Origin of the sequence: Pseudoalteromonas piscicida (genome assembly GCF_002208135.1) — a bacterium.
GTDB classification, from domain to species: Bacteria; Pseudomonadota; Gammaproteobacteria; order Enterobacterales; family Alteromonadaceae; genus Pseudoalteromonas; species Pseudoalteromonas piscicida_A.
This window is the reverse complement of record NZ_CP021646.1, coordinates 590,515-705,857: the sequence shown is the minus strand read 5'-3', so window position 1 is coordinate 705,857 and position 115,343 is coordinate 590,515. Positions and strand designations below refer to the sequence as shown.

General features: G+C 43.4%; 95 protein-coding genes, 5 tRNA genes, 1 other RNA gene and 7 pseudogenes (1 of these 108 running past the window's edge). 55 read left to right on the top strand and 53 right to left on the bottom strand.

Annotated features, from left to right (window positions below; all coding sequences use genetic code 11):
• The 3 genes and pseudogenes from fabV to B1L02_RS03335 form a co-directional block, all read right to left on the bottom strand.
• Positions 1–89: pseudogene (gene fabV, locus B1L02_RS03345) on the bottom strand (enoyl-ACP reductase FabV) (it extends 1,101 nt beyond the left edge of the window).
• A 105-nt stretch (positions 90–194) separates the two neighbouring features.
• A complete protein-coding gene (locus B1L02_RS03340) occupies positions 195–509 on the bottom strand; it encodes a BolA family protein (RefSeq protein ID WP_088529913.1) in 315 nt (104 codons plus the stop codon).
• A 45-nt stretch (positions 510–554) separates the two neighbouring features.
• The gene (locus tag B1L02_RS03335) at positions 555–1,148 is read right to left on the bottom strand and encodes an alpha-ketoglutarate-dependent dioxygenase AlkB family protein (RefSeq protein ID WP_088529912.1); all 594 of its coding nucleotides are present in this window, start codon (positions 1,146–1,148) and stop codon (positions 555–557) included.
• A gap of 38 nt (positions 1,149–1,186) precedes the next feature.
• Here B1L02_RS03335 and B1L02_RS03330 point away from each other — a divergent pair.
• The 4 genes and pseudogenes from B1L02_RS03330 (at position 1,187) to B1L02_RS03315 (ending at position 4,890) form a co-directional block, all read left to right on the top strand.
• Positions 1,187–2,316 (top strand): annotated as a pseudogene (locus B1L02_RS03330) (methyltransferase).
• 4 nt (positions 2,317–2,320) lie between these two features.
• Complete coding sequence (locus tag B1L02_RS03325; protein WP_088529911.1) at positions 2,321–2,878, top strand: YajG family lipoprotein; 558 nt, start codon at positions 2,321–2,323, stop codon at positions 2,876–2,878.
• Positions 2,878–3,495: a peptidylprolyl isomerase gene (locus B1L02_RS03320; protein WP_088529910.1), complete on the top strand. Its 618-nt coding sequence runs from the start codon at positions 2,878–2,880 to the stop codon at positions 3,493–3,495. The genes B1L02_RS03325 and B1L02_RS03320 overlap by 1 nt, the downstream gene beginning before the upstream one ends.
• Positions 3,496–3,504: 9 nt before the next feature.
• The gene (locus B1L02_RS03315; RefSeq protein ID WP_088529909.1) at positions 3,505–4,890 is read left to right on the top strand and encodes an AmpG family muropeptide MFS transporter; all 1,386 of its coding nucleotides are present in this window, start codon (positions 3,505–3,507) and stop codon (positions 4,888–4,890) included.
• A gap of 44 nt (positions 4,891–4,934) precedes the next feature.
• Here the strand turns inward: B1L02_RS03315 and B1L02_RS03310 are convergent, their stop codons facing one another.
• Positions 4,935–5,177, bottom strand: coding sequence for a helix-turn-helix domain-containing protein (locus tag B1L02_RS03310; protein WP_017216404.1), 243 nt, complete (start codon positions 5,175–5,177; stop codon positions 4,935–4,937).
• Between the two features lie 469 nt (positions 5,178–5,646).
• On the opposite strand from B1L02_RS03310, the gene B1L02_RS24225 reads away from it, so the two are divergent.
• Positions 5,647–5,823 (top strand): hypothetical protein, encoded by a 177-nt coding sequence (locus tag B1L02_RS24225; RefSeq protein ID WP_010372233.1) that lies wholly within the window; start codon positions 5,647–5,649, stop codon positions 5,821–5,823.
• Between the two features lie 90 nt (positions 5,824–5,913).
• Here B1L02_RS24225 and erpA read toward each other — a convergent pair whose 3' ends face one another.
• Positions 5,914–6,252, bottom strand: a complete 339-nt coding sequence (gene erpA, locus B1L02_RS03305) for an iron-sulfur cluster insertion protein ErpA (RefSeq protein ID WP_088529908.1) — start codon at positions 6,250–6,252, stop codon at positions 5,914–5,916.
• A gap of 328 nt (positions 6,253–6,580) precedes the next feature.
• Here erpA and B1L02_RS03300 point away from each other — a divergent pair, with 328 nt between their 5' ends.
• The 4 genes from B1L02_RS03300 (at position 6,581) to hemL (ending at position 11,152) form a co-directional block, all read left to right on the top strand.
• Positions 6,581–8,263 carry a chloride channel protein gene (locus B1L02_RS03300; protein ID WP_088529907.1) on the top strand — a complete coding sequence of 561 codons (1,683 nt, stop codon included), beginning with the start codon at positions 6,581–6,583 and terminating at the stop codon, positions 8,261–8,263.
• A 20-nt stretch (positions 8,264–8,283) separates the two neighbouring features.
• Positions 8,284–8,718: a CopD family protein gene (locus B1L02_RS03295; protein WP_010606087.1), complete on the top strand. Its 435-nt coding sequence runs from the start codon at positions 8,284–8,286 to the stop codon at positions 8,716–8,718.
• 124 nt (positions 8,719–8,842) lie between these two features.
• Positions 8,843–9,859: an aspartate carbamoyltransferase gene (locus tag B1L02_RS03290; protein WP_010372246.1), complete on the top strand. Its 1,017-nt coding sequence runs from the start codon at positions 8,843–8,845 to the stop codon at positions 9,857–9,859.
• Positions 9,860–9,871: 12 nt separating this feature from the next.
• Positions 9,872–11,152 carry a glutamate-1-semialdehyde 2,1-aminomutase gene (gene hemL / locus B1L02_RS03285; RefSeq protein WP_088529906.1) on the top strand — a complete coding sequence of 427 codons (1,281 nt, stop codon included), beginning with the start codon at positions 9,872–9,874 and terminating at the stop codon, positions 11,150–11,152.
• 156 nt (positions 11,153–11,308) lie between these two features.
• On the opposite strand, the gene mrcB is transcribed toward hemL, so the two are convergent.
• From mrcB to B1L02_RS03265, 4 genes are all read right to left on the bottom strand, one after another.
• Positions 11,309–13,630, bottom strand: coding sequence for a penicillin-binding protein 1B (gene mrcB, locus B1L02_RS03280; protein WP_088529905.1), 2,322 nt, complete (start codon positions 13,628–13,630; stop codon positions 11,309–11,311).
• A 167-nt stretch (positions 13,631–13,797) separates the two neighbouring features.
• Complete coding sequence (locus B1L02_RS03275; RefSeq protein ID WP_088529904.1) at positions 13,798–15,027, bottom strand: ammonium transporter; 1,230 nt, start codon at positions 15,025–15,027, stop codon at positions 13,798–13,800.
• A 13-nt stretch (positions 15,028–15,040) separates the two neighbouring features.
• Positions 15,041–15,379, bottom strand: coding sequence for a P-II family nitrogen regulator (locus B1L02_RS03270; protein ID WP_010372259.1), 339 nt, complete (start codon positions 15,377–15,379; stop codon positions 15,041–15,043).
• Positions 15,380–15,568: 189 nt separating this feature from the next.
• A complete protein-coding gene (locus B1L02_RS03265) occupies positions 15,569–16,798 on the bottom strand; it encodes a diguanylate cyclase domain-containing protein (protein WP_088529903.1) in 1,230 nt (409 codons plus the stop codon).
• A gap of 276 nt (positions 16,799–17,074) precedes the next feature.
• Here B1L02_RS03265 and B1L02_RS03260 point away from each other — a divergent pair, with 276 nt between their 5' ends.
• The 5 genes from B1L02_RS03260 to serA all read left to right on the top strand — a co-directional run bounded on the left by B1L02_RS03260 (position 17,075) and on the right by serA (position 21,883).
• Positions 17,075–18,586 (top strand): S10 family peptidase, encoded by a 1,512-nt coding sequence (locus B1L02_RS03260; RefSeq protein WP_088529902.1) that lies wholly within the window; start codon positions 17,075–17,077, stop codon positions 18,584–18,586.
• Positions 18,587–18,725: 139 nt separating this feature from the next.
• On the top strand, positions 18,726–19,259 hold the full coding sequence (locus tag B1L02_RS03255; protein ID WP_088529901.1) for a hypothetical protein: 534 nt from the start codon (positions 18,726–18,728) through the stop codon (positions 19,257–19,259).
• On the top strand, positions 19,256–19,900 hold the full coding sequence (locus tag B1L02_RS03250) for a 5-formyltetrahydrofolate cyclo-ligase (protein WP_088529900.1): 645 nt from the start codon (positions 19,256–19,258) through the stop codon (positions 19,898–19,900). The genes B1L02_RS03255 and B1L02_RS03250 overlap by 4 nt, the downstream gene beginning before the upstream one ends.
• An 88-nt stretch (positions 19,901–19,988) precedes the next feature.
• Positions 19,989–20,642 carry a ribose-5-phosphate isomerase RpiA gene (gene rpiA / locus B1L02_RS03245; protein ID WP_010372275.1) on the top strand — a complete coding sequence of 218 codons (654 nt, stop codon included), beginning with the start codon at positions 19,989–19,991 and terminating at the stop codon, positions 20,640–20,642.
• An 11-nt stretch (positions 20,643–20,653) separates the two neighbouring features.
• The gene (gene serA, locus B1L02_RS03240) at positions 20,654–21,883 is read left to right on the top strand and encodes a phosphoglycerate dehydrogenase (RefSeq protein WP_088529899.1); all 1,230 of its coding nucleotides are present in this window, start codon (positions 20,654–20,656) and stop codon (positions 21,881–21,883) included.
• A gap of 82 nt (positions 21,884–21,965) precedes the next feature.
• On the opposite strand, the gene mdh is transcribed toward serA, so the two are convergent.
• Positions 21,966–22,898: a malate dehydrogenase gene (mdh, locus tag B1L02_RS03235; RefSeq protein WP_088529898.1), complete on the bottom strand. Its 933-nt coding sequence runs from the start codon at positions 22,896–22,898 to the stop codon at positions 21,966–21,968.
• Positions 22,899–23,139: 241 nt separating this feature from the next.
• Between mdh and argR the strand changes: the two genes are divergently transcribed.
• Complete coding sequence (argR, locus tag B1L02_RS03230; protein ID WP_010372285.1) at positions 23,140–23,607, top strand: transcriptional regulator ArgR; 468 nt, start codon at positions 23,140–23,142, stop codon at positions 23,605–23,607.
• A 217-nt stretch (positions 23,608–23,824) separates the two neighbouring features.
• Complete coding sequence (locus tag B1L02_RS24220) at positions 23,825–23,992, top strand: hypothetical protein (protein WP_223191936.1); 168 nt, start codon at positions 23,825–23,827, stop codon at positions 23,990–23,992.
• A 338-nt stretch (positions 23,993–24,330) separates the two neighbouring features.
• Here the strand turns inward: B1L02_RS24220 and B1L02_RS03220 are convergent, their stop codons facing one another.
• The 4 genes from B1L02_RS03220 to B1L02_RS03205 are packed head-to-tail and all read right to left on the bottom strand — an operon-like array spanning position 24,331 to position 28,942.
• A complete protein-coding gene (locus tag B1L02_RS03220) occupies positions 24,331–25,245 on the bottom strand; it encodes a Dyp-type peroxidase (RefSeq protein ID WP_088529897.1) in 915 nt (304 codons plus the stop codon).
• A gap of 30 nt (positions 25,246–25,275) precedes the next feature.
• Positions 25,276–26,307 (bottom strand): ABC transporter ATP-binding protein, encoded by a 1,032-nt coding sequence (locus tag B1L02_RS03215; protein ID WP_088529896.1) that lies wholly within the window; start codon positions 26,305–26,307, stop codon positions 25,276–25,278.
• Positions 26,307–27,938 carry an ABC transporter permease gene (locus B1L02_RS03210; protein ID WP_088529895.1) on the bottom strand — a complete coding sequence of 544 codons (1,632 nt, stop codon included), beginning with the start codon at positions 27,936–27,938 and terminating at the stop codon, positions 26,307–26,309. The genes B1L02_RS03215 and B1L02_RS03210 overlap by 1 nt, the downstream gene beginning before the upstream one ends.
• Positions 27,938–28,942 (bottom strand): Fe(3+) ABC transporter substrate-binding protein, encoded by a 1,005-nt coding sequence (locus B1L02_RS03205; protein ID WP_088529894.1) that lies wholly within the window; start codon positions 28,940–28,942, stop codon positions 27,938–27,940. The genes B1L02_RS03210 and B1L02_RS03205 overlap by 1 nt, the downstream gene beginning before the upstream one ends.
• Positions 28,943–29,667: 725 nt before the next feature.
• On the opposite strand from B1L02_RS03205, the gene B1L02_RS23965 reads away from it, so the two are divergent.
• Complete coding sequence (locus B1L02_RS23965; protein WP_088529893.1) at positions 29,668–29,898, top strand: hypothetical protein; 231 nt, start codon at positions 29,668–29,670, stop codon at positions 29,896–29,898.
• Between the two features lie 387 nt (positions 29,899–30,285).
• On the opposite strand, the gene B1L02_RS03195 is transcribed toward B1L02_RS23965, so the two are convergent.
• The gene (locus tag B1L02_RS03195; RefSeq protein WP_088529892.1) at positions 30,286–30,951 is read right to left on the bottom strand and encodes a tRNA-uridine aminocarboxypropyltransferase; all 666 of its coding nucleotides are present in this window, start codon (positions 30,949–30,951) and stop codon (positions 30,286–30,288) included.
• Between the two features lie 139 nt (positions 30,952–31,090).
• Between B1L02_RS03195 and B1L02_RS03190 the strand changes: the two genes are divergently transcribed.
• The gene (locus B1L02_RS03190; protein ID WP_088529891.1) at positions 31,091–31,633 is read left to right on the top strand and encodes a GNAT family N-acetyltransferase; all 543 of its coding nucleotides are present in this window, start codon (positions 31,091–31,093) and stop codon (positions 31,631–31,633) included.
• A 51-nt stretch (positions 31,634–31,684) separates the two neighbouring features.
• On the opposite strand, the gene B1L02_RS03185 is transcribed toward B1L02_RS03190, so the two are convergent.
• The 3 genes from B1L02_RS03185 to zntR form a co-directional block, all read right to left on the bottom strand.
• Entirely contained in the window at positions 31,685–32,779 is a 1,095-nt protein-coding gene (locus tag B1L02_RS03185) for a 1-acyl-sn-glycerol-3-phosphate acyltransferase (RefSeq protein WP_088529890.1), read from the bottom strand.
• Between the two features lie 167 nt (positions 32,780–32,946).
• Entirely contained in the window at positions 32,947–34,221 is a 1,275-nt protein-coding gene (locus tag B1L02_RS03180) for an SO_0444 family Cu/Zn efflux transporter (RefSeq protein ID WP_088529889.1), read from the bottom strand.
• Entirely contained in the window at positions 34,214–34,621 is a 408-nt protein-coding gene (gene zntR / locus B1L02_RS03175) for a Zn(2+)-responsive transcriptional regulator (protein ID WP_088529888.1), read from the bottom strand. Before zntR ends, B1L02_RS03180 begins: the two co-directional genes overlap by 8 nt.
• 91 nt (positions 34,622–34,712) lie before the next feature.
• On the opposite strand from zntR, the gene B1L02_RS03170 reads away from it, so the two are divergent.
• Both B1L02_RS03170 and B1L02_RS03165 read left to right on the top strand, forming a co-directional pair.
• Positions 34,713–35,660, top strand: coding sequence for a D-2-hydroxyacid dehydrogenase (locus tag B1L02_RS03170; protein WP_088529887.1), 948 nt, complete (start codon positions 34,713–34,715; stop codon positions 35,658–35,660).
• 197 nt (positions 35,661–35,857) lie between these two features.
• A complete protein-coding gene (locus B1L02_RS03165) occupies positions 35,858–36,238 on the top strand; it encodes a DUF3192 domain-containing protein (RefSeq protein ID WP_088529886.1) in 381 nt (126 codons plus the stop codon).
• Between the two features lie 67 nt (positions 36,239–36,305).
• Here the strand turns inward: B1L02_RS03165 and B1L02_RS03160 are convergent, their stop codons facing one another.
• The 4 genes from B1L02_RS03160 to B1L02_RS03145 form a co-directional block, all read right to left on the bottom strand.
• A complete protein-coding gene (locus tag B1L02_RS03160; RefSeq protein ID WP_088529885.1) occupies positions 36,306–37,208 on the bottom strand; it encodes a diguanylate cyclase domain-containing protein in 903 nt (300 codons plus the stop codon).
• 9 nt (positions 37,209–37,217) lie between these two features.
• Positions 37,218–40,913, bottom strand: a complete 3,696-nt coding sequence (locus B1L02_RS03155; protein WP_088529884.1) for a hybrid sensor histidine kinase/response regulator — start codon at positions 40,911–40,913, stop codon at positions 37,218–37,220.
• A gap of 68 nt (positions 40,914–40,981) precedes the next feature.
• A complete protein-coding gene (locus tag B1L02_RS03150) occupies positions 40,982–42,382 on the bottom strand; it encodes a PhoH family protein (RefSeq protein WP_088529883.1) in 1,401 nt (466 codons plus the stop codon).
• A gap of 158 nt (positions 42,383–42,540) precedes the next feature.
• Positions 42,541–42,678 carry a hypothetical protein gene (locus tag B1L02_RS03145; protein WP_223191938.1) on the bottom strand — a complete coding sequence of 46 codons (138 nt, stop codon included), beginning with the start codon at positions 42,676–42,678 and terminating at the stop codon, positions 42,541–42,543.
• On the opposite strand from B1L02_RS03145, the gene rapA reads away from it, so the two are divergent.
• The 4 genes and pseudogenes from rapA (at position 42,677) to B1L02_RS03125 (ending at position 48,684) form a co-directional block, all read left to right on the top strand.
• A complete protein-coding gene (gene rapA, locus B1L02_RS03140; protein ID WP_088529882.1) occupies positions 42,677–45,574 on the top strand; it encodes an RNA polymerase-associated protein RapA in 2,898 nt (965 codons plus the stop codon). The genes B1L02_RS03145 and rapA overlap by 2 nt on opposite strands.
• A gap of 103 nt (positions 45,575–45,677) precedes the next feature.
• Positions 45,678–46,330 (top strand): annotated as a pseudogene (gene rluA, locus B1L02_RS03135) (bifunctional tRNA pseudouridine(32) synthase/23S rRNA pseudouridine(746) synthase RluA).
• Positions 46,331–46,726: 396 nt separating this feature from the next.
• A non-coding RNA gene (gene ssrS / locus B1L02_RS03130) (6S RNA) lies at positions 46,727–46,909 on the top strand.
• Between the two features lie 416 nt (positions 46,910–47,325).
• Positions 47,326–48,684: an L-cystine transporter gene (locus tag B1L02_RS03125; protein ID WP_088529880.1), complete on the top strand. Its 1,359-nt coding sequence runs from the start codon at positions 47,326–47,328 to the stop codon at positions 48,682–48,684.
• Between the two features lie 52 nt (positions 48,685–48,736).
• Here B1L02_RS03125 and B1L02_RS03120 read toward each other — a convergent pair whose 3' ends face one another.
• The 4 genes and pseudogenes from B1L02_RS03120 to B1L02_RS24205 form a co-directional block, all read right to left on the bottom strand.
• Complete coding sequence (locus B1L02_RS03120; RefSeq protein ID WP_088529879.1) at positions 48,737–49,186, bottom strand: response regulator; 450 nt, start codon at positions 49,184–49,186, stop codon at positions 48,737–48,739.
• A 78-nt stretch (positions 49,187–49,264) separates the two neighbouring features.
• Positions 49,265–49,786, bottom strand: coding sequence for a sensor histidine kinase (locus B1L02_RS24215; RefSeq protein ID WP_232003176.1), 522 nt, complete (start codon positions 49,784–49,786; stop codon positions 49,265–49,267).
• A 12-nt stretch (positions 49,787–49,798) separates the two neighbouring features.
• Positions 49,799–50,601, bottom strand: a pseudogene (locus B1L02_RS24210) (histidine kinase); the annotation flags it as partial.
• 164 nt (positions 50,602–50,765) lie between these two features.
• The gene (locus B1L02_RS24205; protein ID WP_232003131.1) at positions 50,766–51,593 is read right to left on the bottom strand and encodes a GAF domain-containing protein; all 828 of its coding nucleotides are present in this window, start codon (positions 51,591–51,593) and stop codon (positions 50,766–50,768) included.
• A 154-nt stretch (positions 51,594–51,747) separates the two neighbouring features.
• Between B1L02_RS24205 and yacG the strand changes: the two genes are divergently transcribed.
• On the top strand, positions 51,748–51,990 hold the full coding sequence (yacG, locus tag B1L02_RS03110; protein WP_026000869.1) for a DNA gyrase inhibitor YacG: 243 nt from the start codon (positions 51,748–51,750) through the stop codon (positions 51,988–51,990).
• 81 nt (positions 51,991–52,071) lie between these two features.
• On the opposite strand, the gene B1L02_RS03105 is transcribed toward yacG, so the two are convergent.
• Both B1L02_RS03105 and B1L02_RS03095 read right to left on the bottom strand, forming a co-directional pair.
• Positions 52,072–52,380 carry a helix-turn-helix domain-containing protein gene (locus B1L02_RS03105; RefSeq protein WP_088529878.1) on the bottom strand — a complete coding sequence of 103 codons (309 nt, stop codon included), beginning with the start codon at positions 52,378–52,380 and terminating at the stop codon, positions 52,072–52,074.
• Positions 52,381–52,753: 373 nt separating this feature from the next.
• Positions 52,754–53,215, bottom strand: coding sequence for a Spy/CpxP family protein refolding chaperone (locus B1L02_RS03095; RefSeq protein ID WP_088529876.1), 462 nt, complete (start codon positions 53,213–53,215; stop codon positions 52,754–52,756).
• A gap of 207 nt (positions 53,216–53,422) precedes the next feature.
• On the opposite strand from B1L02_RS03095, the gene B1L02_RS03090 reads away from it, so the two are divergent.
• From B1L02_RS03090 to B1L02_RS03080, 3 genes are read left to right on the top strand one after another with little or no spacing between them, the layout of a single operon-like run.
• Positions 53,423–54,109, top strand: a complete 687-nt coding sequence (locus B1L02_RS03090; RefSeq protein ID WP_088529875.1) for a response regulator — start codon at positions 53,423–53,425, stop codon at positions 54,107–54,109.
• Between the two features lie 3 nt (positions 54,110–54,112).
• Positions 54,113–55,474, top strand: a complete 1,362-nt coding sequence (locus B1L02_RS03085; protein ID WP_088529874.1) for an ATP-binding protein — start codon at positions 54,113–54,115, stop codon at positions 55,472–55,474.
• 2 nt (positions 55,475–55,476) lie between these two features.
• Entirely contained in the window at positions 55,477–56,439 is a 963-nt protein-coding gene (locus tag B1L02_RS03080; RefSeq protein ID WP_088529873.1) for an alpha/beta fold hydrolase, read from the top strand.
• On the opposite strand, the gene B1L02_RS03075 is transcribed toward B1L02_RS03080, so the two are convergent.
• Complete coding sequence (locus B1L02_RS03075) at positions 56,391–57,236, bottom strand: cation diffusion facilitator family transporter (RefSeq protein ID WP_088532233.1); 846 nt, start codon at positions 57,234–57,236, stop codon at positions 56,391–56,393. The genes B1L02_RS03080 and B1L02_RS03075 overlap by 49 nt on opposite strands.
• Before the next feature lie 305 nt (positions 57,237–57,541).
• Here B1L02_RS03075 and trmL point away from each other — a divergent pair, with 305 nt between their 5' ends.
• A complete protein-coding gene (trmL, locus tag B1L02_RS03070) occupies positions 57,542–58,006 on the top strand; it encodes a tRNA (uridine(34)/cytosine(34)/5-carboxymethylaminomethyluridine(34)-2'-O)-methyltransferase TrmL (RefSeq protein WP_088529872.1) in 465 nt (154 codons plus the stop codon).
• Between the two features lie 103 nt (positions 58,007–58,109).
• Here trmL and B1L02_RS03065 read toward each other — a convergent pair whose 3' ends face one another.
• On the bottom strand, positions 58,110–58,703 hold the full coding sequence (locus B1L02_RS03065; protein ID WP_088529871.1) for a CBS domain-containing protein: 594 nt from the start codon (positions 58,701–58,703) through the stop codon (positions 58,110–58,112).
• A gap of 47 nt (positions 58,704–58,750) precedes the next feature.
• The gene (locus B1L02_RS03060) at positions 58,751–59,026 is read right to left on the bottom strand and encodes a hypothetical protein (protein ID WP_045987718.1); all 276 of its coding nucleotides are present in this window, start codon (positions 59,024–59,026) and stop codon (positions 58,751–58,753) included.
• A gap of 255 nt (positions 59,027–59,281) precedes the next feature.
• Here B1L02_RS03060 and cysZ point away from each other — a divergent pair, with 255 nt between their 5' ends.
• Together cysZ and B1L02_RS03050 are read left to right on the top strand one after the other, a co-directional pair.
• Complete coding sequence (gene cysZ / locus B1L02_RS03055) at positions 59,282–60,007, top strand: sulfate transporter CysZ (RefSeq protein ID WP_088529870.1); 726 nt, start codon at positions 59,282–59,284, stop codon at positions 60,005–60,007.
• Between the two features lie 80 nt (positions 60,008–60,087).
• Entirely contained in the window at positions 60,088–61,305 is a 1,218-nt protein-coding gene (locus B1L02_RS03050; RefSeq protein ID WP_088529869.1) for a glycerophosphodiester phosphodiesterase family protein, read from the top strand.
• Between the two features lie 108 nt (positions 61,306–61,413).
• Here the strand turns inward: B1L02_RS03050 and B1L02_RS03045 are convergent.
• The 6 genes from B1L02_RS03045 to B1L02_RS03020 form a co-directional block, all read right to left on the bottom strand.
• A tRNA-Phe gene (locus tag B1L02_RS03045) sits at positions 61,414–61,489 on the bottom strand.
• A gap of 102 nt (positions 61,490–61,591) precedes the next feature.
• Positions 61,592–61,667: transfer RNA gene (locus B1L02_RS03040), tRNA-Thr, on the bottom strand.
• Between the two features lie 11 nt (positions 61,668–61,678).
• Positions 61,679–61,754: transfer RNA gene (locus tag B1L02_RS03035), tRNA-Phe, on the bottom strand.
• A gap of 157 nt (positions 61,755–61,911) precedes the next feature.
• Positions 61,912–61,987, bottom strand: a tRNA-Thr gene (locus tag B1L02_RS03030).
• A 63-nt stretch (positions 61,988–62,050) separates the two neighbouring features.
• Positions 62,051–62,126 (bottom strand) — tRNA-Phe (locus tag B1L02_RS03025).
• Between the two features lie 306 nt (positions 62,127–62,432).
• Entirely contained in the window at positions 62,433–63,641 is a 1,209-nt protein-coding gene (locus B1L02_RS03020; protein WP_088529868.1) for a serine hydrolase domain-containing protein, read from the bottom strand.
• A 265-nt stretch (positions 63,642–63,906) separates the two neighbouring features.
• On the opposite strand from B1L02_RS03020, the gene B1L02_RS03015 reads away from it, so the two are divergent.
• The 6 genes from B1L02_RS03015 (at position 63,907) to B1L02_RS02990 (ending at position 73,383) form a co-directional block, all read left to right on the top strand.
• Positions 63,907–66,789 carry a hybrid sensor histidine kinase/response regulator gene (locus B1L02_RS03015; RefSeq protein ID WP_088529867.1) on the top strand — a complete coding sequence of 961 codons (2,883 nt, stop codon included), beginning with the start codon at positions 63,907–63,909 and terminating at the stop codon, positions 66,787–66,789.
• 587 nt (positions 66,790–67,376) lie between these two features.
• Complete coding sequence (locus B1L02_RS03010; protein ID WP_088529866.1) at positions 67,377–68,813, top strand: peptide MFS transporter; 1,437 nt, start codon at positions 67,377–67,379, stop codon at positions 68,811–68,813.
• Positions 68,814–69,232: 419 nt separating this feature from the next.
• Positions 69,233–70,279, top strand: coding sequence for a 4-hydroxyphenylpyruvate dioxygenase (hppD, locus tag B1L02_RS03005; protein ID WP_088529865.1), 1,047 nt, complete (start codon positions 69,233–69,235; stop codon positions 70,277–70,279).
• A 132-nt stretch (positions 70,280–70,411) separates the two neighbouring features.
• Complete coding sequence (gene fahA / locus B1L02_RS03000) at positions 70,412–71,725, top strand: fumarylacetoacetase (RefSeq protein ID WP_088529864.1); 1,314 nt, start codon at positions 70,412–70,414, stop codon at positions 71,723–71,725.
• A gap of 142 nt (positions 71,726–71,867) precedes the next feature.
• A complete protein-coding gene (locus B1L02_RS02995) occupies positions 71,868–72,950 on the top strand; it encodes a M23 family metallopeptidase (RefSeq protein ID WP_088529863.1) in 1,083 nt (360 codons plus the stop codon).
• A 37-nt stretch (positions 72,951–72,987) separates the two neighbouring features.
• Positions 72,988–73,383 (top strand): bactofilin family protein, encoded by a 396-nt coding sequence (locus B1L02_RS02990; protein ID WP_088532232.1) that lies wholly within the window; start codon positions 72,988–72,990, stop codon positions 73,381–73,383.
• Here the strand turns inward: B1L02_RS02990 and B1L02_RS02985 are convergent.
• Complete coding sequence (locus B1L02_RS02985; protein ID WP_088532231.1) at positions 73,380–73,850, bottom strand: hotdog fold domain-containing protein; 471 nt, start codon at positions 73,848–73,850, stop codon at positions 73,380–73,382. The genes B1L02_RS02990 and B1L02_RS02985 overlap by 4 nt on opposite strands.
• A gap of 163 nt (positions 73,851–74,013) precedes the next feature.
• Here B1L02_RS02985 and B1L02_RS02980 point away from each other — a divergent pair, with 163 nt between their 5' ends.
• The 3 genes and pseudogenes from B1L02_RS02980 to yghU all read left to right on the top strand — a co-directional run bounded on the left by B1L02_RS02980 (position 74,014) and on the right by yghU (position 78,353).
• Positions 74,014–75,192, top strand: a complete 1,179-nt coding sequence (locus B1L02_RS02980; RefSeq protein WP_088529862.1) for a multidrug effflux MFS transporter — start codon at positions 74,014–74,016, stop codon at positions 75,190–75,192.
• Between the two features lie 241 nt (positions 75,193–75,433).
• Positions 75,434–77,272: a S8 family serine peptidase gene (locus B1L02_RS02975; RefSeq protein ID WP_088529861.1), complete on the top strand. Its 1,839-nt coding sequence runs from the start codon at positions 75,434–75,436 to the stop codon at positions 77,270–77,272.
• A 209-nt stretch (positions 77,273–77,481) separates the two neighbouring features.
• Positions 77,482–78,353: pseudogene (yghU, locus tag B1L02_RS02970) on the top strand (glutathione-dependent disulfide-bond oxidoreductase).
• A gap of 164 nt (positions 78,354–78,517) precedes the next feature.
• Here the strand turns inward: yghU and B1L02_RS02965 are convergent.
• The 3 genes from B1L02_RS02965 to B1L02_RS02950 all read right to left on the bottom strand — a co-directional run bounded on the left by B1L02_RS02965 (position 78,518) and on the right by B1L02_RS02950 (position 80,462).
• Entirely contained in the window at positions 78,518–78,883 is a 366-nt protein-coding gene (locus B1L02_RS02965) for a hypothetical protein (RefSeq protein ID WP_088529860.1), read from the bottom strand.
• A 326-nt stretch (positions 78,884–79,209) separates the two neighbouring features.
• Positions 79,210–79,938: a hypothetical protein gene (locus B1L02_RS02955; protein WP_088529859.1), complete on the bottom strand. Its 729-nt coding sequence runs from the start codon at positions 79,936–79,938 to the stop codon at positions 79,210–79,212.
• A gap of 119 nt (positions 79,939–80,057) precedes the next feature.
• A complete protein-coding gene (locus B1L02_RS02950; RefSeq protein ID WP_151208252.1) occupies positions 80,058–80,462 on the bottom strand; it encodes a hypothetical protein in 405 nt (134 codons plus the stop codon).
• A gap of 1,614 nt (positions 80,463–82,076) precedes the next feature.
• On the opposite strand from B1L02_RS02950, the gene B1L02_RS02945 reads away from it, so the two are divergent.
• On the top strand, positions 82,077–83,408 hold the full coding sequence (locus B1L02_RS02945) for a tetratricopeptide repeat protein (RefSeq protein WP_088529857.1): 1,332 nt from the start codon (positions 82,077–82,079) through the stop codon (positions 83,406–83,408).
• A gap of 83 nt (positions 83,409–83,491) precedes the next feature.
• Positions 83,492–84,061, top strand: a complete 570-nt coding sequence (gene yeiP / locus B1L02_RS02940; RefSeq protein WP_010606026.1) for an elongation factor P-like protein YeiP — start codon at positions 83,492–83,494, stop codon at positions 84,059–84,061.
• An 80-nt stretch (positions 84,062–84,141) separates the two neighbouring features.
• Here yeiP and B1L02_RS02935 read toward each other — a convergent pair whose 3' ends face one another.
• The 5 genes from B1L02_RS02935 to sixA form a co-directional block, all read right to left on the bottom strand.
• Positions 84,142–84,981, bottom strand: coding sequence for a DNA ligase (locus B1L02_RS02935; RefSeq protein ID WP_088529856.1), 840 nt, complete (start codon positions 84,979–84,981; stop codon positions 84,142–84,144).
• Positions 84,982–85,175: 194 nt separating this feature from the next.
• Positions 85,176–85,829 (bottom strand): HAD family hydrolase, encoded by a 654-nt coding sequence (locus tag B1L02_RS02930; RefSeq protein WP_088529855.1) that lies wholly within the window; start codon positions 85,827–85,829, stop codon positions 85,176–85,178.
• Positions 85,830–85,856: 27 nt separating this feature from the next.
• Positions 85,857–86,156: a hypothetical protein gene (locus B1L02_RS02925; protein ID WP_088529854.1), complete on the bottom strand. Its 300-nt coding sequence runs from the start codon at positions 86,154–86,156 to the stop codon at positions 85,857–85,859.
• An 83-nt stretch (positions 86,157–86,239) separates the two neighbouring features.
• Positions 86,240–88,543, bottom strand: coding sequence for a TonB-dependent receptor (locus B1L02_RS02920; protein WP_088529853.1), 2,304 nt, complete (start codon positions 88,541–88,543; stop codon positions 86,240–86,242).
• Positions 88,544–89,099: 556 nt separating this feature from the next.
• Complete coding sequence (sixA, locus tag B1L02_RS02915) at positions 89,100–89,561, bottom strand: phosphohistidine phosphatase SixA (RefSeq protein WP_088529852.1); 462 nt, start codon at positions 89,559–89,561, stop codon at positions 89,100–89,102.
• A 287-nt stretch (positions 89,562–89,848) separates the two neighbouring features.
• Between sixA and B1L02_RS02910 the strand changes: the two genes are divergently transcribed.
• Together B1L02_RS02910 and B1L02_RS02905 are read left to right on the top strand one after the other, a co-directional pair.
• The gene (locus B1L02_RS02910) at positions 89,849–92,518 is read left to right on the top strand and encodes an insulinase family protein (RefSeq protein ID WP_100053027.1); all 2,670 of its coding nucleotides are present in this window, start codon (positions 89,849–89,851) and stop codon (positions 92,516–92,518) included.
• Between the two features lie 283 nt (positions 92,519–92,801).
• Positions 92,802–95,039 carry a putative bifunctional diguanylate cyclase/phosphodiesterase gene (locus B1L02_RS02905; protein WP_088529850.1) on the top strand — a complete coding sequence of 746 codons (2,238 nt, stop codon included), beginning with the start codon at positions 92,802–92,804 and terminating at the stop codon, positions 95,037–95,039.
• A gap of 25 nt (positions 95,040–95,064) precedes the next feature.
• Here the strand turns inward: B1L02_RS02905 and B1L02_RS02900 are convergent, their stop codons facing one another.
• Positions 95,065–95,256, bottom strand: coding sequence for a hypothetical protein (locus B1L02_RS02900; protein ID WP_081629149.1), 192 nt, complete (start codon positions 95,254–95,256; stop codon positions 95,065–95,067).
• 605 nt (positions 95,257–95,861) lie between these two features.
• On the opposite strand from B1L02_RS02900, the gene B1L02_RS02895 reads away from it, so the two are divergent.
• Both B1L02_RS02895 and B1L02_RS02890 read left to right on the top strand, forming a co-directional pair.
• A complete protein-coding gene (locus tag B1L02_RS02895) occupies positions 95,862–96,257 on the top strand; it encodes an MmcQ/YjbR family DNA-binding protein (RefSeq protein ID WP_088529849.1) in 396 nt (131 codons plus the stop codon).
• Positions 96,258–96,401: 144 nt separating this feature from the next.
• Positions 96,402–97,412 (top strand): ATP-dependent 6-phosphofructokinase, encoded by a 1,011-nt coding sequence (locus tag B1L02_RS02890; RefSeq protein WP_088529848.1) that lies wholly within the window; start codon positions 96,402–96,404, stop codon positions 97,410–97,412.
• A gap of 58 nt (positions 97,413–97,470) precedes the next feature.
• Here the strand turns inward: B1L02_RS02890 and nhaD are convergent.
• Positions 97,471–98,870, bottom strand: a pseudogene (gene nhaD, locus B1L02_RS02885) (sodium:proton antiporter NhaD).
• Positions 98,871–99,064: 194 nt separating this feature from the next.
• Here nhaD and B1L02_RS02880 point away from each other — a divergent pair.
• Complete coding sequence (locus B1L02_RS02880; RefSeq protein ID WP_088529847.1) at positions 99,065–99,754, top strand: 2OG-Fe(II) oxygenase; 690 nt, start codon at positions 99,065–99,067, stop codon at positions 99,752–99,754.
• Positions 99,755–99,791: 37 nt separating this feature from the next.
• Here the strand turns inward: B1L02_RS02880 and B1L02_RS02875 are convergent, their stop codons facing one another.
• Positions 99,792–100,727, bottom strand: a complete 936-nt coding sequence (locus B1L02_RS02875) for a DUF368 domain-containing protein (protein WP_088529846.1) — start codon at positions 100,725–100,727, stop codon at positions 99,792–99,794.
• A gap of 140 nt (positions 100,728–100,867) precedes the next feature.
• On the opposite strand from B1L02_RS02875, the gene B1L02_RS02870 reads away from it, so the two are divergent.
• A complete protein-coding gene (locus B1L02_RS02870; RefSeq protein WP_088529845.1) occupies positions 100,868–101,713 on the top strand; it encodes a DUF3530 family protein in 846 nt (281 codons plus the stop codon).
• A gap of 9 nt (positions 101,714–101,722) precedes the next feature.
• Here B1L02_RS02870 and djlA read toward each other — a convergent pair whose 3' ends face one another.
• The 3 genes from djlA to B1L02_RS02855 are packed head-to-tail and all read right to left on the bottom strand — an operon-like array spanning position 101,723 to position 104,254.
• Positions 101,723–102,568, bottom strand: a complete 846-nt coding sequence (djlA, locus tag B1L02_RS02865) for a co-chaperone DjlA (protein ID WP_088529844.1) — start codon at positions 102,566–102,568, stop codon at positions 101,723–101,725.
• The gene (gene murU, locus B1L02_RS02860; protein ID WP_088529843.1) at positions 102,558–103,250 is read right to left on the bottom strand and encodes an N-acetylmuramate alpha-1-phosphate uridylyltransferase MurU; all 693 of its coding nucleotides are present in this window, start codon (positions 103,248–103,250) and stop codon (positions 102,558–102,560) included. The genes djlA and murU overlap by 11 nt, the downstream gene beginning before the upstream one ends.
• 8 nt (positions 103,251–103,258) lie before the next feature.
• Complete coding sequence (locus B1L02_RS02855; RefSeq protein WP_088529842.1) at positions 103,259–104,254, bottom strand: aminoglycoside phosphotransferase family protein; 996 nt, start codon at positions 104,252–104,254, stop codon at positions 103,259–103,261.
• A gap of 112 nt (positions 104,255–104,366) precedes the next feature.
• Between B1L02_RS02855 and lptD the strand changes: the two genes are divergently transcribed.
• From lptD to B1L02_RS02820, 7 genes and pseudogenes are all read left to right on the top strand, one after another.
• Positions 104,367–106,613, top strand: a complete 2,247-nt coding sequence (gene lptD / locus B1L02_RS02850; RefSeq protein ID WP_088529841.1) for an LPS assembly protein LptD — start codon at positions 104,367–104,369, stop codon at positions 106,611–106,613.
• A 15-nt stretch (positions 106,614–106,628) separates the two neighbouring features.
• A complete protein-coding gene (gene surA, locus B1L02_RS02845; protein WP_088529840.1) occupies positions 106,629–107,921 on the top strand; it encodes a peptidylprolyl isomerase SurA in 1,293 nt (430 codons plus the stop codon).
• A gap of 5 nt (positions 107,922–107,926) precedes the next feature.
• Positions 107,927–108,918: pseudogene (gene pdxA / locus B1L02_RS02840) on the top strand (4-hydroxythreonine-4-phosphate dehydrogenase PdxA).
• Entirely contained in the window at positions 108,915–109,721 is an 807-nt protein-coding gene (gene rsmA, locus B1L02_RS02835; protein ID WP_088529839.1) for a 16S rRNA (adenine(1518)-N(6)/adenine(1519)-N(6))-dimethyltransferase RsmA, read from the top strand. The pseudogene pdxA and the gene rsmA overlap by 4 nt, the downstream one beginning before the upstream one ends.
• Positions 109,705–110,094 (top strand): Co2+/Mg2+ efflux protein ApaG, encoded by a 390-nt coding sequence (apaG, locus tag B1L02_RS02830; protein WP_088529838.1) that lies wholly within the window; start codon positions 109,705–109,707, stop codon positions 110,092–110,094. Before rsmA ends, apaG begins: the two co-directional genes overlap by 17 nt.
• A 98-nt stretch (positions 110,095–110,192) precedes the next feature.
• Entirely contained in the window at positions 110,193–110,990 is a 798-nt protein-coding gene (locus B1L02_RS02825) for a symmetrical bis(5'-nucleosyl)-tetraphosphatase (RefSeq protein WP_088529837.1), read from the top strand.
• A 234-nt stretch (positions 110,991–111,224) separates the two neighbouring features.
• Positions 111,225–113,240, top strand: a complete 2,016-nt coding sequence (locus B1L02_RS02820; RefSeq protein ID WP_088529836.1) for a methyl-accepting chemotaxis protein — start codon at positions 111,225–111,227, stop codon at positions 113,238–113,240.
• A gap of 90 nt (positions 113,241–113,330) precedes the next feature.
• Here the strand turns inward: B1L02_RS02820 and tkt are convergent, their stop codons facing one another.
• Positions 113,331–115,325, bottom strand: a complete 1,995-nt coding sequence (gene tkt, locus B1L02_RS02815) for a transketolase (RefSeq protein ID WP_088529835.1) — start codon at positions 115,323–115,325, stop codon at positions 113,331–113,333.
• Between the last annotated feature and the right edge of the window lie 18 nt (positions 115,326–115,343).

The window sequence follows — 115,343 nt, the reverse complement described above, 5'->3', positions numbered from 1 at the left end:
TAGTCAATCTGTTCTTGAACGTGTGCAGCACAGCCTGCAGGGTGTGCATTAGTGCAAATAAATCCACGAATTTTTGGTTTAATGACCATAAGAGATCCTATCCATTGATTTGATACAAAATAAAAGTGAGATTGGCCTCACTTTATTAAAATTATTGCGTAGTGTACTGGTAGATATGTAAAACACACATCTGATCAGCTATCGAACTTAGAACCACCTAAGCATTTTGGTGACTCGGGCGTCTGACCTTCTTTTTCTGAAAACTCTTCGGGTGTATAGGCATGAATGGCCAAAGCGTGAATATGATTTTGCAGCTCATCTTTTAGCACTTCATTGATTTTTCGATGACGCTGAAGCAGTCTCTGACCGATAAATTGTTCGCTTACGACAATGACTTTAAAGTGAGACTCTTCGCCACGGCTGTGCATATGGCTTTCATTGATCACGTTCAGGTGCTTGCACGCAACAGCTTCCGATATCTTGTCATAAATCTGTGATTGCATTGACATTATACTTTGTCTCCTAGAGCAATTCGTGACGCTACTATACGCCGTTCAGCGCGTATTTCCAACACTTCGAAAAGTAAGATTAATGCGCCCCTGAGTCACCTTGGCCTGCTTAGGCAAAGCATGTTGATAGTCGCGCTGACTATCACCTTGCATTATCAATAAGCTGCCCGTTTCCAATAAAATGTCGGTTACAGAGTGGCTTACTTTTTGGCGTATTTTGAATTTGCGGGTCGCACCAAGCGACAGTGAAGCAATTGTGGGGGTCAAACCGAGTTCAGGTTCATCATCACTGTGCCAGCCCATGCTGTCTTGACCATTACGATAGAAATTAGCCAATACCGCATTAAAAGGAATATTAAATCTGCGTTCTAGCGCTTGTCTGATCCCAAGCAATACCGAAGGCCAAGGTGCATTTTCAAGTAACTTTCCCGAGTAACTGTAGCGAACATCAGGATCTGCAATAAAGCGTTCAAGCCGGGGAGTTTGATGCGTTTTGCCAAATAAGGTGATGGTATTTTGCTGCCACGCTACAGTATTAAGCAGTACATTATATAGCGCTAGACTTTTATCGAAGCTAATAGCCTGTGCTCGATAGCTAAAACCGCTCGGCAAGTTCCGTGCTTTGTCTACTGCTCTCATGTTAAACTACCCGCTGCTTTTATTTATAGAACATTCACATGACGACTGATGCAATTCTAGCCGGAAACCCTTTTACGCTACATAGGCTTCCACTCGATCAAAAAAATCGTAGCTTACAAGCTTGGGATTCAGCCGACGAATACCTGTTAGATTATGTCTTTGAACATCACCGCGATGCAAACCGTATTCTCATTCTAAACGATAGTTTTGGCGCATTATGCTGTGCACTTGCTGACAAGCACTGCACGGTAGTGACCGATTCTTATGTGAGTACCCTCGCCTATGAGTATAATTTAGAGGCCAATGAACTTGCGGACGCTAAGGTTGATGTACTCACTAGCATGGATGAGCTGCCAAAAGATATCGATCTGATATTAATAAAAATTCCCAAAAATTCAGGGCTACTACAATCGCAACTCGCCAAGTTAAGTAAATTGACTGCCGACATTCCCGTAATTGCGGCTGGCAAAGCAAAGGAAATTCACACTTCTACATTAAAAAGCTTTAGCCACTTCTTAACTGAGCCAACGACTAGCTTAGCCGTAAAAAAATCGCGCTTGGTGTTCAGCAAGACGTCAGCCAAAGCCATTGATAGTAAATTCCCTGTGTCTTGGTCGCTGGAAAAAACCGATTTTACCTTGTCGAATGAAGCAAATGTCTTCTCACGAGATTCTCTTGATATAGGCGCACGTTTTTTTATCAATTACCTACCTATGGGCAAGAAACCATTGAAGGTCATTGATCTCGGCTGTGGTAATGGTGTCATCGGATTGATGACGCTCGCAAAAATGCCAAATGCCACCGTCACCTTTATCGACGAATCCGCGATGGCTGTGCATAGCGCGGAGCAAAATATCGTGAATAACCTACCTGAGCGTGTTGCTGATTGTCAGTTCGTTCAAAACGACTGCCTTACGGGTTTTGAAAATTACGGTGCGGATCTGGTACTGTGTAATCCGCCATTTCATCAGGCCAATGCGATCACCGATCACATCGCTTGGCAGATGTTTTTGCAAGCTAAGGCTGCGCTTCGCCAAGGGGGGAGTTAAGAATTATCGGTAACCGCCACTTGGAATACGACGACAAACTAAAGCGTTTGTTCGGTAACAGCAAGACACTAGGCAACAACAAGAAATTCACTGTTTTAAGTGCGATAAAGAGGAGCTAACTTCATGCGTTTTTCATTGCTGGTTATTCTGTTAACCTTGATACTTGTGGGCTGTGAAAGCTCACCACGCAGTGTCATTCTTCATCCTGAATATCAAGGACCCTCATCAAACGCGCTTATCGCCAACGTAGCTGTACAAGTAAACGACCTGCGGACCACAAAATACACCATTCGAGTTAAAAACCAAGAACCAGCGCTGTATGTACCTGATGCAAATTTACCGGTTAACTTCAACCAAGTGCTAAATCAAGCTCTCACTGCACATGGTGCGCAAATAACGCCAGTTGCTGCAACGCAAGTCACAGTGAATATCAATCGCTTTAAAGCCATTGTTGAGGAGTCCTTCTCAACTCACCAAAGTGATGCTGAAGCTGATGTCACCGTGCTAATAAATCAAGGCACTCGCAGTTTCGAAAAGCAGTATAAAGGCAGCGCTAATTTAAGTGGCCCGTTAAAACACGACCAGGCCAAAGTCGAAGAACAACTCAACAACCTAGCTCAACAGGTTGTCACTCGAATCGTTCAAGACCCTGAATTTATTAAATTTATGAGAGGAAGTTAATGAAAAAAATAATTCTAAGCTTAGCCATCCTATTATTAAGTATGAATGTACTTGCCGAAATGAACGGTAAATTTGTGCAAAAGAATAATCTATTCCCTAGAGTTCAAATCAATACCAGTAAAGGGCCAATTATTGTCGAACTAGACAGATCCAGAGCCCCTATTACAGTGAATAACTTCTTAACTTACGTTATCAACAAAGATTATAACGGCTCTGTCTTCCATCGCGTTGAGCGTGATGAAGCTAACGAAAAAGACTTTGTTATCCAAGGTGGAGGTTACGACAAAGAGTACGATGGTATGTTTGAACGCGAAGCTATCTTCAATGAAAGCGGTAATGGTTTGAAAAATGATATGTATACCATTGCCATGGCATACCAAGACAACAAACCACACTCAGGTACCAGACAGTTTTTCTTTAATATGGACGACAACGACCACTTGAACCCGGGCAGAGGCTGGGGCTTTGCGGTGTTCGGGAATGTGTCTGAAGGCTACGAAACACTTGATGCGATTATGAAAGTGGAAACCGGTTACAATGAAAAGCTTGGCTACACCTTTATACCTAAAGAACCCGTCATTATTCTTTCAGTCGAAGTGTTAAAGCAGCCAGAGTAATTACCTGTTATGTTGATATCATCTAGCTTTTCACAATATCTTGGTTATTACAAAGACAAACGCCTATTAACTGTCTTTGCTTTTGGAATAAGTAGTGGTTTCCCTTGGGTATTGATTGGCTCGGTGATGTCGGCTTGGCTTAAAGATGAAGGGTTAAGCCGTAGCACCATTGGCCTATTCGGCCTAGTATATGGCGCCTATACCATCAATTTTTTGTGGTCCCCACTCGTTGACCGTATAAAAATACCACTGATATATAATCGCTTAGGGCAAAGACGAAGCTGGATAGCAAGTTGTCAGTTCGTTATTATTATTGCCACCTTTGCATTAGCCACTATTTCAATTAAAGACCATCTTCCGCATGCTGCATTATTGTGTTTTATTATTGCGTTATTTTCAGCTACCCAAGATATTGCAATAGATGCTTATCGCATCGACATTTTGCCAGAAGACGAAAGCGAAAAGGCTACTGCTGCGGCAGCAATGGCGACTTCAGGTTGGTGGTCTGGCTATGCCTTACTTGGTGCAATTCCGTTCTTTATGGCCGATTTGCCCGGCTTTAGCTGGCCCATTATCTATCAGATGTTAAGCGTCATCGTAGTGTGTTTATTGATTGTCACGTTACTGGCGAAAGAACCAAAATCTCATCGCGAGCAAGTACAAGCACAGCTACAGAAGAGTTACGAGCAAAAACTCAACCACAGCACTTCATCAGATGCTTCTAAAAAGATTTATGCCTGGCTTGCTGTAACTCTGGTTGAACCCTTTAAGCGATTTTTTGAAAAGAATGGGGTTAAAACAGCATGTGCCCTACTCGCCTTTATTTTCCTATTTAAGATAGGAGAGGCCTTTTTAGCCCGTATGTCCATCGTATTTTATAAAGAAGTGGGTTTTACAAACACCCAGATTGGGCAATATTCAAAGCTTGGTACTGGTGTGATCACTATCGTATTTGCTTTTCTTGGCAGTATCTTTAATCACAAATACGGCATCGTAAAGGGCTTATTTATTAGCGGTGTTGCTATGGCCGCATCAAATTTAATGTTTTCTTGGATTGCGATTGCGGGCCCCAAAGAGCACCTTTACGCACTAGCAATCGTGGTGGACGGCTTTACTCAAGCCTGGTCACTGGTAGCGATGGTAGCGTTTATTTCTATGCTCTGTGATAGAGCATTTAGCGCAACCCATTATGCCCTACTTGCTTCACTTGGCAGTTTAGGTCGTACTGTGCTGTCAGGCTATAGCGGTTTTGTGATAGATGATTTGCTTGGAGGTAATTGGGCACTCTTCTTCGCGCTAACTGCGCTTATGGTGCTTCCATCGTTATTGTTTTTATATTTAATTCGGCACAAGCTTTATGCTATTGAAAAGGCGTATCATGCTAACAAAAACTAGAGGTGCAGGTCCTTGCACCTTTTACGTTTTTGCTAACTAAACGCTTATTGATCTTCTTTGATTAGCTGTAGGCCTTCATAAGGATCAACTTCTAACGCTTCGCAGTAACGTAAAAACTCAATAACATCCAATCGACGTTCTTGGTTTTCAATTTTACCGATGAATGAATGAGGTGTACCTAAAACCTGCGCAAGGCTGCGCATTGTGTGACCTTTCTCGTGGCGCTTTGATTTTAGCCACTTCGTTAGTTTGCCGTTTTCTTCAGAAGAAACCGTTTTACCCATCATAATGAAACATCTCCTACTAGATGAAAGACTAAATTATCTAAATGAAATATGCCCGTCTCATTTAGTTATTATCTAAATATTACAGTTGTAGCTTATCGAGGAACTATACAATGCAAAATGTTAAGCTTGTATGAACTCAACATTTTTCCTGTAGCACTCGATCAAGCTTACAGTTTACCCTGAATGCGGTACAACTTACCAGCTAGCTGCGGTAAATTGTGCCAAACCAGTAACACGTAGACAAAATGTTAACTTATCCCTATGTACCCAATTAGGTATAGACTAAAACACGAATAACACCTAATTAATTTTTTACTTTTTCTTAATTCATTAAGGGCTGTAATATCCAGTAACACTTTAACAAATTTTTTAAAAAATGTACCAGTATTTGAAATAAATTATTTTTCTTTAAAAAATAAAAACTTACAGCTAACATTTACTAAGTGGTTAAAAAAGAGGCTATTCCTAGATGATTCGATTACTGTTTTTACTGCCAATTCTATTGTGCTTAGGTTGGATTTACTTCCTTCGCTCAAACGGCGTGCCACTTAAGCAAGGGAAGAAAGGCTTTATCTACATCTTAGTATTTTCATCTTTTGTTTTAGGGTTTTTCGTCTTAATGATGTATCTAACGGGTAGCTTGTAACAAATAAAGGAAGTTGAGCTGTGGTGGGCAGAAACAAAAAGAGCCATGACAAAAGCATGACTCTTTAACGAAACGTAGCGCTAATTATGGTTAGACGCTGAAACTTGCACCACAGCCACAAGTCGTCGTTGCATTGGGATTGTTCACAAAGAAACGTGCGCCCTCAAGCCCTTCCGTATAATCAACGATACCGTCAATTAAATACTGAATACTCATTGGATCAACAACCATAGTGACACCGTTTTTTACGATTTCCAAATCACCCGGATTTACTTTTTCATCGAAAGTGAAACCATATTGAAAGCCTGAGCAACCGCCACCCGTTACATAAACGCGTAGCTTAAGATTGACATTCTCTTCTTCTTCAATAAGTTCCTTTACGCGACTTGCAGCTGCGTCAGAAAACTGAATTGGTAATTGTTCAGACATAGATTTAGACCCCTAATCCTGTAATCTGCAAATTATCTAATACCTGAGTATTTTAATCAAGTATAGCGTTTGCACCAATTATCTTTGATAAATAATCCATTCTGGGAAGAAAGCTTCTCCTTGTTCATACTCAAAAAAAGTTTCTATTTGTTTGTTGTCGTTGAGAAGTTTTTAACTCTGCACGCGACAGGCTTGTGCTCTGAAACTGGTGTCACCACACTTAACCGAGGAAAATATGACTATTGCCTTAGTTAAGTTGCGTTGGCACAAGGACTTAGTGTAAAAAATTTGATATTCTTAAACGGTTTACTATTGTGGAATGACGTTCATGTCGTTGGATACATTAAGACGAAGCCTTGCAAAACCTAAAACTTCAGCGCAACTGTGCCTGCTTGGTGCTGGTGCAGGCCTACTTGCGGCGATACTTATCATTGCTTTTCGTCTTACTATTGAATTAATCCAAGGTACATTTCTCGATAAACCAGATGACTTTACTGAGCTTTCTGAGCTGCACCGACTATTTTTACCTGTGCTTGCAGCGCTACTCATCGCGGTCTTTGCTGCCTTAACCGGGTTTAAGCACTATCGCTTGGGCATCCCCTATGTGATCAATCGAATCAAACACCACTACGGTCATATGCCAATTTGGAATTCTGCGAACCAGTTTTTTGGTGGTGCTGTTGCTTTGATCAGTGGCTTTTCTGTTGGTCGAGAAGGGCCATCTGTACACATGGGGGCAACAGCCGCGAGCATTCTATCAGAGCGTTTACATCTACCACTCAATGCCGCACGAACTTTGGCCGGTTGCGGTGTATCTGCAGGTATTGCGGCCTCATTCAACACTCCGCTCGCGGCGGTGATATTCGTCATGGAAGTCGTGCTCAGGGAGTATAAAATCCACATTTTCGTGCCCGTGATGTTGGCGTCAGTTATCGGTGCAATGAGCACGCAATATGTGTTTGGTAATAGTTCCGAGCTGGCACTCATTCATATCACCCCGTTGAGTTTTTGGCATTACCCTTATTTAATTATTTGTGGTGCAGCATTAGGAGCGGTTGCTTTTGCTTTTAATCAAAATCTGATGCTGATCATCAAAACTTTTAAACCCATCAGCATGTTTCCTCGCCTTTTATTAGCGGGCTTGATTGCGGGATTAATTGGCTATGCCGTGCCGGGTGCCATGGGCTCAGGTATGAGCGCTATCACGCAAGCTGTTGAGTCTCCCCATAACTTACAGCTACTTACAACAATATTGATTGCCAAGTTGATGGCGACGTTATTTGCAATTGGCCTTGGTATTCCCGGTGGTATTATTGGTCCAGTGATTGGGCTTGGGGTTATCATGGGCACATTGATGTCTTTCTTTGCGCAATTTATTGAGCCAAGCGTCGATGTTGCAGGAACTTATGGTGTACTTGGTATGGCAGGCTTACTTGCAGCAACGTTGCACGCCCCACTTGCAGCACTCACCGCGGTAATGGAGCTGACTTCAAACCCGAAAATAATCGTTCCAGCTATGCTGGTGATCACCACCGCTTACGTAACCGCATTGCAGGCATTTGGTAACCGCTCTATTTTTATTCAACAATTGGACTTTCAAGGGCTACCTTACCAAGTATCCCCAGCAAAAGAGGCATTGCAGAAAGTGGGGATAGTGGCTGAGATGGATGAAAATTTTAAACTGCTCTATTCCGACGATAAAGAGCAGATAAAGGAAACCCTATCCGCGGTTGATAGCCAAACACCGCTCATTGTTTATGATGAACAAAGCGGCTACCGCTTAGCCGAATACGATTTAAACTTAATCTCTGAGGGCAGCGTATCGGTCTCTTATATCGAGCTACAAGGACTAAGCACACAAGCGACTTTAGCAGATGCCTTTGATGTGTTAAAAGATAAACGCTCAGGCGCGGTATATATATACAATCAAAAGGATGATAAACAAATACTTGGGTTATTGCGATGGGACCAAATTCGTCACATACTCACCACCAGAAACAGTTTACTCTAGCCTAAAAAGTGGAATTTATAATGAGCTTATTGCTAACGTATAAAGCCTTACATATCTTTTTTATGATTGCCTGGTTTGCAGGGATTTTTTATCTGCCACGTCTCTTTGTGTATCACGCGATGACTGAAGAAAAATCTTGTAGCTCAATGCTCAAAATCATGGAGCGCCGCCTACTCTATTTTGTAACCCCATTTGCTATTCTCACCGCGGTGTTTGGAGTCTTAACGATTACAGAATATGGACGTGAGTGGTTTAAACATAGTATGTGGCTGCACTACAAACTGACCTTAGTGATTTTACTTTATATTTATCATGGTTATTGCTTTAAATTGCTTGCCGATTTCAAACATGATCGCAATCGTAAAAGCGACAAGTTCTATCGTTTTTTCAACGAATTTCCCGTACTAATCCTATTAGCCATTGTCTTTCTTGCCGTTTTAAAACCTGCACTGTAACCGTGCATTATTGGGGGTACTTGGGTATAATATGCGCCCAAGTAACCGCCCGCAATCTGCGTGTTATCTGGTTGGGTGAGCGACCTTGCAACCCGGTAGTCAATTTGTCTTTAGGAATCGCCAAATGTTCAGTTTCCAAGGTGAAAACATTCTTTCTGTCAATCAATTAGACAGAGATTCAATTGAACACATCTTCTCCATTGCCAAAAAAATGGAACCCTATGCTAAAAAGCAAAAACGTACCCAAGTACTTAATGGGGCGATTTTGGCAAATCTATTTTTTGAACCAAGCACGAGAACACGCGTAAGTTTCGGCACCGCATTTAACCTGCTGGGCGGGCTAGTCCGCGAAACCACCGGTATGCAAAGCTCAGCACTGGCAAAAGGCGAATCTTTGTATGATACCGCCCGCGTGATTTCTGCTTATGCTGACGCCGTGGCAATGCGCCACCCAGACGCAGGCTCAGTTGCCGAGTTTGCAACCGGTTCCGACGTTCCTGTTATCAACGGTGGTGATGGCCCTAATGAGCACCCGACTCAAGCACTGTTGGACCTACTGACAATTGACCGAGAGCTTAGCCGCTTTGGTACCGGAATTGACGGCATGCACATCGCCCTAGTCGGTGATTTAAAATACGGCCGCACCGTGCATTCTTTATCAAAGTTACTGAGTCACTACAAAGATATCCGCTTTACAATGGTTGCACCGGATGGCTTACAAATGCCTCAGTCTATTTTAGATGTCGTAGACAATGCTGGTCACCGTATTGAAGTCGTGTCTAAGATGGAAGGCAATTTAGCTGCCGATATCGTTTACCAGACTCGTATTCAAGAAGAGCGTTTCCCTTCTCAAGAAGAAGCAAACAAATACCGTGGTGGCTTTAGGATCAGCCAAGCAATTTATGACGCTCACTGTAAACCTAGCTCAGTATTAATGCATCCACTACCACGCGACAGCCGCAGCGATGCAAACGAGCTAGACAACGACCTAAATAACAACGACAACCTAGCTATCTTCCGCCAAGTTCAAAATGGTGTATTGATCCGTATGGCACTTTTTGCCCTAACGCTAGGTGTTGAAAACCAAGTGGAAAAACACGAGGTAGAAGTACCTTGGTTTAGCCGCAAACGTGAAAGCTAAAAAGGATCGACAATGACAATTAGTCAAGACTTATTCAAACGCGCCCAAGACTCAATCCCTGGAGGTGTTAACTCTCCTGTTCGCGCTTTTAATGGTGTAGGTGGTACGCCACTATTTATCACCAAAGCCGAAGGCGTTCACACCTTTGATGCCGATGGTAAACAGTACATTGATTATGTGGGTTCTTGGGGCCCGATGATCTTAGGTCATAACCATCCTGAGATTAAACAAGCAGTGCTTGAAGCGGTTGAAAATGGCCTATCATACGGCGCGCCGACGGAAACTGAAATCCTAATGGCGGAAAAAGTAAAAGCGCTAGTACCATCTATTGAAAAAGTGCGTATGGTAAGCTCTGGTACAGAAGCGACCATGAGCGCTATTCGCCTTGCTCGTGGTTATACTGGCCGCGATAAGATCTTAAAGTTTGAAGGCTGTTACCACGGTCACGCTGACGCTTTGCTTGTTAAAGCAGGTTCAGGTGCACTTACCATGGGCGTGCCTAACTCCCCTGGTATTCCTGCCGACTTTGCTAAGCATACGTTAACGGTTTCATTTAATAACCTTGATGAAGTAAAAGCAATTTTTGAGCAGTACAAAGATCAAATCGCGTGTGTGATCATCGAGCCAGTTGCCGGAAACATGAACTGTATTCCACCGGTAGAAGGCTTTTTAGAAGGTCTACGCGAAATATGTACTGACAATCAAAGTGTGCTTATCTTTGACGAAGTCATGACGGGTTTCCGTGTTGCACTTGGTGGTGCTCAACAGTACTACAACATCACCCCTGACTTGACCTGTTTAGGTAAAGTGATTGGTGGCGGTATGCCAGTGGGTGCGTTTGGTGGTAAAAAAGAAATCATGGATTACATCGCCCCTGTTGGCCCAGTTTATCAAGCGGGCACGCTATCTGGTAACCCAATTGCTATGGCTGCCGGTTTAAAAGCGCTAGAGCTACTTTCAGAAGAAGGGCTACACGCAGAGCTTGAAGCTAAGAGTAAAGCCCTGTGTGAAGGCTTCCAAGCAGCTGCTGATGAGGCTGGTATTGCACTTACGACTAACTACGCAGGTGGTATGTTTGGCTTCTTCTTTACTGACGCTAAAAAAGTAACCAGCTATCAACAAGCAACTGAATGTGACCTAGAGCGCTTCAAAAAGTTCTTCCACCTGATGCTAGATGAAGGCGTTTATTTAGCGCCATCAGCATTCGAAGCAGGTTTTGTGAGCACCATGCATTCTAACAAAGAAATCGAAAAAACTATCGACGCTGCAAAGCGTGCATTTGCCAAGTTATAACCACAGATTAAAACTTGCATTAGTTTGTATTTAAAAAGCCCGTTCAGGGCTTTTTTTGTTTTTTCAGCTACGCTTTGAATAAATTTGTGGGAGACACAAAGCATTAGTCAGGTGGGCTGTGCTAGGGTCAACAAACCCTAGCAGCCAATACTTGGCTCAACACCTAGGTCTTGGTTCGAACATGCTCTCTCTAATAGGCAACTGCAATACTGGACCACAACTCGGAGGCGATTGCTTACCCGTTTTCGGATTGATAAACGCCCAGCGAATGGACTTTGGACGCTCATCTACAATCGCCTGTGGGTTCAGCGGTTTGAGGTAACGAATATAGAGCTCTAGCGCACCTTGGCTGCCCGTTAATCCCGTAGGCTTATTATCATCACGACCAATCCAAGCAACAGTGACCGTATTTTGGTCAAAACCTGCAAACCAGCTATCTCTTAAATCATTACTAGTCCCCGTTTTTCCTGCAAGTTGAATAGAGGGAAAGTGAAGATTGAGACGTTTAGCTGTGCCTTTTTTGGTTACGCGCTTCATGCCATATTTCGTCATGTACACCGCATCGCTGTCTAGCGTTTGGCTTTTTTGCACAGGGTGTTCGTACACAAGCTTACCCAGTGAGTCGGTGATAGCCATGACACTGGTCAACTCGCTCTGCTTACCATCTGCAGCAAGTGTGGTGTAGGCCTCTGCAACATCAAAACTGGATAGCTCTAACGCGCCCAACAATAAAGAAGGATAAAGTGGAATCGACTTAGAAACACCAAGCTCATTCAAAGTTTGCGCGACTCGATTAACACCCACATCCAAGCCAAGATTTACTGCTGGAATATTGATACTATTGCTGAACGCTTCAAACATTGGCACTTGGCCTCTGAATTTATGATCAAAGTTCTCTGGAGACCAGACCTTACCTGAGCCGTCCGTCACTTCAAGGGGGCTGTCATCCAGTAGCATGCCCAAATGGTAGTTTGGATTCGACAAAGCACTCAAATAAATAGCGGGCTTGACCAATGAGCCTATATTGCGCTCGGTATCTAATACCCGATTAAAACCTGAAAACTTCAACTGACGACCAGCAACTAACGCCGATACCCCCGCTTTTTCAACATTAACTGACAGCATCGCGGTTTCTAGATCTTCCGTTTTGAAGCGGCGCTCTAAGTAAGGTAAGCCCTTTTTAACGGCATCTTCCATCGCCGTTTGCTTTTGTAAATCGAGGTAGGTAAAAATCCGAATTCCAGAGTCGACAATGTCATCATCAGGCACGAGTTTCTTTAACTCGCGATTCACCAACTCCAAATAGCCAGGATAAGACTGCATACGGCTCGCTTTTAGCGGTTGTACGTCAATCGGCCTTGCCAGCGCTGCGCGATACTCAGGCGTTGTGATGAGGCCATTTTCCACCATCAGCCTTAAGACTAAATCACGCCTTTCCATTACCCGCTCAGGATAGCGTCTTGGGTTATAAAAAGATGGCCCTTTAACCATCGCAACTAACATAGCGACTTGGTCAAACTCAAGCTCGTCTACCGGCTTACCAAAATAAAAATCGGCCGCAAGCCCCATACCATGAACGCCTTGATTATAGGCTTGTCCCAAAAACACTTCGTTTAAATAGGCTTCAAGGATTTCATCTTTGCTATAACGGAAATCTAAAATCAATGCAATGAACGCTTCATTCACCTTGCGGATTAAGGTGCGATCTCTGGTGAGATAAAAGTTTTTTGCGAGCTGTTGCGTGAGCGTACTGCCGCCTTGTACGGTTCGCCCTGCTTTAATGTTGGCATACAGTGCACGTAAAATAGACAGCGCAGAAACACCATGATGTTCGTAAAAGTCTCTATCTTCTACCACCAGCAGTGTTTCTTTTAAAATATTAGGGAATTTATCGAACGGAACAAACTCTCTGTCTTGACGGGATTCATTGCCGATCCGGGCAATTTGCACTGGCTCTAAGCGAGCGCCAGCTAAGCGTCGACCTTGATTATCAACAATATTTGCAAGCTTTTTACCAGCAAAATTAAGCGTAAAAATACGCGCAGCTTCTGGGCCATCGTAGAATTCGAACGCGCGACGATGAATGGTGATTGTGCGACCTTGAACGATATACTGACCGGTACGGCTGATACGATTTACACGAGAATAGTTAAGCCGCTTCAGCTCCCACAGCACTTCATCCTCATTAAGGAACTGATCAGGAAAAAACTGCATCGATCTGGCATAAACCTGAACGGGAAGTTCCCACTTATTGCCCTCAAACTGCCGGCTTATTTTCGCGTCTAAATAGATGATATAAATTGCTACAAGGAATATCGCCGCAATAGTCCCCTTCCAAAAGAAAGACCACAATGTGCTCAGTATACGGCTTTTAACTCTTTGCATCTTAGAACCGTTTTGCTGGGTATTGTTTTTACGCGAAGTGTTCGCTTTGACGTTTGATTTTTTGGCAGGTGTTCTTTTCTTTTTATCCGTCATGACCCAAGTAAAACTAAAAAATGAATCGCAAGATGGTAGGGTAACCTAAATTAACAACTGCTGAAAGTAGAATAATATTTATAAAGAAAAGTGAGCCCTGCTGGACTCACTTTGTTTAGACAACGAGAACTTTACAATATTGACCGAGAGCCAACTGTATTACTATATTACTGTCCGCGAACTGTCACGAACTCGGGATAGGCATCTACGCCACAATCATGTTGATCCATACCACTTAACTCTTCTTCTTCGCCAACGCGGATCCCCATGCTTGCTTTCAATACACTCCAGACGATATATGAAGCAATGAAAACAAAACCTAAAATAGTGATAAGCCCCACAGCCTGACCTTGGAAAGTAGCGTCTGAGTTTGAAAATGGTACCGTCATCACACCTAACGCCCCGCATACACCATGAACAGAGATAGCACCTACAGGATCGTCAATTTTTGCCTTGTCTAGCGCGACGATACTGAACACCACCAAAGCACCACCTAACGCGCCGAGGGTAAGCGCCAATACAGGTGTTGGAGAAGCCGGCTCGGCGGTAATGGTAACAAGACCTGCGAGTGCACCATTAAGCACCATGGTTAAATCTGCCTTGCCCCACATTAATTTACACACCAACAGTGCAGCAACCGCACCTGCAGCCGCCGCCGCATTGGTATTTAGCATGATTTGGCTAACCGCAATGGCATTTTCTTTGTCTGCAAGGAACAGTTGAGAACCGCCATTAAAGCCAAACCACCCCATCCACAAAATAAAGGTGCCCAGTGTAGCCAGTGGCATGTTGGAGCCAGGAATTGGGTAGATCTCACCATTTTTTCCATATTTGCCTTTACGCGCACCAAGTAACAGGACACCCGCTAGTGCAGCCGCAGCACCGGCACCATGCACAATGGCAGAACCGGCGAAGTCCACGAAGCCAAGCTCAGATAAGAAACCACCGCCCCACGTCCAATAGCCTTCTAACGGGTAGATAAAGCCAGTTAACACCACACAAAATGCTAAAAACGCCCACAATTTCATACGCTCAGCAACAGCGCCCGAGACAATTGACATGGCCGTGGCAACAAATACAACTTGAAAGAAAAAGTCAGATTGCAGTGCATGGTCGGCATCGTCCGCAGCACTGCCTATGAGTGCGCCTAGACTTGGTAAAACTCCGCCTTCGGCATTATCGACATACATGATGTTATAACCAATAAGCAGGTACATAGTACAAGCAATGGCGTACAGTGCGACGTTCTTGGTTAGGATTTCAGTGGTATTTTTTGAGCGCACTAATCCCGCTTCAAGCATGGCGAACCCAGCTGCCATCCACATAACTAAGACGCCAGATATCAGAAAATAAAAAGTATTTAATGAAAATTGTAGTTCTATTATTGTATTTTCCATTGTTCGGATCCCCTCAAATGGCTTCTTCATCAAGTTCGCCGGTACGGATCCGAACAACTTGGTCTAAGTCGTAAACAAAGATTTTCCCGTCACCAATTTTTCCAGTGAACGCAGCCTTTGTAACCGTTTCCACAACGCGCTCAGCGTTTTCGCTTAACGTCGCAATTTCTATTTTTATTTTTGGAATGAAATCGACTTGATATTCTGCACCGCGATATAGTTCGGTATGACCGCGCTGACGTCCAAAGCCTTTAACGTCAACAACCGTCATGCCTTCAATCCCCAGATCGGCTAACGCTTCACGTACCTCATCAAGCTTAAATGGTTTTATTATTGCACTTATCATTTTCATGCTGAGTCCCCTTAGGACAGTTGATCCTGTTGTATGCAGTAATCCAACCTTTGTGCCAAATTTTTTATTCCTTAATTAACAATGAATTAAAATGAGGAGTGGAATTTTACGCATAAAAAATGCACCATCTAGGTGCATTGATATTAAGTCTGAACTGAGTTGGTGCATAAACACCCAAATAACAAAAAACTAATGCGCAATAACGCAATTGCGCTGTTTGTCTTTCGCTTTATAAAGCGCCTTATCGGCCTTACGCATCACTTCGCTTAAACTTTTTGATTGACAGACTGCGAGACCGATACTGATGGTGCAGTAATACTGACCTGCCGGGATATTAAATGCCTGCTTAGCAAGACGCTCCCTGAAGTCTTCTAGCATGTGCTTTGCCACCTTCATATCTGAACTTGGAATGAGTAAAGCAAACTCTTCGCCACCTATACGAGCCACAATATAGTGACCAAATGCACTTCGTAGTAAATCAGCGACTTGTTTAAGTACATCATCACCGCTTTCATGGCCATATTGGTCGTTAATAGATTTAAAGTGGTCGAGGTCTAACAATGCCAATATATGCTGGCCCGGTTTGTTTTTGATTAACCGTTCTGCTTGCTGACAGAAATAACGGCGATTATAAAGCCCTGTTAAATAGTCTCGATGGGCATATTCTTTGATTTCCGCAATTAAATTGAGCTGCTCCATCGTCTGCATAATACGACAATGAAACTCTTCACTCATAAAGGGCTTTGCCAAAAAGTCATTGGCGCCATATTTGATAAACTTTGCCGATAAGCCATGACTTCCCGCGCCAGACAAACCAATAATAGCCAACTCATCACGTCCGCGACTATTACGAACGGATTTCACCAGTTCAAAGCCATCCATCGTCGGCATCGCAAAGTCTGTCAGCAGCAATTTAATTTCATGGTCGCACAGCAACATCTCCAATGCCTGTTCGCCATCTTGCGCCTCAAGCACTGTAAATAATTGCTTTTCAAGCATTTGCTTCATTACCGCTCGACTGATCACAGAATCATCGGCGATCAGCGCCTTGCAACCTTGGTTTCTCAACAGTCTAGATGCTAACTTGACCGCGTATAGGTATGAATCACGATTGTCTTTAATTACATAATCCACCACGCCCATTTCAAGCATTTGCTGGCGACTATATTCATCTATTTTTGAGGTCAGCACCACAGTGGGAATTTTGTGGCTGAGCGTGAGCTGCACGACCTCTGCGTCCATCGCATCGGGCAGCGTTAAATCTACCAGCGCCAATGTATATTGGTGCTGTGCTAAGAAGTCCTTACTTTCCTTGAGGGACCAAGCAAAATCGATTTCGACATCTAGATGCTGAGCAGCAAGGTGTCGCAATACCTGTTGTACGACTTTACTGTCTTCAACAATTAAAATTCTTTGCATGGATTGAGATCTCTTAAGTACAACGAGAAGCGCAGTGAAACAAGAATTTAACGGGGCTAAATACTTTATTACTACATAATAAAGTACTAAATATACGCGAATCTTGCACTAAAAAAAACCAAATCGGCTCAAATTCGTTACTTTTCGATAAACGAGGTTACAACAGCCTATTTTTCAAACCTGCCGTTTTTTTTGTTGAGTTTGTCTCAATGGCTTTGAATTTCAGATGAAATACTTCTTTAATGCAGACATACCTACTGCAATACCGAGGAAGCAATGAAAAAACTACTACCACTATTGCTCGTGAGTTGTGCCCTACTCTCAGCGCCAAGCATAGCTGAAGAGCACAATCGCGCAATTGAGATAGATCATAAAATAACAACTGAGCATAGAGCCGAAATAAAAGGCGAACGTATTAACTACACCGCGACAACAGGCACACAGCCGGTGTGGAATGAAAACGGCGACGCAGTAGCAACGTTGCATTACACCTACTACAAGCGCACAAAAATCAAAGATATGAGCAAACGTCCGCTGCTGATCTCATTTAACGGTGGTCCGGGCTCAGCTTCTGTGTGGATGCACATCGCCTATACTGGCCCAAGAGTATTAAAAATTGATGACGAAGGGTATCCCCTGCAACCTTACGGCTTGAAAGACAATCCTTATTCGGTGCTAGATGTTGCCGATATTGTTTATGTAAACCCAGTCAACACAGGCTACTCTCGCGTACTCAAAAATGCTGAAGGTAAATACCCAAGTAAAGCCGAACAGACAAACATGTTTTTTGGCGTCAACGCGGACGTTAAGTACTTAGCCGAGTGGCTAAATACATTCATTCATCGCAATGAGCGCATGCTTTCGCCTAAGTATCTGATTGGTGAGAGTTACGGTACGACCCGAGTGTCAGGTCTTGCACACGCGATGCAAAATAATCAGTGGCTTTATCTCAATGGCGTTATTTTGGTGTCTCCTACGGAAATCGGTATTAAACGAGAAGGTCCTGTTGAGGTTGCAAACCGTCTACCGTATTACGCTGCCGCCGCTTGGTATCACAAGGCACTGTCCTCTGAATTGCAAAATAAAGACTTACTAGAGGTACTTGCTGAAGTTGAACAATATACTGTTGATCAATATCTTCCAGCACTTGCCAAAGGTGCATTTATTAGCGCCCAAGAAAAGCAAAGTGTGACACAGGCCGTTGCTAAATATAGTGGCTTAAGCGAACGCTTTGTGGCTCAAAATAACCTAGATATTCCCACTGCGGCATTTTGGAAAGAGCTGTTGCGTGACCGCGGCTATACGCTTGGTCGACTGGATTCACGCTATCTTGGTATTGATAAAAGAGACGCTGGTTCTCGTCCTGATTATTGGCCTGAGCTAACCTCTTGGTTGCATTCTTTTACCCCTGCAATTAACCATTACTTCGCAACGGAACTCAATTATAAAACCGACGTAAAATATAATATGTTTGGTTCGGTTCACCCTTGGGATAACAGTGATAATAATGTGGGTGAGCAATTACGATTAGCGATGGCTCAAAACCCTTACCTAAACGTGATGATCCAATCGGGCTACTACGATGGTGCAACGAATTACTTTGATGCCAAGTATAATATGTGGCAACTCGACCCAAGCGGAAAAATGCGTGACCGCTTAAGCTTTAAAGGTTACCGCTCCGGGCACATGATGTATCTACGTCACGAAGATTTACAAAAGTCGAACGAAGATCTCCGCGAGTTTATCTTAAAAACAACGCCAAAAGCGGATCAGTCTGCGCTTTACTAAACTCCCAATCAACTGTGGCCGCGCGAGCGGCCACTTATCTTAACTCTCACTCGGTGGTAAAAATTTCCTTTTATCCTTCTACAGTTACCTATAATCTAGATATACTCAATACTATCTCTCAACAACTTAGGCACACACCATGAACGAGCAGTTTAAAGTCGTCTTCGTTGGCATGGCCGACGGTAAGGATCAGCAAAGCGCTGCTATCGCAATTGCAGACAGGTTGAAAACCTCACCCTCAAAGATCCAGCAATTTTACGCAGGCAAAAGCCTGTTTGCTCCTGCAGATAAAACCAAAGCGCTGAAACAGGTAAAATTACTTGCAAGCGCGGGGATCAATGCCAAGCTACAAAGCCAGACAGCATCCGCCCCAGCCAACGCAGATCAAGAGCGCGTATTTGAAGCGCTGGATTACATCACGAGCAGTCTAATACGTATCGAAGAGCGATTAGAAGAAATTGAGCAGCGCATAGCACCAACCACTCATACAGAAATTGAAGATACCACAGACGAAGAGTGGGAGTCTAAGGAGCTATTCGATGAGCTGGACTTTGAACCTAGCCCTCCTACTAAATCGAAGACTTGGCTGTATTATTTGCTCGCTGTATTAATTCTTTTATTTATTCTGCTTGGTGTGAGTTTGTTTTTCCCTGAATGGCTCGCGTTAGAATGAGTAAAACTAATAGCAACATAAATAAATCTCAAGTTACTCGTGCTAATTTGAGAAAAATGATTAGAAACGCAAGAAACTCGCTGTCAGCAGACCAACAGAAGAAAGCTTCATTACAGCTCAACATTAATTTTTTTCAACAAATAAAACTCCCTAAAAATGCCAATGTAGGGGTCTATCTACAAAACGATGGTGAACTAGACACATCCCTTTTAATTCAATCACTCTGGGATAAAAAACACCGCGTTTTTCTACCCGTAATTCATCCCTTTAATCCCGCTAATTTACTCTTTCAACAGTATGAAAAAAACTCACCCATGAAGGCAAATCGCTATGCTATCTTGGAACCTAAGTTAGATTGTTCAGCTGTGGCACCGCTTGCATCATTGGATTTACTTCTGATGCCTCTGGTTGCTTTTGATGAGCAAGGTAACCGCCTCGGTATGGGCGGTGGGTACTACGATAGAACATTAGCGTTACACTACGCTGAGCAACGAGCAAAACCAGCACTTGTTGGCCTTGCTCATGATTGCCAGCAAGTTTCAAGCTTACCAACAGCAGCTTGGGATGTACCGCTCTCGACTATTCTCACCCCAACCAAACTATACACGTGGCCTAAAAATAATGAGAAGGCAACTAGTTAAGCGCATCTAGAGCCACTTTTGACCATGACGCTGGCACTTTGATTGAGTTATACTCCATACAACTTCAATGACAACTAAGTGTAGCGTTATGACTCAAGATGAAATGAAAAAAGCCGCAGCATGGGCAGCTTTAAACTATGTAGAAGAAAACACCATTGTTGGGGTTGGTACAGGCTCAACGGTAAACCACTTTATTGATGCACTTGGCAGTATCAAGGATCAAATCAAAGGTGCAGTATCAAGCTCAGAAGCTTCAACAGAGAAGCTAAAGGCACTTGGTATTGAAGTTTTTGAGTTAAACGATGTGTCAGAGCTTGCGGTATATGTTGATGGCGCAGATGAGATCAACAGCACCAACGAAATGATAAAAGGCGGTGGCGCAGCACTGACGCGCGAGAAAATCGTTGCAGCCGTTGCCAAGAAATTTGTTTGTATTGTTGATAATACAAAGCATGTTGAGACTCTAGGTGCATTTCCACTACCTGTTGAAGTCATCCCAATGGCGCGTAGCTACGTGGCGAGAGAGTTACTAAAACTAGGTGGCGATCCGGTTTACCGCCAAGGCGTCATCACTGATAACGGCAATGTCATTCTTGATGTGCATGGCCTAGAAATTAGCGCAGCGAAAGCGCTTGAAGAAAAAATTAACCAGATTGTTGGCGTCGTAACTAACGGCTTATTTGCCGCGCGTGGCGCTGACGTTGTAATAACAGGCACTCCAGAAGGGCCTAAAATCAACTAGTGAGATTACAGATGAGCAAGGTTTCGTTATCAAAGGATAAAATTCGAATTTTGTTGTTAGAAGGCGTGCACCAAAGCGCTGTTGAGACGCTAAAGCGCAACGGTTATAGCAACATAGACTACGTTAAAACATCCTTACCGGAGCCTGAGCTGATCGAACGGATCAAAGATGCTCACTTTGTTGGGATCCGCTCACGTACTCACCTTACAGAAGCAGTATTAGAACAAGCTGAAAAGCTGGTCGCTATTGGCTGCTTCTGCATCGGCACCAACCAAGTAGATTTGGATGCTGCTAAAAAGCGTGGTATCGCCGTATTCAACGCGCCATTTTCTAACACCCGCTCTGTCGCTGAACTGGTACTGGGTGAAATTCTCTTGTTACTGCGCCGTGTTCCTGAGCGTAACGCAAAGGCACATCGCGGTGAGTGGGATAAATCGGCCGACGGTTCATACGAAGCCCGTGGTAAAACGCTGGGTATTATTGGTTATGGTCACATTGGCACCCAGCTTGGCATTATGGCTGAGAATATCGGGATGAACGTAGAGTTTTATGACATCGAAGATAAGCTCACACTCGGCAACGCGACACAGCTACACACGCTTACGCAACTGCTACAAAGAGCAGACGTGGTCAGTTTGCATGTACCGGAGACATCTCAGACCAAAAATCTTATCGGTATGGCTGAAATTGAAGTGATGAAGCAAGGCGCAATCCTAATTAATGCATCACGCGGAACGGTTGTTGATATTGACGCCTTAGCTGAAGCATTAGCAGCAAAGAAACTTTCCGGTGCAGCTATCGATGTATTCCCCGTTGAGCCAAAATCTAATCATGAAGAATTTGTCTCACCACTACGCGAGTTTGACAATGTATTGCTAACCCCGCACGTTGGTGGTTCTACCCAAGAGGCACAAGAAAACATCGGTGTAGAAGTCGCAGGTAAGTTGGCGAAGTATTCAGATAATGGTTCAACAGTCACGGCAGTTAATTTCCCTGAGGTTTCTCTACCTGAATTATCAAACCGAAGTCGTTTATTACATGTACACATAAACCGCCCAGGTGTACTAACACAAATCAACCAAGCGTTCGCTCAGCACGGTATCAATATTGCGGCGCAATACCTACAAACAGATGAGTCTATTGGTTACGTGGTAATCGATGTCGATAGCGACCACTCTGAAGTAGCACTGAAAGAGTTAAGTGCGGTTGAAGGGACTATCAGAGCACGTATTCTTCATTAAGCATAACTATTTGAGGAATTAAACCTCGGACATAAAAAAACCAGTCACTGTGATGCGACTGGTTTTTTTGTATCAACCTGGCTTACGCCATGAAATCAACACCTTCTTTGATGTCTTTTTCAAGTGTCGCTAGCATGTCGTCTTTTGCTTTTTGCTCAAACGCGCTTAGCTCACCGTAAGGAAGTAACTTCTCTACACCGTTTTTACCAAGGATAATTGGCTGTGCAAAGAATGTTGCATCGCCTGTGTTACCTTCAACGTATGCGTACTCAAGTACTTCCTCACCTTGTAGGCCTTTCACTAGTGAGAAGCAGAAACGTGCTGCTGCTGCACCCATTGAAAGTGTAGCTGAACCGCCACCTGCTTTAGCTTCAACCACTTCAGTACCCGCGTTTTGGATACGAGTTGTTAGTGAAGCAACTTCTTCGTCAGTGAACTCAACGCCTTCAACTTGAGAAAGTAGAGGTAGAATTGTAGTACCTGAGTGACCACCAATGACTGGGATCTTAACTTCAGCAACGTCTAGACCTTTAAGCTCTGCGATGAAGGTTTCAGCGCGGATAACGTCAAGCGTTGTTACACCGAATACGCGAGCTGGATCATAAGTACCTGCTTTTTTGAACACTTCAGCAACGATTGGTACCGTGCCATTTACTGGGTTTGTGATGATACCAACAAGTGCTTTAGGGCAGCTTCTAACGATACCTTCAGCAAGTGTCTTGATTATACCTGCGTTAACATTGAACAGGTCAGCACGGTCCATACCAGGCTTACGAGGCATACCTGCAGGGATAAGCACTACGTCAGCACCAGCAAGTGCTGGGTCTAGGTCATCTTTACCATAACCCGCTACTTTTACCGCAGTTGGGATGTGAGATAAGTCAACTGCAACACCAGGTACAACAGGTGCAACGTCATAAAGCGCTAACTCAGAGCCAGCTGGAAGACCATTTTTAAGCAATAAAGATAGAGCTTGACCGATACCGCCAGCGGCACCTAATACAGCAACTTTCATTTGAATTCTCCATAATTTGAAGGTGGAATTGAGTGTGCAGTAAAGATAATGAAAAGCGCTGTTAAACACAAATTAATCACGGTTATTTTCGAGATTTTTTGACTAATGTCTTAAATAAAAGTGTAAAGATCGCGACACTTTGTACACTTATGCTTTACGACTGGCATTTTGGTCGTGCAAATTTGGGAATCTTGGTGGTTTTGTGTAGAATTTAAAGATTAGCCGTAAAAGAAGACAGACTATGCAGCCGCAAGAAAAACAAGAAGCACTGATCAAAGCATTTAAAGCTATTTTAAAAGAAGAAAACTTTGGTTCTCAAGGTGAAATTGTTGATGCTCTAAAACAACAAGGGTTTGACAACGTCAGTCAGAGTAAAGTGTCGCGCATGCTAAGCAAGTTTGGTGCTGTGCGCACACGTAATGCTAAGCAAGAAATGGTGTACTGCTTACCAGCTGAAATGAGCGTTCCAACCGCAAAAAGCCCTTTGCGCCAGTTAGTCGTTGATATTATGCACAACGAAATGATGATTATTATTCGAACCAGTCCAGGTGCCGCACAATTAATTGCGAGGCTACTTGACTCATTAGGCACCGCAGACGGCGTATTAGGTACTATCGCTGGCGATGATACGATTTTTATTGCGCCTGCAAAAGTGTCTGAAATCGACGTTACGTTAGATAAAGTAAAAACGCTGTTCGATAACGTTTAGTCTCTTATTTTTATTAGTGCTAACTCATTAGTTAGCACTAACCACGGTACTTTAATCCCAACAAACATACTTCCGCCACTATCACGATAAACAAAAACGTCAGCTTTAGTTACTCGTCTACCCAGCCAGTTGTCGAATCGCGGCGCAATTATTTAATACTCAACAAAGCAAGGCCGAGCTAGCAGAATTGGCGTTTCAGGCTACACAAGCAGAGCTGATGGCAACGAAGTTAGATGACCATCGTTTTAGCCAACAGCTAAGCAAAGAATTAAGTGAAAAGATCGCGGCATTTTGCCAGCAAAATTTATCGCGCTATTTAACCGAGCTACACCCCTTTTCAGGCGAGTTAAGTGCAACTTACTTAGTTAAAGCCCTTGCCAAGTAAGTTAAGCCGAGACAATTTGACCTTGCATCACAGGCAAAGCACATCAGCGAGCAGTTTATCTCGATGGCAAAGGCCAAAGGCGTATGGCAACAGCTTGAGGATATTCAATCAAGACCAGTTGTTAGTAACAGTTCAGCGTCAAAGAACCCATATATGTTGTAACGGTTGAAAAGCGCTTTAGAGGCGAGTCAAAGCCCATGGATGGGCTTTGGAGATGTAAAGCTAAAAAACCTGAACCCGGGATAATAACTTCTGGCTAGAGTGATAATACGCTTTTGAACTTAGGTATTTTAGTAGCTTAACTAACTTCTTACCCCGAGTTCAGGTTAAAACGTAACTTACTCTGGCATTTTTGCCATCACCGCCAAGAATTCTAGTGACGGTGCAAAAAACGCGGAGCCCATATCGGCACTGGAATAATCCAATATGGGGTCGTATTCATCCCCTTCCCCCAATCGACTTCTAAGTACCTGCTCAAAAGCATCGCCCTTGGCGCTGCAACTTAGCGACAAGCTTCCTTGTTCAAACACGTCACCAAATGGCATGCTTTGATTAAGCAGTAGCGCATTACCGTTTGCGTCTTTCAACTCGGTTAATGCCGCGTGGTTACACGGTTCGCAATCTTCAATTAGGTCATTATCTAGACGTGTACGCCCCATCAATTGCTCTTGCTCAGCAAGCGGCAACTCTTGCCAGCGCAGTAAATCAAACTTGACCCGCTGTACATGAATATAACTACCAAGGTGGTCGGCTGCATTTGGGTTGTGCACGAGAGCAACTTCACGTTTACTACGCCCTCTAGGTGTGTCGGCGCCATAAATAAAGCCATTAAAATCACGACCATCTAAGAAACGAAAGGCGCGCACATGTGCCACCATTTCGACTAGGCCGTTTAGCATATGCAGCACACTTTGAGCAAAGATATGATTAACGTCTTCTCGGTCGGAGCGGATCACGTAAAGCAAGTCAAAAGGCTGGGTATGCACGGTGTGCTCAGCCTCAACAATATGTGGAAAGCTTTTTAACTCTTTAGGAATAAACTCAGGATAGATGTGCGGCCAGTATTGGGCACCAACCGCGACAAAGCTCGATAACATAGACTCAGAAAATCTGTCCTCCAACTCCTCTTGCAAGCGTCCACTATTGGCGAGCGCCGCTCTTAGCGCCTCGTCTTGTCCTTCAAGCACATTGAAGAACAAGTGTAAGCCGTGCAAATTGGCTTCAGCACACACACCTGATTGGGCAAGCGCCATGCTCTACTCCCTGCTTATATTCATTTGCTATTAAGAAAAGAAATTTACAGCATGTGCCTTAATTTTTAAAGAGATTGGTTGATTTAAGTCGAGCGGTTCATGAGCCGGATGCGGGACTTCGAGCTCTTGTCCCTCAAATGCAACACGATAAATGTACTCCGTTCCCATAAAGCGCTGATTGAGTACTTTAACGCTGCCCAGCTCGGCATTTTCTAACGTAATGTGCTGTGGCCTCACATACATTTCGCCCTTCGCGTCGATATTACCGAGTTCAACGAGAGACTTTACAGCACCAAATTGGGTTTCTACCGAAGCGCCATTCACTCGCTGTGCAGGAATATAAATTCCCTGACCCAAGAATTCAGCAACCATTTTGCTCTTTGGTCGTTGGAACAGAGTCTTAGGCTCGCCCACTTGCGCGATTTTCCCTTTATCCATAATTGCCAACCGATCAGCAAAAGCAAAGGCTTCTTCTTTCGAGTGACTAACAAAAATCGCGGAAACTTGCTGATCTTTGATTATACGGCGAATATCGTTAATTAACTGAAACCGCACTTGGGCATCTATATTTGAAAACGGCTCATCAAGCAGCAACAGATTTGGCTTGTACGCCAGTGCTCGCGCAATTGCGACGCGTTGTTGCTGACCACCTGACAGCTCGTGTGGAAAGCGGTCGCTATAGTCTTGCAGCTGCACCAAATGGAGCATTTCAGCCACTCGGTCTTGACGTTCACGCTTGCTTTTTGAAGTTAAACCAAACGCGACATTTTGCGCCACAGTAAGATGTGGAAATAGTGCATAGTCTTGAAACATCATGCCGATATTGCGTTTTTGTGGAGGTACGAAAGTGCCGTTACCATTCATGGCTTTGCCTAAAATACTCACCGAGCCTTGAAATGGTTCAATCAAGCCCGCTATCGCCTTTAGCGTGGTAGTTTTACCGCAGCCACTGGCGCCAAGCAAACAAACAATCTCGTTTTGTTCTACAGTCAGATTTAGGCTATCCACAACGGCTTCACCGTCATAGCGATAAGAGAGATTTTCAAGCACTAAACTATGCATTAACTTCGCTGCTCCATAGAACGGTTTACAACATAAAGCGGAATTAAACCAACCAACACAATAAATAGCGCAGAGACAGAGGCCAGCTCCAGCTGCTCATCACTCACATATTGGAAAACGTGTGTTGCCAGTGTTTCATAATTAAAGGGTCGTAATAACAATGCCGCTGGAAGTTCTTTCATACATTCAATAAAAACCAACAGTGCTGCGGTTAAAATACCGCGACGCAGCAATGGCAGATGTATTGATAACATGGTTTTGAAACGATTGCGACCCAACGAAAAGCTTGCCATATCCAGACTTGGACTGATCCGCTGATAACTTGATTCGACCGCGCCTTGCGCGATCGCATAAAATCGTACAACGTAAGCGAAAACCAGTGCAAAAATCGTCCCACTGAACAGCAAGCCAGGCTCAAATGAAGTACCTTCAAGCCAAGTATTTAGCTTGTCGTCTAATAAAGTGAGTGGAATAAGTACTGCAATTGCCAGCACAGTGCCCGGTAGCGCATATCCGGTACTTGCAAGCTTGCCCGGTAGCGTGGCGCGTTTACCACTGCTAACTCGCTGGTTAAACACCACCAGCATGCTCATGATAATTAATACCACACTCACCCAAAACGCTATTTTTAAACTTTGCCACGCATACAAGAAAAAGTCGTCATTCCAAGCTTGTTCAAAATAGTCGATGGCGTAATCGGCAAGCACCCATGTAGGCACGATAAAAGCAGCAATAAGAATAAACCAGCAAAATGCGCTGGCTAGCCAAGCCTGCACGCCTTTAAGGTGATAAAGCGTGGTACTGTTGACACTCGATTGGCGCTCGTGCACAACTTGAGTTGGACGACTCACTCGCTCCAGCGTTATGACCAAAAATAAAAACAGTAGCATAATACCTGAAATTTTAGCCGCCGCGGTAAGTGAATAATAACCTAGCCAAGTATCATAAACGGCGGTGGTTAGCGTGCTTACGGCAAAGTAATGTACGGTTGCAAAGTCCGCCATACTTTCCATAGCGATCAGAGCAAGCCCCGCCGCAATCGCGCCTCGAGACAAAGGTAAACTCACCTTAAAAAAGCTCTGTGAAGGCGACTTGCCCATAAGTTGGCTGGCTTGCACCAGCTTAAACGACTGCTCTCTTAGTGCTGTTCTAAAAATCAAAAATAAATAAGGATATAGCACTAGCGCAATCATCACGATTGCACCAGACAAAGTGCGAATATCAAAGAACCAATAATCGTTTGGAGATTGCCAACCAAACCACTCTCGCATCGCGATTTGCACAGGCCCTGCGTAATCCAGCAAATCGGTATAAACGTAAGCAATCAAATAAGTTGGCATCGCGAGCGGTAGCATCAGCGACCATTCGAAAAAGCGCCGACCAGGAAACTCACAATACGCGGTTAGCCAGCCAAGGGGTAACGCTATCAAAGCGCAAAGGATGCATACACCAACAATAAGCAAAACCGTATTGCGGACATAATCCCACAAAACGGTGTCCCAAAGATGAGCAAAGACTTCGGAGTCAGGTTGTAGCGACTCAAAGATTAAGAACATCAGCGGGACTGATAGACTAAGCCCTATCAGCCACGCAAAACTCTGCCATTTAGACAGTGAAAATGATAATTGCATTAAAGGTCAAACTTTACCTCATCGATTAGCTTAAGTGCTAACGGACGGTATTTACTGATCTCTGACAATGGTAGGCTGTCTTCCTTAAACTCACCCCAAGATGCCACAAGTTTCGATAACTCGACGCCAGGTTTAACCGGGTATTCCATATTCATCGACGCATACATATTTTGCGCCTTATTGTCGGTCATAAACTCAATGAGTTTCAAGGCATTTTCAGTATTTTTAGCGTGCTTGGTTAAGACAACACCAGAAACGTTGATATGTGAACCACGATTTTGTTGATTTGGGAAGTTGATATATACCGCTTCAGCCCACGCTTTTTGCTTCTCATCTTCCATCATCTTACCGAAGTAATAGCTGTTTCCGATGGCCAAGTCACACAGCCCTTCTTTTACTGCTTTTACTTGTGCACGGTCGTTACCCTGAGGCTTACGAGCTAAGTTTTTCTTCACGCCTTCAAGCCATTCTTTGGTTTTTGCTTCACCATGGTGTGCAATCATAGACGCCACTAGACCAAGGTTATAGGGATGCTTACCTGAGCGCGTACAAATTTTCCCGCGATATTGTTCATCCGCTAGCGCTTCATAGGTAAGCGCATCTAATTTACCTACGCGGTCTTTTGCAGAGTACACGTTGCGCACGCGCTTAGTCAGCGCAATCCACTGACCTTCAGGATCTCTGAAGCTCGCTGGGATATTGTTGGTGACGGTTTCGCTGTTAATTGCCTGTGTAAGGTTTTCGTCTTCAAGTTGAATTAACGCACTGAAGTTTGAAGTGAGTACAAGGTCGGCACGGCTATGCTTGCCTTCACGCTTGACACGCTCAATTAAGCCTTTTTTTGCAAAAACCACATTGGTCTTGATACCGGTTTGCTTGGTGAAGTCATCCAAAATAGGTTGGATCAGAAAAGGTTGTCTAAACGAGTAGATATTAACTTCCTCTGCAGCCATTGCTGGTAGGCAAGTAAGCGTTGCCAGTAAAGTAACAAGTGCTTTTTTCATAAAGACTCCATTTGGTAAACAATAATTATTATCAACTAATTCTACCTGTAATTGTGCTGTTTTACACCCTGAATCTTTGCAACTACGCTCAAGATAAAATTAGCGTTGTAGAAAACGGGAGAATTAACTGTGAGACATATCTCACTTAGCTGCCAGAAATTGAGTAAAGATGTGCTGAAATAACACTCAAAAATATGATAACCAATTAATAAATATAAAGTTATTAATTATTACTAAGAAAAGACTCAAAAAAGATTGAGTTTCACTGCTCCTCATTTTTTTTAGCCCGCTTATACTTAACAACATCTCAGGAAGAGAGGCAAAGGATTCACGGGAAACGCTCAGGGTAGGATTTGCGAATGGATAAGCACCCACTTAAAGGAATATAGGGAAAAGAGAGCGAGATTGTATGTCACATGGTGTGATTGCTTTAAAGGATAGGGACTAAAGGTTCATGGTGAATCTGAGGATTGCTTCAGGGGAGAAGCTAAACGTTAAAGGATAACGTTACTGCATTGGATATGCAGGTGGTTAAGGATGAGGAAGGAAGGTACATCGGATGTACTGGTAAAATGTGGCTTAGGAGATGCCAATTGTTGCGATTAATAGCGCAACACCTAGCTTGAAGCAACACGTTCAGGCTACCAAGTGCCAAAGTAAAACAACGTGATGATTGGCACTGCTATTTTGGAAAGTAGCAAACAGGGACAATTAGAACAAAGGGTATGTTCTTAGCAAGTGGATGGCAATGGATAAGACAGCGGACGTGTAAAAGGAAGATGGACACAGGGCAAGATGCCTTTATTCGCAAAACGAGAACACCAAGCGATGCCATGGAAGAGGAAAAATTCAGGACGTTGAACTACTCAACTTTGCAGGATGCATTTAGAAGATTCCGTAAGCGCGACTCAGCAATGGGTCGCGCGCTTCTTATTTTGTTCCTATCTATCGCGTGATATTGCGTTTGTGTTATCGAGATGTTTGTGGTGTCGAAATAAATTTCGTCCTACCGTCATCTTGCTCACTGTACCGCGTAAACAATTCAGCTTCTTGTCGAGATAAATCTCGTCCTACCGTCATCTTGCTCGCTGTACCGCGTAAACAATGCAGCTTTTTGTCGAGGTAAACCTCGACCTACCGGCATCTTGCTTGCCATACAGCGTAAACAATACTGTTTTTTGTCAAGATAAATCTCGACCTACCAACATCTTGCTTGCTTTACTGCGTAAACAATTCAGCTTTTTGTCGAAATAAATTTTGACCACCATCATCTTGCTCGCTGTACTGCGTAAATAATGCAGCTTTTTGTCGAGGTAAACCTCGACCTACGGTTAGGGCTCAGCCTACAGTTTGCTGCGCTTCCCTTTTAAGTATGCATCTCTGAAATCGATAAAATGCTCGGTTAATTTATCTGCCGCATCCTGCTCGCCGCATTCGGCAAACAATACACACGCAACTTCTGCTGTACCAAGCTGATGTTCATGCGGCGCGACTCGAAGCTTGTAATCCGAGAGCTTTTCAGGGGCGATGGATAACACGGGTAAATTATCGAGATAGGGGCTCTTTCTGAACATTTTTTTAGCTTCACGCCATGTGCCATCCAAAAAGATAAACAGTGGTGTTTTATTCTCAGTGCGAGTCACCTTGGTAATTACCCGTTCAAGCTCCACGCCTTGCTCGGGGAAAACGACTATTGGTGCATATTGCTCGTCCGAAAGAAGCGCTAATAACGCAGCGTCAGGCTCAGTTCTGTCCCAACGAAAGGCGTAGTTATCAGGGATCACATCAGCAATTAAGCGTCCGGTGTTAGAGGGCTTAAAGCTTTCATTATGATACATAAGCAAACACACTGCACAGTCTGCTTCGGCCACTTCGACTTTATCGCAAATACATAGAGTCGTGGCTAGTAAGCAGCATTCACAACGCGCAAGCTTTGACCCTCTTGCCTTATATTCGCGTTGAGCCGCAGCGATTTGACGCTGTCTAAGCGCTAGTACTGAATTATTCACTCTATTCCCCATCTAAAAATGCCGCCGTATTTTAGTAAAGCGCTCGGCTGGCGTCTACGCAAACTTAAGCAACATCTTTACTCACGACATAAGCTTTTGTACTCTAGAGTATTATTGGCTTTCATTTGGGGTATACAAAATGCAAGTAAAGGACTCTGCAAGACTGAGTTATCGCCTACTCACTCCACAAGATGCACCACTGCTCGCCGATCTGGATAGCGACCCTGAAGTAATGAAATACATCACAGGTGGTCGGCCTAACTCACTTGAGGAAGTAAAAGCTGTATATATTCCGCGTTTAACTGAGTTTACGGATGAGAACAGAGGTTGGGGGCTTTGGGGTTGCTTTGAACTGCCAAATAAGGCGTTTATTGGTTGGATTTTGGTTCGCCCTGCTAACTTCTTTTCAGAACAAAGAAACGATCAAGATTTAGAGCTCGGTTGGCGCTTTAAGCGAGCGTCTTGGGGTAAAGGGTTTGCGACAGAAGCGGCAAAACACCTTATGCCAGACCTAGTAGCAGCAAATCCTATCTTGACGCACTTTAGCGCTATCGCTGAAGAAGAGAACCTTGGCTCTATCAATATTATGAAAAAGCTTGGGATGAGTTATGTGAAAAAAGGGCTTCACAAAGATATTTTAGGTGATATGGAAGTCGTTTATTATCATAAACTTATAAGTTAACCGAACAAAAGCGCAACCACCTAACACCACGGTTGCGCATACTCACTGCTATTAAATGCCTTTGCGACGCAGTGGTTCGGCATACATGCTCAGCACCAATTGCTTCAATTCTTCCGGTACAGATTCAAGCTTTGAGATAAAGTCCTCTTTATCTTCTGGGCTCACTTGCGCATCATCACCTGCAGCTAAGTGATTGGTTGAATGCAGATAGTATAAATCTAAAATCTGTTTATCGATGACATTCGCCAGCTCATCTGGGTTTTCAACATCCGCAGTGATAGGGTCACCAAATGCGATATGTACGTGGCCTTTATCTGAGCTAAAACCCTCGACAATGCTAGCAATGTCTTCACCTTGCGCTTTCACATATTGGCCAAACTGTTTTTTATGGTATAGCTCTTTTGCCTTAGCAACCGCACACGGCTCATATTGATAGGAAATAGCAACGGGCACAATCCTTAGCTGTTTTACATAATCTGAAAAATCTAGCTTCTGTTTGCGACCATTGAGCTGTAGCATTTTTAACAGTGCTGGATCGGTTTGATCCACTCCGTCCTTTGCACGCCCTTCTTTTTGCGCAATCCAAATGGAGTTACCTTCACTTAATGAGTCACAAATGTAGGCAGAAAGCTGGGTTAATGCTTTTAGCATTTCTTTTGGTGCTTTTGCCGAGCGCTTTACAATAAAACTCTTATTAAGGCGCATGAGCTCAGTGATATAAGGTACTTGCAGTAGGTTATCACCAATAGCGATGCGCACCGTGCGCATATCTTGCTGATGCAAGCCCCAGTTAACAAGTGCTGGGTCTAAAACGATATCGCGATGGTTTGAAATAAATAAATACGAGGTATCCGGGTCTAATGTTTCAAGTCCAGAATAGGTAACTTTAGACGTCGTTTTATTGATTAAAATTTGTAGATAGTACGCCACCTCATCTTGTACTTGCTCAATTGTACAAAAGTCTCCCCACTTCTTTTTTAGTTTCATTCTTACTAGTGGACGCGCGATAGCTGGCCAAGCACTCAACCAAGCTGGCAGGTTATATTTGGCGACCACATCAATGAATTGATCATCACCTAGCAGACGTGCCAATGCTGGCACTACTTCATCATCATTATACGGTCTAATGTCAGCGTATTTATCCACTCTACTTCTCAAATTGTCGGATTAACGAATACTGGAACGCATTCTATCGTGTCAAATAAACAGACGCTAAGCATTTCATGTCTGACCACCAAGGCGATATGCCAAGTTGGAACATAAAATGCCTAAACGTCAGGTAATTGTAATACGGTAAAAAGTACCACAATTGTTTATCTTCTAACAACTTTACCTAATTTGAGTATAGCTAATCTTAGTAAGAGTGCTGCTAATAATGCGCCCATCGATATTGTCAACCAATGTGGTAGCACTTCGTGTTCCTCACCTATCATCGGTGTTACCACAAAACCGTAAGTATTAACTAAGTAATCCGTTAAATAGCCAAAGATAAGTGCAACTCCGATAACGCCGCCCAGATAGGCAAACACGGCTCGACGCCCTAATTCTTTACCTACCACCCCGATTGTGGCGATGTTAGTTGCAGGACCTGCGAGCATAAAGACCAATACCGCACCAGGTGACACACCTGCCATTAACAAGCCCGCGGCGATTGGGGTTGAAGCCGTTGCACAGATATACATTGGGATACTGATAAGGATAACCACTAGCATGGCGATAATACCGTCGCCCCATTGAGATAAGAAAGACTCAGGCACAAAAGTTTGCACTAACGCGGCAAAGAATAAACCGATAAGTAGCCAAACTGCGGTATCGGACAGTAGTTGATTACAACTGAACTTAACAGCTTCTACTGTTTTGCCAAAAACCCCTTGGTTTTCAGGTACGGGGGCTGGCTCACAACAGCTTGCCGTGGCTGATGAAGAATCGCAACAACTAGTTACGGCAGGCTCCGTAGTATCACAACAAGACATATTCGCCCCAGCCATTGCTAATTGCGGGCCAGCAGGCGCACAGCAGCTTGAGTTAACTTTTGCGGTTTCCACTTTAGCGCTGGCGCAACAGCTATCATGGCTGTGATGCTTTTCAGCTGGCTTTGGCTCTGGGTGATGATTAGCGTCACAACAACCGCTAGTCGCGCTTGGTTCCTCTGAGGTATTAAGGTGCTTTAGCGGCACAGGCTTTTCATCTTTCTCACTGCCAACGAGTAACCCTGCCGCAATTGCGCTAACCACAGCTGCAATTGGCCTAATTATCGCCATAAAAGGACCAAGTAGCACATAAGAAACCGAGATAGAATCCACGCCAGTTTCAGGTGTTGAGACTAAAAATGCGGTTGTCGCACTTTTTGAGCCCCCCGCTCTTCTCAGTCCCACTGCAGCTGGAATAACGCCGCAAGAGCAAAGCGGCATAGGTGCCCCAATCAGCGCTGCCTTTATCGTTGTCCAAAACCCTTCTTTACCTAAATGCTTTTGTAACAAGTCTTTTGGAATAAATACATTCAGTAACCCGGCCAATATTAGACCAAGCAGTAACCACGGGGCAGATACTAAAAATAGCTGCCAAAAATTTACTATCAGTTCATTCATCGATAGCCTCCAAGGCCGTTAAAATCGAGCAGCTCACTGCCGCTTCCTTACCGCCGCAGCATTGCTCTGCTAGCGTCGATAACGATTGTTCAAATTTTTGTAACTCAGCGATCCGCGCTCTCACTAAATCCCGTTTAGTGATAGTTAGCGCTTTTACTTCTTCACAACTGTGCTGATGCTTTTCAAACTTTATCTTCAGCAAGTCTTGTACTTCTTTGAGGCTGAACCCCACTTCCTTCGCGCGAAGAATAAAGCGCATTTGCTTTTCACTTTGCTCATCAAACAACCGATACCCGCCCTCGCTCCTTGTGCAAGGGTGTAGGAGATCGTTTGCTTCATAATACCTTAACGTGTCAGTTGATACGTGAAGTCGCTTTGCCAGCTCACCAATCTTTACCACTTTACACTCCCAAGTCCTGAAGATTATCCTAGTCGACATCACAAGTATAAACCTTAGAGTTAACTCCAAAGTCAAGAAAAGGATAAAAATAATGCAAATCGTGGTATTAGACGCTAAAACACTTGCAGGAACCGATCTTTCCCCCATTGCCAAACTAGGCACATTAACGTCTTACGACACCACATCCAGTGATGACATCATCACACGCTGTAAAGATGCGGCAATCATCATCACCAATAAAGTAAAACTAAATGAAGAAACAATAGCGGCGTTACCGCAATTACAGCTGATTTGTGTCGCGGCCACGGGCGTAAATAACATCGACTTAGCAGCCGCAAAAGCCCATCAAGTTGCGGTGGCTAATGTGGCTGGTTACTCAACCCCTTCTGTCGTGCAGCACACCTTTACTATGCTTGGTAACTTAATGACAAATATCCATCGTTATCAACAAGACTGCCATGCAGGCCTTTGGCAGCAAAGTGACATGTTTTGTCGTTTGGACTACAGCATCAATGAAATTGCAGGCAAAAACTTTGTGATCGTAGGCCATGGAACGTTAGGAGAAGCCGTTGCAAAAGTCGCACAAGCATTTGGAGCTCAGGTAATTGTTGCCGAACGTAGAGGCGTAACTGAGATTAGAGCAGGACGAATGGCTTTTGAAGAAGCACTGCGAATTGCAGATATTGTATCGATTCACTGCCCGCTTACCGCTGAAACTGAAAACCTGATTGCGAGTGCTGAATTCGCCCTACTTCCAAATCATGCTTATCTTATCAACACCGCAAGAGGCGGCATAGTCAATGAACACGCGTTGGTGGATGCGCTAACTAACAAGCAAATAGCTGGTGCTGCTGTGGATGTCCTCACACAAGAGCCGGCACAAGCAAGTAATCCACTTGTTCAATACCAAGGTGAGAACTTGCTTTTGACACCGCATACGGCATGGGCAAGTAAAGAGGCCATCGAACGTTTAGTCAGCGAAATTGCCATTAATATTGAAAATTTTTTGGCTGGGACAACGAGAAACCGGGTGGTCTAGATTATTGTTTTAGTAGGTAATATAGCTAAATGTTAGTGAAAACCCTCAACTACGAACTGGTTAAAAACCAACAACAAACTGATATATATAAACTTTATTAGTTGGCAAAGAGTTTGCAACTCTTGTGATAATTCAAGCAAAAACAAATGGCTGTTTGCATTATTTGCTCAGCAACAAAATTAAAAAGGAAAACAACAATGAAAAAATTAATGTTAGTGGCTGCGCTTAGCTCTACTCTATTATCGGGCTGTATCGTTGCTGTATCCGACGGTGAAGTAGAGCATGGTTGGGCTTCTGAATACAACTCGTCTAACTGGGAACATAAACAGCGCAAAAATCGTGAAAAGATTGCCAACCTTGAAATGGGTGTATCTTACTCATCAGTAAAAGACATGTTTGCCACACCTGATTTTAGTGAGTTGGTGTCAAAAGACGGCGACAACTATCAAGTGCTTTACTATGCAACTAATAGCAAACACTCAGACGGCAAAGTGACAAAAGATGAGTGCACGCCATTGGTATTCAAAAACAACCTACTGGTTGGCTTTGGTGACAGCGCACTACAACAAATTCAGTAAGGTTTTATCGCACCAAGGATGGTGAATAATGCGGATATGCTTTCGTCCCACATATGACTTTCCATATTTATAATGCTTTAATAAATACCATGCTTTGCTGTTTTTGTGCAGCGGCAAGGGCAGTATCAGCCACTTTTATCAGTTCAGCTAGCTCATTACTACAGTGATTTTCAATATGAACCGCACCAATGCTAACGCTCACATGGGCACATATGGGTGAGGCGATATGGGGGATTTTTAACGCATTGACTGAGTTGTGTAGCGATTCGGCAATCTCACTAATTACATCGATATTATGCTGAGTTAGCACCAACGCAAAACGAGTACCATCAAAACGGCCAATGAATAGAGAGCGTCTTGTTGCGGCTTCTTCTAGCGCTTTGGCTACCTTAAATAAGCAATCATCACCATGCATATAGCCATAGTGCTCATTAAACGTTTTAAAATAATCTACCTCAGCGAGCATAACGGTAAACGCACAGCCATCTATTTTCGCGCTCTCTAATGCTGATTTCATAGCTTCATCTAGATATCTACGATTGGGCAACTCCGTCAAACCATCGATAGAGGCCAGCTTTTCGAGCAGGTCATTTTTCTTTTTTATCGCTAAATGGTTTTTGATCCTGGCTTTTACAATCAAGGGATTGAAGGGTTTAGTAATATAATCCACCGCCCCTAACTCCAAGCCTCTTGCTTCGTCTTTAAAGCTCACGCTACCGGAGATCACGACAACCGGAATACCATAGGTGCTCGCATCCCTCTTTAGGCATTCTAAAATAGAAAAACCAGCGCCATCAGCCATTAACACATCTAAAATGATAAGGTCTGGTTTACTCGCTTTGAGTTCATCAATACAAAACTTAGTGCCTGTGCTTTGGGATAGTCTATGACCCTCACCCAATGTATTACTTAGGACCATTTTGTTTATTGGGTCATCATCAATAATAAAAATGTGCTCAGCTTGCTGCATCTTATGACGCTACCTTTTTAGCTCGATAAAGCACACCACCTGTGAAAGTGCATTTGTTAACACATCCAAGTCAGTGCGATTTGTTATTGTTGTGATCGTTTTGCTTTGCGTTTCAAGGTCTTTTGCAACTTTCGCCAGTCGCTTAAAGCCCAGACCTGCAGCAGCGCCCTTAATTCCATGTGCTAATTCAAATAATGCTGAACCTTGCTCTATTTCAGCAACCTGTTCTAGGTAATCATGGCAAAGTTTAGCAAATTTATCTAACATTGTTTGCAAAAACGTTTCATTTTGCATCATTTGTGATAAAGCAAACTCATAATCGAAAAAGGCTTCTTCTGTTTTATCTGATTGAAAAATATTGCTTGCCAATGCCTTGCACGCCTGTGTGCTATTAATTGGTTTTACCAAATAATCATTCATGCCAACGGCTGTGGCTTTCGCCCGTTCTTCTTTGCTTGCATTGGCGGTCAAGGCGATAACAGGTAGCTCAGTTTCAGACCATACTTCCCTGATCTGCTTGGTCGCTTGATAGCCATCGATGTTTGGCATATGGATATCCATCAGGATGATATCCGGTCGCAGCGAGCGGCAAACTTCCTCAATATGTTCAGCGCTTTGAAGCCCTACGGTAGAGATACCGTTTTGTTTTAACATATTCTCAGTAATATCTAAATTTAAGTTGTTATCGTCGACCACCAAACAAAGCGCGCCAGCAACTTGCATACACACGTTGTCGACGGTTTGCGTCATATGGGCAAATTCAGCAAGCCAAGTGTAAGCCGATTGGTAAAACACACTTTGATTGAGCGCAATATGGTTACTTCGCTCAGGGAACTCCCCTTCACAATGTAGTAGTAAGGCAGTATTGCCAGATACAGAATATGCGGGTTCAAGCGGTGCTTCTGGCGGAATAACAACAATAGACTTGTCGAGCTGAGCATGCATCGCGTGCAATCGCTCAACAGATAAAGGCTCCGCGAGACCCGCAAAATAGCTTGGTAAGCTATGCGCTTCGGTGGTGAGACAGTAGACTTCTTTGTGACTATCTACAACCGGGCAAGCGCCTTTATCTAGCACCAACTCAAAGAAAAAGCAGCTTCCTTCGTTAGGGGTTGAGTTAACCGCAATGTCGCCACCTAAAAGTGCAACTTCTTGCTTCACAATCGCAAGCCCCAAACCAATGCCTTCGTGACGACGTGTGAAGCTTTCATCACCTTGGGTAAATGCATCAAAAAGATGCTCAATCTCTTGCGACTTGATCCCAACGCCAGTGTCCCAAACGGCAAACTTTACGGTTTGTTTTGCAGCCCTATCAACGAGTAACGTCACCCTCAAACCAACCTTGCCATGATTGGTATACTTTACTGCGTTGCCAAGCAGGTTTACCAAGATTTGCTTTACCTTATCTTCATCACTGTAGAGATACGGCCAAACTTGGGGGTCGACCTGTAACTCAAACTCCAAGCCTTTTTGTATACACAAAGGCTTTATCAATGATTCTATCGTGGTAAATATATGGCAGGTTTGAAATGTCTCATATTGAATTGTGCCTTGGTGGCTTTCGACTTTGGCAAACTCTAAAATACTGTTGAGCATGGTAAGCAGCTCATTAGCAGCCCCGGAAAGCTGCTGCAACTTTTTACTCTGAACTCGACTCAGCGCCTCACTTTTGATCATATCCGCCAGACCTAAAATGGCATTAATTGGCGTTCTAATTTCATGACTGATATTAGCGATAAAGCGGCTTTTGGCAAGCGTTGCGCGCTCTGCATCTTGCTTTGCTAACAACAGACCGGTGATATTTTGAATATGGATCACGTAATACTTAGGGCGCTTATTTTTATCCCAAACTAAAGAAATACTCAATTGTAACCAGCGGTGCTTACCCGACTGTGAGATCATGTGTTCAACGACTTTCTTTTGCTCTTTTAAAAGCCCTACCAAAACAGGCTTTAGCTCTTGCCAGTTTTGCTCATCAAACAAGCGCTCTAGCTGCTTTTCTCCCGTATTCTTATCAAGTGACAAGTAACGTTTGGCAGCCTTGTTCATCTCCAAGATTTTACCGCTGATCGCAGCCAAAATGACACCATTTGGTGCAAACTCAGTCGCTGCCCTAAAGTTTTCTTCAGAATCTCTTAGGGCATTATACGCCTCTTGTGCTGCGGTAATATCTCTCGCAACTCCCAAACAACCAATGAGCTTTCCGGTTTCCGATTTTAATGGGGTGATAGTCAAAAAGTAAGTATTTGCCCCAAGGACAAAGTTAGTTGCAACCTGCTCTTGCGAGCGTTCCATCGCCGCTTCTTGCTCAAGTAGTATGGTTAACCCGGAAGTCACTTCAGGTTGTGTTTTCGCAACCAAATCCGACTTATCGACCCCCATAAACTCTTCGAACGCGCGATTACAACCGATGAATGAACCGTCGATATTTTTGAAATAGATAATATCAGGCACAGAGTCAAGCACAGCGTTAAGTAAAGCAGCTTGGCGCTCTTTTGCCTCAAAGCTTTGTTTTAATGCCTGTTGTTTGCGCTTAATTTCGTCATCTAGTTCTTGATTATGTTGTTTAAGGGCATGCATCAAGCGCGATTTTTGCTCCACCACCTGCTTGATTTGTATAAACCAAGGTTGCCATTCTGAGGGAATGGGGTAGTTTAAGGTGGCTTGTGGCGTGTGCTCTTGCAAAGATAAATAGTTCACAAAATGCTTTAAAGGTCGGACAAATATTTGTCCGCTTAACCACACAATAGTCACAAAGGTAAAAAGAATAAAAAACAGTAATAGTGCGAGTTCGAGCAAGATTTCCCGCTGTAGTGGAGCGGCAAACTGCTCATAGCTTTCATGATAGTTTAAACTGATAGGCTCTTTGGCGGGCTTAGCGATAAAGTGTAGTCCGTACTGCCAAGGTGCTGATGAATTTACCAGCCCATCGTGGTCGTGATCATAGCGTTTCCCCGCGATAATCTCATCACTTTGGTTTTTAAATTCCATCGTACCGTCTAGGGAGCCTATGTTTAACAACCACCTATCAATAATATCGCTATCGTAGATCATCAATACATGGGCGTTATCCACCGTTGATAGTTTCTTACCGAGCGCAAACATTTGTCTGTCGAAAAATTTCACAGGTGGACCAACGACTATATTGCCTATACTAAAGTCGGGTTCGAACTTACCTTGAACTAGCCGCGTTATGAAATGACTGCTTGAGGCTTCTCGACGCTTAACATACGCAAAGCCGTCATCTTCTATGTATGCGACCGCATACAATCCACCTTGCAACGCGAGCGCGGCATCAAACGCGGTATTAAGCGACAACACGGTTTGCCATCGTTTAGTGGCAAAAAGTGCCTCACTGACTTGCCCACGACCAACAATCTCTCCGCCATTGTTTGGTAAAGCATGATAGTAGTGTTCAGGGTGTTGCTCTATGTCTTCTAGCCACTCTGGTGGCTTTTGAAATGAAATAGGCTGCGCTAGATTAACGGCAATGCTATCAAGGACTACATGTGCAGCATAAAACTCTTGTTTTAGCTGCTGAGAAACATATTGATATTGGCCAAAACGAACTTTGTACTGGCGTTCGAGTTTAATTTGATAGAGATGGTAAGCTAAAACGAGGACAAGTAGGATGGGTATTATTACCGCCACTAAAATTCCCTTTCGGTAACTTTTTAGTGGTAAAAATTCTTTTGTCGCATCCATTTACTGGCTCGTTCCCGTTTGCACACAGTGTTAGCAAAAGAGTAACGAGCCAGTCGGCTCAAGGCAAGTTATAAATTTTCTTCAGCAAAACTTGCCAAGCGGCTTCGTACTACACCGTTTAAGTTAATGGTAGCGCTACCTTCAAAGTCTTTAAAGCGCTCGACAATATAAGTTAACCCTGATGTGACAGGAGTGAGATAATTACTATCAATCTGAGCGAGGTTTCCCGTACAAATTAGTTTGGTTCCTTCACCACAGCGAGTGATGATGGTTTTTAACTGTGATGCCGTTAAGTTTTGGCTCTCATCTAAAATAACGACCGCATTTTGAATACTGCGGCCACGCATAAAGTTCACTGACTTAAACTGAATATTTGCCTTCTCCATAATGTAGTTTCGGCTTGTGACAGGGCTTTCGTCATGTTTATGGAGCACCTCTAAGGTATCTGTGATTGCCGCAAGCCAAGGGGCCATTTTTTCTTCTTCCGTGCCGGGTAAAAAGCCGATGCTCTCTGCAATTTCAGGTGTATTTCGCGTCACAATTACCTTGTCGTAAATCCCTTTTTCGATGATCATTTCAAGGGCACTAGCAAGCGCTAATAAGGTTTTCCCGCATCCCGCAGGCCCGGTAAGTATCACCAGTTCAATGTCCGTATCAAGTAATGCATCCAGCGCCATACCTTGGTTGATATTTTTCGGTTTCACTCCCCATGCTTGACGGTGCATCAAACGTTCAACGCCTAAGTCTTTTAATCGTATATGTTCAGAGTCGTAACCCACAACCCGAGCTGCAAAGTGATTCGTGTCGTCTATTAGATATTCATTACAGAACACATCGGGTACGAGCGATTTTGGTACATCATGAACCGTGTAGCGCCCTTCCTGCTGCGTTTGACACTCACCGACATTTTGCCAAAAGTCGCCTTCAACCTTTTTAAAGCCACTGGTCAACAGCGCAATGTCGTCAATCAGCTGATCAGTACGATAGTCTTCAACATACTTGAGTCCAGCGCCTTTCGCTTTAAGTCGCATATTGATGTCTTTGGTAACCAGCACCACTTTTTTGTCGCTGTACTGGGTTTGCAAATGTACCGCACAATTAATAATACGGTGATCATTTTCGTTGCCGGGTAACCCTGAGATGGAATCAGGAAACAGGTGATCGTTTACAATAATCAATTTACCTGAACTGGGCGTTCTATGACTTTCAATCTTTAGTGTTGGTAGCGCTACCCCCTCTAACATTTGCTCTGGTGTTGCATCGCGAAGCACATCATCTAACCCACGAATTGCAACTCTTGCGTCTCGGCTCACGTCACTCTTTCGATCTTTAATGTGGTCGAGTTCTTCAAGGACAGTCATAGGAATGACAACATCGTGTTCTTGGAAGGAAAGATAAGCGAGCGGTTCATGGAGAAGTACGTTGGTGTCGAGCACGTACACTTTATGGTCTTTGTCTTGTTTTACCATAGCGCATTCCTGTTGTTTACAGATTATTATGCTATACCCAATACACAACACTGCGGTTAATTATGTTTTGGATATAGTTCAAGTTTAGTCTATTTGTCACAAAAGTCGCTTTTATGACAGTAGAAAATCCAACTTGCATATTGATAAAAAACAACTAGTTAGCGATTGTCATGCCAACTAAATAGAAAAAGCGTCAGCGCTTGATAAATAAAGGCTTGAGTCACTGTTGTGTATTGAACAAACCGACATGAATAGGTAACATAGCCGCCTTTTTTCTGCATAGACGAGATAACCATGAATTTTTCCTTAGGTCAGCGCTGGATCAGTGATACGGAGTCAGATTTAGGATTGGGCACAATAGTGGCACTTGAGGGGCGTCAAGTGACTATTTTATTTCCCGCTAGCGGAGAAAACCGTGTTTACTCAGTACAGGAAGCCCCTGTAACTCGAGTCGTATTCAACCCAGGCGATGTGATCCGCCATGTTGAAGAGTGGGAACTACGTGTTGACAGCGTGGAAGAGCAAAATGGACTATTTTGCTATCATGGTACTCGAGTTGATAATGAAGAAGATACTTCATTCAAAGAGACCTTTCTTGATCACTTTCTTAAGTTTAATAAACCTCAAGATCGTCTATTTGCAGGCCAAATTGACCGTTTTGATCGCTACACACTGCGCTATCAAACTTGGCAACACCAGTTTGATAAAGAACAGTCTCACCTTAAAGGGTTGATAGGTCAGCGTGCGAGCCTTATTCCGCACCAGCTTTATATTGCCGATGAAGTCGGTAAGCGCTTTGCACCTCGCGTATTGCTGTCTGATGAAGTCGGCCTAGGTAAAACCATTGAAGCGGGCATGATTTTACACCAGCAAATTCTTTCTGGTCGCGCCAACCGAGTATTGATTGTGGTTCCGGAGAACTTACAGCATCAATGGTTAGTAGAAATGCTACGCCGCTTTAACCTGCACTTTTCGATTTTTGACGAAGAACGTTGTAGCGAAGCCTATGCTGATGCACCTAATGTATTCGAAACAGAACAGCTAGTGCTGGTTAGCCTAGAGTTTATTACCAAAAAGCGTCGCTGGTTTGAACAAGCCACACTCGCCGATTGGGACTTACTGATTGTCGATGAAGCACATCACCTGACGGTAACAAAGGAAAAGCCAAGCACTGAATACCAACGTATTGCTGAGCTTTCTCAGGACATTCCTGGACTTATCTTATTGACTGCAACCCCGGATCAACTTGGCCACCGCAGTCACTTTGCACGTTTACAGCTACTCGATCCGGACCGCTTCTACGACTACGACGCGTTTGTTGAAGAAGAAAGTCATTATAAAGAGGTCGCAGAAGCAGCTAATAACCTACTGCAAGACAAAAAGCTAGACGCAAAAGAAGAGCAAACGCTTTGTACACTGCTAAAAGAAACCGATATTTCTGAGTTACTTGCAAAGGCACAAAGTGGCGATAGCGACGCCAAAGCAGAAATCTTGTCTATGCTACTTGACCGTCATGGTACTGGCCGCATTCTATTTAGAAATAGCCGTAGTGGCATTGATGGCTACCCAAGCCGTTTGTTACATCAATACCCTGTACCTTTACCTAAGCAATACAAAACAGCAATGTCGGTAATGGGTAACATTGGTGGTATTCAAAGTCTTGAATTTAACGCCATGCGCGCTTTATTCCCAGAAAAAATCTTCCAGGAGTTTGAAGGGGAAGGAAGCGGCTGGGCGCAGTTTGACCCGCGCGTTGAGTGGTTGATTGCTAAATTAAAAGAGTTAAAGCACGAAAAAGTACTGCTTATTTGTGCCAAAGCGGAAACCGCAATCAGCCTTGAACAAGTGTTACGTGAGCGCGAAGCGATTAAGGCCGCAGTGTTCCACGAAGGCATGTCTATCATTGAGCGCGACCGCGCGGCAGCGTTTTTTGCTGATGAATATGATAGCGCACAAGTATTACTTTGTTCTGAAATTGGGTCAGAAGGTCGCAACTTCCAGTTCTCACATCACTTGGTGCTATTTGATCTGCCGCTTAACCCAGATCTGTTGGAACAGCGTATTGGTCGTCTTGACCGTATTGGTCAAAAACACGACATCAATATTCACGTGCCTTACTTTGAAAGTACCGCACAAGAAGTATTGCTACGTTGGTATCACGAGGGCTTAGATGCGTTCGAAACCACCAGCACCACGGGGCAAATGCTGTACAAGTCTTTTTCTGATGATTTGTTAGCGCTGATCGCCGAGCATAACTGTGACGAAGACGAATTAGATCCTCTATTGGAGCAAGCCGCAAAAGAAAATGCGCAGCTGCGCACAAAGATGGAGCAAGGTCGAGATCGCCTACTTGAGCTTCACTCAAGTGGCCAAGGTAAAACAGATAATATCGTTGCTGAACTTGAAGCACTTGATAACGACGTAATTTTGCCTGCGTTTATGATTAATGTGTTTGATACTTTTGGTGTTAACCAAGAAGACAAAGGCGAGAATACGATTATTCTCAAACCGACCGAGCACATGCTAAATCCTTCTTTCCCTTGTTTGAAAGACGATGGCATCACAGTGACTTTTGACCGTAACACCTCGCTGTCACAAGAAGACGCGCATTTCATCAGCTGGGATCACCCAATGGTCAGCGGCGTGATGGATATGATCTGTAACGATGACTTTGGCTGTGCGTCAGTGGCACTACTTAAAAACAACAAGTTACCTGTCGGTACTTTCTTTGTTGAAATGATCTTCGTTGCAGAAGCTTCTGCGCCTAAGTCTCTTCAGATAGGCCGCTTTTTACCGCCGACACCAATTCGTGTTCTTATGGATAAAGGGGGCAATGACTTAGCGCAGAACGTTGCGTTTGATGCATTCAATCAACAGCTTTCTGCCGTTGGCAGACAAACCGGCAGTAAGCTAGTTAATGCGCTACAAAGCGCTATTCACCCGCTTATTACTCAAGCTGGCGATATTGCACAAACTCAACTTGAAAGCATTCAAGCCAGTGCGATGGATAAAATGCAAAAGCAATTAGGTGATGAGCAAGGTCGTTTGCAAGCTCTTAAAGCTATCAATCCGAACATCCGTGACGAAGAAGTTCAAGTATTTGATAAACAAAGAACTGAGCTGAGCACACACATTGAAAAAGCGCAGCTTAAATTGGATGCGATTCGTTTAATTGTGGTTGCAAACCAGTAAATCTCGCACATCGAAAGAGAGCTGCGGCTCTCTTTCTCGCTACCGCTCACTTAGCAACTCATATATAATACGCGGCTTCGTTCTGTTCATGCTGAGGCAGCTGGTGTTACTAAATTACGCTCCCCCCTTTCTCCCTATCTTGATATTTTGTACCAAGATGAAGATATGTTGGTGATCAACAAGCCAAGCGGGTTACTCACCGTACCTGGTAAAGATCCAAAGCATTGGGACAGCGCTATCGCCAGAGTGAATTTTGTCTACCCTACGGCCAGAATTGTGCATCGCCTTGATATGGCAACATCCGGCGTACTGTGCCTTGCTATGAATAAAGCAGCGCATCGCCATCTGAGCATTCAGTTTCAAGACCGGTTAACCCACAAGCATTATATCGCCCGGGTTCATGGTAAATTACAGCTGCAAACGGGTTCTGTTGATTTACCACTCGTGTGTGATTGGCCTAACCGCCCAAAGCAAATGGTTTGTCATGAGACCGGAAAACCTTCATTAACGCATTTTGAAGTCATGGAGTATGAAGCGCAGGCAACACGCGTTAAGCTAACCCCCATCACAGGACGCTCTCATCAACTCAGAGTGCATATGCTTTCACTTGGACACGTTATCCTAGGTGATAGACTATACGCTACGGGAGAGGCGTTAGCGGCGGCTTCACGTCTACAGTTGCATGCAGAGATGCTGCAAATTTCACATCCAACAACTGCTGAGATGATGACCTTTACCGCTCCGATCCCTTTTTAGTGACCTGAGCTAAATAACCTGAGCTTCAGATAATTAATGCCTTTCTAGCAGCCAATTTTAGCGCTAACTGCGTTGAATTCACTTCCAATAGCCAGCTATTGGTGCGTAAATTCGCCTTGTTATCCCCAAAACTGTCTGGCTAGATAAGGGTATAATTTAATGTGGGCTTAAAAACAATGAGTTAGCTCATTCCTTATCCAAACCTCAGGTTAAATAGCGTTTACTCTGTTAGTTAGAAACTGTGGCCTTCGAAAATTAAGCAAATTTAGCGTTGTCAGCTAACGCTCAGATTAACGTTTGATTAGTCACTAAACAAAGCGAGTAAAAAGCACGCGGTTAACACATAAATTGCATTACTATGGTTTCGTGATCGGCAGATGTTTTATATACTGTAATTGTTCCCTAGCTCGTAGGACAGCTGATTAAGTCCCTGAGCCGATAAATTTCGTTTAGGATAGCAGTTTGTTTACTATTGAGCATGCTCGGCATGTACCGAGAAGCCTACGGTAGGCTGTTGCTCTCCGCCTTGAACCTCAGGGTTCAAGGGCTGACATCGGCATCCGCGAAGCCGGGGAACAATCTTTTCCACTACACACTTGTCATTACCTTAGAACTAACTCGCTTGTACACATATTCAATAAACCACATGTCCAATTCCATACTATAAAAACGGCTACACGGTTAACGTCGCAAAGCAAAAGAAATCGCGAGATAAACGCTAGAAAAGAGTTGCGAGATAAACTCTAGAAAAGCGTCGCGAGATAAACTCGCTGCTACGAAAGATTATTAGCTAAGCTCATATCTCAGTGTTTTTAATTACTATGAGTTAGTACCAACTCACCACAAGACATCTTTATATGATTGGAAAGACCATTAAAAACTTTCATTTTTATTGATAACCTTTTGTTCTATTCCATAGTCAAAGAATATTTTAGCCCAATCGTCAAAACCTCTATAGTAGCGCGTTATTTTCATATATTTCGAAAGGTATTCTGATGTCTTTTGCTGTTATCGCCGCGCTGGCGGTTTTTATTGCCATACTTTTCGGTCTTTACCGCTTTCAACAGCGCTCCGAAACCCTGTCACGAACGGTATTATTAGGCTTAGTTGCGGGTAGTCTATTCGGACTCGCACTACAATTTGTTTTCTCAGGTGACTTGAGCACTAAGCAGACTGTACTAGATTGGGTTGCGATTGTTGGTAGCGGCTATGTCAATCTTCTCAAAATGGTCATTATGCCATTGGTCTTAGTTTCTATGATTGCCGCGGTTGTAAAGTTAGATAATCAAGGCTCGCTTGGAAAGATCTCGTTTGTCACCATCGCAATTTTAGTTTTTACCACTGCTATTGCGGCGCTCATTGGTATTTTTATCACTCAAGCGTTTGGCTTAAGCGCACAAGGCTTGGTTGAAGGCGCACGCGAAACTGCCAGAATAGCGGTACTTGAAGAACGAGCAACAACCGTTGCCGATTTAACCATTCCACAAATGCTGCTTAGCTTTGTACCAACCAATCCGTTTGCAGATTTAACTGGCGAGCGCTCTACCTCGATTATTGCCGTGGTGATCTTTGGCGTGTTAACGGGTATTGCCGCTCGTAAAGCCATTTTGGAAGAGTCGGACTTAAGTAGCCCAATAAAAAATGCGGTAGAAGGCGCACAGGCCGTGGTACTAAGATTAGTACGTATGATCATCGCCCTTACGCCTTATGGTGTCGCTGGCTTGATGGCCAAAGTGATCGCCACATCAAGCATGGCTGATATTATTAGCTTACTCGGTTTTATTATTGCCTCTTACGTTGCTATTTTACTGATGTTTGTGGTGCATGGCTTGTTAGTTACTTTAGTTGGTGAAAACCCAAAACATTTCTTCCAAAAAATTTGGCCCGTTTTGACCTTTGCATTCACCTCACGAAGCTCAGCGGCAACCATTCCACTGAACGTTGAAGCGCAGATCCACAAGCTTAATGTCCCCCCTGCGATCGCAAATCTTTCAGCATCGTTTGGTGCGACAATCGGACAAAATGGTTGCGCTGGCATTTATCCAGCAATGCTTGCTGTGATGGTTGCGCCAACCGTAGGGATAGATCCGTTCGCACTCGACTTTATTGTCTCTTTAGTGGCTATGGTAGCAATTAGCTCGTTTGGTATTGCGGGTGTTGGAGGTGGTGCCACTTTCGCGGCGCTGGTGGTGTTGCCTGCGATGGGACTACCAGTGACGATTGCAGCGCTACTTATTTCTATTGAGCCATTAATTGACATGGCAAGAACAGCGCTCAATGTATCGGGTTCAATGACCGCAGGTACAGTGACAAGTCGCTTGTTAAAGCAAAAAAATACTAACGAAGCAATATAGTGCTACGCAGCTTAAAGGGTCAGTTAGTCCATTCTGGCCCTTAATCTCACTTTCAATCAATCACAAGCTTCGCAGTACCAAGCCAAAAAGACAGTAAGGACTTCATTGAATCCACCAGCTCGTGGTATTGGGACGGTTTGGTCATATAAGAATTTGCCCCTAACAAGTAACACTGTTTGATATCTAACTCTGAGTCCGAAGTACTGAACATAATAACCGGAATATGCTTAAGGTTTGCAGCCCCACGCACCTCAGCCAATACATCTTTACCGCTTTTTCGTGGCATATTTAAATCAAGGATAATAAGGCTAGGTAATAATTCGGTACTATTGAGTTTCTCAATCAACTCAACGCCGTCACATACAAATTGTAATTTAGTATCCATCACCCCATTGTCTTCAAATGCGTCACGGATTAATTCTTGGTCGTCGAAATCATCATCTGCAACCAAGATATAGTTCACAGAGTGAAGCTGTTTAATTAAATCATGAGGATGGACCATACGCTCTCTCCTTAAACTCGCATTAACCTCGAGTTTGTATGCTGATATCAGAACCGCATCAATGGCTCTACAGCTAATTTAAATCTCTTGCGCTGAAATTGGCAAGCTAAAATAGAAGGTAGAGCCTTGCCCCACTTCCGTCTCGACCCATATGCGACCATGATGTCGTTCGACAATTTTTTTACAAATAGCAAGTCCAAGCCCGGTACCGGCATATGCACTACGGCCGTGTAACCTTTCAAAAAGATTGAAGATCTGCTCACTAAATTCAGGATCAAAGCCAATCCCGTTATCCTTAACGGCAATGATCAGTTCATTTTCTTTTCGTTCGCTGCTAATTGAGACCCGTGGTGCCCTATCTGGCGCACTAAATTTAATCCCGTTATTGATTAAGTTTAGCAGCACTCGTTGCAACTGCCTGCGGTCTCCAAATACATCACCAAGCCCAGTGGTATCCACTTGTGCGTTTGATTCTTTAATAACTAACTCAAGATCCAGTAAGGTTTCAGCTAACGCATTATCGCCATTAAATGATTTAAATGACTCGCCTTTGCGGTCAATCCGTGAAAAGCTCAGTAATCCTTTAATCAACTTTTGCATTCGCTCTGCAGAGTCCATCATTCGTTTAAGGTAGGAGGTATGTTTTTCACTAAGCCCCTCAGTTGAACATTGGATCCGATCGCCAAACATTTGGATTTTTCTAAGCGGCTCTTGCAAATCATGAGACGCTAAAAAGGCAAAACGCTCCAGTTCTTGATTCGACTCATGTGCTTTTTCAAGTGCTATCGTCAGTAACTGCTCGGCAGTACGGCGCGAAGTGATCTCATTTTCTAAGGCTTCGGTACGCTTGGTGACTTTTTGTTCTAAAATTGCATTGAGCTTTTTATATCGTTCTGATTTAGCCAACACATAATTAACCAAGGTATTACGAAACTTCAATGCACAACTTACTTCGGCTTCCGTCCACGGGTGAGATTTACATTTCACATTCTCAACCCACAGTTTAAATGAGCTACGCGGCATTAAACGGTGGCTACCATCATCCAAAAACTCAATAGATTTTTCAGGCTTCCCCCCCAGTTTTTAGTTTGGATAACTTCCTTTCTAAACCACATGATAAAGTGATTCGCATCCGCAGAAAGTGGCATCATTAACACCCCACTCGCGGTTTTAGCAAACGTCTTAAATGACTCGTTGAGCTCACCTAAACTATGGCAATAAAAAATAGAGTCATCTCCAAGTTGATGCTCAGCAAGCCATTGGTAAATGGTTTCAATATCCGCTTTTGCGGGAGTTTGGCCGTAGCACTCCAAATCATTTTCAACACGCCACGCGACGCCCGTAGCTTTCATCATCTCTTGTAATGCAGCAGATTCGTACCGCAGGCCATCCACAAAAAAGACTTCTTTTGCCATGCGTTCAGTGACAGAAGAGCTTAAGGTCAGTGCATTGGCTTCTGCCATTGCTTCTAAAGACGAAGTTTTTAGAGAAATTAAATAAGATAGCATCAACCCCATATATTGAGCGACTTCACGGACGTTAAATGGAACCACATGCTTTTCATAGTGATGACAGGCAATCAACCCCACAACTTGCCCGCGACAATAATACTAATGGACATGGTTGCCTGAACGCCCATATTGCGTAAATATTGGCAGTGAATGGGCGAAACACTACGTAAAATGCAGGCGCTTAAATCAATTGCCTTATCTTGCGGATAAAGCTGTGAATTTTCACTATCAACATCGGCAAGCAAGCGGATCGGATTCCTTAGATACAGCGCCCTTGCTTGTTTTGGAATATCAGACTCGGGGAAATGTTGATGTAAAAAAGAGTTAAGTCCATTGCGCCTTGCTTCTGCAATCACCTCACCATTATACTCATGGTCAAATTTATACAGCATCACCCTGTCAAACTGCGTTAACTCTCTAATTTCCTCCACAGCCATCTCGAACGAAGCTTGTAAAGAGTGAGAATCAACCATACTAGACAGGGAGTGCTTCATAAGGTATTGCATTGAATGATTGATCTCAGCGCCTTGCACCGTGTTTGGCTCAAGCTCTAAAATGAGCCCAGCTTCGTTTTGACAAGCTACCACGGAGAATTCAACGCATTTTGAATCCTTGGTTTTTATGCTGGCTGTCATCGGATTCAAACGATGGATATCAGAGGAGTTAGCATTACTCACTAACAACTCAAAAAAAGGAGACTCAAAAATCGTTTCAGCATGAGTGTTGACTAAAGCGCTGGGTTCAAGGCCGACGAGTGCTGCAAAGTTTTCACTAAAGTAGCGTAATATTAATGTGTTAGTGTCGAATAGCAATAAATAGCCATGCGGCTGAATTGAACCTGGGATATGAATTGGTTCTTTATGACAGTTGTCTAACGTTGCTTCGAACTTCTCCACCGTTTGTACACCTTTTTCCTTAACTTACCTTGCAGTACCATCCTATCATGGATCCCTACCTAGTATGCAAGCAACAGAGTCATAAGCACTCGGTTCACAAAGCAATTAAATGCGATTAGACTTGTACAATTAGGAAGTAAAAAGTAAGTGTATTATGACAACTACTGTAAAGTGCCCAACCTGCCAGCAGGCTGTTGAATGGTCGGATAAAAGTCCATTTCGCCCGTTTTGCTCAAAACGCTGTCAATTAATTGATTTAGGTGATTGGTCTGACGAATCGAATACGATTTCTACACCAATGAAAAGCGGTGAACTCACGCCTCAAGATGCGGAAAGTCTAATTGAAGATATAGAAGCTATGCTGGCAAAAAACGACGATAGTTTTTTTAAAGAATAAACCAGCGGGCCGATTTCTTCGGCCTTTCTCTCTGTAGCCGCTTGTTTGACAAAACAAATAATTCAAACTCGGCAGCTTTTACTAGCGCTCTATTTCCGTTTGTTCTTGTTCCGCCTTTTGCTCTGTACTTCTTACCTCATTTTGATAGGTTTTAGCAATGTGTCCCGCCCCTTCCAAAATATCGCTCAATTGGATCCGGCAAATTTCCGACAATTTAATTAAGGTACCTAAGCGAAATGAGCTTGTTCCGTTAAGGTAGTCGTCTAATGTGGTGAGACCTATTCCGAGCTTTTGGCTAATGGTTTTTTTAGTATAGCCTTTACGCTTTTTGAGTTCTTTTAGCAGTTCTCGGATCCTAAGTGTCACCTCGTATTCTTCAGGTGTCTGCATGTCTTCCTCAGTGATACCTAGTTACAAACAGCCAACAACAAAAAATACCCTTAGTTACTCTGACGAAAACAAAAGTTATTGGAAAGTTTGTGCGCGTAAATTAAGAATTTTTCAATTCAACACTATTTCAAATTTCAAAGAGTTGTCCGCAGACTTGCAAGATACACTCTCAATCGAAAAATATCACAACGCAAACATGTTATCAACATGTAACTCAAACCAGTACAAGCTGTTGTACTATTTTATACGGTGATTCCGAGAGGTCGATTCTTTATATCAATCTGGAGTACAAGCTCTCATTTTATAAAAAGACGGCGGTGATAGGAAAATGATAAAGCCCTTACCGAGAAGGTCAGGGCTAAGTTAGAGAGACTTAATCTACTTTTTTATGACCTTTGTGGCTACGGCGTGATTTAAGTGCTTGGAGTTTGTCGCGCTGTTCTTCATTCAACACATGGAATACTTTGTGGCGAGTTTCCATTGAAAGCAACGCCCAAGCTTGCTTTTTATCTTGCCCTTTTTCCAGTAAAAGTTGCGCTTGTACCTTATCAAAGGTAGGGGCTGCCATGAGTGCTTTCATTTCTTCACGATAAGCTGAATGTGCTTCTTTCCCGCTTTCCTTTAGCGCTTTTTTGGCAGTTTTGTAATCTGCATAAATTGTCTTAAGTTGGCTTTGCTGCGCTTCTGTTAACTCTAATAACTTCTGGCCTTTATCTGATAGTAGCAACCTTGCTGAGTGTTCAAGCTGCCTGCCCATAGGGCTCGCGTTTGCAGTGAAGCTAAAAGTCGATACGCCAAGTGCTGTAACTAATGCTAAAGTAGATAGTAATTTCATGGTATTGGCTCCTTGTTCGCCATTGCTTTGTCACTTCCAAATTTAGCAAGCGCAAAGAAAAGGAACGTCAGACAGAGGTAAAGTTTTGTCAGTGCTTTGCAAAAAAAAGCAAAGGCAATTTACATAAGGCTTTGAAGTAAGGTGTAATATGCTAGAGCCGAACTATTCAGGCCACCGCCAATCAACAATGCTGGACCAAGTATGACAATGAAACATTCCATTTTACTTATTGATGACGACCAAGAGCTGTGCAGCTTGTTAAAAGAATACTTTACTGCAGAAGGCTTTGAAGTGGCGATGGCCCACACAGGGACTCAAGGTCTACAGCTGGCATTAAAAAAAAATTTCGACCTGATATTATTAGATGTGATGCTTCCCGAAATGGATGGTTTTGAAGTACTAAAAGCGTTACGTGTCCAGAAGATGACACCCGTCATTATGTTAACGGCAAAAGGCGATGACTTTGACCGTATCTTTGGTTTAGAGCTTGGTGCTGACGATTATATTCCAAAACCGTTTAACCACCGCGAACTACTCGCGCGCGTTAAAGCCATTACACGTCGCGTCGATCATTATAAGCAACACAGCCAGGATGATACCTTTACTATCCAACAGCTGCGTTTAGATGTGGCTTCGAGAAGCGCCACTGTCAATGGTGAAGTGCTGTCGCTGACGGGCACCGAATACGAGGTGCTACACTTGCTGGTCAGAACAGCAGGAGAAGTGGTCGACAAGCAGACTATTTCGCGACAAGTATTAGGCCGACCACTTGTGCCTTATGATCGCTCTATCGATATGCATGTCTCTAACGTTCGCAAGAAAATTGCCGCATTAAGTGAGCACACTTATATCAAAACGATCCGCGGCGCTGGCTATATTTTTCTAAAGGCGTAATGAATGAAGCGGTACTTACTTGTTAAGGTTTTTGCCTGGTTTTGGCTCACTATTATTGCCACTATGTTGTTGCTACTCGGGATCAGCATGCTACAACCTGATGTTGTAGAGACTCACCGTATCTCAAAGCCAATGCTGCAAAATCTAAAACACATAGAGCAAGCGTTAGTACGCGCAAGCGAGCGTCCCAATTTTGAGCTGAGTAAGGTAGCCAAATTGCGTAAAAGAAAGGCTCGCAATATCTATTTGAGCCATCGCGATGCCGAAAAAAGCGTTGCCGCCGATCCCAATATAAAAACGCTGAATTTAGATTTACTCAGTTTTACCGAAGATGCTAAACCGGTCGCTATTTTTACGCCCGAGTACAAAGCTTTTGGCCCGCTAGAGCTCACACTCTTGGGTGAAAGTTATCGTCTTTATTTAATTTTTGAAAACCATACACCAAGTGCGCTCATCAAATTAAGAACTCTACCGCTTTGGGTAAAAATCGCGGTCGTGCTAGGCGCTAGCTTGTTACTGTGTTTTTGGTTTACTCGAGATCTATTGTCGCCAATTAAAGAGCTACAAAAAGCTGCTGCAAAACTCTCTCGTGGAGAGCTGTCGAGCAGAGCCAATATAAATACCAAGCGCCAAGACGAGCTCAGTCAACTAGGTCATGATTTTAACTTGATGGCTGATAAATTAGAGTCTTTGGTTAACAATCAAAAACGCTTGCTTGCTGATATATCCCATGAACTACGCTCACCGCTCACCCGTTTGCAAATGGCCACAGGCCTCGCTGCCGGCCATGCCACAGCGCAAAGCCAAAGTTATATCGAGCGCATTGAACGTGAAGCTCAGTTAGTTGAAAATATGCTCAGCGATATTTTGCATTTATCTAAGCTCGAAGCGGATCAAGTGCCAATCGATAAGCAAATAATTAAGCTCAATGAACTGCTCGACCCGATATTGGAAGATGCACTGTTTGAAGCACAACAACTAGGGAAGGACCTTGTCGTCACAGCACTACCCGAGGCAACACTTTATGGCGACCCAATGCTACTTAACCGCGCATTCGAAAACATTATTCGTAACGCGATTAAGTATGCGACTAGCCGTATTAGTGTCGATATTGAAAGTGATGGTAATCAGTTGCGATGCAGTATCAGTGATGATGGTAAAGGCGTAAGTGAAGATATGCTCGACAAGCTTTGTATTCCATTTTTCAGAGTGTCGAGTGCACGCACACCGACCAAAAATCAAATGGGCGGGTTTGGATTGGGTCTTGCCATTGCGCAGCACGCGTTAAAAGTACATGACGCCCATATCGAATTTAGTAATAATATCGGTTTGCAAGTCAGCATTCGAATTCCATTACACAGGTAGCCATGTTTTATAGCCAAAGTCAGCAACTTGAATCACACCTTCCGGAAATTGATGAGCACTGGCAAGGCTGCCAAAAAGGCTTTTTTGATACCCCTCATGGTAGGCTATTTTACGCCTACCACATTCCAGAAAAGGCAACGTTCAGCCTAGTGTTGGTTAATGGTCGTATTGAATCTGCTCATAAATACAGAGAATTGCTGTGGGAGTTTGCGCAAAACAACATAGCGGTATTTACCTATGACCATCCAGGACAAGGCTACTCGCCGCGATTACTTAAAGACAAGCAAGTCGGCTATGTTAGACGCTTTGAAGATTATGCCGCAACGCTGCACTGCTTTATGGATCAAATCGTTGCCAAGCAAAACACCTTACCACTTTTTATATTGGCGCATTCAATGGGTGGCGCCATTACCTGCGACTATTTATCGCTATTTCGGCCTCATAACATTGAGGGAATCTATTTATCAGCCCCGATGCTTGGGATCAATACGACACCCTACCCGGCTTGGTTTGCCGAGGGACTTGCAGGCGCAGCTTGTTTATTTGGGCTAGGTAAGCATTATGCATTGGGACAGGTGCACTACCACAGCAAACCGTTTCAAGATAATGACCTTACTGATTGCCCAATCAGATATGCGCTGTTCAGAGGATTATACGATCAATTTCCCGAGCTACAACTCGGTGGTGTCAGCTTTGCTTGGTTATACACGGCACTACATAAATGCCGCTCGTTTCGAGATAGTAAGCTAGATCTGCCAATCCGTATCGCGACAGCTAGTGAAGACAGCATTGTTGATAATCAGGCACAAAGTCAATTCGCAGCGCATAGAGACAATGTGACACTCACAGAATTTACTGGGAAACACGAACTGCTTTGCGAGCAAGATAACACCCGCAAAGCCGTGCTGGATGACTTTTATGCGTTTGCAGCCGAGCTGCTTAGTGCTAAAGAAACAGGGTCTTGATGGATGAGTACGTCCATCTCACAGTCAAACTCTTCTTTAATGCTAGCAACCACCTCATCGGCGACCTGATGCGCACGCATCAGCGGCATATCATCGTCAAGCTCTAGATGTAGCTGAATAAATTTGATTTTGCCGCCTTGTCTGGTACGCAAATCATGCACTCCGTAAACGTCCTCATGACTCGATGCGATAAGTATGATCTGTGCTTTTTCTTCGTCTGGCAGCTCTTTATCCATCAGGTGTGCAGCACTTTCCTTGGCGATATCCCAACTGTTATAAAGTAAGTACATCGCCACCAAAATACCAAAAATCGGATCGGCGTAACCTACGCCGTAAAAGTTAAGCAATACTGCTAGAAGCACAGCAAGATTTAATAAAATATCGCCCTTATAATGTAACGAGTCGGCCTTAATAGCGATAGACTGCGTGCGCTTAACGACTTGATACTGGACAGCAACTACCAACAAAGTACAAACTATCGCAAATAAACTCACCCACACACCAAACAGAGAATGTGGAATGTGGGTTGGATTGATAATGCGCTCTACACCGTGAAAAGCCAACAAACTCGCAGAGCCGGCAATAAAGGCTGCTTGTCCAAGCCCTGCTAATGCTTCTGCCTTACCGTGACCAAATCGATGATCATCATCCGCTGGACGCAGTGCATAACTCAGTACAAAGAAGTTCATTAAAGAGGCGCTAATATCAAGCAGTGAATCAGTTAAAGAGCCGAGCATAGCGGCGCTACCAGAAGACAGCCAAGCCCAACACTTAGCTGCGATCATCAATCCCACCATTATGATGGTAAAGACACTTGAAAATCTAACCCAAAACTCATAGCTGCGATCCACTGGCACCTCAATTTTTCATGTTATTTAATCTAACGTTTGGATGACTAACCCTCGCAAAATGCCACGGCATCGCGATGCTGTTATATTACAGGGTAATGCTTTGAAATGAAAAACAGATTACGGTTGTATACTTTTTCACAACAGTCGTACTTTAAAAACCGGGTAATGGATTTCGCTCTATCAAGCGCAGCACATGTAAATGTCGACAAGTATCAGCTATACTGCCGGGCAAAATTTAATTGAGGCCTATCATGTTAGATATCGTTTTATACCAACCCGAGATCCCGCCTAATACAGGCAATATTATTCGTTTGTGTGCCAATACAGGATATTCACTACACCTGATAGAGCCGCTAGGATTTGAATGGGATGATAAACGGGTAAGACGTGCAGGCCTTGATTATCACGAGTTTAGCGAAGTAGAGCGCCATCCAAACTTTGAAGCATATTTAGCAAAACGAAGTCCAAAGCGCGTATTTGCTTGCACGACAAAAGGTACCAAGTACCATCATGAAGTTGCCTATGAAGCCGGTGACTGTCTATTGTTTGGCCCTGAAACTCGAGGTTTGCCTGAAGACATTATTTTTTCACTGCCTGAGCCTCAGCGAGTCCGTATCCCAATGCGTCCCGATAGCCGCAGCATGAATCTGTCTAATGCTGTTTCTGTTTTTGTTTACGAGTCTTGGCGACAGCTTGGGTTTGCTGGCGCAAAGTAATAATAGCTCCTATCCCCTGCTGCATAGGAGCAAACTCGAGGCACAAAAAAGGCGCCTTACGACGCCTTGCTAACTTTAATTTACATTAACTATAGGGATTCTTTTAAATTTCAGCGTGGTGCAAAATTGTACCAACAATATCACTGAATTTATTTGCTGGTTTCATCGAGTTTACTGCACGTCCACAGGCTTTCATCATATCAATTAGGTCAAAATAACCGACTGGATGCTGAGTCACTTCATCAATAACAAGTAAGAACTCGAAACCACCTTCTTCCATTGTTTTTAGCACATTGCCAACCACTGTTTGGCTAGTTTGTTTTAAGGTGATTTGACGAAGATCTGATAGTGGGATCATGACATCATTAACGTTTAAATCACGTCTTGTACAGCCACGTCTTTCTGCAATACTCAACACGTAGCGACTGCCAATTCTTGCATTAGAGATCATACCAACAAGCTTCTCTTTGCTATTGACGACAAAGCTTGCTCTGCGGTGTGTTTTGTCCAGCACTAACGTAGCTTCATCTATGCTACTGTTTTCATCAATATGCTGCATTGGTGCCAAATGTAGATTGTGCATTAAGCAATGTGCTGGCGCTTGCTCTAGGTTGTCAGTGTTACAAGCTGGGAAGTTATTTTCAGCAAGTTCATAATTTGCAACAGGTTGAGTTTTCAATACTGTGTAAGTGTTCATAGATCACCTCTATCTTTAAAATTAATTAAGCACGGAAAAGGACTAAATTAATTTGCGACAGGTGGTGCTCTAATAGACTCGCATACTGAGTTTGAATAAGAATAGGTTGGTTGCGATTGCGCTATGATAAAGCTACTAGCAACCACGAAACGATGAGTTGTTGATACAACGCAATCATCTAAGTCAGGGCTGGAATTCGAATTGTCTAGGTCGACAACGATAGGCGCGATTGAAAGCGTGGTATCACATTTAGCAGCATCTGCCGTTGACACTGTCAACAGACTCAACATACAAAATGTAATCATCCAACGAACTAACCGCATAGTATTCTCACTTCTACTGCCTTACTTTGAGTGTATGGGCAGTTTCTCGTGTTTACAAGTATTATTTCTAGTCTATTTACTAAGCTGCTAAATATATTAAGGTTAATTTTTATACGCACACTCAGGCACTGTGTAGGCTGAGATGAATTGTTACTAATCTTCTGTTTGTAGCGAGCTGTTTCGCGTTATACTAACGCCAACATTTTTGGTATGTGTCTTAAATCAAAAGAATTAAATCACAACACGAGGTGTACAGTGCAACTATCACGCGGTATCGAGTACTTTATTGCCGGCTTTTCTTTGATCACCCAAAAAGGGTTAAAACGTTTTGTATTTATTCCCCTAACAATCAATGTATTGCTATTTGGTGCGTCGCTCTTTTTCCTTTATGACTGGCTGACTCAAGGGTTTAATTATCTCAACGGATTACTACCAGACTGGCTCAGTTGGTTAGAATGGCTGATGTGGCCAATTGCCATCTTAGTGATACTTTTTAGTTATAGTATGATTTTCACGGTGATAACCAACTTTATTGCTGCGCCTTTCAATGGCTTACTCTCCGAAAAAGTAGAACTTTACCTAACCAACCAACAAATCAATGATGATAAGCTCATTGATACCGTAAAAGATGTGCCGAGAATGCTGGGTCGAGAATGGACTAAACTCTGCTACTACCTTCCACGTGCGCTTGGCTTTTTCATCTTACTTTGGATGCTACCTATCGTTGGGCAAATTTTATGGATTATGTTTACGTGTTGGATGTACAGCGTGCAATACAATGACTATCCGTTCGATAACCATAAAATTCATTTCAAGCAAATGAAAGATGATTTGAAGAGTAAGCAAGGGCTGTCTTATGGCTTTGGCTTTGCGGTGTTTGTACTGACCTCAATCCCATTTGTTAATCTCATTGTGATGCCCGTTGCCGTTTGTGGCGCCACTAAATTGTGGGTGGAGAACTATCGTCAGCAATATCGTTAAGCGAATTGAGGTATGACATCGGACTGTAAAAATTCCATGCTCTACTTACGCCTTTCACGCTTAATTAGAATTGGGCAGGTATGCGCCAAATAATATGGATTACGTGGTTGGCAGTTGTGTTAACAGGCTGCCAAGCTATTCAGCGGTTCGATGTAGGTACACGGCCTCAATTTTTGGTCTCTCAACTTCCAGATGGTGAGCTTAAAGAAAAACTTACAGGCTGTTTAGATAAACCAATCATGCGCACACGCTTTTCCATAGGGCATCGCGGTGCGCCACTTTTCTACCCTGAGCACACCAAAGAATCATACATGGCCGCCGCAAAAATGGGAGCAGGCACGCTTGAATGCGATGTGACCTTCACCAAAGACAAGACTCTCGTTTGCCGCCATGCACAATGCGACCTCCATGCAACAACCGATATCTTGTTACAGCCTAAGCTTGCTAGCAAGTGTCGACAACCCTTCACACCAGCCAATCCAGACTCTAGTACACTTGCATCTGCTCAATGCTGCACCTCAGACATTACCTTAGCAGAATTCAAGCAACTTAAAGGCAAAATGGATGGTGTGAATCGTCAAGCGACCACAGTGGCAGAGTTTGTCAGAGGTACTCCCTATTGGCGTACTGATCTTTATGCCAGTTCCGGGACCTTGATGACCCACAGCGAAAGCATTGCTTTATTTAAGCAACTTGGTGTAAATATGAGTCCTGAGTTAAAAGCGCCAGAAGTGCCAATGCCCTTTAATGGGTTAAGCCAAAGTCAGCTCGCGCAAAAAATGTTGGACGAATATACTGAGCACAATGTCCCCCCATCTCAAGTTTTTCCACAATCCTTTTCTTACCAAGATATTCAGTACTGGATAAAACATGCCCCAGAGTTTGCAAACCATGCCGTATTTCTTGATGGTAGAGAAGCTGGCGAACAGTTTGATATTAACAAACCAAGTACTTGGCAACCGTCAATGGAAGACTTAGTCAAAAATAAGGTAAAAATTATCGCCCCACCAATTTGGATGTTAATTAGCGAAGATAAAAACGGCGATATCATTCCGTCGCAGTACGCCCTCGCCGCTAAACGCGCTGGATTAAAAATCATTGCTTGGTCTTTAGAGCGCTCAGGCCCTTTAGCGAACGGCGGCGGTTGGTATTATCAATCTGTAAAAAACGCAGTTAAGCATGATGGCGATATACTTAGGGTGTTGGACATATTGACAAAACAAGTTGGCGTAGTTGCAGTATTTAGCGACTGGCCTGCGACTACCAGCTTTTACGCCAGTTGCATGGGAATTGAGTGATAGGCTAACAAGAGTTTTAGCTTAATGTAGGCAGTAACCCCGCACTAAGCTAAGATTTGCAAATGCCAGAAAGCAAAAAGCCTCGCGATTGCGAGGCTTTTTAAAGGATGGTGCCCAGAGGCGGAATCGAACCACCGACACGAGGATTTTCAATCCTCTGCTCTACCGACTGAGCTATCTGGGCAAATCTTTTTTAGTATCTGAATCCTCAAAGGGATTTTCAATACACTTTCTAAAAACTCTGTCAATTGAGCATTTAGAAATAGTGGCTTTCGCCTAAATAAAGTGGTGCCGACTATCCGAGTCGAACGGATGACCTACTGATTACAAGTCAGTTGCTCTACCAACTGAGCTAAGTCGGCACACTAAATTATGGTGCCCAGAGGCGGAATCGAACCACCGACACGAGGATTTTCAATCCTCTGCTCTACCGACTGAGCTATCTGGGCAAATCTTTTTTAGTATCTGAATCCTAAAGGGATTTTCAATACAACTCCAAGCAGCTCTACCGAATGAGCTATCTGGGCAAATCTTTCAAGTATCTAAATCCTAAAAAACTCAATCAACTGAGCGTTCTAGAAAAAAAAGGCTAACGCCTAAATTAAATGGTGCCGACTATCCGAGTCGAACGGATGACCTACTGATTACAAGTCAGTTGCTCTACCAACTGAGCTAAGTCGGCACACTAATTCGTGTACCATGCAGTTTCTGCACGCACCACATTGCTAATGCAATGATTTTAATTTGGTGCCCAGAGGCGGAATCGAACCACCGACACGAGGATTTTCAATCCTCTGCTCTACCGACTGAGCTATCTGGGCGTGCGGCGTATTAAACGGGTTTTGCGGTTCTAAGTCAACCCTTTTTTTAAATACATTTATCGTTTGCACAGTTTTCAGACAAAGCGGTTAAAATACCGCTTTTTCGATGAAAAAACACGCGACTAGCCATGTTTTACTGCATTTAACGGCTTGTATCTATGAAGCAGGCAAACCACTCTAGGCCTATAACAAGGAAAAAGCCGTCACTTAAGAGAAATATGTGCTGAAAGGAATAAATGGATATGGAGATATGCATTCCATCTTATTCCTATCGCGAAGTTTGGCGATAAGGTTTATCAATCCTGTTTAGAGATTGTCTTTATATTGCGCTTCAAATCTTTGCTGCATAACCAATATCGCTTTTTCTACCGCTTGTTTTGCATTACTTGTATCACCATTTGTTACCGCTAATATCGCGATGTTCTTTTCTGGCAACACTAAGTTGTCTAAATAAAAGGTTCCAGTAAAGCCATTGTGATGAAAGCTATTGTTGTTTGGAGTGAGGATCCAGCCTAAGCCATATTCTGGGCTAACCGGTGTGAGCAGTCGCGTATATGAATTAGCACCAATCAAATTATCGCCACCTCTGGCACCCGCGAGATAAGCACGTAAATAGTGTGACAGATCGGTCAAGGTCGTACTGACTAACCCGGCTGGTCCAACAACATTTGGTAAATCTACCCTGTCGGCTGGTGTTATTGGATGCCATTGCCCTTCTCGCATTTGATGGCCACTCGGCTGTCCTTCAGGATCTCCATAACTGGCAGGCCCAAATCCGATATTTGCCATTCCCAGAGGAATGAATACCTCTTGTTTCACTAACGCCTCCCATGATTGCCCCGTCACTCGCTCCAACATATGCCCTGCAACAACATAACCTGCATTACTATATAGATAGGTTCCGTGAGTCACTTCTGGTTGCGTCGTTAACACCTCTTGAGTCCAGGCATATCTTTGCTCGACCATGCCACGTTTATCTAAATGCCACTTACCTGAATACATGGAATCAAGATCACGCTTTAACCCTGATGTCATCGAAAGCAGTGCAGTTAATGTCACAGACTCAAATTCAGGGTTAATTTTTCCGACTAACTCAGGGAAAACATCACTCACCCGACTGTCAAATCGAATTAATCCCTGCTCAACCAAACGAGCGGCTACCGTTGCCGTCATGGACTTACTGAACGAGCCAATCGACCACTTATCAAGTTTAGTGACCAAAGCTTGGCCTGTGCTCACTCGCACACCGGCAACATCAAGCTCAATCAACTCATCTCCATAAACGATAAATCCGCCAAGGGCTGGCATAGCAAACTCAGCGCGGATTGCTTCCAATTGCTCGCTGAGTAGCCCGTCTCCTACCTTTCCGTAGCGAGGGGGAGTGGCAGTTATGTTTTCGCTAGCGCTATTTTCAATCACAATAGCGTTGTCACTGTTGTTGCAGGCAGTGAGTAAGGCGCAGCCCAGTAGTATAATGAGCCAACCAAACACCAGCCGACTTTGACGTAAAAACATGAGATATCCTTATAAGTATTAGGTTTAGCGAATACTACTTTATAAAAACGTTACGTAAAATTTAATTTTTATTAAATTTTAATGCTTTATATATCGAAGGCTTATTAAAATTATCGAGATAACAATCTGATTATTTTAAGATTTAAAATAATCATCGCATCTCATTGTATTACCACTATTGATTGAAAAACGAGAGGTAAAAACTTGCCGAAGGTGATAGGATTGCTACAACTAGTAAGTATAAATAATTGTTTCGGGATTAAGCATGCCAAATAGCGCGAGTACCAATGCAAATGGACGGATACTTTTTTTATTTATCGCAATACTGACTGTTGGACTATGTAGCGCCGCAGGTGCTTACCTACTGCCAAAACAAACTTCCGCACCTACTGCATCGACCGTGAACCTTAAGCAGCAAGCAACAACAATTGCAGCTCCTCTTGCAAAGGTTGTAACACAGCACGGTTTTGACAATGCCAAGCAGATTATATCCGCGTTATTAGCATCCAACGAACGTTTAGGCGCCTATTTGTATGTCAATACAGGGATGGGACAACCAAACCTAGTTTTTCAACAAAGTGCAGGTGAACAAATCATTGCGTTGAATCGTGAAGAATCTTATAACAAAGACACAATGCAGGTTTACCACATGCCACTGCTACTAGATGAGCAAAACGTTGGTGAACTCATTTTGACCTATACACCTCCCGTTGCTACTACGTCATCAGGTGATCCATTCATTGCCTATATACTGCTCGCAGCCGCTATTCTTAGCGCTTTGATGATTGTTGTGATTGCTGCTCGTAGGCTTTCTGGCGCATCAAGTAACGATACTGAAGAGCTCATCTCAGAAATCAATCATCTAACGATGGATAAAAACTACAAGTCGACGGTGGGTACCTATTATAGTGGCGGCCTAGCTGAGGTTGCTGGAGCGATAAATGCGCTGTTAAAGCAAGTACAATCATCCATAGAATCCGATCAAGCAACGCAAAACGAATTAAAGCAGCTTCAAGAAAGCCTCGAAACCGAAGTACAAGCACGTACTCTGGCGCTAGAAAAAGCGATTTTAAATGCGGAACGTGCGAGCGATGCAAAAACCACTTTCTTAGCCACCATGAGTCACGAGATCCGCACGCCTATGAACGGCGTCATTGGTACCATTGATTTACTGCGTCAAACAGATCTTGACGGTGCTCAACATCGCCTCACCACGATTATTCGCGATTCGGCATTCTCTTTACTTGGTATTCTCGATGATATTCTCGACTTTTCTAAAATTGAGGCGGGTAAATTACGCATAGACAATAGTGCTTTCTCGGTGGCTGAAACCACAGAAGAAGTCGCACGTGTGCTTTCATCAGTAGCGAAAAAACGTAAGTTAGACTTACAGCTGTTTATTGCTCCTGACATTCCAACGAATTTAGTTGGTGACACCGTTCGCGTTAGGCAAGTACTTTATAACCTGTGCAGTAATGCCATTAAATTCACGACTACAGACGACTCAACCCAAGGTTATGTAAAAATCTCCGTTGAAGTTGCACAAAACACCTCAGAGCATTACACCCTACGCTTTACCGTCACTGACAATGGTAAAGGCATGACAAAAGCGCAGCTAAGAGAGATTTTTAATCCATTTATCCAAGCTGAGGGCTCTATCACCCGAGAGTTTGGCGGTACTGGACTTGGTCTCTCTATTTGTAAAAGCCTAATCGAACTCATGTTGGGTAGTATCCATGTTAACTCTGATATTGGCATGGGGAGTGAGTTTGTTGTGGAGCTACCATTTAGTGTTGATGGCAAAGTCAATTACGCAAACAAACAAATGTTAAATGGTCGCACTGTTGCCCTACTCACTCCAAATAGTGAGAGGCGCACTATTTTGAATCGCTACCTCTCATTTATGGGAGCGAACGTGATTATCATCGATGAAAGCGAAATAGCCGAAAACCAACACGAAGACAAACTGATTTGGGTGTTAGACGGTTTAGACGGGATGAATAAGGTCAATGAAGAGCTAAGAACCGTAGTCTATTCACTTGAGAAGAATGAGCAGCAAGTTGTTGTCCTCAGTAAAATGGACGAGGCCGCGCTTAATCATAAAAATATTTTCTACCTCAATGCGTCTCCGTTATGTAAGTCTAGCTTTATGACAGCTATCTTGGTTGCTGCCGGTTTGCATAAACCAAAAGAAATTAAACCTTCACGCACCATCAACGACTTTTTAAGCGTTGATGACGCTAGAGCAACCAACAAACTGGTGTTGTTGGTTGAAGATAACGTATTAAATCAGCAAGTGCTGACCGACCAACTACACTTACTGGGCTTTGGTGTCGAGGTTGCGGAAAATGGTGAGGAAGGTCTAGAACTTTGGAAAAAAGAATACTTTCCAATCGTACTGACTGATTTACATATGCCGAAGATGTCAGGCTACGACATGGTCAAACATATTAGAGACTATGTAGAAACCACAACCGATAACGTTGAACAGCCATACATCATTGCCGTGACAGCCAATGCACTAAAAGGCGAAAGAGAGCGCTGTGAGGCGGGTGGTATGAATGACTATATCACCAAACCAGTAGAGTTAAATGTATTAGAAGCAACACTTAATAAGTGTATAGAAAGCTTACCAAAAGCACAGCAGCCGAGACAAAGTGCTGAGCCCTCGGCTGCCGAGCCAGTAGCCGTTAGCCAAGTACAGGCAGGATCAAAGCAAGAGACTGAGTTAGAGCCTGCTGTTGATGAGGCCATGATTGTAGAACCTGAAATTATTGAAACAGAAACCAGCGAACCTGCACCAGCTATCAATATGGACATGCTAGACAAGTATGTAAACCATGATGAAGCGAAACGAAATCGCTTTTTCAGAATGTATTTGGAACAAAGTAGTCAGCTAACACGAGATGTAAACGGCGCAGTGATCACGATGAGCCAAGAGGAAATCATAGAAGCTTGTCATCAGCTTAAGTCTATCTCTAAAACTATCGGTGCCGAAAAAGTAGCTGAGACAGCCGTAGAGTTTGAGACCTTATGTAAAGAAGGCACGCTTACCACCGATCAGCTTATTCTGATGCGCGATAAATTGGAGCAGGACTTTTTAGCCGCAACAGAGTTTATCCAACAATATTTGAGTCAAGAAGCTTAATAATGTGGGGGCACTCCCCCACAAGTCTTGTCACTACTAGGTTAAAGGCATTTTATCGGCAAGGTAAAGATAAATAAATCGCAGAGTTAACCTACTCCTACACCTGCAATGGATGGTAAAAACCAGCGATAAAAAATATACGTAGGCTGACGATTAGACTGTCCACATATACATAACTGCCCCAAAAGAATGATCCTCTCCTGAATCACTGACCGCATTTTATTCGCTTTCTGACTCCAAACGCTTCCCCTATTAATTCTCACTGAGTATACTGACGCACTTTTTTAAATTAGTTAGTCGTTACATACAACAAACACTAATTGAAATAGGTACTGGCCACCCGTTCAAAAAAAGTACAGGCATGCCTGAGCTCAACAAGTGAATTTCATATTAAGATTTTTACTCGGTGACTCAATGAGCAATGCTAATCTGCATTGAAAAGTGTTCTATTTACTATGCATCGTTTAAACGATGCATGTTAAGTGCATGGCTCATTATTCAGTGTTGATTGAAAAACATTAGATGCAATAACGCATTCTTTATAAAAATGGCCAGATACAACACATTGATTAAATTAGGAAGTACATATGAATTCAGTTCCGAAGGCCGGAGAATTTTTGGGTCACCCTAAAGGCCTCTTCTTATTATTTGGTACCGAAATGTGGGAGCGCTTTGGCTACTACGGTATGCGTGCCATCTTAGTTCTTTATCTTGTAGCACAAGTACAAAATGGTGGCTTCGGTTGGAGTAATGCCGACGCACTAAGCCTTTACGGCACATTTACGATGGCCGTTTATCTCACCCCACTATTTGGTGGTTGGCTTGCAGATAACGTATTAGGTCAGCGCAAAGCCATCATTATTGGTGGTATTTTAATGGCTGCTGGCCATTTTATAATGGGTATTCCTCACAGCGTTGTGGCAGGACAAGAAGTAAACGTCTTCTACCTTGGCTTAGCACTGCTTTGTTTAGGTAATGGCTTATTCAAGCCTAATATCTCAACGATGGTAGGAGATCTATACCAAGAAGGTGATAAACGCCGTGACGGTGCATTTACTATCTTCTATATGGGTATCAACTTAGGTGGTGCATTAGGTCCACTTGTTGCGGGTTATGTGGCAGCAGTAATTAACTGGCAAGCAGGCTTTATCGCGGCGGGTGTTGGTATGATCATTTCTGTGGTGATGCAGCTTATCTTAAGCCAGAAATACCTTGGCGATATCGGTAAAGTACCTTCAGCTAAACTTTCTCAACAGATGTCTGACTCTCTAACAAAAGAGCCGCTTACGAAGAAAGAAAAAGATCGTATTCGTGTTATTTTCACCATGAGTGTTTTCTCAATTATCTTCTGGATGGGTTTCGAGCAGGCTGGTGGTCTGATGAACCTATTCGCAAACGACTATACCAACCGTATGTTTATGGGCTTTGAGATCCCAGCTTCTTGGTTCCAGTCGCTTAACTCTATCTTCATCATTGTATTTGCGCCATTAGTCGCGATGATCTGGTTAAAGCTAGATAACAAAGAGCCGAACTCTCCAGTGAAGTTTGCAATTGGTCTAGTGTTCTTAGCACTTGGTTTCTTAACCATGATGCTTGCGCTTGCAACAGAAGGTGGTGAAGCCGGTGGCACACTTCAGATCAGCATGATTTGGTTAGTATTGTTCTACATGTTCCACACACTTGGTGAACTATGTTTATCACCAATCGGTCTTTCTATGGTAAGTAAACTGGCACCACTACGCTTGGCATCACTGCTAATGGGTATTTGGTTCCTATGTACGGCCATTGCAAACAAACTTGCAGGTCTTGTTGGCTCTTTCATCGGTGAAGGCCAAGAAGCAATGGAAAACGCGATGAGCATCTTCATTGGTTTAGGCGGCGTAGCCTTACTATCTGCTGTATTAATGTATCTATTAAGCAACAAGCTTGTAGATTGGATGCACGGCGCTGAGGGCAAGCACGAACCTCATACGCAAGAACATTACCTTGCGGAAGAGCTAGAAGTATCCGCTGAGAAGCAATAATATTTGCTGTAAACCACGCTAATTTAGCGTGGTTTACCTCTCCCGCAACAGCCTTTCGTAAAGATTTAAATACACTTAGCGTCATTTTCCCTTTCAATTTAGCCGTGTGATAAAAATCCTCCCTCTCATACAACCCATCAACTAAAAATATAAAAACCAAACAAAATCATAGTAATACAAAAACAAAGTTACGAAATATACCGCAAAGCTCCTTGCTATTTTTAGTCAAAATTTAAGCAAAAATAATTTTCGTCACGTCTGTGTCAATTTTGTGTTTTTTACATGGCAGTTGTGCAACTAAATTTACAAAGTCTCCTACTGCTATTTACGGCCTCTAACTTCCCCTTTGCAGTAATTTGATTAATCATCCAGTCATAAATACTAACAAGTCACCCAGTGCTTAATACGGGAGTAAAACAATGAGTGAAGTAAATAATCCACTAGGCCTAGTCGGCATCGAGTTTACAGAATATGCAACACCAGACGCTGATTACATGGATAAAGTATTCACTGACTTTGGATTCTCAAAACTAAAGAAATTTAAAGACAAAGATATCGTTTACTACAACCAGCATGATATTCACTTTCTGTTGAATAACGAGCGTGAAGGCTTCTCAGCACAGTTTGCGAAAAGCCATGGCCCGGCAATTTGTTCTATGGGCTGGCGTGTAGAAAACGCGCAAAAAGCGTTCGACACAGCGGTTGAGCGTGGTGCTAAACCTGCGACCGATTCAACACACAAAGACTTACCATACCCTGCGATTTACGGTATCGGCGACAGCCTTATCTATTTCATCGAAAACTTCGGTGATAAAGGGTCAATCTACGAGCAAGACTTCGTAGACTTAGAAGAGCAAAAGATTGTTGAAGACAAAGGCTTTAAGCGTATCGACCACCTAACAAACAATGTTTACAAAGGGACGATGGAAACTTGGGCTAACTTCTATAAAGACGTATTTGGCTTTACTGAAGTTCGTTACTTTGACATCAAAGGTCAAAAAACGGCGCTACTTTCTTATGCACTTAAGTCACCATGTGGCACCTTCTCTATTCCAATCAACGAAGGTAAAGACGACAACAATAACCAGATCGATGAGTACTTAGATGAGTACAATGGTCCAGGTGTACAGCATTTAGCATTTTTGACTGACGACTTGGTTGGCTCACTAGATAAACTAGACAAGAGCACCATTGCCACCTTAGATATCGTAGATCACTACTACGACACTATCTTTGACCGTGTGCCTTGGGTTAAAGAAGATAAAGAAAAGATCAAACAGCACCAAATCCTAGTAGATAGCCAAAGCGAAGACTGCTACCTACTACAGATCTTTACTAAAAATCTGTTTGGCCCAATCTTCATCGAGATGATCCAGCGTGTTGACGATGGCGGCTTTGGTGAAGGTAACTTCCAAGCGTTATTTGAATCAATTGAACGCGACCAAGAGCGCCGTGGTGTAATCTAAACACACACATCAAATTAATAAAAAAGCAGCTAGCGATAGCTGCTTTTTGTGGTTTATCAAATTGCTATTACGACTTGAGTTTTTCACTTTTGACCATAACTCAAGTTGAAAGCCAAAATTAAAGGAAAGGCAATGTCTCAAATTAATGAAACACACGACATCCAATTAAAAAGTTGGGTAGCTAGTGCGAATGCGACTGGAACTGATTTCCCTATTCAAAACTTACCTTTTGCAGTATTTCGTCGTAAGAACAGTAACGAAGAGTTTCGTGGCGGTGTTGCAATTGGTGATCAAGTACTAGACCTTGGCGCTGTTGTCGACGCTAACCTATTTTCAGGCGACGCAGCAGAGGCCGCTGAAGCCGCAAATGCCCCAGCATTAAATGAATTTATGGGCATGGGTCAGCAGTACTGGTCAGCACTTCGACTAGCCCTGTCTCGTGCATTACGTGAAGGTTCTGAACTGCAATCAAGCCTTGAAGGCGCATTGGTAGCACAGGATGACGTAGAATACGCTTTACCTTGTCACATAGGCGATTACACTGACTTTTATACCTCAATCTACCACGCAACAGCGGTAGGTAGCCTATTCCGTCCTGATAACCCGCTGTTACCAAACTACAAGTGGGTGCCAATCGGTTACCATGGTCGTGCATCGTCTATTGGCGTATCAGGTCAAACTTTCCCTCGCCCGAAAGGCCAGACAAAAGCACCAGATGCCGATACACCGTCATTCGGTCCTTGTAAGCGTCTAGACTACGAACTAGAGCTAGGTATTTACCTAGGTAAAGGTAATGAGCTTGGCGACTCTATCGCAATTAAAGACGCTGAAGATCACGTTTTTGGTTTTTGTTTATTCAATGACTGGTCTGCACGTGACTTACAAGCTTGGGAATATCAACCATTAGGTCCGTTCCTTGCGAAAAACTTTGCGTCAACGGTTTCTCCTTGGGTTGTAACCACAGAAGCACTTGCACCCTACCGTACTCACTGGCATCGCGATGAAAGCGATCCACAACCGCTGGAATACTTAGAATCAACGCAAAACCGCGAGTCTGGTGCTATTGATATTCGCATGGATGTCTTACTAGAGACTGAAAAAATGCGTAGCGAAGGCGCTAAGCCTAGCAAACTGTCTGAATCCAGCTTCAAGCATAGTTATTGGACGGTTGCGCAAATGGTTACGCACCACACTGTGAATGGCTGTAACTTCCTACCGGGTGATATGCTGGGCTCGGGCACACAATCAGGTCCTGAGCATGTAGAAGCGGGTTCATTACTGGAACTATCACGCGGCGGCAAAGAAACTATCACTCTAGAGAACGGCGAAGAGCGTAAGTTCCTAGAAGATGGCGATAAAGTCATTATGCGCGGTTGGTGTGAAGCCCAAGGCTATAACCGTATCGGTTTTGGCTGTGTTGAAGGCACTGTACTTCCAGCAAAATAATCGCAATTAATTGTGAGTTAATCGCAATTTTATTTACTTTTAAATCAAAGGCATGATGATTTCATGCCTTTTTTTAGTTCTAAAAACTGGAAATTTGACTAAAAATTGTTAGAGTGTAGCGCTGATTTAAATCTGGGGTTGAATGTTGCAAGTACTCAAGCGCCTATATCTAAAGCTGTTTAAGCCGACTCAATTAATTGTTCGTCAAGACGCAACTGTCAAGATGCTAAAATTGCCATCTTGGGTTCAAGCTTGCTCGATTTTGATTTTGCTTGCTGTCGCTATTTGGATAGCCAATGCCTCACTTAAATTACAAGAAAATGGTGATAAGCTCACTAAAGAGCAACAAAACTTAGCGCAGCTACAAGCCAAGTGGCAAACAGAAAAGTCACAACTTCAAGCACAATTAGCGCAGCAAAAAGGCATGCTTGACCAACTGTCACAGCAGCACAGTGTGCTTGAGTCTCTGGTTGACTCGACCCAAACAACTGACGACAGCGCAGTGGAAGGTGAGCTAGAAGAAACACCGACAGACATCGACGGCGCTCAACCGAGTACCACAACCGAATTTGCTCCCCAAGCCAGTCTCCTACTCATCCAACAACGACAGCTCAGCGAACAACTTGGACAATCGTTCGGCGCTGAAATTGCGGCGATGCAAGAATCAATCGACAGTGCGGGATTACAATTATCATCTGACTTCTCAGAAGCCCAAGGTGGTCCCTACTTCCAAGCCGACTTAGAATTGGTAGAAGCCAGCTTTATTAATGCCATTGACCAATACGCAGTTTATGCACAGTTATCGACTATGATCGGACAACTGCCAGATACATTGCCTGTCGCTCAGGAAAAATATTATGTCTCCAGCGCTTTTGGTTTTCGTAAAGACCCAATCACTGGCCGCCGTGCCTATCATAAAGGTATCGATCTCGCAGGCTGGCACAAAACACAGATCGTAGCTCCAGCTTCTGGCACTGTTAAGCGAGCGGGGAAAAATGGCGGCTATGGCAACTTTATCGAAATTGAGCATGCCAATAATATCACCACACGCTATGGTCATCTTCACACCATCAAAGTGAAAGCGGGTCAACAAATCAATAAAGGTGATGTAATTGCATTAATGGGCAGCACAGGAAGAAGTACGGCGACACACTTGCACTATGAAGTGATTCAAGGTAAAAAACACCTAAACCCAATTAAAATCGCTCGCGCATTCAATAAGTAACATATAATTGCAATTGCGCTGCGGTAGCGAGGCATTCGTGTTTAACTCTTTCAAAAACCAACGAAATGACGTTCCGGCCATTATTGCTCAAAGCACTAGAATCACCGGCGATATTGTCTGCGAAGGTGAACTGCAATTAGATGGTACTGTCCATGGCAACCTCGATATAGAAAAGCTGATCATCGGCAGTAAAGGTCTAGTACAAGGTCATATTCAAGCCAATGAACTGACGATATTAGGCCGTGTGGAAGGTGATATTCAAGCCAAACAAGTCACGCTGCTCCCTAGCGCTCAAGTGCTTGGCAACATCGAACACGAAACCTTAACGATTGAAGCTGGTGCGCATGTTGATGGCAAGCTAACACACCGTAACGAGCGAGCCAATAACGTCACACCAATCGATTCTGCTGACGATCAAACCATAAATCATTAAGATCTTTTCGCGCTGATATACATGTTAATGTCGGCGTGAAATACCTTCTCTCCCGCAGTATTAAAAACTTCCACCGGAACAACTAGCTCTTCTTTATCTTGCCATGGTCGCGGGTATTCTATTTGCGCCACGGCATGCAGATCGGTCTCGGCTTTAGCTAAATATTGCACGGACATTCCCTTTGGGATCCAGCGATGGGTTTTATGGTCGATGGTTGCGTCCGTCATAACTCCGGCACACAACTCCGCAAGATTACACTGTGCAATCGCGTGAACTGTACCTATGTGGTTATGAATAGCTTTACGGTTACGAATAGTCGCCCTACAAACGCCGGGCTTCAATTGCGTGATTTTTGGCTTGATGGTGCCAAAATAAGGGGCCTTACGACATACCGCCTTACTAAACATCCATTTGCCAAATGGCAACCAACTTATCCTTTTATAAATTTTTAAAAGTGGTGCAGACATAAGATTCATCTAAAATAATTTTGCTTAAAATTAACACATCTGACCAGTTAATCAACCGCCTACAATTATCAGCGAATAAAATATCTTAAAAATTTGCTAAATCGGCGCTTTGTCCTGTCTTTTCTCATTCTCCACAATACAATAACGGCCAAAAGGAGACGCCATGACCCAATCAAATTCGAAAGCACTGATTTTTATTCTCGCTTTACTTGTTATCTTTTGCCCGTTAGGTATCGATCTCTATCTGCCTGCATTTGTGGATATGCAGACCAGCCTTCAAGTATCGGAAAGCCAAATTCAGCAAACCGTGAGTATTTATATGTTAGCTGTGGGTCTTGGACAATTGATAGCGGGTCCGCTTGCGGATAAATATGGCCGTAAGCCGGTTGCACTGGTTGGAATAATTTTGTTTGCGCTTGGTGCCGCGATGGCAAGCACTGTCTCCACTTGGCCACTCATGATGGTAGCTCGAGTGCTACAAGGTCTGGGCGCTTGCGCCACTTTCGTCAGCGCTTTTGCTATTGTTCGTGATAGCTTTGGACACAAAGGCAGTGGCCAAATGATCACTTACCTCAATGGTATTGTATGTTTTATCCCAGCATTAGCGCCTATTTTAGGTGCGTGGTTAACCGTCGAGTTTGGCTGGCAGAGTAATTTTAGCTTTTTGTTTGGCTTTGCCGTTGTTGGCCTCGTTTTGGTTTCTCTTATCTATAAAGAGACTCGCCCCGAAGATACGCATTACAGTGGTCATATCCTAGATTTGAGACGTTTTAAGCCGATGCTCAGTAGCTCGACTTTCATATACAATGCCGCCTTAGCTATGCTTGGTATGGCTGCAATGCTGGTATTTGTGATTTCGGCTCCGGGGTGGATCATGGCAAAAATGGGCGGCAGTGTTTCCGACTTCACATTTTGGTTTACTGGCAATGCGGTGCTGAGTATTGTCGCAAGTTTTATTGCTCCCCACTTCATCAAGCGTAATAGCCAGAAGTCACTCACCTTTGGCCTCGCTGTTTTTAGCTTTAGCGGCCTGTTGTTACTAGCTTTGCCACAAACTGAAATAGCGCACTTTGTACTGCCTATGTATATGGCATCAGTCGGCTTTGCATTTACGATTGGAGCCGCGGCTGGTAAAGCGTTATCTGGGTTTGCTAAACAAGCTGGGACGGCTTCAGCGCTGATTGGGGTACTACAGATGAGTGGCGCAGGGATACTTGCAACCATGACACAACCATTAGCATTGGATGCCCCAATGCAACTCGCGTTGCACTTATTACTCGCACTACCTTTCTTGCTATTGCTGGCTACGAAGCACCGTCACCAGCTTCACAGTGCAGCTTAATTAGAATTTATATAATAGCAATTATCAGTACAGTTCCTTTATTAATAACTACGGTGTATGGTTAGACGTCCTGTCATAACCATACATTATATCAAAGTAATTAAATATTCTTATTAACTCCACAAAACTGTATAATTTACTCTTTACGAGTTCTTGTTATTGGTTATATGCTAACCACCGTTAAGAAGTTGTTAGTTTTTATTAACAACAATATTCACGCAATGTAACTGAGAAAATAACAATGAAATTAAACAAGTTAACTGGGGCACTACTCATCGCTGGCGCTTGCGCTATGTCACAAGCACAGGCATCTGACGATCGATACATCATTCAGGTCGACAATTCGAAAAAAGGCGTCGTAAAAGCACTTGCTAAAAAGCTTGGCGCTGAGCTGCACGTTGATGGCGATGGCTTCTTCGCTGCAACTTTTACAGGCAAAGATCTTAGTCAAGTAAAGGGCTTATTAAACAACCCACACATCAAACTCGTTGAAGCAGACCAAAAGCGTTACCCACTGGGGATTTATAACGACGACGCAGGTAACCCAATGCAGCAACAGGTTACGCCTTATGCAGTTTACCAATCACAAGCTGATCAACTTACTTTCGATGCCAATGCAGGCATGAAAGTATGTGTGATTGACTCAGGTCTTGACCAATCAAACCCTGATTTCATTTGGGGTAATATCACTGGTGATAATGACAGCGGCACAGGTAATTGGTATGAAAATGGTGGCCCACACGGCACACACGTAGCCGGTACTATCGGTGCTGCTGACAATAATATTGGTGTTATCGGCATGGCACCTGGCGTGCCAATGCACATAATTAAAGTATTTAATGCAGAAGGCTGGGGCTACTCTTCTGACCTTGCTCATGCAGCAAACCTATGCTCACAAGCCGGTGCAAACATCATCAATATGAGTTTGGGCGGTGGTGGCTCAAACAATACAGAGTCAAACGCATTTGAAAACTTCCGTAATGCGGGTGGCCTAGTGGTTGCAGCAGCTGGTAACGATGGCAACAATGTTCGTTCATACCCTGCAGGCTATCCTTCAGTAATGATGATCGGCGCAAACGATGCGGATAATCAAATTGCAGACTTTTCTCAGTATCCAAGCTGTACTTCTGGTCGTGGAAAACGCGCGACTAACGACGAGCACATTTGTGTAGAGGTAACTGCAGGTGGTGTTGATACACTTTCAACTTATCCAGCAGACATGGCTACTTCTTCAAGCATGACCGCTGACGGTGCGGCGTTTGCAAGTTCAGCAATGGAAAACAGTGGTAACGCTTCAGGCTCGCTTTACTTTATGGGTACAGCTGAAGCAACCGATGGCGCTGCAAACGGTAAGGTGTGTTTAATTGACCGTGGTAATGTTTCATTCCACGATAAAGTAGCAAACTGTGAAGCATCTGGTGGTATCGGCGCGATTATCGTAAATAATGAAGCAGGCATGCTATACGGCACTTTAGGTGATACTAACAGCACATCAATCCCAGCGGTTGGCGCTGCATTTGAAGATCGCACAGCGTTGATGGCCGCTACAAACGCGAACATCAGCATTGGTACGAGTGATTATGGCTTAATGAGCGGCACATCAATGGCAACTCCTGCTGTTGCAGGTCTTGCAGCATTGGTATGGTCTAACCACCCAGAGTGTACTGGTGAAGAAATCCGTAGTGCATTAAAAGCAACCGCAGCAGATGCTGGCGCTGCAGGTAAAGACGTGTACTTTGGTTACGGTATCGTTAAAGCAGCAGATGCGAGCGCTTACTTAACAGCTAATGGTTGTGCTGGCGGTGGTACAGGTTCAGGTGGCGGTGATAACACAACAAGCGTTGAGCTTTCAGCTTCAGGTTATAAGCAAAAAGGTAACAGTTATGTTGACTTAAGCTGGAACGGTGCAAGCACGTCACAAGTCGATATTTATCGTAACGGTAGTAAAATTGTCACAACTAGCAATGATAATAGTCATACAGACAGCATCAGTGTTAAAGGCGGCGGTACATACGGCTACCAAGTGTGCGAACAAGGTAGCACTGCGACCTGTTCAGCAACACAAACTGTTGTGTTTTAACTCCCAACCAACCAATTCAAGAATGCCGGTCTTTTAATCGGCATTTTTTTATTCTACTACTCCCCCCATCTTTTGTTGAGAGCTTGTTCGGCTACCTCTCTTAAGATCTGGATAAAGCGGGTAAGCCTATGACCATAGAGATTTGTTCATTTCCATTTCACTTCTACACTCTATAATGGAGTTGGACAGTCACAGAAGGAGTTCATGAAATGAGTACATCGGGTTATACCCCACCTAAAGTTTGGCAGTGGCCATGGCAAAGTGGCGATGGTAGTAAATTCGCGAATATCAACCGCCCTACTGCAGGCGCAAGATTCGAAAAGTCCCTACCGCAAGGCAAACACCCGTTACAACTCTACTCCCTCGCGACCCCAAACGGCGTGAAAGTGACTATCTTGCTAGAAGAGCTTCTAGCAGCCGGGGTAAAAGAAGCTGAATACGATGCCTTTTTAATTAATATCATGGAAGGTGAGCAATTTAGCTCAGGGTTTGTTGCACTTAATCCAAATTCTAAGATCCCGCGCTATTAGATACCAGCACCAATGAACCAACCAAAATCTTTGAATCTGGCTCAATTTTGCTTTATTTAGCTGAAAAGTTCCAAAAGTTCATTCCTCAAGATCCCACAAAACGCACGGAATGCCTCAACTGGTTATTTTGGCAAATGGGGGCTGCGCCACTACTTGGTGGTGGATTTGGTCACTTCTATGCCTACGCACCAGAGCACTACGAATATCCAATCAACCGCTACACGATGGAAGTGAAGCGCCAACTGGATTTACTGAATCAACACCTAGCCACGAGAGATTATATTTGTGGCGATGAATACACTATCGCTGATATGGCAATCTGGCCGTGGTATGGCGTGCTAGCCCAAGGACACCTATATGACGCGGCAGAGTTTTTAGACGTCAATGGATATGAACACGTGATCCGCTGGGCTGGACTCATCGCCTCAAGAGAAGCGGTCAAACGCGGAAAAATGGTAAATAAAACATGGGGAGAACCTCATGAGCAGCTTCATGAAAGACACGACGCCAGCGACTTTGATACCAGCATCCAAGACAAACTAGAGCCGTAACCTTACCTTGGTTTAATTCTTGGTTTAATAAGGGTTAGCTTTAACTTTCGGGTTTGATTAATTAGATTTAATCAAACCCGATTGTCTGTATGTCAGAAAAGAATGGTGTTAGCACTTTGATCAGCATTTTCTTATTAGAACATAGAACACACCTGCATTAGAATTTACCCAAAGATATGAAATCCACTTTGTAATCTTCCGACGATAGCGACTAAACCGCTTCCCATTATCACACCTATAAGAAGCGTTCCGAAAATAAGACATACATAGAGTAATGTCCAAGCACTGGAAGATTTTGACCCCGCCTGTTCCTCTGAAATATTGTCGGAACATCGGTAGATTCTACGCAAACTTCTTTCCACCCCAAAAACGGTGCCGCCGATCAAGCCAAAAAGCAGTGCGACCGCGAAAGTAATAACCCAATACTCTGCATTCTCAAAACCATCCCATAAAAGAATTGCGCCGTTGATCCAAGCTAAACCAGTACAACCCCACGAGGCAAGTAGATAGATTGTCAGCATACGTGTCATTGATTACCTACTTCGGAGAAGCGACTATTGAAAATAGTCTATCAGTTCTAATGATTGCTGTTCAGTTTTATATGCTTCAATATCGTAAAACTTCACAACGTTTTCGTCAGAAAAAATAGCTAACAAAGCAAGACTGTTATCTCTTGATAGCTTATTAAGAATTAACCGAGATGTTTCTAGTTCTGGACATTTCACCTAAATTATCTTTGAAACAACGCCCCGCTCACCCGCACGTACTGCGAAGAGCGTTTTTGTGTAAAATGGCGCGCAGCGACATACAAAAACGAGCGTAGCAGTATGTGTCGGCGTGCAGCGGTTTGTTAAATTTATTTTGCAACGAAGTACCTCACCTTCGCCCTTCCAAATTCAGGAGTAACAACAGCGACCCCCGAACGAATACCTATGTAGTAGCTTTTCTTGTATTGAACGATAGATGTAGGGTAGAGGCTACCCCAAAAAGCATTGAAAACTACAATTTCAAAATCGGTATCCGGGGTAAATTCCATCAGGCTTGAATGACCAGCAATTACAATTTTCTTGGCACCTCGCCAGGAATCCTCAATAGTGATTGCTTCAGGAGCATCGGGCAATAATGTAATCTGTATGGGTGTAGATGGATTTCTATAATCCCTAATTACGTGTATAGCTCCCCCGCTAAAACTCATATGTGCCAAACCAGAGATAATGTAAAGATCTCCATTTATGGGGACGAGAGCCCGAATATTAGCACTGAAAAAAGGTTTTTCATTTTGCTTATATTCATTCAGGTACAAGCCGCCTCCAAATTCTCCGTGATCAATACCTACATACTTAACTGTACCTGCATCAAACACCAAGTTCGTCTGTTCTTCATCGTCGCTACTTATTACCAACGACTCATCTAGTGCTACATGGCGCGAAGGAAAGCTTCTATTCGCTAGCGACCATTCCTCAGAACCAACTTCTGGAACTTCGCTTTCTATGTAACCACGCTTACTCATCTCATCAGATATTTCATCCGCTATACCCGAAGAGCTTAAGATACTCAAAAGTATGAATGTCACTATTGATTTCAAATCTGGCTCCCTGAATTTAACGTCCCGCATAAGTGGCGGATAACAGTTGGCTAAACTCAGCGAAGAATGAGCGCCAGCCAACTGTTAGGCGTCCATTTTTAATGCGTTTGTTAGGTGAATCAATCACCGTAGAACACCAAATTACTTTCTTGTTTTAATGCTAATTTCGCTGATTTAACTAACATGTCCAATGTATTCAAAAGCTCATTTTTGTTTAATGACGCTAACCCATCATGAATAGTTTCATATCGGATGGTTTCTTTAGACATTAAACTTAAAGTTTCTCTAGCGAACGCAATTGTATTTAACAGACGGCGACAATCTTCTAGTTCGTATTCTGTTCGTCCATATTCATCAAAAGTCTGCGCGCCAACGTTAATTAGTGGCAATAAATACTCTTGAATTTCAAATGAAGGAAAATGCCAATGACTTGGACTTTCTTCAATATTAGCAACTTTCCACGAAATCAAAGATTCACCTAACATTTTAATAGTGCGCAAATCGCGCATATTTCTGATTTGCAATCGCGCACTTTTATGATTGGTTTAGTTTTAACAAAATTGATAACTCATGGCCAACATTATTAAAAGTTCAAGTTACGATTTTTTGAGAAAGATAAAAATGCGCAACTTTCGCAATTTCTTGAATATGGGGGAAATAGCTCTACTTGTTAATTCTAGTTTTCCTCTCAAAGCAGCAAATTTGCCTGCAAGCACCAAACAACACTATCAGCACCGTTTTCCTCCCTCATCACACCCGAAAGTAAATTGCCAATGAGTCATTTCAACGCATGGATGCGTGAAAAGCTGTGACAGGGACTGGGATGTCCCTTACACAGCGGTGACGTTCATATTGGCAATTTACTTGAGGAGTCAGTGTGATGTTGGGAGTGCCCTTTCTTTTGCTACCTTTTCTTTGGGCAAGCAAAGAAAAGATAGTCGTAGCCCATGGATGGGCGTCGAAATCCGTCAGGAGGACATATTAGCCTTACCCTCCATGGCTCGTATCAAAGCGCATCCATGCGCCTCTCGTTCATTCTTTTTAAACGACGCGATCGAGCGAACCAAGAAAACGTCGCCCCAGCATCACACTCAATCCTCAAACCCTAAGCCGATATATAATACCAATTGCACTAAGTCTCCAATCAATTTGAAGGGTGAAATACCATATTAGCGTCGTTAAAAATTTCTCATTTAGAACAACTAAATAGCAAAATTTTTGCCTAGCTACTAAAGCTATTTCTCCGCTTCAAATTGCTCATTTACCTAATGCAATTGGTATCGCAACCGTCTTGTAAGGCACGTCCTTGTGCATGACAAGACTTGGCCGACATCCTGTCGGCACATTGCATATCGAATTATGCTTTTCGGGTGTGATGGAGGGGGAATAAGTTGCTTTCAAGATCTTCTACGGCTTTTATGATTAAGTTGCTTACAAGCACCACAAAAACGATCCGAGTGAGCACCTAATTAACAGTCTAAATCGTTTTGTGGGAGGTGGTTCACCCGCCGAGAAGTTATGCTTTTCTAGTGTGGTATTGACCGTGCGTCCTGGTTTTTCTTTTAAAAGCAGCTAAGTCGCTTACAAGCACCACAAGAATTTATCAGCGCCTTGTGTCTCCCTCATCACACCCGAAAGTAAATTGCCAATGAGTCATTTCAACGCATGGATGCGTGAAAAGCGGTGACAGGGCCAAGGATGGCCCTTACACAGCGGTGACGTTCATATTGGCAATTTGCTTGAGGAGTCAGTGTGATGTTGGGAGTGCCCTTTCTTTTGCTTACTTGTTCTTTGGGCATCAAAGAAAAGTATGTCGTAGCCCATGGATGGGCGTCGAAATCAGTCAGGAGGACAACAAACCAACACAGCGAGATTCCAAAGATTGCTATCCTTTTTCTGCTTTTCTTTTCGGCTATGTGTTAACCCCTAGCGACTTTGTCGATTGAGGTTATTTTGAGCATAATGATTCAATACCTCCCAAAACAAAATCTTAACAATTCAGTGATGTAGATTTCGCCAGAACCCTGTATTATAAGCCTGTTAAAAGCTTAGGAACGGGTGCGCCTGTACGTGAAGCGAATGGATACTAAAATCAATAACTGTGCTTATGGAACTTTTTGCGCGAATGGAATGATATTATGATCAAGAAAACCGCCATCATCATTGCAATATTGGCTGCTATTAGCGGCTGTAAATCGCTGGTTTATAAAGGTAATAAACTTTACGAAGCGGGAATGTACCGCCAAGCTGCTGAGTATTATTCACAAGCACTCGTGGAAGATCCTGAGGATCTTGAAGCGAAACAAGGTTTAACACTGGCGCGAGATAAGCTGATAGATAAAGGTCTTATCGATGTCCGTATGCTGCGCTTAGCAAATAACTACACCGCCGCTGCAACTAGGCTAGAAGAAATCGTAGAGAACCAAGCACAATGGCAAATGAAGCCGACTGGCGCGATGGCAAACACCCAAAGAGAAGAACTGGATTACGCGAGGCAATGGCTACTCGATGAAGCCCGTTCACTTTCAAACACGCCCTACCCCGACAAGTTTAAGCTGTTTGAACATAACTATCGCCATCTGATCAGCAATGCACAATTAGCAAGCGCCATGAGCACCCACTATGACACGCTAAGAACGCAAGCGCAGAAAAAGTGTGATGAACTTGCAGGACAGGTCAGCGGGCAGCGCTTCTATTTAAAAAGTTTCACGGAAAAATACTGTTTAGCGTGGCAAACTCCAAAACGTTTACGTGTAGATAACCAAGATAAAAGTCGTTATTTTGCGATGAACATACGAGATCGTGTCGATATTGGCTTGCGCTTTGGCAACTCAATCAGAGGACAATATGGCGCATTTATCTCAAGCCTAAATACGGCATTTAATAATAGCCTCTGGTTTGATAGTGATGGCAGTCAACAGCTTTCATTAGAGTTATATGCAGATGCAGACTATTACCGCACTAGCAATCAATATATTCAACGTAAGCATTATCAACAGGAAGTTGAACGACCAGACCCAAATAACTCAGATAAGACGCACACTGTAGAAGTCACAAGAGAGTTCACTTACCCGGTGACCATCTACGATGAGAAATTTGATATCAACGTTAATTATGAGGCGAGTTTAGCCCATCGTTATATCAAAGGTAGTGCAAGCGATAGTAAGCATAATAAAACCCGTGCGCATCAGGCTGATTTTGAGCAACTTGATATCACCCCGCTGTCTCCCGACTTTCTCAATCTTTCACAGTTAACAGAAAAGACCTTTGACGAATTACTCAAAAAATTCTCTCAAGATCTTACACTAACTTGGAAGCAAAATTACTGTGGGCAGGCACTTGGCACCGATAAAGGCGAAAATATTCTGCGCTGTGCCAAGCTTGAGCCCGAGCATGACTATATCAACCGTTGGTTTGACCAGCACTTTGGGATCAAGTACTCAGAAATGACGACTTTATACGGTATTTGAGGCTCAGAATGAGTTTTGAAACTCGCCAAAAAGCCGAAAAATGATTATATTGTGCCAACTTTATTTGTATTAGGAATTAAGCTATGCCAAAGGCAAGTGAAATAAAAAAACATGCCGCGATCGAGTATAACGGCCGCGTAATGATTGTTCGTGACATTGAGCGCTCAGTACCACAAGGTCGCGCTGGTGGTAGCCTATACCGTATGCGTATGTACGATGTAGTAGATAACTCTAAAGTAGATGAGACTTTTAAAGCGGAAGAGATGCTGACACTTGCAGATCTTAACCGTCGCCCTGCAATGCTTTCATATGTAGATGGTGATGAATATGTGTTTATGGATGATGAAGACTACACGCCATACCATCTAAATAAAGAGTCTATTGCTGAGCAATTATTGTTTATCGATGAATCAACTAAAGGTTTATCTATCGTCGTGGTTCAGGGCATGCCTGTTTCTATCGACTTACCTTCAAGCGTAGAGCTTGTGATTGAAGATACCTCTCCTTCAATCAAGGGCGCATCTGCTAGCGCTAGAACAAAGCCTGCGACATTAACGACTGGCCTTGTTGTTCAAGTTCCTGAGCATATTTCAAGCGGTGACAAAATTAAGATCAACACTGCTGAATCTAAGTTCATGGGCCGTGCAGAATAAGTCCATTGCACTTTTGATAGCGAGCCGTAGTGCTCGCTATCGTCTAAAAATCCCCAAACTTTCTTTGCAGTAGTCGCTTTCTATAATTTTGGCCTTACTCTTAAAAATCGCGCAAAACGCGGTTTACCAAACTTAGTATATCCTTGGTATCGATAGGTAATTTGACTACCAATCGGTGGTGGTGATGCGCGCTCTTCGTCGCTAAACCCCGAGCCAATTTTAAACTCCATACCTTGTTCATCTCTCACCAGTAGCGATCCCATCATCCCTTGGTACTTTCCCTTACCGGGTAAATGCTTAATCACGATGGCTTCGTCGTCAAGATACGGCTTGTATTTTAATACGTTGGTTGTTCTTCCATCTTCGTGCTTGGCATTTTTAGCATGCAAAATAACCCCTTCACCGCCTCGCTTTAAGACAGCATGATAATAATCGTTTAACGCCTTAACGGAGCCAAATGATAGCTGCTTGACGGGTTTAATGTGCGATAACTCAATATGGCTTAGTAGGCTTAAGTAACGCTCATGACGTTTGGAGAATATCTCTGCAGAATTTGGCGCGTCAAATACATAATAAGTCACTTGACGCCAGTGCTCATTGTTAGGCAAATGGCGCCTCGCAATCGCGCTCACAAAAGCGAAGTTATTGTACCCAGCCCACAACTCGCCGTCTAACCATGTCTCAGGTAGCCCTTGCGTAAACCAGTCAGGCGCCTTAATTAAATGACCGCCACGCGTACGCAGCTGTGAGCCATCCCAAATGGCCCTAACACCATCAAATTTTTCACTAACAAGGTAATTAGAAATATCTTCGTCGCCTTGATATACGGAAGCAAGCTGGATTTTTGTGTGGGTTTCATTCCCATAAAGGAAATTGGAAAAACACAGTAGTAGACATAATAAGCATGGTAAATATCGCATAGCATAATCCTTTGCAGTGGATAGTTAATACCAGCGACTTGGACTAACACCAGTTGGCAGGAGCTGAGCCCAAGTTATTTAAGTTCACCGATATTAAAAATTAACAAATTTCACACTTAAAGATTACACAAGAATCAACGTTTGTAAAATCGAACAAGCTTTGACTAACAGTCCCCTGTTTATACCAATTGGCATTACCTTTCAGGGCACAGCCATTGAAAGACAGCTTCTAGATCAGTAAATGAATGATCGGCAAGACTTAAATCTTGTTTATTAGAGTGCATATTTGGCACGACAACCGCGGTTAACCCCGCTTCTTTGGCCGAAGTTAACCCTGTGCAGGTGTCTTCTATTGCCACGGCTTCGTGTGGCGCAATGTCTAGCGCGGCGAGCGCTTTGCGATAAGGTTCTGGATGAGGCTTTGGCTGTTCGACATCATCTTTGCACACAATAACAGAGAATAACTCTAATAACTGATAATGCCGTAAAACTGGAAGTGCTTCTGCTCTACTACTTCCTGTCACGAGTGCAATTGGACAGCGCTTTGAGGTTAGTTCAACCACTTGCGTTGCAAAATACATTAATCTGGGGAGTACTTCAGCGGCAGTTGAGACAAAGACGACATTTTTTTCATCACATAAATCGCGAGCAGAAGACGCAAGTTGGTGTCTTTCTTTCAGTATACGCGCGGCTTCGAGTGTTGGCACACCCGAGAATTCATCACAAAAGTCATGCTCCGTATAATCAATTTGATACGGGGCTAACACCTTCATCCAACTTTGATAATGGAGTGCTTCTGAATCAACTAATGTACCGTCAAAGTCAAATAAAACAGCCTGAAAACGCATTTACACTCCTTAATTTGGTTGTATTAATTAACCGTTGATCCCTGCAGGTGGCTCAGCGGTGGCTTCTTCACCGCTATCAACTTCAACTAATGTATAGCCTCGCTGCTGTCTAATCACTTTTAAAATTGGCTTATCGAAAGCTGACTTTAGCCTATCTGCGTCCGCTTGTAACTCTTCCAACGTACGCCCAAATGGTGCAGCACCTGTTTCAGACCAATTCGTTACCTTACCATTTAAGTTATATTCCACTTCATGGATTTGATATAAAGCCGCTTCGTCTTTTGTTGCTTCACAATATATCACTCGATAATTCCAAAAACCTGACATATTCACTCCTAACATAAAAATTTCATTAAAAAGCCCGCTTAATGCGGGCTTTAGTTACGCTATTATAGTCACTGTAGCGTGAATTAGAAGAATTTCACTTTGAATTCAGCACCAATGAAGCGATCTTGGTTCAACATACCGGTATTGTTATTGAAATCTACACCACCAATAACTACCTGCTCGTCGAATAGGTTGCGAACAAATGCCGATACTTCGTATTCGTTGTCACCAGAGAACCACAAATAGCCTGAACGAATACCAGTTTCAAATAACGCTTCACCTTCAAATTCTACTGATTTGTATAAGAAGAAGTCGACCTCGCTACGGTAAGACATATCACCATATACGAAGAACTCACCATTCTCTAACTCTTTTGTATAGCGAAGCGTTGCGTTTGCGATCCACTCAGGTGCGTGCGGTAGGCTATTACCGTCCAAAATTGCACGGGCTTCTGGGCCGTTAGCACCTTCAACCATGTAGGTTGGATCCGTGACCGTACACTGCGCACAAACCGCAACAGCTAAGTTTTTATCTTCCAACTCCGTTTTGTTATAGCTTAGGTTAAACGTCGCATTTAGCTCGTCCGTTAACACCCACTCAGTATCAAGCTCAAAGCCGTAGCCGGTAGTCTTGTCCGCATTCACTAAACGGTTGAAGTTTGAGCCGCCACCTACAGCCGTTAGCTGTTGGTCGTCCATCTGATAGTAGAATACCGTCGCGTTTACGCGGCCTTGACCATCAAGTACGTCTGACTTAATACCTGCTTCAATCGAGTTGGTAGTTTCTGACTTAGCAACAGTTACTTCATCACCGAACAAAATACGGCCTTGAACACTTGGAGCACGGAAGCCGTTAGCAAGACGACCAAACAAGTTTACGTCATCAGTTAGCTTATAAGTGGCACTTAAATCCCAGCTTACGTGGCTATCGCTTGGGTTAGCGGTGCCATCAAGTACGTCAGGAGAGCCGTTCCAAGGTGTCGGGTTTTTAGTACGCTTAGCGTAAAACTCTTTCTCATCGTCAGAATAACGCAGACCAGCAGTTACTTTTAAATCATCAGATACGGTGTAATCAAAAGAGCCGAATACCGCCCATGCCGATGTATCTTGATCTTGGTAAGCGTAACCGTTTTGCACGCCATACTGGGCATACGCAGCATCATAACCATTCGTATCGAAGCTGTAGCTTTCAATCGTCAGATCTTCTTCAAATAAGAAGAGACCTACCTGATAGTTATAATCGCCTGAGAAGTTACTAGATAAACGAAGCTCTTGCGTATACTGGTTGTGCTCTGGAATAACATCTGCAGTTTCAGAAGTGAAAATAATCAAACCTGGGCCTGAAACGCCAGCATCATTTGGGCCGTAACCACCATCAACGTCTGCACGAGAATAGATTTCAGCACTTTCCCAAGCCGTGATTGAAGTTACTGTATGCTCAGGTAAGTCCCACTCAAGCTTTAAACTCAAACCTTGAGTCTCTACTTGCTGAGTTGAACGAGAAGCTGCATCGTGATAAACCACATCGTTGTCGTACAATGGATTGATATTGTTTGTGCCTTTCTCGATTAGATTCGCACGAAATGCAATTGGACGACCATCTAAATCACGGTAGTGATAGTTAAGTAGGCCGTTAAAATCATCGCCTTCATATAGGAATTGAACACGAACGGCTTGCTCGCTGTAACCACCTAGAGAATCTTCTTTTTCGAAGCCTGGTGCTTTTACATCGATATAATCTTCTTGTTCCTGCCACAATGCAGAAATACGCGTTGATACACGGTCAGTTACTGAGCCGCCTACTGCGCCTTCAAAGTCTACCGCACCGCGGCTACCATAAGAAACAGCAGCATAGCCATCAAACTCTTGGCTTGGTTTCACCGTGTCAAATTTAACAAGACCTGCTGGCGTGTTGCGACCGAATAGCGTGCCCTGAGGACCTCGTAATACTTCAATACGTGAAATATCAAATACAGGGAAGCCTTTTAGAATAGGGTTTTCTTGAACCACTTCATCAACAACCAAAGATACAGGTTGAGAAGCATTTAGATCGAAGTCAGTGTTACCTAATCCACGTACGTAAAAACGTGGGAAAGTACGACCAAACGAAGATTCTACCGATAAACTTGGGATCTTCGCATTCATAAAGCGAATGTCCATACCCGCTGAGCTGTAAGCATTCAAGTTATCACCTTGAAGCGCTGACACAGACACAGGCACTTCCTGCGCGTTTTCAACACGTTTACGAGCGGTGATTTGAATAACTTCTAGTTGATTTTTTTTGGCTTGCTCTTCCTCAGCAAGTGAAGAAAATGAAGTACCTGCCACAGCAGAGAACAACGTAGCATTAATAAGGGTAGCTAACGTAGATCTTTTCATTGCTTTCATGTTGGTTTTCGACCTTTTAGTGCACTCTTTGTTCAACGGTTTAAAATTTGGGCGCCGTTTCACTTAGGCGTGAACGTTCAATTTTTCGCGATTTGAATATGATAACGCGGACCTTACAGTTGAGAGTGCGATACAACTTTGCAAGGCTGAACGAGACGGCGGTAATTATAGCAGGTAAATTCTACTTTGCTTTATAAACCGAACTAAAAAATCAATTTTTTCGCAACTTTCAGCGACGTTAGCTGAAAGTTCACAACATTTAGCAACAAAAAACACAAAAAAGCGGACAATTGTCCTTTAAACTTATAACGATATAAGTTCTAAAAACCAACTTTACCGATAACAGAACCATGACACAGTGGTCGAAACTGTGTCGGTTACCTGAACAATACAATTTGCGCCCAAACAAACGTATCGATCATATCGAAAATCGTGATTGCAATGCCGATGATATGACACCAGTGTAATGATAAAGTTCAATAGAAATTAAAAAGAGGACATTAGACCGATTAAGGGGAGGTTTTAGTCTTTCTATATTAATTATTAATTGGAAGGCTTAAGGTAATTGCATCGATGTGAATTCGGCACGGCCAGTCTGTTCATTGTATTCAATAATAGCGACAGCGGCAGTCGAGAAGATAGGCATCGTATCAGGGCACAAACGATCTACCAAATAGCTGACTATCGGCATATGTGCAACCAAAATCCAGGTTTGATGTTCTGGATACATAGAGATAAGCGTTTCTAGATAATCAATAGCTGTGTGTGCTGAGCCACTCGGTACTATGTCTGAACAGGTTTCAACAAATTTGGGATTTTGCAGCGCAAGCACTTGCTCCGCTGTTTGTTGTGCTCTGACGAAAGGACTCACAAGCGCTGCGTCTATCTCAAAATATTGTTTCAACCATTCACCTACATCCTTAGCTTGTTGCAACCCCTGTTCGGTTAAGTTTCTGCTTGCATCTTCGGCTTGCATAGGCTCAGCTTCGCCATGACGCATAATTAAGATAGTCTTCATACTGTTCAGCACCTTCTGTTTATATCACTCTACATATATACGTGCTTATGCCTGATGAGATCCACGTTTAACCTATTGTCGCTAATGGCCTTTCCCTACTGCGCCACTCACAACCTAGGATCTTATACTTGCTGACTACTCATATATGCAGCTTGGTATTATTTTCTTCTAAACCGGTAGCTATCTCACTGGTTTGTTCGCTATATTAAAACAAATGAAGGATTAACATGAAATGAAATTCTAATTACCTTCAATTATCTTTTAACTAATTTATCGGCAGCAGCATATTGAAACTGAGTAATAATGATAGTCGGCAGTACCAATTACTAACACTGGACAATGGTCTTAGAGTCTTGTTGATCAACGACGATTCAACCGCTAAGTGCGCCGTATCATTAACCGTTAATGTTGGTCATTTTGACGATCCTGAAGATCGCCAAGGGATGGCACACTTTTTAGAACATATGCTGTTTCTTGGTACCGTTGAGCACCCTGACTCTGGTGGGTTTTCTCAATTTATTAGTCAGTATGGTGGCCAGAGCAATGCATGGACAGGTACTGAGCATTCAAGCTATTACTTTGACTGTGACGCCGAACGATTAGATGAAGCATTAGCGCGTTTTAGCCAATTCTTTGTATCTCCTTTATTGAGTGATAGCGACACAGAAAAAGAACGAGAGGCGATTGACGCTGAGTTTAAGATGAAAATCAAAGATGATGGCCGTCGCATCTATCAAGTTCATAAAGAAACCATCAATCCTAAGCATCCGTTTGCCAAGTTCTCTGTTGGTACACGGGATACTCTCGCGGATCGTAATGGTAATATCGCCAGTGAATTACGCGCATTTTTTAATAATTATTATAAGGCTCAGTGGATGACACTGGTTGTTGCCGGACCACAACCGTTGACCGCCTTGGAATCCTACTGTTTACCGTTTGCGAAAATAATTGGCACCAAAGAAGAAAAACCAGCGATACAGGCCCCAATGTATCGTGAATGCGACTTACAATTAGAGTTAAAGATCAAACCTCGAAAGCATATGCAAAAACTCATTGTCAGTTTTGCCATGCCAAACCCTACAGATTTATACCGTCATAAAAGTGTGAGCTTTTTAGCTCATTTATTAGGGTATGAAGGTAAAGGCTCGCTGTATTCTATCCTCAAGTCACAAGGTTGGATCAATGCACTATCAGCCGGAGGTGGGATCACTGGCAGTAACTTCAGAGATTTTAACATCAGCTTTGCTCTTACCGATGAAGGGATTGAATACTATGAAGACATAGTGGAAATGCTGTTCGAGTACTTGGCATTAATTAAGCAAAATACCGCCGCACTACCACGCCTATATCAAGACAAAAGTACTTTGCTGGATATCGCGTTTGATAACCAAGAAGTCGGCCGTATGTTAGACTGGGTAAATTCAATCAGCGTTAATATGCACCACTATGAGGAAGAAGATTTTCTCTATGGTGATTATCGCATGGATGGTTTTTCTCAAGAGCAGCACGAAAAACTACTGATGCATTTGTGCCCAACCAACATGCGCCTCGTGCTCATCCACCCTCATGTTGAGGTAAGTAAAAAGGCCAAGTGGTATAACACGCCATACAGTGTCTCGCCGATAGCAAAGGATTGGATTGAGTCACTCTATAATGTGCATATGCCATTACCGCAAATGTCACTGCCTTTAATTAACCCTTACCTGAGTGCGAAGAATCCACTTCATGATGTTGAGGACGATCAAGATACACCGATCCGTTTAGCTGATCAGCCTGGGTTTGAGTTTTGGTTTAAACAGGATTTGACTTTTAGAGTGACCAAAGGGCACTTTTATCTCGAAATAGATTCAGCCCCATCCGTCACCTGTCACAAGCATATGGCACTATCTCGCCTGTTTGCCGATCTCTTTATGGATGCAGTCGCAGAGCGTTTTTATAGCGCAGAATTGGCTGGCCTTAGTTACCATATTAATTCTCATCAAGGTGGCTTAACGCTTCATACCGCAGGACTTACTGGTAATCAAATCACCTTGGTGTTAGAGCTTGTAGAGGCACTACTGAACCAACCAATTCATGCAGCTCGCTTTGCAGAATACAAAAAGCAACTTATTCGCCATTGGAAAAATCACAATAAGAATAAGCCAGTTAGCGAACTATTTAGCCGACTTGGCGCACACTTGATGCCATGGAACCCTAGCCCTGAAGATTTAGCCTGTGCGCTCAAAAGTGCCAGCTTTAACGAATTTCAACTATTTCGAAAGCAGTTTTTTTCAGCAATTCACGTCAAAGCTTTCATGCATGGCAACTGGCAGTTAAAACATGCCGAGAAATTAAAAACATCAGTACACGGACTGTTTTCTAACAGCGAAATTCTAGAAGATTTGAAACGTCCACTAAACGAGTTAACGAGACTGACGGAAGACAATATTGAGCGCGAAGGCAGTGATTATGCCTTCATTGAATATTTTCAATCACGTACCGATTCTGTTGAAGAAAAAGTCACCATGATGGCGATTAATAACCTCATTAATCAAGATTATTTTGAACAATTAAGAACGAGGGAACAGCTCGGTTATTTGGTTGGCGCTGGATATGCGCCATTCAACACCCGTGCGGGTATTGCCTTTTATATTCAATCGCCCAATTTTGACAGTAAACACCTACTTGCACGACATAACAGATTCCTTAAACAGTTTGCCAAGCAGTTGCATCAGTTCGATGAGGTAAGTTGGCAGCGTTCGAAAGAAAGCTTGTTGCTACATATTTCTGAGCAAGACAAAAACTTGAGGCTAAGGGCGCAGCGTTTATGGATTTCAATCACCAATGACTTCCACCAATTTGATATGCAACAAAGATTAATCCAGGCTTTGGCCGACTTAGAATTAGAAGACATCCTTGTTTACATAGATAAGATGCTAGAGCCAAATGCTCCACGGCTGGTTTTAAAGTGTAATTAATGCGTTAGCGTAAGCAAAGAGTGCTTATCGCACTTCTCTTACTACCAAAACTTTCCTCACTTAGTGCATTTTTTTGAGCCCGGTTAAAGCTCAAAAAATGCGCAACCATATTTTTTTAGCATAATGAATTTCATCTGAAACCTTGTTTCGCTGTTGTGAAAAACCGCAATCAACCTGAATTTCCCCTTAATCAACCTGAATTTCCCCTTAATCAACGTTTTCCTTTTGACTACTACAATGGCTTGATTTAGATTAGAGATTGCAGTTATGAATTACGCATTATATGAGCCTAAAAATAAAAACAATAACAATCAATGCACTACTTTTATCACTGACTCCGCATGCAATATACGCCAGTGAAGCAAGTGTATTAACTGGTGCCCAGTTAGCCTGGCTCGTACCATGTGTGATTGCTCTGCTCAGCATTCCTTACTTAGTTTGGTCAAATCACCAACTCAAAAAATCAACTCTTCAACTTAAGCATTCAGAACAACGATTTAAAAGTACGATTGAAGGCAGTGGTGATACATTATGGGACTGGAACATTCAATCAGGTGAAATTGTTCGGATCAACGACAAATACGGCATGAATTCTGCGAAGCCTGGCAGCGTTATACCTAACCAGCATAGGATCCACCCGCAAGACTTATTAATCGTCGAAAAGCTGATGAAACAGCATTTCGCGGAAAAAACACCATTCTTTGAAGCAAGTTATCGTATTAAAGACGAGCTTGGTCAGTACCACTGGGTGTTAGACAGAGGCAAAATCATCGAGAAAGATGCCAACCTCAACCCTTTAAGAATGACAGGTACGGTTCGCGATATCAGCCACTTTAAGAGCACCGAGGAAAGGCTAAACCTATTTGCAAAATGTGTTGAATCACTTACTGACGCAATCGCAATTTATGACCGACACTATAATTTAGTCGATCTAAATCCGAGCTACCTTAAATTATTTGGTGGTCAACGAGAACATTATCTAAATAAACATTTTAGCTTACCGGGCTATGACAATAAGTTTGTTGCTCAAGTAAAAGCCCAGCTTAAACAAACAGAGCATTGGCAAGAAGAGCTCAAACTTCGTAATGCGGCAGATGTACTCTTGCCTATCGAAATTACGATTGATGAAATTAAAAATAATCACGGCCAGATAAGCAACTATGTGGTTGTTTACTCTGATTTAACCGAGCGCAAAAAAGCAGAATCTCAACTCCACAATTTATCGAATCGCGATCGTACAACCGGTCTTCCCAATCGCAACCTGTTCTTTACTAATCTACAAAAGCTATCGTTACAAGGGACGCACCATGCCCTACTCGTCTTCGACTTAGATAACTTTAAAAAGATCAACGATTCGCTGGGCCACCAACTAGGCGATACTCTGCTTGCGAAACTGGCCATGCGGCTAAATAAACTCGCTCGCCAACAAGATACCTTTTACCGACTCGGTGGTGACGAATTTGCGCTGGTGATTTCAGGCACCAACGATATTCACACGATTACACGTACAGCAAAACAATTTCTAGCGGCGATAGCGACACCTTTTAAAATAGCTAATCACGAGTTAGTGATCACCTCTTCTGTGGGGATTGTACTGTGCCCTGAAGATGGCAAGTCTCCTGAAAGCCTGCTGAAAAATGCAGATACCGCTATGTATCATGCCAAGCAAAAGGGTAACCATTATTTATTCTTTAATGATTCAATGAACGAGCAAGCGGTTAAGCGTCTGCAAATTGAAAACTTAATGCGCTATGGCCTCAAAGAAGATCACTTTGTTGTCTACTATCAGCCAAAAATGAATATTAAAACCGGCGAGCTGGTTGGCATGGAAGCACTCGTCCGTTTCATTACCCCAAAAAAGGGGGTGATAAGCCCTGGTGTATTTATCCCTATCGCAGAAGAAACCGGACAGATCATCGAAATTGGTGAAGTCGTTTTAGACAAAGCATGCCGTGATGTAAAGCGCTGGATTGATAAAGGACTGTTCAATGGCAGAGTTGCGGTGAATTTATCAGCAAAACAGTTTAGCTTGCCGGATCTAACCACTCGTATCGACATTATCTTGCAAAAAAATCAACTTCCTTCTTATTTTCTTGAGTTAGAAATCACAGAAGGAACGGTGATGGACGATCCAAAAGAAGCAATTTCGATAATGCGCTCACTTAGTGCTAGAGGGATACACTTAGCCATGGATGACTTTGGTACTGGCTATTCGTCACTGGCTTATCTCAAGCAATTTCCGCTAAATACACTCAAGGTCGATAAGGCATTTATCGATGATATGGGTAACGAGCGCGGTAGAAACATGGTTGACTCTATTGTCACTATCGCGCATAACTTAGATCTTCACGTTGTTGCGGAAGGGGTTGAAAATGAAGAACAACTCAATATTTTAGAGCAGCTAAACTGCCAAACAGTTCAGGGCTATTACTATTCAAAACCGCTTTCAAGCAGTGAATTTGAACAATTTTTAAAGCAACACACCCCAAGTGAAAAACCAAACCTACAGCTCGTGCAATAGTCTAGCTTCATTTGACCTAACCACTTTACGCTTTCCAACTAACTAAATTTGCGCAGCGACGCATCCACGCTCTGCGATAGTGCACTCGAAACAGAATTAACGCCGCGGGGCCTGTTACTACGGCCAAACTTAACCAGCGTTTTCTTGGCATTCCAGTCCATAGAGTTTGAAGATACATTACCATCGCACATAAAGCTGAAATTATTCCAAAAGCCACTGATACTCCTCGGTTTTTTAATTCAATAAGAAAACTAAAACATTCTTTATTAGGAAAGAAACATCACATTTCGATGCCATTTACTAATGCGGCCGATGAGTCTACACAACGTTTAATATTTAATCAATGAAGAAATTATTGTTGCATATTTTTGTATTATTTAATTTAATAACGGACTGTTTAGAGGTATAGCATTGCACAAGAGATGTTATGCCGTAACTTTTCCTAATTTGGGAAACAGAGACAAGTGGGAAATTTTTTACGGTCAACTGGCAATGATTTCCTAGCTTAGTCCACTTAGGTTATGAGTGTATTTTTAGCATAATTTGTGAAGCCAACTTAGTCCTTAACTGGAAATTAAAAGTTAGCTTTTCTAATATTGTAGACGACTGAAATTTTGGTGCTTTTACACACTGTACTTATTTTAATCGTCAACTGTGAGTTAAACCGATATAAAACGGTCAGTTATTCAATAATTGTCTGCGTTATAACGCCATAGTATAGACTTTCTGATAGTTTTTACTGATAGACGATTACAGTATTATCACAAGAGCTGCTAAACTTACTCTCATGTAGTATTAACTGTTACTTCAAGGACACGGGCTATGGATCAGAAAAGCGTACATGAATATTTGCAGGCCAAGCCTGCAACCTTTATCACGAAGCCTTTTGCGCAAGACGTAGATGTGTACAAAGTTCAACATAAAATGTTTGCAACTCTAACTGAGGGGAAAGAGGGGCAAGTAGATGAAGATGGTGAACCGGTTTGGTGGTTAAATGTAAAATGCGACCCTGACGAAGCATTATTGCTTAGAGACAAGTATTCATCTGTTGTGCCTGGTTATCACATGAATAAGCGTCTTTGGAATACAGTCATCTTAGATGGCACTATTCCAGAAGACGAAATAAAGAAGATGATCGATGATTCTTATCAAATCGTCGTAGATAACCTACCGACCGCACAACGTGAAGAACTTGCCAGCAAAGTCACGCAACGTTAATTAAAACGGCATTTAGATAAACCTAAATGCCGTTTTACCTTTCTATATCCTCCACTTATTCACTATCTTTAATATCGATCAACTTGTCTTCAAATCACTCTAGTAGTATACAAAAGAATAAGTAAGCAATGTTAGAGTAGCGACATGACGAAAAGGATAGCAGTACTGACAAGTGGCGGTGATGCGCCGGGTATGAACTCAGCGATTAGAGCTATCACGCTAAGTGCCCTGAGATCTGGGTTTCAGTGCTTTGGCTTTTTTCATGGTTACAATGGGCTAATTAATCAAGAGTACACTGAGCTAAGTGCGGTTTCCGTCACCGATATCACCCAACTTGGTGGCACAATTCTAAAAAGCGCCCGCTGCCCTGCGATGCTAGAACCTTCAGGCGTACTTCAAGCCGCAAACGCCCTGAGAAAGCTTCATATCGACGTACTTATTGTGATTGGTGGTGACGGCTCGTTTAGAGGAATGCAGGCACTGGCAGCTCACTGGCAAGGTCAGCTAATTGGTATTCCCGGTACTATAGATAACGATCTCGCAGGGTGTGATAACACCATTGGTTTTTCCACAGCCATCAATACTGCTACCTCCGCAATAGATAAAATCCGCGATACCGCAAATGCCTTTGAACGGGTATTTATTACTGAAGTGATGGGTCGTCATAACGGACATATTGCTTATCATGTGGGCATAGCGACAGGCGCTGAGGCTATCATTTCATTTGAAAACTGCATGACAGAGAATACCACTCAGGTCTTAGCTCATCTCAAAAATGCCATAGAGCAGCAACATCAACACGGTAGCTTTTTAATTATACTGGCTGAAAATCTCTGGCCTGGCGGTGCCCAAACACTGAAAACCGAGTTGAATACCAGTGCCGATATCAATTGCGCACTTTGCGTGTTAGGCCATATTCAGCGAGGCGGTGCGCCGTCCGTTGAAGATAGAATGCTCGCAACGGAATTAGGGGTAGCGGCCGTGGAAGTGATTAATGGTAGCATCAAACCAGACACTGAAATTTCGACACCTGTTATGGTAGGAAAAATAAATGGTGCAATTGTGATTACTGAAGTCGATAAAGTGCTGAATATGGATAAACCAGTATCACAGGAGTGGGTACAACGATATCAGCATTACCTCGCCGAACAATAGGCATAGTGAGAGTGAACGCTTTTTACATTCACTCTCACTATTACACCTTGCTTAAGCCCTAGCCAAACACGCTAAAAGCAGATCCGTTAAGCCACAGGTGACATAAAATACTCGCGATATAACCAAGTAAGATCACAGGCGTCCATTTTAGGTGCCCCATAAAAGTATAATAGCCTCTAGCTTGTCCCATGAGTGCCACACCTGCCGCAGAGCCAATAGACAGTAAGCTACCCCTACCCCTGCCGTGAGCGTGATCAACAGCCAATGACCATGTGACATTTCAGGTTGCATCGACAGTACAGCAAACATCACTGGAATATTATCGATGACCGCAGAAATAATCCCTAAGAATACGTTGGCATACGTTGCAGACCATTCACCGTATAATATCTCTGACATTAAGCTTAAATAACCGAGAAACCCAAGGCCTCCAACACACATAACGATGCCGTAAAAGAACAATAAGGTATCCCACTCAGCGCGTGAAACTTTGCTAAAGACATCAAATGGCACAACACTGCCTAATTTTTCTAGACGCTCTTGATCCCCTTCTCTTTCAGCCATCGCTCGCTTTCGCGCTAATGACCCAGGTAACGTCATTCTGAGGAAATAACCAAAAAACTGTAGATAACCCAACCCCATCATCATGCCAAGGACTGGTGGTAAATGCAGCAAACTATGAGAGAGCACAGCCGTTGCGACAGTCAGTAGGAATAAAGTTAAAATTCTTAAGGCGCCGCGTTTAAGCTCTACTCTTTCGTAAACCGCACTCGGCTTTCTATCCGCCACAAAATAACTCATCACGAGTGCTGGTACGATGTAGTTGACCAATGAAGGAACAAATAACGCTAAGAATTCGCTGAAATGCACCATACCGGCTTGCCAAACCATTAAAGTAGTAATGTCACCAAAGGGACTGAATGCACCACCGGCATTGGCTGCTATCACGATATTGATGCAACTTAAATTGATAAACTCTTTGTCACCATCAGCGACCTTCATCACCACGGCACACATTAGCAACGCCGTTGTCAGGTTGTCTGCTATTGGAGAAATAAAGAATGATAAAAATCCTGTGATCCAAAATAGATTTTTATAACTAAAACCCTTTTGGATCATCCACGCTCTTAGCGCATCAAAAAGGCGGCGCTCTTCTAGTGCATTGATGTAAGTCATCGCAACCAGCAAGAACAACATCAATTCTGCAAATTCTAACAAATTGTGCCGAAATGCGTGCTCGGTAACATCGGGTTGTCCCTGATTAACATAATAGGCACCAATCATGAGCCAGATTAAGCCTGCCGCCACAAGTACTGGCTTTGATTTTCGCATATGGAGTTTTTCTTCGAGCATTACGAGTGCGTATGCTAAAACGAAGACAACAATGCAAACCAAGCCCAGCGAAGAGTTGGTGAGATCTAAGGTGCCTTGAGCCGCCAAGGCTGGTGATGGGATCATGAATATGACCCATGCGCAACAGAATAGCAGTAGTCCATTGATTTTCATTTTTTTGCCTATCGATGAGTGCAGAGGGATAGCATTTCAGCCGAACTCACTTTAGCATAGATAAAAAATAATCAGCATTGGACAGAAGTCTAAGGCATCCTGTTTGCAGTAGTGCAAATAGGCACACACATCAGCAGTAGGTATTTATGCTTCAACTTTCGCAGCAGCAACAAACAGAATTACAGCAAAAATTGAGCAACGATGGGTTTGCACGGATTGAAAATATTCTAGACGATACAAACGCGCAACAACTACACGAGTGCCTCTGTAACCTCGACTACCAGCTCGCACTGTTTCATAACGGGGCAGCAAAGTCAGTCAAAGACAGTGATATTCTTGCCTTAACACCACAAGAGCAACAAGCATTACTTGAGGATATACATAGCTATGCATCGCGTGGTGTTGGTTTTATGTATGGCCGTCACTCCATTGAATCGACAAGCCCTGACGCTCTGAAAAAGCTCTACAATGACCTCAACAGTAGCGCTGTACAGTCCTGCTTTTCAGCAATTTCAGGACAAAACATTATCCGTACCTCTGCCCAAGCAACACGATTTATCGGTGGTCAGTATTTAACTCGGCATAATGATATTGTTGAAGCTGAGGGGCGGGTTTATGCCTATGTACTCAGCCTAAGCAAAAGTTGGCACCCTGACTGGGGCGGGCTACTGCAGTTTTTTGAACGCGATGGCACCCCCACTAAAAGTTATGCACCTAAGTTTAATTCACTGGTGGTTTTTGATGTAAGCAAAATTCATTCAGTGACTTATGTGGCGCCATTTGCAAAAGCGCCGCGACTTTCTGTGACGGGGTGGTTTAGAACAATAGACACGTAAGCTCAACCCGTGTCTATTGTTCTAGGTGTCTATTTTATTAGTATTTTTCGCTTATCTTTTCAATAGTTAAGATCAGCGCAAGGCCAGCGATGGCAAGCGCAATACATGCCAGCGTATTCGGGTCTTGACCATAAAGCGTACTGTATTGCGCTGGCAAAATATTGGCCTGACTCAATGGCTTTTCGATACCACTGGAATTCACGTAAGTCGTAAGCACTTGTTTCCAAGGCCACAATAAATTAAGCGAGCCCAGTAAAAAACCAGCGAGTAGCGAGAACGTTACTTGCTGATAGTGCGCTAGTAGCCAGCTGAGTAAGCGCGAAAACGACATTAACCCCACAATACAACCAAGTAAGAATAAACTCACTAAGCCAAATTCAAGCTGATTCACGGCACTGAGTACGTGGCCATACATACCCAGCAACAGTAGGATAAAACTCCCTGAAATTCCCGGTAAGATCATCGCGCAGATGGCGATCGCACCTGAGATAAAAAACATCCAATGAGATGCCTGCGCTTCTGCCGGTGAAAGGGAAGTAATAGCGAAGGCCACGATAGCCCCAACTGCGCAGGCGATAATATTTTGGCCGTTCCAATGAGAGACTTGTTTTGCAACATAGATAAAAGAAGCAACGATAAGACCAAAGAAAAATGACCACACCAGTGTTTGGTGTGCTTCCAATAAATAGGTGATCACCTTTGCCAAAGAAGCCGCACTAATTAGCAAACCGGAAAATACTGCAAGTAAAAAGCTACCATCAATGTACTGCCAAGTTGCTTTTAGGCCGTCACGGCGCAATATGCTCAAGGCCTGTAAGTTCACACTTTTGATGGCATTTAAAAAACGTGCATAGATACCAGTGATAAAAGCAATGGTACCGCCAGAAACCCCCGGAACAACATCCGCAGCGCCCATTCCAGCCCCTTTTAAAAACATCAAGAGATAGTCTCGTTTGCTATCTTTGTACTGCACAAATTTCTCCTTTCATTTTACTTTACTGCGTAGGATCAAATGCCCTTCGCAGTTTAACTTAAAACGCTAAAAAATAGCGACAGCTAAAGTTTTCACTTAAGTGGTCGATAACAAATCATGAGATTTTACGCGCTTTTACCATGATCATAAGAACGCTTTTATTACTTGTTACTGCTGTATCCACCGGGGCTCTTGCAGCAGAACATATTGACGCTGCACCACTTGGCTCTCTTTATCAGCAGGATGCTAATCGCTTCTACGATCCATCGCAACTCATAAAACTAGAGAGTGAAAACGAAAGCTTTTATGTATTTCATCAAGAATATATGGCAGCCGCTCGCGAAGGCATCGTAGTCTTATTGCCCGACATGCAAACTCCGCCTCTCAATAACAGCGGCATAAGCTTTCTCGCAAAACGCTTAAGCGATGATGGCTACGACACTTATACCCTCACTCCGCCGGACCTTTCTTATGCACCGAGTCTGCTAGAGCAAGATATCGCGCTCCCCGATGCTGAAAAACCGGCTCAGCAAGCGCTTGCCCCCATTTCAGAGTCTAATCTCGACGAATATAAAATGGCCTTGATCAGCCGCTTTGAGGTGCTTTATAACACGCTATCCATGACTCAAACAGAGAAACTGGTGGTTGTCGCATTTGGTAACAGCGCTGGTTTATTTGCTGAGCACTTAGCAACGCTACCCAATCTACGCATCGATGCCTTTACCGTTGTTAGCCCACAACTGCCTAATGCAACGCGGCAAAAGCACTTGGCATCCAACCTTTCTTTGATAAGCCCGGCTTTACTGGATGTGTACTACAGTTTTGACAATCCTATTGTGGTGGACAGCACGCCAGACAGAGCGCGCTGGGCGAGAAAAAACAGTAAATTTGATTATCGCCAACGGGAGCTTTTTGGAGAAAAAACCGATCCACTCCAACATCAGAGACTCAGAAAGGAGTTACTCGGTTTTTTACACGTCTTATAGTGTTTCAGCTTAGCTCTTTTTTAAATATTCATAGGCGGACTGAATGTCTTGGCTTTTGCGCTTTGCAACTTCCATCATATGCTTTGGTAATCCCTGAGACACCAATTTGTCAGGGTGATGCTGCGACATCAGTTTGCGGTAAGCTTTTTTGATTTCACGCTCATTTGCCCCTTCACTCAATCCCAGTACAGCCAACGCTTTAGCGCGGTTTAAGCCATTATCTTGTGATGCTGGTTGACCGCCGCCATGTTGCTGGTGTTGATGTTGCGATCTCCCCGACGCCTGCGAGCGGCGAAACTCAAATTCTGCTTGGTAGCGCTTTAGCAAGAATAGAAAGTGGGTTTCTGCGAAGCCTAAATACTTGCTCACCTGTTTAAGTAAGGCTTTCTCCGCATCAGACACATGACCATCACAAAATGCCATTTGAATTTGAATCTCTAAAAACAGCTGCCTCAAGTCATAGCGTCTAGCAAAAGCTTCTTTAAAATCGGTAACCGCTTCTTTTATCGAAAAGTCACTGCTTTTTCCCGCTGTAAACGCATGTTGTGCTTCTTTTCGTTCTTCACCCTGCAACCCCATTTCGCTCATAAACGCAGACGCGGCTTGAATGTGGATTTCGCTGACACGACCATTAGACTTCGCAATATGCCCCATCACAGAAAAACAGCTAGAAAAGAACAAGGCTTGGCGCTCATGCAGATCTTCACCTTTCATGAAACCTTGAAAGCCACCGACTTTATCAAAATCCTGACGCAAACTTTTATCAAATAAATGGCCGAGATAAAAACCTAAAATAGCGCCTAACCAACGACCAAATAAAAAGCCGAAAATTGTGCCTAATAATTTACCCCACATCGCAATACCCTAACTTATCATTGATCATTTTTAGTCGCTCTGGCGTGCCGATGTCGTCCCATGCGCCCAAATACAGTTCAGTAGAAACTTTATGCTGCTCAAGCCCACTGCGCAACAAGGGCCCTAGTTTTATAAAGCCAATCCCAAGCTCGGTAAAAAAACTTTGGTGATATTTACCAATGCCGGACAATGTATACCTTTGCTGATTGAGCGGCTGATGGGCAAGACAAAAATCGCCTTCAGGATGATGTTCGGGATTTTCTACCAACACAATATGCGCTTCGCAGTGCCCCTCAGCTGTGCTTCCGAGCTGTAACTGCACGAGGCTGCTGACGTCATAATCCGTAAAAATATCGCCATTGAGTACAATAAAGCTGTCATCCTGTTCACATAACATCGGCAGTGCTTGAATTATTCCACCTGCGGTTTCTAATCCACCTTCAGGTTCATCGCTGTACTCAATATTGACACCGAAGTGACTACCATCGCCGAAATAGTCTTTTATCACCTGACCTTGCCATGCTAGATTTATCACAATATCGCAGATCCCAGCCGCTTTTAAGCGCTCGATATGATGCTCAAGTAGTGGCTTTCCCGCGACGTTGAGCATAGGTTTTGGTTGGTTCGCGGTCAGTGGCATCATGCGTTTACCACGACCAGCAGATAAAATTATCGCTTTCATTGTTACTTCTATTTTTTGCCTAATTTGGCCTGAGCTTGAGGCATTATGTCATTCTCTAGCCAGCTTGCAAGCCACTGAAATTCTTTATACTTATTTGCTACTTCAAAGAGGTAGCGTAACGTTGGCAAAATATTTTCTACGTACCCGCCTTTGCCGTCTCGCTGCAGTAGACGAGTAAAAATCCCGGCAGCTTTAAGGTGTCTTTGCATCCCCGTTAAGTCAAAACAATGTTGATAGGTGCTAAAATCCATATAGCCTAATAAGTTGGCCGCTTTTAAACAATCAAAGCTATGTTGCTGAAGCTCAGTAAACTCATGAGCATCAAGGCGAGTATAACAATCCCGCAACAGAGAAACCGCATCATAAGTGACTGGTCCTTGTACCGCATCCTGATAATCAATGAGATACCACTGAGACTGATGACATATCAGGTTGCGACTATGAAAATCTCGATGCATCGTAACCTGCGGCTGGCGAGTCATCGCATCAACGAGTTTCAGCTTCACATTATGCCACTGTACTTGTTGATATTCGGTGGGCGTTAATCCTAGCCATTTTGTTACTAGCCATTCGTAAAAAATATTGAGTTCCATGTTGATGAATTCAGCGTCATAGGGCTTCATCCACTCACTCTTTGGTGTTTTGGCTATATCGGGAATAAGCGCTATCAACGCGCGATAATCGTCTAGCCGAGAAGGCAATACCAACCTATCAGACAAATGCTCAGAACCTAAATCTTGTAATAGTAACAGTCCATGCTCTTCATCATTCGCAAGGATTTGTGGCACATTGAGTCCTTGCTCTGCAAACACCGTATTTAAACCAATAAAAGGGGCATTATCGAGTTTATCGACGGGTGTTTCCATCAAGATCCATGTCATTGTTTTATGCGTTACTCGATAGTAGCGACGAAAACTGGCATCCGAGGTGATAGCCTCGCACGTAAAATCGTCGCTATGTATTGCTTGCTGTATAAACTCGACGCGCTGGTTTTGACTATTCATGGATTTACTATTACACCTTCTACTTGTAAATATCTAAATGCTACTGTATTTCCGACAGTTTTCATTTATCATGATGAGCTTATTATTAAATGCTCAGCTAATAGGTTATTAAATGCGCAAAATTTGGGGCTTGGCTGTATTATCCGCGATTCATTCTACAGCTTTTGCTAATACGAACATTGTCGCCGCACAATGTAAAGACTATATGCAGCCAGAAAACTGGAAGCCGTTAGCCTCGCTGCCCAAACATGCCATTGATATCGTTGCCGATGACTTAGAACTACAAGGTACTGATAGTGCTGAGTTTTCGGGTAATGTGGTGATTAACACTGAAACCATGAGCTTAGAAGCTAGACGTGCGCTAATCGATAAAAAAGAAGGCCTGCTCAGCGCTTCTGGACCACTACTTTATCGTGACCAATTTAGCAAAGTTCACAGCAATGGGCTATTCGCGGATTTAAATGCTAACACTGTGAGCTTGCTTGGTGCTGAATATGAATTAACAGATCAGCTGGGCCGCGGCGGAGCGGAAAAATTACATGCCTCGGGTAGCAAGATTTCACTCGATAACTCCAGCTTTACCACGTGTCCTGCTGATGACCCATTTTGGAGTATTGAGGCGAGCAGCATTGTGCTTTCTCGCGAAGATGGTTGGGGTGAAACGTATAATACGGTGTTCAAAATTATGGACACGCCAATCATCTATTTACCTTATTTTACGTTTCCAATCGATGATAGACGTAAGTCTGGCTTGCTGACGCCGACAATTTCCAGCTCGAATAAGTTTGGTTTGGAGCTGATCACCCCTTATTATCTCAATCTAGCCCCCAACTACGACGCGACCTTAACGCCAAGATACATGGCCAATAAAGGATTTCAGCTTATTACCGAGTTCAGATATTTAACTGAACAACATCAAGGTAAAATTGGAGTGGAATATCTCAGTAAGGATGATTCAGAGCCGCAGCTAGACGATCGCTATTTAGTACATTGGCAACAAAAAAGTTATCTAAGTGATAAATGGCGTGCGTTCGTTGATGTCACAAATGTGAGTGACGATAACTACCTCACTGACTTAACATCCGAATACGCCAATGAAACTGACACTCAGTTATATCGAACTGGCAGTCTAAGTTACCTTGGTGAAGACTGGTTAGTCGACTTAAAGTTGCAAGATTTTGAGGTGTTGGGTGATCATAGAGAATCCTACACCGCACTACCGCAAATTAGCTTCCGTACACGTGACAGTTATGATCTTGTCGGCCTTGACTGGGACTTTGAAGGTGAGTTTGCCTATTTTCAAAATGATGCTTTGCCAATCTCTGAGGCGTCGAGATTACATTTAGAGCCTCGTGTGTCTTTTTCTCGCAGCGACTACGCTTGGTCATTTACCTCCGAGGCACGCCTACTTCACACGCGTTATGAACAAAATATAGATGTGCCTGATACAGAGTATGAAGAGTCTGTTACGCGTACCTTGCCAAGTTTACGGATACATGGACAATTGAATTTTGAACGCAGTACCGAGTTCTTTTTTGAACAAGGTACACAAACGCTTGAGCCACAAATTCAGTACCTTTACACCCCACACAGAGAGCAAAGCCAAATTGGCTGGTACGACACTGCTAAACTACAGGATGACTTTATTGGTCTGTTTAGAGCACGCCGTTACTCAGGTTATGACCGTATTGCAGAAGCCAATCAATTCACCGTGGGTGCAACCACTCGTGTATTCGATAGCAGTAATGTCGAGCGCTTTAACTTCAGCGCAGGTCAGATCGTTTATCTCGAGTCATCTGTAAAGCCTTCTGAACAGCTATTTACCGATGATACCAATTATAATGCATTATTTGCCGCTGAATCCATGTTACATTGGCATAAGCGTTGGTACCTCTCAGGTGGGGTGCAATATGATATGGATAGCAAAGAGTTAGTGCAGTCTCACTTTACCTTGGACTATAAAGGAGACAACAAGCAGTTGGTGCAATTGAACCATCGTTATGTTAATGATGTCTCAGACTATGAAATTGACCAAGTTGGTCTCTTTACAAGTTTACCAATTGACGATAACTGGCAATTTGTAGCAAGCTATCACCGAGATATGACGGCAAATAGAAGTGTTGAATCCTTTGTTGGTATTCAATACCAGTCTTGTTGTTGGGCTATTCAGGTGACTGCGAATCGTCAAATTGAAACAAACTTAAACCAAACACTTACAAATGATGAAGCAGTGTTTGATTCTGGCTTCAGCCTGAAATTTGTCCTTACAGGGCTTGGAAGCCAAAGCAGTGGTGATGCAAGTAAACTCCTTCAACAGGGTATTTTTGGTTACCGTAGACCGTATTTTTTGAATAAATAGAATTTAGAAAGCCGTATGAATTTAAAAAAGTTGTTATTAGTGGCCTCATTAAGTGCAGGCCTATTTACTCAAGCACATGCTGAGCGTGTAAAGCTAGATACAGTCGTTGCCACGGTAAATGATGGTGTAATTTTACAAAGCGAAGTCGATCAAATAATAAATCGTGTTAAAGAACAGGCTGAGCAGCAAGGTACTGAACTTCCTAGCGATAAAACATTACGATTACAAGCCATCGATAAACTCATTGAGCAATCTTTGATGTTGCAACTGGGCGACCGCATGGGTATGCAAATTTCAGATGCTCAATTGGATCAGACCATTGCGAATATTGCCCAAGATCAAGGCGGTACTATTGCTGACTTACGTCGTTCAGTTGAAGCAAGTGGCGAAAGCTTTCAGGCATATCGAGAAGAGATCCGTAAAGAAATAACCACAAGCCAAGTGCGCCGTGCCAGTGTTGACCGCCGTATTTATATTAGCCCTCAAGAGGTGACTAACCTGCAAAAAATCTTGAGTGAGCAAACGGGTAACTCAGAAGAGTATGATATCGGCCATATCTTGATTAAAATCCCAAATAAAGCGACTCCAGAAGAAATTGAAGACGCTCGTGAGCGCGCTGATAACGTGATTAAGTTTTTGAATGAAGGCAAAGAGTTCAAGCGTATCGCAATCGCCTCTTCAAGCGGCTCAAAAGCGCTGGATGGTGGTCAATTAGGCTGGATGGGGATCAACGAAATGCCAACCTTGTTCGCTGAGGCCATCAAAGGCGCGAAAAAAGACGACATCGTTGGCCCACTGCGCTCAGGCGCAGGTTTCCACATTCTAAAAGTACAAGATATTCGTGGTCGTGAAGTCGTTGAAACCGTTGAAGTGCGTTCACGTCATATCTTAATCAAACCGTCTATTATCCTAAGTGAAGAAAAAGCACGCTCGATGCTTACAGGCTTTGTAAAAGACTTGCGCGCAGGTACCGCTGACTTTGCGGCACTGGCTAAAGAATACTCTGAAGATCCTGGCTCTGCACTTAAAGGCGGTGAGTACGATTGGACAGATCCAACCACTTACGTACCAGCGTTTAGAGACACTCTGCTGTCCCTAGAAAAAAATCAGATCAGTGAACCATTTAGAAGTACATTTGGCTGGCACATCGTCCAGCTGCTAGATAAACGCGTAGCCGACAAAACAGAACAAGCCAAGTTAAATCGCGCACATCGACTGCTGTTTAACCGTAAATTTAAAGAAGAAAGCTTTAAATGGATTAAAGAAATGCGTGACCAAGCGCATATTGAAATTATCGAAGCGGAATAACGGCTATGACACTCAGAATCGCAATTACACCGGGGAGCCTGCAGGTATTGGCCCAGATCTTGTTATCAAACTGGCTCAGCATGCATGGCCTGCTCAGTTGGTTGCGGTGGCTGATAAAAGTATTCTAGAAAAACGCGCCAAAGAACTTGGTGAGCAAATCAAGTTACTGCCATTTGACAGCGATGCTACACCTGAAGCGGCACCGGCGGGTGCCATTTACTACCTTCAAGTAGACAAAGGTGCTGAAGTGGTCGCAGGTCAATTAGATGAAACTAATGGCCATTATGTACTCGAAACCTTGCGCATTGCCTCTGAAAAGAATATGGATGGGACATTCGCTGCGGTAGTCACGGGCCCAGTTCATAAGGGCATTATTAACCAAGCTGGGATCTCGTTTAGCGGTCATACTGAGTACTTTGCACAGCAGTCTGATACCGCTGATGTCGTTATGCTACTCGCAACCGACGGGCTACGTGTGGCGCTAGTTACGACGCATATCCCACTGGCGTATGTATCAAAGGCGATTACGCCTGAGCGTCTCAGCAAAGTCATTCATATTCTACATCACGACCTACAAACCAAGTTTGGTATTGAACAACCGAGAGTATTAGTTTGTGGATTAAATCCACATGCTGGAGAAAGTGGTCACCTTGGTCGTGAAGAAATAGAAACCATTGAACCAACACTGGAAATGCTGAATAAACAAGGCATGAACTTAGTTGGACCGCTGCCAGCTGACACCCTTTTCCAGGCTAAATATTTAGATAATGCTGATGCTGTGCTTGCAATGTATCACGATCAGGGCTTACCTGTGTTAAAATATAAAGGTTTTGGAAACTCAGTAAACATCACCCTAGGATTACCCTTTGTTCGCACATCGGTTGATCACGGTACGGCGCTTGATTTAGCCGGCTCTGGTGATGTTGAAGTGGGTAGTTTTGAATTAGCGATCCGCGAAGCAATTAAGCTCGCAACCAAAAAAGCACAGAATGCATGACAGATAAAGTACATCTCGGACACAGAGCGCGTAAACGCTTTGGTCAAAACTTCTTAAATGACAACAATATTATCGACAAGATAGTAACTGCTATCGACCCAAAACCTGAAGACAACCTGGTTGAAATCGGTCCTGGTTTAGGTGCTATCACTGAGCCTGTTTGTGATTTAAGTGGCCACCTCACCGTTGTAGAACTCGATAAAGATCTTGCCGAGCGCTTGATCCATCATCCATTCTTGGGACCTAAATTAACGGTTCACCAAGGTGACGCGATGAAGTTTGACTTCTCTTCTTTAATCAAAGAAGGGGAAAAACTGAAGATCTTTGGTAACTTACCTTACAACGTATCAACCCCTTTGCTATTTCACTTATTTGAATTTGCCGATCAGGTTGAGCATATGCACTTTATGCTACAAAAAGAAGTGGTTAACCGTATGGTTGCAGGTCCTGGCAGCAAAACCTTTGGTCGCTTGAGCGTAATGACGCAGTACTATTGTCACGCTATTCCTGTGATTGAAGTACCACCACATTGCTTTAAACCAGCACCAAAAGTTGACTCGGCTGTTGTTCGATTGATCCCAAAAGATCCATCGCAACGTACCGCTAAGAGCACTAAACTTTTGAATACTGTTTGCTTAGAAGCATTCAACCAACGTCGTAAGACACTAAGAAATAGCTTATCGAACCTGTTAACCGAAGAGCAGCTACGAAACTTGGGTATCGACCCTACACTTCGCGCTGAAAACCTGTCGCTTAACCAGTTTATTGAAATTGCAAATTGGATATATGACAACTCAAACTAATATTGGCTCACCGATCAAAGTATCGGTGGAGACCTTTTACGTTGAAGCGCAATCACAGCCTGAAAAGGACAAATATGTGTTTGCCTACACAATAACCATTAAAAACCATAGCTTATGCAATGCTAAGCTTCATAGCCGCTATTGGCTCATTACCGATGCTAATGGCAAAGAGACCGAAGTCGAAGGTGAAGGTGTCGTTGGTGAGCAGCCCACCATTCGCCCAGGTGAGAGCTATAAGTACACTAGCGGCGCGGTGCTCGATACCCCAGTAGGTACGATGGAAGGGTATTATTTAATGCGTAATGAATTTGGCACTGAGTTTAAAACGCCAATCAACGTATTTAGACTCTCCTGCCCAAATATCTTGCACTAAGACAGTTTTTGTTCTGTAGGCGCGGGTTACCCCGCGATCCTCATACATCTAGAAATCAAAATAAAACAGTTAGTTATACAAAGATCAAAAGGTAATAAATGGCAAAGTACGCAATTGGAGACTTGCAAGGTTGCTTCACTCCACTCATCGGATTACTCGATCAAGTCGACTTTAATCCAAGCCAAGACCATTTATACTTTGTCGGTGATATTATTGCGAGAGGACCGGATTCGCTTGCTTGCTTAGAGTTCCTCTATCAACACGCTGACTCCGTTAGTATCACACTCGGTAACCACGACCTCCACTTTTTAGCATGCCTTGCTTTAGCAATGACTCCGAACCCGAAAGATAAATTAGACGCTGTTTTTGCCAGTCCTAAGTGCCACAAATATGCTGACTTGTTGCGTGCACAACCCCTCGCTATTTGGCTTGAAGCGCAGCAAACTTTTATTTCTCATGCTGGCATTCATCCAAGTTGGAATATTACACAAGCGCTAGAATATGCACGCTTTGCCGAAGCCATTTATCAATCAGCAACAGCCCCTGAGTTTTACGCGAATATGTACGGCTCTGACCCGGGGCTTGAGCTCGACAAGCTCAGTGAAAAAGATAAGTTTAAAGCTATTGTTAACGTATTCACTCGAATGCGCTTTCTAAAACAAAGTGGCGAACTGGACCTTAAGAACAAGTCTGGGCTAAAAGATGCTGCAGGTCTCACTCCATGGTTTGAGCTTAGCAACACTCCAGCCGACACTACCCTACTTTTCGGCCACTGGGCTGCTTTAGAAGGCGAAACAAACAGGAACAATATTATCGCCCTCGATACCGGCTGCGTGTGGGGAGGCCCTATGACGATGATAAATATCGACAGTGGCGAAAAGTACCAACACAGTTAATCCATTTAATTTACCTAAATCGACTCCAAGGTAAGCACTTACTTTAACTTTTAGAAAACTAAGCTAAAGTCGAAGAAAGCGTTAAGCTTATACTTTTCATCCGTTGAGCTGCTATTTTTTGTAATCCGACCTTTTTTACTGAAATTTTCTGTCACATCTGCTATAAAATACTTAACTTATCCGCAATAAATCCGATAAGTATCCGTATTGCATTGTAAATTTTGTAGGACAGCTATGAATTTGACTGTTAGCCAACGTATTTGGGGTGGTTTTATTACCATTACCTTGTTGCTTCTTCTTATCGGGGGCAATTCTTTATTAAGAATTGCGAACATTGACAACTCAACTCAGCAGGTAAACAACCTTTCTTTACCTGCACTCTCTAAAAGCTCTGCACTACAAGTAGAGTTTACTTTAATGAGCAAAATGGCTCAGGGAAGTTTTTATGCGCGTTCAGAGACTGAACTGGCGACGCTCAAACAGCAATTTGTAGAGCGCCAGAAGATCTTTGACAAAACCTATTCAGAGTTGCAACAGGTCGTTGCTACCAATAATAAACTAGCCTCAAGCAGCCGAGATGTTGGCAAAAGTTATGATGCTTTCGTAAAAGCCATGAACAGCCTATTAAACGAGAAAACATCTGAGCTTTCGCTAAGAGACAAATTAAAAGAGCAGTTGTCAACTATCGATGTTGCCGCAGAAGATGCAACTATGGTGACGGTTGATATCATCGATTTGGATGGCTTAGAAGATACTGACAAACGAGCTTTTCAAGCAGCAAATAATTTAGAAAATAATTTTTCTTCTGTAGTGACCAGTGCCAACGATATTGTCACAGTTGAAGACATCAATACGCTGGAAATCGTGAGTAGAGATCAAAGCTACCTCGTTGAAGAGCTTGGTCGTAATATCGACTTAATGCGTGGCCCCGTTAGCGCGCTTGATAGCAGTTTGTTTGCTGATCTCGAAGGCTATTACACCAACTTAAAAGGTGCGGTCAGCGGCAACAATAGTATCGCGGAAAATCAAAAACGCTTGATCAATGCATTAGCCGAAACACGTAAAGAACTAGCCGACGCCGAGAAAACCACAAAAGCCGCCCTATCTCAGCTAGATGATTTACTCTCTGAAGCGAGCCAAGTCGCCTTTAACTTACAACAAGGTGTACGTGCCGATGTAGGTACTGCAAACTTATGGACTTGGATTGGGATGATAGTAGCGACTCTAATGGCCGTTGGTGTTGCTTACATTACCGTTAGCCGTATCACTAAACCATTATCGGAAGTGAATCGAGTCTTAAACATTGTCGCAAGTGGCGATATGACACAGCGCTTAGATGACACGGCAAAAGATGAGTTTGGCGAGCTATCTAAAAGCTGTAACACCCTGATCTCTAGCTTACGTGAGCTTATCACTGGCATTATTTCTCGTTCGACACAGCTTGCTGCAGCGTCCGAAGAAACATCGACTATCACAACAGAGTCAAGCCAAGCAATTAAGAATCAGCAGGCACAAGTAGAGCAAGCCGCTACTGCTACAACTGAGATGAGTAGCACGTCTCACGGTGTAAGCAACAGCGCGCATCAAGCATTACAAGAAATTAAAAATGCGGATAAAGAAGCTGAGCGTGTAAAAGGTATCTCACATGAGAACAAACACACTATTGAGCAACTCGCAAGAGAGGTGGATGAAGCATCTCGCGTGATTAACAAACTACATCAAGACAGCGCGTCGATAGGTAGTATTTTGGATGTTATCCGTGGCATTGCCGAGCAGACTAACCTCCTTGCACTAAACGCTGCAATCGAAGCCGCACGTGCTGGTGAACAAGGTCGTGGCTTCGCTGTGGTCGCAGACGAAGTACGCTCGCTCGCAAGCAAGACTCAAGAGTCGACTCAAGAAATTCAAGCAATGATTGAATCCTTACAAGCTGGTGCCGAAGAAGCCGTAGGCGCAATGTCGAAAGGCAAACAGCAGGCGGAGTCGTGCGTAACTCAGAGCGACCGAGCTAATGAAGCACTAAACTCTATCACTGCTGCCGTTTCTCAAGCCCATGATGTGAGTGAAGAGATTGCAAACGCTGCAAATGAGCAACAGCAAGTAGCACAGGAAATTAGTGAACGTTTGGAATCGATTGTAACAATCGCAGAGCAAACGGCTGAAGGCGCGAGCCAAACCTCAATCTCCAGCTCTGAGGTCGCTAAACTCGCTGAAGAGTTACGCTTATCTGTAGAGCAGTTTAAAGTTTAACTATCTAAACTTAGCTTTTAGTGATTTAGCAAAACCACGAAGCATAAAAAAACCCATGCATGGCATGGGTTTTTTGTCTCTGTTCTTTGATTATGCAAACAATGCGTTTGCCTTCTCAACAATATTTTCTACGGTAAAGCCGAATAGCTTGAATAGCTCATCAGCAGGCGCTGACTCACCAAACGTTGTCATACCAACGATAGCGCCATTTAGGCCCACATATTTGTACCAGAAGTCCTCTATACCTGCTTCGATAGCGACGCGACGCGTTACTGAGCTTGGCAGTACGCTTTCTTTGTATTCTGGAGATTGTGCATCAAAAATGTCCGTTGAAGGCATAGACACAACACGTACTTTTTTACCTTCTGCACGAAGCTTATCCGCAGACTCAACCGCAAGTTGCACTTCAGAACCCGTGGCAATAAGGATGATTTCAGGTTTACCGTCACAAGATAGGACATAACCACCTTGTTTAATCGCAGCAACTTGCTCAGCTGTACGTGGCTGCTGCGCGAGGCCTTGACGGGTAAATACAAGTGCAGATGGGCCATCAGCGCGTTCAACGGCTTGTTGCCAGGCCACAGCTGATTCTACTTGGTCACATGGACGCCAGCTAGCAAGGTTTGGCGTAGTACGTAAATTCGCCATTTGTTCTACAGGTTGGTGTGTTGGACCATCTTCACCAAGACCAATTGAATCGTGAGTATACACAAAGATGCTTCTTTGCTTCATCAATGCTGCCATACGTACGGCGTTACGCGCGTATTCCATAAACATTAGGAATGTCGCACCGTAAGGAATAAAACCTCTATGTAACGCAATACCATTCATGATGGCAGACATGCCGAACTCACGCACACCGTAGAAGATATAGTTACCCGCAGCATCTTCTGCCGTTAAGCCTTTAGATTGATCCCAAAGCGTTAAGTTAGAACCGGCAAGGTCAGCAGAGCCACCCATAAACTCAGGTAGAATTGGACCATAAGCATTCAGTGCGTTTTGTGATGCTTTACGTGTTGCTGGGTTTGCAGGGTTAGCTTGAAGCTCTGCGATATACGCTTCTGTTTTCTCAGACCAGTCTGCAGGAAGCTCGCCTTTCATACGTCGCTCAAATTCAGCAGCAAGCTCAGGGTAATGCATTTGGTATTCAGTGAACTTAATCAACCAGTCGCTTTGTTGATTTTGACCACGTGCTGTTGCGTCCCATTTAGCGTACACATCTTCTGGAATTTCAAACGCGCCGTGCTCCCACCCTAGGAATTCACGTGCTGCTTTGATTTCATCATCACCTAGCGGTGCGCCGTGACAGTCATGGCTACCTGATTTGTTTGGTGAACCATAACCGATAACCGTTTTACAACAGATAAGTGTTGGCTTGTCAGATTCAGCTTGCGCCGCTTCGATAGCTGCTTTAATCGCGGTGCTGTCGTGACCATCAACGCCTGCAATAACATGCCAGCCATAAGACTCAAAACGTTTTGGTGTATCGTCGCTAAACCAACCTTCAACTTCACCATCGATTGAAATGCCGTTGTCATCCCAAAATGCAATCAGTTTGCCAAGGCCAAGGGTGCCCGCAAGTGAACAAGCTTCGTGAGAGATACCTTCCATCAAACAACCATCACCTAAGAATGCATAGGTACAGTGATTAACGATGTCGTAATCTTCACGGTTAAACTGCGCAGCCAATGCTTTTTCAGCAATCGCCATACCTACCGCATTAGTAATACCCTGACCCAATGGGCCTGTGGTAGTTTCGATACCTGGCGCATAACCATATTCTGGGTGGCCTGGTGTTTTTGAATGTAGCTGACGGAAGTTTTTGATGTCATCAATTGATAAGTCATAACCCGACAAATGCAACAGTGAATAAATTAACATCGAGCCGTGACCGTTTGATAATACAAAGCGATCTCTGTCGAACCACTCAGGATTACTTGGGTTGTGCTTTAAAAAATCGCGCCAAAGTACTTCTGCGATGTCTGCCATGCCCATAGGGGCTCCTGGGTGGCCAGACTTGGCCTTTTGTACAGCGTCCATGGAAAGAACGCGAATTGCATTAGCAAGTTCTTTGCGAGATGGCATGAATTCTCCTACCTTTAA

Coding starts and splice junctions, on each gene's coding strand:
- B1L02_RS03340 (WP_088529913.1), bottom strand. CDS start 509: ATGTCAATGCAATCACAGATTTATGACAAGATATCGGAAGCTGTTGCG.
- B1L02_RS03335 (WP_088529912.1), bottom strand. CDS start 1,148: ATGAGAGCAGTAGACAAAGCACGGAACTTGCCGAGCGGTTTTAGCTAT.
- B1L02_RS03325 (WP_088529911.1), top strand. CDS start 2,321: ATGCGTTTTTCATTGCTGGTTATTCTGTTAACCTTGATACTTGTGGGC.
- B1L02_RS03320 (WP_088529910.1), top strand. CDS start 2,878: ATGAAAAAAATAATTCTAAGCTTAGCCATCCTATTATTAAGTATGAAT.
- B1L02_RS03315 (WP_088529909.1), top strand. CDS start 3,505: ATGTTGATATCATCTAGCTTTTCACAATATCTTGGTTATTACAAAGAC.
- B1L02_RS03310 (WP_017216404.1), bottom strand. CDS start 5,177: ATGATGGGTAAAACGGTTTCTTCTGAAGAAAACGGCAAACTAACGAAG.
- B1L02_RS24225 (WP_010372233.1), top strand. CDS start 5,647: ATGATTCGATTACTGTTTTTACTGCCAATTCTATTGTGCTTAGGTTGG.
- erpA (WP_088529908.1), bottom strand. CDS start 6,252: ATGTCTGAACAATTACCAATTCAGTTTTCTGACGCAGCTGCAAGTCGC.
- B1L02_RS03300 (WP_088529907.1), top strand. CDS start 6,581: ATGTCGTTGGATACATTAAGACGAAGCCTTGCAAAACCTAAAACTTCA.
- B1L02_RS03295 (WP_010606087.1), top strand. CDS start 8,284: ATGAGCTTATTGCTAACGTATAAAGCCTTACATATCTTTTTTATGATT.
- B1L02_RS03290 (WP_010372246.1), top strand. CDS start 8,843: ATGTTCAGTTTCCAAGGTGAAAACATTCTTTCTGTCAATCAATTAGAC.
- hemL (WP_088529906.1), top strand. CDS start 9,872: ATGACAATTAGTCAAGACTTATTCAAACGCGCCCAAGACTCAATCCCT.
- mrcB (WP_088529905.1), bottom strand. CDS start 13,630: ATGACGGATAAAAAGAAAAGAACACCTGCCAAAAAATCAAACGTCAAA.
- B1L02_RS03275 (WP_088529904.1), bottom strand. CDS start 15,027: ATGGAAAATACAATAATAGAACTACAATTTTCATTAAATACTTTTTAT.
- B1L02_RS03270 (WP_010372259.1), bottom strand. CDS start 15,379: ATGAAAATGATAAGTGCAATAATAAAACCATTTAAGCTTGATGAGGTA.
- B1L02_RS03265 (WP_088529903.1), bottom strand. CDS start 16,798: ATGCAAAGAATTTTAATTGTTGAAGACAGTAAAGTCGTACAACAGGTA.
- B1L02_RS03260 (WP_088529902.1), top strand. CDS start 17,075: ATGAAAAAACTACTACCACTATTGCTCGTGAGTTGTGCCCTACTCTCA.
- B1L02_RS03255 (WP_088529901.1), top strand. CDS start 18,726: ATGAACGAGCAGTTTAAAGTCGTCTTCGTTGGCATGGCCGACGGTAAG.
- B1L02_RS03250 (WP_088529900.1), top strand. CDS start 19,256: ATGAGTAAAACTAATAGCAACATAAATAAATCTCAAGTTACTCGTGCT.
- rpiA (WP_010372275.1), top strand. CDS start 19,989: ATGACTCAAGATGAAATGAAAAAAGCCGCAGCATGGGCAGCTTTAAAC.
- serA (WP_088529899.1), top strand. CDS start 20,654: ATGAGCAAGGTTTCGTTATCAAAGGATAAAATTCGAATTTTGTTGTTA.
- mdh (WP_088529898.1), bottom strand. CDS start 22,898: ATGAAAGTTGCTGTATTAGGTGCCGCTGGCGGTATCGGTCAAGCTCTA.
- argR (WP_010372285.1), top strand. CDS start 23,140: ATGCAGCCGCAAGAAAAACAAGAAGCACTGATCAAAGCATTTAAAGCT.
- B1L02_RS24220 (WP_223191936.1), top strand. CDS start 23,825: ATGGCAACGAAGTTAGATGACCATCGTTTTAGCCAACAGCTAAGCAAA.
- B1L02_RS03220 (WP_088529897.1), bottom strand. CDS start 25,245: ATGGCGCTTGCCCAATCAGGTGTGTGTGCTGAAGCCAATTTGCACGGC.
- B1L02_RS03215 (WP_088529896.1), bottom strand. CDS start 26,307: ATGCATAGTTTAGTGCTTGAAAATCTCTCTTATCGCTATGACGGTGAA.
- B1L02_RS03210 (WP_088529895.1), bottom strand. CDS start 27,938: ATGCAATTATCATTTTCACTGTCTAAATGGCAGAGTTTTGCGTGGCTG.
- B1L02_RS03205 (WP_088529894.1), bottom strand. CDS start 28,942: ATGAAAAAAGCACTTGTTACTTTACTGGCAACGCTTACTTGCCTACCA.
- B1L02_RS23965 (WP_088529893.1), top strand. CDS start 29,668: ATGTTCTTAGCAAGTGGATGGCAATGGATAAGACAGCGGACGTGTAAA.
- B1L02_RS03190 (WP_088529891.1), top strand. CDS start 31,091: ATGCAAGTAAAGGACTCTGCAAGACTGAGTTATCGCCTACTCACTCCA.
- B1L02_RS03180 (WP_088529889.1), bottom strand. CDS start 34,221: ATGAATGAACTGATAGTAAATTTTTGGCAGCTATTTTTAGTATCTGCC.
- B1L02_RS03170 (WP_088529887.1), top strand. CDS start 34,713: ATGCAAATCGTGGTATTAGACGCTAAAACACTTGCAGGAACCGATCTT.
- B1L02_RS03165 (WP_088529886.1), top strand. CDS start 35,858: ATGAAAAAATTAATGTTAGTGGCTGCGCTTAGCTCTACTCTATTATCG.
- B1L02_RS03160 (WP_088529885.1), bottom strand. CDS start 37,208: ATGCAGCAAGCTGAGCACATTTTTATTATTGATGATGACCCAATAAAC.
- B1L02_RS03155 (WP_088529884.1), bottom strand. CDS start 40,913: ATGGATGCGACAAAAGAATTTTTACCACTAAAAAGTTACCGAAAGGGA.
- B1L02_RS03150 (WP_088529883.1), bottom strand. CDS start 42,382: ATGGTAAAACAAGACAAAGACCATAAAGTGTACGTGCTCGACACCAAC.
- rapA (WP_088529882.1), top strand. CDS start 42,677: ATGAATTTTTCCTTAGGTCAGCGCTGGATCAGTGATACGGAGTCAGAT.
- B1L02_RS03145 (WP_223191938.1), bottom strand. CDS start 42,678: ATGGTTATCTCGTCTATGCAGAAAAAAGGCGGCTATGTTACCTATTCA.
- B1L02_RS03125 (WP_088529880.1), top strand. CDS start 47,326: ATGTCTTTTGCTGTTATCGCCGCGCTGGCGGTTTTTATTGCCATACTT.
- B1L02_RS03120 (WP_088529879.1), bottom strand. CDS start 49,186: ATGGTCCATCCTCATGATTTAATTAAACAGCTTCACTCTGTGAACTAT.
- B1L02_RS24215 (WP_232003176.1), bottom strand. CDS start 49,786: ATGCAAAAGTTGATTAAAGGATTACTGAGCTTTTCACGGATTGACCGC.
- yacG (WP_026000869.1), top strand. CDS start 51,748: ATGACAACTACTGTAAAGTGCCCAACCTGCCAGCAGGCTGTTGAATGG.
- B1L02_RS03105 (WP_088529878.1), bottom strand. CDS start 52,380: ATGCAGACACCTGAAGAATACGAGGTGACACTTAGGATCCGAGAACTG.
- B1L02_RS03095 (WP_088529876.1), bottom strand. CDS start 53,215: ATGAAATTACTATCTACTTTAGCATTAGTTACAGCACTTGGCGTATCG.
- B1L02_RS03090 (WP_088529875.1), top strand. CDS start 53,423: ATGAAACATTCCATTTTACTTATTGATGACGACCAAGAGCTGTGCAGC.
- B1L02_RS03085 (WP_088529874.1), top strand. CDS start 54,113: ATGAAGCGGTACTTACTTGTTAAGGTTTTTGCCTGGTTTTGGCTCACT.
- B1L02_RS03080 (WP_088529873.1), top strand. CDS start 55,477: ATGTTTTATAGCCAAAGTCAGCAACTTGAATCACACCTTCCGGAAATT.
- B1L02_RS03075 (WP_088532233.1), bottom strand. CDS start 57,236: ATGGTGGGATTGATGATCGCAGCTAAGTGTTGGGCTTGGCTGTCTTCT.
- trmL (WP_088529872.1), top strand. CDS start 57,542: ATGTTAGATATCGTTTTATACCAACCCGAGATCCCGCCTAATACAGGC.
- B1L02_RS03065 (WP_088529871.1), bottom strand. CDS start 58,703: ATGAACACTTACACAGTATTGAAAACTCAACCTGTTGCAAATTATGAA.
- B1L02_RS03060 (WP_045987718.1), bottom strand. CDS start 59,026: ATGCGGTTAGTTCGTTGGATGATTACATTTTGTATGTTGAGTCTGTTG.
- B1L02_RS03050 (WP_088529869.1), top strand. CDS start 60,088: ATGCGCCAAATAATATGGATTACGTGGTTGGCAGTTGTGTTAACAGGC.
- B1L02_RS03020 (WP_088529868.1), bottom strand. CDS start 63,641: ATGTTTTTACGTCAAAGTCGGCTGGTGTTTGGTTGGCTCATTATACTA.
- B1L02_RS03015 (WP_088529867.1), top strand. CDS start 63,907: ATGCCAAATAGCGCGAGTACCAATGCAAATGGACGGATACTTTTTTTA.
- B1L02_RS03010 (WP_088529866.1), top strand. CDS start 67,377: ATGAATTCAGTTCCGAAGGCCGGAGAATTTTTGGGTCACCCTAAAGGC.
- hppD (WP_088529865.1), top strand. CDS start 69,233: ATGAGTGAAGTAAATAATCCACTAGGCCTAGTCGGCATCGAGTTTACA.
- fahA (WP_088529864.1), top strand. CDS start 70,412: ATGTCTCAAATTAATGAAACACACGACATCCAATTAAAAAGTTGGGTA.
- B1L02_RS02995 (WP_088529863.1), top strand. CDS start 71,868: ATGTTGCAAGTACTCAAGCGCCTATATCTAAAGCTGTTTAAGCCGACT.
- B1L02_RS02985 (WP_088532231.1), bottom strand. CDS start 73,850: ATGTCTGCACCACTTTTAAAAATTTATAAAAGGATAAGTTGGTTGCCA.
- B1L02_RS02980 (WP_088529862.1), top strand. CDS start 74,014: ATGACCCAATCAAATTCGAAAGCACTGATTTTTATTCTCGCTTTACTT.
- B1L02_RS02975 (WP_088529861.1), top strand. CDS start 75,434: ATGAAATTAAACAAGTTAACTGGGGCACTACTCATCGCTGGCGCTTGC.
- B1L02_RS02965 (WP_088529860.1), bottom strand. CDS start 78,883: ATGACACGTATGCTGACAATCTATCTACTTGCCTCGTGGGGTTGTACT.
- B1L02_RS02945 (WP_088529857.1), top strand. CDS start 82,077: ATGATCAAGAAAACCGCCATCATCATTGCAATATTGGCTGCTATTAGC.
- yeiP (WP_010606026.1), top strand. CDS start 83,492: ATGCCAAAGGCAAGTGAAATAAAAAAACATGCCGCGATCGAGTATAAC.
- B1L02_RS02935 (WP_088529856.1), bottom strand. CDS start 84,981: ATGCGATATTTACCATGCTTATTATGTCTACTACTGTGTTTTTCCAAT.
- B1L02_RS02930 (WP_088529855.1), bottom strand. CDS start 85,829: ATGCGTTTTCAGGCTGTTTTATTTGACTTTGACGGTACATTAGTTGAT.
- B1L02_RS02925 (WP_088529854.1), bottom strand. CDS start 86,156: ATGTCAGGTTTTTGGAATTATCGAGTGATATATTGTGAAGCAACAAAA.
- B1L02_RS02920 (WP_088529853.1), bottom strand. CDS start 88,543: ATGAAAGCAATGAAAAGATCTACGTTAGCTACCCTTATTAATGCTACG.
- sixA (WP_088529852.1), bottom strand. CDS start 89,561: ATGAAGACTATCTTAATTATGCGTCATGGCGAAGCTGAGCCTATGCAA.
- B1L02_RS02905 (WP_088529850.1), top strand. CDS start 92,802: ATGAGCCTAAAAATAAAAACAATAACAATCAATGCACTACTTTTATCA.
- B1L02_RS02895 (WP_088529849.1), top strand. CDS start 95,862: ATGGATCAGAAAAGCGTACATGAATATTTGCAGGCCAAGCCTGCAACC.
- B1L02_RS02890 (WP_088529848.1), top strand. CDS start 96,402: ATGACGAAAAGGATAGCAGTACTGACAAGTGGCGGTGATGCGCCGGGT.
- B1L02_RS02880 (WP_088529847.1), top strand. CDS start 99,065: ATGCTTCAACTTTCGCAGCAGCAACAAACAGAATTACAGCAAAAATTG.
- B1L02_RS02870 (WP_088529845.1), top strand. CDS start 100,868: ATGATCATAAGAACGCTTTTATTACTTGTTACTGCTGTATCCACCGGG.
- djlA (WP_088529844.1), bottom strand. CDS start 102,568: ATGTGGGGTAAATTATTAGGCACAATTTTCGGCTTTTTATTTGGTCGT.
- murU (WP_088529843.1), bottom strand. CDS start 103,250: ATGAAAGCGATAATTTTATCTGCTGGTCGTGGTAAACGCATGATGCCA.
- B1L02_RS02855 (WP_088529842.1), bottom strand. CDS start 104,254: ATGAATAGTCAAAACCAGCGCGTCGAGTTTATACAGCAAGCAATACAT.
- lptD (WP_088529841.1), top strand. CDS start 104,367: ATGCGCAAAATTTGGGGCTTGGCTGTATTATCCGCGATTCATTCTACA.
- surA (WP_088529840.1), top strand. CDS start 106,629: ATGAATTTAAAAAAGTTGTTATTAGTGGCCTCATTAAGTGCAGGCCTA.
- rsmA (WP_088529839.1), top strand. CDS start 108,915: ATGACAGATAAAGTACATCTCGGACACAGAGCGCGTAAACGCTTTGGT.
- apaG (WP_088529838.1), top strand. CDS start 109,705: ATGACAACTCAAACTAATATTGGCTCACCGATCAAAGTATCGGTGGAG.
- B1L02_RS02825 (WP_088529837.1), top strand. CDS start 110,193: ATGGCAAAGTACGCAATTGGAGACTTGCAAGGTTGCTTCACTCCACTC.
- B1L02_RS02820 (WP_088529836.1), top strand. CDS start 111,225: ATGAATTTGACTGTTAGCCAACGTATTTGGGGTGGTTTTATTACCATT.
- tkt (WP_088529835.1), bottom strand. CDS start 115,325: ATGCCATCTCGCAAAGAACTTGCTAATGCAATTCGCGTTCTTTCCATG.